This window comes from Streptomyces sp. NPDC002734, from assembly GCF_040295685.1.
GTDB lineage: Bacteria > Actinomycetota > Actinomycetes > Streptomycetales > Streptomycetaceae > Streptomyces.
Genome location: NZ_JBEOVU010000003.1, coordinates 56,002 through 170,493 on the forward strand (window position 1 = coordinate 56,002; position 114,492 = coordinate 170,493).

At 72.5% G+C, this 114,492-nt stretch carries 94 protein-coding genes, 2 pseudogenes and 1 riboswitch (2 of these 97 cut by a window edge); of the genes and pseudogenes, 50 read left to right on the forward strand and 46 right to left on the reverse strand.

Annotated features, from left to right (window positions below):
* From ABT026_RS03600 to ABT026_RS03660, 13 genes are all read left to right on the forward strand, one after another.
* Positions 1–523: the 3' portion of an arsenate reductase/protein-tyrosine-phosphatase family protein gene (locus ABT026_RS03600; RefSeq protein ID WP_351111754.1), read on the forward strand. The gene continues 125 nt to the left of window position 1, outside the view; the window shows 523 of its 648 coding nt (coding positions 126–648); its start codon lies off the left edge, out of view; the stop codon is at positions 521–523.
* Between the two features lie 470 nt (positions 524–993).
* A complete protein-coding gene (gene glyA / locus ABT026_RS03605; RefSeq protein WP_351111756.1) occupies positions 994–2,238 on the forward strand; it encodes a serine hydroxymethyltransferase in 1,245 nt (414 codons plus the stop codon).
* A gap of 90 nt (positions 2,239–2,328) precedes the next feature.
* Positions 2,329–3,756, forward strand: coding sequence for an MraY family glycosyltransferase (locus ABT026_RS03610; protein WP_351111758.1), 1,428 nt, complete (start codon positions 2,329–2,331; stop codon positions 3,754–3,756).
* Positions 3,757–4,111: 355 nt separating this feature from the next.
* Positions 4,112–4,549, forward strand: coding sequence for a Cg1360 family ATP-synthase-associated protein (locus ABT026_RS03615; RefSeq protein ID WP_351111760.1), 438 nt, complete (start codon positions 4,112–4,114; stop codon positions 4,547–4,549).
* Positions 4,550–4,774: 225 nt separating this feature from the next.
* On the forward strand, positions 4,775–5,596 hold the full coding sequence (atpB, locus tag ABT026_RS03620) for a F0F1 ATP synthase subunit A (RefSeq protein WP_351111762.1): 822 nt from the start codon (positions 4,775–4,777) through the stop codon (positions 5,594–5,596).
* Between the two features lie 79 nt (positions 5,597–5,675).
* The gene (gene atpE / locus ABT026_RS03625; protein ID WP_108954361.1) at positions 5,676–5,903 is read left to right on the forward strand and encodes an ATP synthase F0 subunit C; all 228 of its coding nucleotides are present in this window, start codon (positions 5,676–5,678) and stop codon (positions 5,901–5,903) included.
* Positions 5,904–5,944: 41 nt separating this feature from the next.
* Positions 5,945–6,490 (forward strand): F0F1 ATP synthase subunit B, encoded by a 546-nt coding sequence (locus ABT026_RS03630; protein WP_351111764.1) that lies wholly within the window; start codon positions 5,945–5,947, stop codon positions 6,488–6,490.
* The gene (locus ABT026_RS03635) at positions 6,487–7,302 is read left to right on the forward strand and encodes a F0F1 ATP synthase subunit delta (protein ID WP_351111766.1); all 816 of its coding nucleotides are present in this window, start codon (positions 6,487–6,489) and stop codon (positions 7,300–7,302) included. Before ABT026_RS03630 ends, ABT026_RS03635 begins: the two co-directional genes overlap by 4 nt.
* A gap of 145 nt (positions 7,303–7,447) precedes the next feature.
* The gene (atpA, locus tag ABT026_RS03640; protein ID WP_351111768.1) at positions 7,448–9,040 is read left to right on the forward strand and encodes a F0F1 ATP synthase subunit alpha; all 1,593 of its coding nucleotides are present in this window, start codon (positions 7,448–7,450) and stop codon (positions 9,038–9,040) included.
* A 21-nt stretch (positions 9,041–9,061) separates the two neighbouring features.
* Positions 9,062–9,979 (forward strand): F0F1 ATP synthase subunit gamma, encoded by a 918-nt coding sequence (locus ABT026_RS03645; protein WP_351111770.1) that lies wholly within the window; start codon positions 9,062–9,064, stop codon positions 9,977–9,979.
* Positions 9,979–11,427 carry a F0F1 ATP synthase subunit beta gene (gene atpD, locus ABT026_RS03650; RefSeq protein ID WP_351111772.1) on the forward strand — a complete coding sequence of 483 codons (1,449 nt, stop codon included), beginning with the start codon at positions 9,979–9,981 and terminating at the stop codon, positions 11,425–11,427. The genes ABT026_RS03645 and atpD overlap by 1 nt, the downstream gene beginning before the upstream one ends.
* Before the next feature lie 174 nt (positions 11,428–11,601).
* Positions 11,602–11,976 (forward strand): F0F1 ATP synthase subunit epsilon, encoded by a 375-nt coding sequence (locus tag ABT026_RS03655; protein ID WP_351111774.1) that lies wholly within the window; start codon positions 11,602–11,604, stop codon positions 11,974–11,976.
* 174 nt (positions 11,977–12,150) lie between these two features.
* The gene (locus ABT026_RS03660; RefSeq protein ID WP_351111776.1) at positions 12,151–12,606 is read left to right on the forward strand and encodes a DUF2550 domain-containing protein; all 456 of its coding nucleotides are present in this window, start codon (positions 12,151–12,153) and stop codon (positions 12,604–12,606) included.
* Between the two features lie 404 nt (positions 12,607–13,010).
* On the opposite strand, the gene ABT026_RS03665 is transcribed toward ABT026_RS03660, so the two are convergent.
* The 3 genes from ABT026_RS03665 to ABT026_RS03675 form a co-directional block, all read right to left on the reverse strand.
* Positions 13,011–14,840, reverse strand: coding sequence for a glycosyl hydrolase family 18 protein (locus ABT026_RS03665; RefSeq protein WP_351111778.1), 1,830 nt, complete (start codon positions 14,838–14,840; stop codon positions 13,011–13,013).
* 173 nt (positions 14,841–15,013) lie between these two features.
* The gene (locus ABT026_RS03670; protein ID WP_351111780.1) at positions 15,014–15,670 is read right to left on the reverse strand and encodes a response regulator; all 657 of its coding nucleotides are present in this window, start codon (positions 15,668–15,670) and stop codon (positions 15,014–15,016) included.
* 4 nt (positions 15,671–15,674) lie between these two features.
* Positions 15,675–16,850 (reverse strand): sensor histidine kinase, encoded by a 1,176-nt coding sequence (locus tag ABT026_RS03675; protein WP_351111782.1) that lies wholly within the window; start codon positions 16,848–16,850, stop codon positions 15,675–15,677.
* A gap of 163 nt (positions 16,851–17,013) precedes the next feature.
* On the opposite strand from ABT026_RS03675, the pseudogene ABT026_RS03680 reads away from it, so the two are divergent.
* Positions 17,014–17,595: pseudogene (locus tag ABT026_RS03680) on the forward strand (hypothetical protein); the annotation flags it as partial.
* A 93-nt stretch (positions 17,596–17,688) separates the two neighbouring features.
* Here ABT026_RS03680 and ABT026_RS03685 read toward each other — a convergent pair.
* The gene (locus ABT026_RS03685) at positions 17,689–18,261 is read right to left on the reverse strand and encodes a cob(I)yrinic acid a,c-diamide adenosyltransferase (RefSeq protein WP_351111784.1); all 573 of its coding nucleotides are present in this window, start codon (positions 18,259–18,261) and stop codon (positions 17,689–17,691) included.
* A gap of 144 nt (positions 18,262–18,405) precedes the next feature.
* Between ABT026_RS03685 and ABT026_RS03690 the strand changes: the two genes are divergently transcribed.
* The 3 genes from ABT026_RS03690 (at position 18,406) to ABT026_RS03700 (ending at position 22,659) form a co-directional block, all read left to right on the forward strand.
* Positions 18,406–19,254, forward strand: coding sequence for a 3-hydroxyacyl-CoA dehydrogenase family protein (locus tag ABT026_RS03690; RefSeq protein ID WP_351111786.1), 849 nt, complete (start codon positions 18,406–18,408; stop codon positions 19,252–19,254).
* 180 nt (positions 19,255–19,434) lie between these two features.
* Complete coding sequence (locus ABT026_RS03695) at positions 19,435–19,758, forward strand: STAS domain-containing protein (protein ID WP_351111788.1); 324 nt, start codon at positions 19,435–19,437, stop codon at positions 19,756–19,758.
* A gap of 270 nt (positions 19,759–20,028) precedes the next feature.
* Positions 20,029–22,659, forward strand: a complete 2,631-nt coding sequence (locus ABT026_RS03700; protein ID WP_351111790.1) for an ATP-binding protein — start codon at positions 20,029–20,031, stop codon at positions 22,657–22,659.
* A gap of 150 nt (positions 22,660–22,809) precedes the next feature.
* Here ABT026_RS03700 and nucS read toward each other — a convergent pair whose 3' ends face one another.
* Positions 22,810–23,481 (reverse strand): endonuclease NucS, encoded by a 672-nt coding sequence (gene nucS, locus ABT026_RS03705; protein ID WP_170145087.1) that lies wholly within the window; start codon positions 23,479–23,481, stop codon positions 22,810–22,812.
* Between the two features lie 255 nt (positions 23,482–23,736).
* On the opposite strand from nucS, the gene ABT026_RS03710 reads away from it, so the two are divergent.
* A complete protein-coding gene (locus ABT026_RS03710) occupies positions 23,737–24,126 on the forward strand; it encodes an SCO5389 family protein (RefSeq protein WP_351111792.1) in 390 nt (129 codons plus the stop codon).
* A gap of 104 nt (positions 24,127–24,230) precedes the next feature.
* Here the strand turns inward: ABT026_RS03710 and ABT026_RS03715 are convergent, their stop codons facing one another.
* Positions 24,231–25,259: an LLM class flavin-dependent oxidoreductase gene (locus ABT026_RS03715; protein WP_351111794.1), complete on the reverse strand. Its 1,029-nt coding sequence runs from the start codon at positions 25,257–25,259 to the stop codon at positions 24,231–24,233.
* A 254-nt stretch (positions 25,260–25,513) separates the two neighbouring features.
* On the opposite strand from ABT026_RS03715, the gene ABT026_RS03720 reads away from it, so the two are divergent.
* A complete protein-coding gene (locus tag ABT026_RS03720; RefSeq protein WP_351111796.1) occupies positions 25,514–25,864 on the forward strand; it encodes an Rv1322 family protein in 351 nt (116 codons plus the stop codon).
* A gap of 13 nt (positions 25,865–25,877) precedes the next feature.
* Here ABT026_RS03720 and ABT026_RS03725 read toward each other — a convergent pair whose 3' ends face one another.
* The 8 genes from ABT026_RS03725 to mce all read right to left on the reverse strand — a co-directional run bounded on the left by ABT026_RS03725 (position 25,878) and on the right by mce (position 36,208).
* Positions 25,878–26,333, reverse strand: a complete 456-nt coding sequence (locus tag ABT026_RS03725; RefSeq protein ID WP_351111798.1) for a hypothetical protein — start codon at positions 26,331–26,333, stop codon at positions 25,878–25,880.
* Between the two features lie 335 nt (positions 26,334–26,668).
* On the reverse strand, positions 26,669–27,502 hold the full coding sequence (locus ABT026_RS03730) for an ABC transporter permease (RefSeq protein WP_351111800.1): 834 nt from the start codon (positions 27,500–27,502) through the stop codon (positions 26,669–26,671).
* Positions 27,499–28,551, reverse strand: coding sequence for an ABC transporter ATP-binding protein (locus ABT026_RS03735; protein WP_351111802.1), 1,053 nt, complete (start codon positions 28,549–28,551; stop codon positions 27,499–27,501). The genes ABT026_RS03730 and ABT026_RS03735 overlap by 4 nt, the downstream gene beginning before the upstream one ends.
* 150 nt (positions 28,552–28,701) lie before the next feature.
* Complete coding sequence (locus ABT026_RS03740) at positions 28,702–29,469, reverse strand: ABC transporter permease (RefSeq protein ID WP_351111804.1); 768 nt, start codon at positions 29,467–29,469, stop codon at positions 28,702–28,704.
* A 2-nt stretch (positions 29,470–29,471) separates the two neighbouring features.
* Positions 29,472–30,428, reverse strand: coding sequence for an ATP-binding cassette domain-containing protein (locus tag ABT026_RS03745; protein ID WP_351111806.1), 957 nt, complete (start codon positions 30,426–30,428; stop codon positions 29,472–29,474).
* Positions 30,429–30,585: 157 nt separating this feature from the next.
* Positions 30,586–31,518, reverse strand: a complete 933-nt coding sequence (locus ABT026_RS03750) for a coiled-coil domain-containing protein (protein ID WP_351111808.1) — start codon at positions 31,516–31,518, stop codon at positions 30,586–30,588.
* A 183-nt stretch (positions 31,519–31,701) separates the two neighbouring features.
* Positions 31,702–35,550: a polarized growth protein Scy gene (gene scy, locus ABT026_RS03755; RefSeq protein ID WP_351111810.1), complete on the reverse strand. Its 3,849-nt coding sequence runs from the start codon at positions 35,548–35,550 to the stop codon at positions 31,702–31,704.
* Positions 35,551–35,767: 217 nt separating this feature from the next.
* Complete coding sequence (gene mce / locus ABT026_RS03760; RefSeq protein WP_351111812.1) at positions 35,768–36,208, reverse strand: methylmalonyl-CoA epimerase; 441 nt, start codon at positions 36,206–36,208, stop codon at positions 35,768–35,770.
* Between the two features lie 145 nt (positions 36,209–36,353).
* Here mce and ABT026_RS03765 point away from each other — a divergent pair, with 145 nt between their 5' ends.
* From ABT026_RS03765 to ABT026_RS03775, 3 genes are all read left to right on the forward strand, one after another.
* The gene (locus tag ABT026_RS03765; RefSeq protein ID WP_351111814.1) at positions 36,354–37,550 is read left to right on the forward strand and encodes an acetyl-CoA C-acetyltransferase; all 1,197 of its coding nucleotides are present in this window, start codon (positions 36,354–36,356) and stop codon (positions 37,548–37,550) included.
* Between the two features lie 95 nt (positions 37,551–37,645).
* Positions 37,646–38,602, forward strand: a complete 957-nt coding sequence (meaB, locus tag ABT026_RS03770; RefSeq protein ID WP_351111816.1) for a methylmalonyl Co-A mutase-associated GTPase MeaB — start codon at positions 37,646–37,648, stop codon at positions 38,600–38,602.
* Positions 38,603–38,705: 103 nt separating this feature from the next.
* On the forward strand, positions 38,706–39,569 hold the full coding sequence (locus ABT026_RS03775) for a nucleotidyltransferase domain-containing protein (RefSeq protein WP_351111818.1): 864 nt from the start codon (positions 38,706–38,708) through the stop codon (positions 39,567–39,569).
* Between the two features lie 36 nt (positions 39,570–39,605).
* Here ABT026_RS03775 and ABT026_RS03780 read toward each other — a convergent pair whose 3' ends face one another.
* The 4 genes from ABT026_RS03780 to ABT026_RS03795 form a co-directional block, all read right to left on the reverse strand.
* Positions 39,606–40,082, reverse strand: coding sequence for a MarR family winged helix-turn-helix transcriptional regulator (locus tag ABT026_RS03780; RefSeq protein ID WP_351111820.1), 477 nt, complete (start codon positions 40,080–40,082; stop codon positions 39,606–39,608).
* A gap of 87 nt (positions 40,083–40,169) precedes the next feature.
* Positions 40,170–40,961: an AIM24 family protein gene (locus tag ABT026_RS03785; protein ID WP_351111822.1), complete on the reverse strand. Its 792-nt coding sequence runs from the start codon at positions 40,959–40,961 to the stop codon at positions 40,170–40,172.
* Entirely contained in the window at positions 40,958–41,608 is a 651-nt protein-coding gene (locus ABT026_RS03790) for an AIM24 family protein (protein WP_351111824.1), read from the reverse strand. Before ABT026_RS03790 ends, ABT026_RS03785 begins: the two co-directional genes overlap by 4 nt.
* Positions 41,608–42,240 carry an AIM24 family protein gene (locus ABT026_RS03795; RefSeq protein ID WP_351112177.1) on the reverse strand — a complete coding sequence of 211 codons (633 nt, stop codon included), beginning with the start codon at positions 42,238–42,240 and terminating at the stop codon, positions 41,608–41,610. The genes ABT026_RS03790 and ABT026_RS03795 overlap by 1 nt, the downstream gene beginning before the upstream one ends.
* Positions 42,241–42,453: 213 nt before the next feature.
* On the opposite strand from ABT026_RS03795, the gene ABT026_RS03800 reads away from it, so the two are divergent.
* The 6 genes and pseudogenes from ABT026_RS03800 to ABT026_RS03825 all read left to right on the forward strand — a co-directional run.
* Positions 42,454–42,807: a DUF3817 domain-containing protein gene (locus tag ABT026_RS03800; RefSeq protein WP_351111826.1), complete on the forward strand. Its 354-nt coding sequence runs from the start codon at positions 42,454–42,456 to the stop codon at positions 42,805–42,807.
* The gene (locus tag ABT026_RS03805; RefSeq protein WP_351111828.1) at positions 42,804–43,100 is read left to right on the forward strand and encodes an MTH1187 family thiamine-binding protein; all 297 of its coding nucleotides are present in this window, start codon (positions 42,804–42,806) and stop codon (positions 43,098–43,100) included. The genes ABT026_RS03800 and ABT026_RS03805 overlap by 4 nt, the downstream gene beginning before the upstream one ends.
* A gap of 210 nt (positions 43,101–43,310) precedes the next feature.
* A complete protein-coding gene (locus ABT026_RS03810; RefSeq protein ID WP_351111830.1) occupies positions 43,311–44,072 on the forward strand; it encodes an SRPBCC family protein in 762 nt (253 codons plus the stop codon).
* On the forward strand, positions 44,069–44,755 hold the full coding sequence (locus ABT026_RS03815) for a DUF4166 domain-containing protein (protein ID WP_351111831.1): 687 nt from the start codon (positions 44,069–44,071) through the stop codon (positions 44,753–44,755). Before ABT026_RS03810 ends, ABT026_RS03815 begins: the two co-directional genes overlap by 4 nt.
* 122 nt (positions 44,756–44,877) lie before the next feature.
* Positions 44,878–45,549: a TetR family transcriptional regulator gene (locus tag ABT026_RS03820; protein ID WP_351112179.1), complete on the forward strand. Its 672-nt coding sequence runs from the start codon at positions 44,878–44,880 to the stop codon at positions 45,547–45,549.
* Positions 45,550–45,782: 233 nt separating this feature from the next.
* Positions 45,783–47,558 (forward strand): annotated as a pseudogene (locus ABT026_RS03825) (glycosyltransferase family 2 protein); the annotation flags it as partial.
* Between the two features lie 638 nt (positions 47,559–48,196).
* On the opposite strand, the gene ABT026_RS03830 reads toward ABT026_RS03825, so the two are convergent.
* The 4 genes from ABT026_RS03830 to ABT026_RS03845 all read right to left on the reverse strand — a co-directional run bounded on the left by ABT026_RS03830 (position 48,197) and on the right by ABT026_RS03845 (position 52,524).
* The gene (locus tag ABT026_RS03830) at positions 48,197–49,486 is read right to left on the reverse strand and encodes a hypothetical protein (protein WP_351111833.1); all 1,290 of its coding nucleotides are present in this window, start codon (positions 49,484–49,486) and stop codon (positions 48,197–48,199) included.
* A complete protein-coding gene (locus ABT026_RS03835; RefSeq protein ID WP_351111835.1) occupies positions 49,476–50,099 on the reverse strand; it encodes a DUF6114 domain-containing protein in 624 nt (207 codons plus the stop codon). The genes ABT026_RS03830 and ABT026_RS03835 overlap by 11 nt, the downstream gene beginning before the upstream one ends.
* Positions 50,100–50,202: 103 nt before the next feature.
* On the reverse strand, positions 50,203–50,832 hold the full coding sequence (locus ABT026_RS03840) for a DUF6230 family protein (protein WP_351111837.1): 630 nt from the start codon (positions 50,830–50,832) through the stop codon (positions 50,203–50,205).
* Between the two features lie 714 nt (positions 50,833–51,546).
* Complete coding sequence (locus ABT026_RS03845) at positions 51,547–52,524, reverse strand: tetratricopeptide repeat protein (protein ID WP_351111839.1); 978 nt, start codon at positions 52,522–52,524, stop codon at positions 51,547–51,549.
* 234 nt (positions 52,525–52,758) lie between these two features.
* Here ABT026_RS03845 and ABT026_RS03850 point away from each other — a divergent pair, with 234 nt between their 5' ends.
* The 4 genes from ABT026_RS03850 (at position 52,759) to icmA (ending at position 56,194) form a co-directional block, all read left to right on the forward strand.
* Positions 52,759–53,385 (forward strand): TetR/AcrR family transcriptional regulator, encoded by a 627-nt coding sequence (locus ABT026_RS03850; RefSeq protein WP_351111841.1) that lies wholly within the window; start codon positions 52,759–52,761, stop codon positions 53,383–53,385.
* A gap of 22 nt (positions 53,386–53,407) precedes the next feature.
* Positions 53,408–53,917 (forward strand): MarR family winged helix-turn-helix transcriptional regulator, encoded by a 510-nt coding sequence (locus ABT026_RS03855; protein ID WP_351111843.1) that lies wholly within the window; start codon positions 53,408–53,410, stop codon positions 53,915–53,917.
* A gap of 66 nt (positions 53,918–53,983) precedes the next feature.
* Positions 53,984–54,325, forward strand: coding sequence for a DUF3817 domain-containing protein (locus ABT026_RS03860; protein ID WP_351111844.1), 342 nt, complete (start codon positions 53,984–53,986; stop codon positions 54,323–54,325).
* A gap of 168 nt (positions 54,326–54,493) precedes the next feature.
* Positions 54,494–56,194 (forward strand): coenzyme B12-dependent isobutyryl-CoA mutase large subunit, encoded by a 1,701-nt coding sequence (gene icmA, locus ABT026_RS03865; protein ID WP_351111846.1) that lies wholly within the window; start codon positions 54,494–54,496, stop codon positions 56,192–56,194.
* Between the two features lie 104 nt (positions 56,195–56,298).
* Here icmA and pyk read toward each other — a convergent pair whose 3' ends face one another.
* The 3 genes from pyk to pta all read right to left on the reverse strand — a co-directional run bounded on the left by pyk (position 56,299) and on the right by pta (position 61,231).
* Positions 56,299–57,729: a pyruvate kinase gene (pyk, locus tag ABT026_RS03870; protein ID WP_351111848.1), complete on the reverse strand. Its 1,431-nt coding sequence runs from the start codon at positions 57,727–57,729 to the stop codon at positions 56,299–56,301.
* Between the two features lie 71 nt (positions 57,730–57,800).
* Positions 57,801–59,030: an acetate kinase gene (locus tag ABT026_RS03875; RefSeq protein WP_351111850.1), complete on the reverse strand. Its 1,230-nt coding sequence runs from the start codon at positions 59,028–59,030 to the stop codon at positions 57,801–57,803.
* A complete protein-coding gene (gene pta, locus ABT026_RS03880; protein ID WP_351111852.1) occupies positions 59,027–61,231 on the reverse strand; it encodes a phosphate acetyltransferase in 2,205 nt (734 codons plus the stop codon). Before pta ends, ABT026_RS03875 begins: the two co-directional genes overlap by 4 nt.
* 361 nt (positions 61,232–61,592) lie before the next feature.
* Here pta and ABT026_RS03885 point away from each other — a divergent pair, with 361 nt between their 5' ends.
* Complete coding sequence (locus ABT026_RS03885; protein ID WP_351111854.1) at positions 61,593–62,618, forward strand: ATP-dependent 6-phosphofructokinase; 1,026 nt, start codon at positions 61,593–61,595, stop codon at positions 62,616–62,618.
* Between the two features lie 58 nt (positions 62,619–62,676).
* On the opposite strand, the gene ABT026_RS03890 is transcribed toward ABT026_RS03885, so the two are convergent.
* A complete protein-coding gene (locus tag ABT026_RS03890) occupies positions 62,677–63,318 on the reverse strand; it encodes a helix-turn-helix domain-containing protein (RefSeq protein WP_351111856.1) in 642 nt (213 codons plus the stop codon).
* A gap of 172 nt (positions 63,319–63,490) precedes the next feature.
* On the opposite strand from ABT026_RS03890, the gene ABT026_RS03895 reads away from it, so the two are divergent.
* Both ABT026_RS03895 and ABT026_RS03900 read left to right on the forward strand, forming a co-directional pair.
* Positions 63,491–64,927, forward strand: coding sequence for a cation:dicarboxylate symporter family transporter (locus tag ABT026_RS03895; RefSeq protein WP_351111858.1), 1,437 nt, complete (start codon positions 63,491–63,493; stop codon positions 64,925–64,927).
* A gap of 181 nt (positions 64,928–65,108) precedes the next feature.
* Positions 65,109–67,406, forward strand: coding sequence for a HelD family protein (locus tag ABT026_RS03900; protein WP_502967892.1), 2,298 nt, complete (start codon positions 65,109–65,111; stop codon positions 67,404–67,406).
* Between the two features lie 242 nt (positions 67,407–67,648).
* Here the strand turns inward: ABT026_RS03900 and ABT026_RS03905 are convergent, their stop codons facing one another.
* Positions 67,649–68,215 carry a CGNR zinc finger domain-containing protein gene (locus ABT026_RS03905; RefSeq protein ID WP_351112183.1) on the reverse strand — a complete coding sequence of 189 codons (567 nt, stop codon included), beginning with the start codon at positions 68,213–68,215 and terminating at the stop codon, positions 67,649–67,651.
* A gap of 176 nt (positions 68,216–68,391) precedes the next feature.
* On the opposite strand from ABT026_RS03905, the gene ABT026_RS03910 reads away from it, so the two are divergent.
* The 4 genes from ABT026_RS03910 to ABT026_RS03925 all read left to right on the forward strand — a co-directional run bounded on the left by ABT026_RS03910 (position 68,392) and on the right by ABT026_RS03925 (position 71,270).
* Complete coding sequence (locus ABT026_RS03910) at positions 68,392–68,847, forward strand: VOC family protein (RefSeq protein ID WP_351111860.1); 456 nt, start codon at positions 68,392–68,394, stop codon at positions 68,845–68,847.
* 38 nt (positions 68,848–68,885) lie between these two features.
* Positions 68,886–69,776 carry a pyridoxamine 5'-phosphate oxidase family protein gene (locus ABT026_RS03915; protein ID WP_351111862.1) on the forward strand — a complete coding sequence of 297 codons (891 nt, stop codon included), beginning with the start codon at positions 68,886–68,888 and terminating at the stop codon, positions 69,774–69,776.
* Positions 69,777–69,843: 67 nt separating this feature from the next.
* A complete protein-coding gene (locus tag ABT026_RS03920; RefSeq protein WP_351111864.1) occupies positions 69,844–70,053 on the forward strand; it encodes a ferredoxin in 210 nt (69 codons plus the stop codon).
* The gene (locus ABT026_RS03925) at positions 70,053–71,270 is read left to right on the forward strand and encodes an NAD(P)/FAD-dependent oxidoreductase (protein ID WP_351111866.1); all 1,218 of its coding nucleotides are present in this window, start codon (positions 70,053–70,055) and stop codon (positions 71,268–71,270) included. The genes ABT026_RS03920 and ABT026_RS03925 overlap by 1 nt, the downstream gene beginning before the upstream one ends.
* A 61-nt stretch (positions 71,271–71,331) precedes the next feature.
* On the opposite strand, the gene glgB is transcribed toward ABT026_RS03925, so the two are convergent.
* The 4 genes from glgB to ABT026_RS03945 all read right to left on the reverse strand — a co-directional run bounded on the left by glgB (position 71,332) and on the right by ABT026_RS03945 (position 79,664).
* Positions 71,332–73,713: a 1,4-alpha-glucan branching enzyme gene (glgB, locus tag ABT026_RS03930; protein ID WP_351111868.1), complete on the reverse strand. Its 2,382-nt coding sequence runs from the start codon at positions 73,711–73,713 to the stop codon at positions 71,332–71,334.
* Between the two features lie 157 nt (positions 73,714–73,870).
* Complete coding sequence (locus ABT026_RS03935) at positions 73,871–75,271, reverse strand: maltokinase N-terminal cap-like domain-containing protein (protein ID WP_351111870.1); 1,401 nt, start codon at positions 75,269–75,271, stop codon at positions 73,871–73,873.
* A gap of 95 nt (positions 75,272–75,366) precedes the next feature.
* Positions 75,367–77,082 carry a maltose alpha-D-glucosyltransferase gene (gene treS / locus ABT026_RS03940; protein WP_351111872.1) on the reverse strand — a complete coding sequence of 572 codons (1,716 nt, stop codon included), beginning with the start codon at positions 77,080–77,082 and terminating at the stop codon, positions 75,367–75,369.
* Entirely contained in the window at positions 77,079–79,664 is a 2,586-nt protein-coding gene (locus ABT026_RS03945; RefSeq protein ID WP_502967893.1) for an alpha-1,4-glucan--maltose-1-phosphate maltosyltransferase, read from the reverse strand. The genes treS and ABT026_RS03945 overlap by 4 nt, the downstream gene beginning before the upstream one ends.
* Before the next feature lie 428 nt (positions 79,665–80,092).
* On the opposite strand from ABT026_RS03945, the gene glgP reads away from it, so the two are divergent.
* On the forward strand, positions 80,093–82,717 hold the full coding sequence (gene glgP / locus ABT026_RS03950; RefSeq protein ID WP_351111874.1) for an alpha-glucan family phosphorylase: 2,625 nt from the start codon (positions 80,093–80,095) through the stop codon (positions 82,715–82,717).
* Positions 82,718–82,932: 215 nt separating this feature from the next.
* Here the strand turns inward: glgP and ABT026_RS03955 are convergent, their stop codons facing one another.
* From ABT026_RS03955 to glgX, 7 genes are all read right to left on the reverse strand, one after another.
* Positions 82,933–83,445 carry a DUF1990 domain-containing protein gene (locus tag ABT026_RS03955; protein WP_351111876.1) on the reverse strand — a complete coding sequence of 171 codons (513 nt, stop codon included), beginning with the start codon at positions 83,443–83,445 and terminating at the stop codon, positions 82,933–82,935.
* A gap of 88 nt (positions 83,446–83,533) precedes the next feature.
* A complete protein-coding gene (locus ABT026_RS03960) occupies positions 83,534–85,183 on the reverse strand; it encodes a M4 family metallopeptidase (RefSeq protein ID WP_351111878.1) in 1,650 nt (549 codons plus the stop codon).
* Between the two features lie 586 nt (positions 85,184–85,769).
* A complete protein-coding gene (locus ABT026_RS03965; RefSeq protein WP_351111880.1) occupies positions 85,770–87,662 on the reverse strand; it encodes an ABC transporter ATP-binding protein in 1,893 nt (630 codons plus the stop codon).
* The gene (locus ABT026_RS03970; protein WP_351111882.1) at positions 87,659–89,467 is read right to left on the reverse strand and encodes an ABC transporter transmembrane domain-containing protein; all 1,809 of its coding nucleotides are present in this window, start codon (positions 89,465–89,467) and stop codon (positions 87,659–87,661) included. Before ABT026_RS03970 ends, ABT026_RS03965 begins: the two co-directional genes overlap by 4 nt.
* Entirely contained in the window at positions 89,464–91,392 is a 1,929-nt protein-coding gene (locus ABT026_RS03975; protein ID WP_351111884.1) for an ABC transporter ATP-binding protein, read from the reverse strand. The genes ABT026_RS03970 and ABT026_RS03975 overlap by 4 nt, the downstream gene beginning before the upstream one ends.
* The gene (locus tag ABT026_RS03980; protein WP_351111885.1) at positions 91,389–93,272 is read right to left on the reverse strand and encodes an ABC transporter ATP-binding protein; all 1,884 of its coding nucleotides are present in this window, start codon (positions 93,270–93,272) and stop codon (positions 91,389–91,391) included. The genes ABT026_RS03975 and ABT026_RS03980 overlap by 4 nt, the downstream gene beginning before the upstream one ends.
* A 132-nt stretch (positions 93,273–93,404) precedes the next feature.
* Positions 93,405–95,660 carry a glycogen debranching protein GlgX gene (gene glgX, locus ABT026_RS03985; RefSeq protein WP_351111887.1) on the reverse strand — a complete coding sequence of 752 codons (2,256 nt, stop codon included), beginning with the start codon at positions 95,658–95,660 and terminating at the stop codon, positions 93,405–93,407.
* A gap of 402 nt (positions 95,661–96,062) precedes the next feature.
* Here glgX and ABT026_RS03990 point away from each other — a divergent pair, with 402 nt between their 5' ends.
* The 5 genes from ABT026_RS03990 to ABT026_RS04010 all read left to right on the forward strand — a co-directional run bounded on the left by ABT026_RS03990 (position 96,063) and on the right by ABT026_RS04010 (position 100,143).
* Positions 96,063–97,226 carry a L,D-transpeptidase gene (locus ABT026_RS03990; protein ID WP_351111889.1) on the forward strand — a complete coding sequence of 388 codons (1,164 nt, stop codon included), beginning with the start codon at positions 96,063–96,065 and terminating at the stop codon, positions 97,224–97,226.
* Positions 97,227–97,330: 104 nt separating this feature from the next.
* Positions 97,331–98,098 carry an enoyl-CoA hydratase/isomerase family protein gene (locus ABT026_RS03995; protein ID WP_351111891.1) on the forward strand — a complete coding sequence of 256 codons (768 nt, stop codon included), beginning with the start codon at positions 97,331–97,333 and terminating at the stop codon, positions 98,096–98,098.
* 213 nt (positions 98,099–98,311) lie between these two features.
* Positions 98,312–98,818, forward strand: coding sequence for an ATP-binding protein (locus ABT026_RS04000; RefSeq protein WP_351111893.1), 507 nt, complete (start codon positions 98,312–98,314; stop codon positions 98,816–98,818).
* A 105-nt stretch (positions 98,819–98,923) separates the two neighbouring features.
* Positions 98,924–99,856, forward strand: coding sequence for a helix-turn-helix domain-containing protein (locus ABT026_RS04005; RefSeq protein WP_351111895.1), 933 nt, complete (start codon positions 98,924–98,926; stop codon positions 99,854–99,856).
* Between the two features lie 74 nt (positions 99,857–99,930).
* Positions 99,931–100,143 (forward strand): EF-hand domain-containing protein, encoded by a 213-nt coding sequence (locus ABT026_RS04010; protein ID WP_108954299.1) that lies wholly within the window; start codon positions 99,931–99,933, stop codon positions 100,141–100,143.
* A 140-nt stretch (positions 100,144–100,283) separates the two neighbouring features.
* On the opposite strand, the gene ABT026_RS04015 is transcribed toward ABT026_RS04010, so the two are convergent.
* A complete protein-coding gene (locus ABT026_RS04015; protein ID WP_502967894.1) occupies positions 100,284–101,486 on the reverse strand; it encodes a spore photoproduct lyase family protein in 1,203 nt (400 codons plus the stop codon).
* Between the two features lie 109 nt (positions 101,487–101,595).
* Positions 101,596–102,156, reverse strand: a complete 561-nt coding sequence (locus ABT026_RS04020) for a glycoside hydrolase family 25 protein (RefSeq protein ID WP_351111897.1) — start codon at positions 102,154–102,156, stop codon at positions 101,596–101,598.
* A gap of 176 nt (positions 102,157–102,332) precedes the next feature.
* On the opposite strand from ABT026_RS04020, the gene ABT026_RS04025 reads away from it, so the two are divergent.
* Entirely contained in the window at positions 102,333–102,914 is a 582-nt protein-coding gene (locus tag ABT026_RS04025; RefSeq protein ID WP_351111899.1) for a nucleosidase, read from the forward strand.
* 79 nt (positions 102,915–102,993) lie between these two features.
* Here ABT026_RS04025 and ABT026_RS04030 read toward each other — a convergent pair whose 3' ends face one another.
* The 6 genes from ABT026_RS04030 to gcvT all read right to left on the reverse strand — a co-directional run bounded on the left by ABT026_RS04030 (position 102,994) and on the right by gcvT (position 109,446).
* On the reverse strand, positions 102,994–103,689 hold the full coding sequence (locus ABT026_RS04030; RefSeq protein ID WP_351111901.1) for a hypothetical protein: 696 nt from the start codon (positions 103,687–103,689) through the stop codon (positions 102,994–102,996).
* Entirely contained in the window at positions 103,682–104,899 is a 1,218-nt protein-coding gene (locus tag ABT026_RS04035; RefSeq protein ID WP_351111903.1) for a hypothetical protein, read from the reverse strand. The genes ABT026_RS04030 and ABT026_RS04035 overlap by 8 nt, the downstream gene beginning before the upstream one ends.
* Positions 104,900–105,009: 110 nt before the next feature.
* Positions 105,010–106,377, reverse strand: coding sequence for an L-serine ammonia-lyase (locus ABT026_RS04040; RefSeq protein WP_351111905.1), 1,368 nt, complete (start codon positions 106,375–106,377; stop codon positions 105,010–105,012).
* 167 nt (positions 106,378–106,544) lie between these two features.
* Complete coding sequence (gene glyA / locus ABT026_RS04045) at positions 106,545–107,816, reverse strand: serine hydroxymethyltransferase (protein WP_351111907.1); 1,272 nt, start codon at positions 107,814–107,816, stop codon at positions 106,545–106,547.
* A 5-nt stretch (positions 107,817–107,821) separates the two neighbouring features.
* A complete protein-coding gene (gene gcvH / locus ABT026_RS04050; protein ID WP_351111909.1) occupies positions 107,822–108,199 on the reverse strand; it encodes a glycine cleavage system protein GcvH in 378 nt (125 codons plus the stop codon).
* A 113-nt stretch (positions 108,200–108,312) separates the two neighbouring features.
* Positions 108,313–109,446, reverse strand: a complete 1,134-nt coding sequence (gene gcvT / locus ABT026_RS04055) for a glycine cleavage system aminomethyltransferase GcvT (RefSeq protein ID WP_351111911.1) — start codon at positions 109,444–109,446, stop codon at positions 108,313–108,315.
* A 167-nt stretch (positions 109,447–109,613) separates the two neighbouring features.
* A riboswitch (glycine riboswitch) is annotated at positions 109,614–109,736 on the reverse strand.
* A gap of 284 nt (positions 109,737–110,020) precedes the next feature.
* Here gcvT and ABT026_RS04060 point away from each other — a divergent pair.
* From ABT026_RS04060 to ABT026_RS04075, 4 genes are all read left to right on the forward strand, one after another.
* Complete coding sequence (locus ABT026_RS04060; protein WP_502967901.1) at positions 110,021–110,683, forward strand: AAA family ATPase; 663 nt, start codon at positions 110,021–110,023, stop codon at positions 110,681–110,683.
* Positions 110,684–110,766: 83 nt separating this feature from the next.
* Positions 110,767–111,537, forward strand: coding sequence for an enhanced serine sensitivity protein SseB (locus tag ABT026_RS04065; protein ID WP_351111915.1), 771 nt, complete (start codon positions 110,767–110,769; stop codon positions 111,535–111,537).
* A gap of 155 nt (positions 111,538–111,692) precedes the next feature.
* Positions 111,693–112,478 (forward strand): enhanced serine sensitivity protein SseB C-terminal domain-containing protein, encoded by a 786-nt coding sequence (locus ABT026_RS04070; protein ID WP_351111917.1) that lies wholly within the window; start codon positions 111,693–111,695, stop codon positions 112,476–112,478.
* Between the two features lie 389 nt (positions 112,479–112,867).
* Positions 112,868–114,492, forward strand: partial view of an ABC transporter substrate-binding protein gene (locus ABT026_RS04075; protein WP_351111919.1) — the 5' portion only. 43 nt of this gene lie beyond the right edge of the window; the window shows 1,625 of its 1,668 coding nt (coding positions 1–1,625); it begins with the start codon at positions 112,868–112,870; its stop codon lies off the right edge, out of view.

Consider the following 114,492-nt stretch of genomic DNA (forward strand, 5'->3'; position numbering starts at 1 on the left):
GCATGCCCTCGCGCAGCGGCTCGGCGACCCCCGGTGGGGCGGACTGGTGGTCGAGTCCGCCGGCACCTGGGGGCACGAGGGCGCGCCCATGGAGGAGAACGCGGTCACCGTGCTCGACGAGTACGGGGCGGACGCGTCCGGGTTCACGGGGCGGGAGCTGCGGGACGAGCACGTCATCCGCGCCGACCTGGTGCTGACGGCCACGCGGGACCACCGGGCCCACGTCATCTCCATGGGGCACTCGGCGGGGCTGCGGACCTTCACGCTCAAGGAGTTCACGCGCCTGGTGCGGGCGATCGATCCGGCGACGTTGCCGCCGGTCGAGGACGGGGTGTGCGCGCGGGCGCGGGCGTTGGTGCGGGCGGCGGCGGCGTTGCGGGGCTGGTTGCTCGCCCCGACGCCGGAGGCGGACGAGGTGTACGACCCGTACGGGGCGCCGCTGCCGTTCTTCCGTTCCGTGGGCGAGGAGATACACGGCGCCCTCGACCCCGTGGTCACCGCCCTCACCGGCATCCGCCGCTGACCTTTGCGGGCCTGGTCCGCCCCTGCCCACCCCACCTGCGGGCGGCTGGGCCGCCCAGGGGGCGGCACGGGCGGGCGCAGGCCCGAGCCTCCGTGGCGAGCGGCTCGCTCCACCTTGGGCAAGCCGACGGCACCGTGCGCGCGTGGCCTTGCCGCAGCGTGACCCAGCTGAGCCCGGTGGACAGCACCGTTCGATCCCCCGACCCGCCCCCTTCCCAGAGGGGCTTACCTGTCGTGGAGCGAGCCGTCGCGTGAGGACGTGAGGCCCTGCGCCCACCCGTGCCGCCCAGCGGCACGATTGCCCGCAGGGCGGGGGTCGGACGCCCCAGCTGCTGCCCCGGTGGGTTTGGTCGTACCGCCCGGGGCCGTGGTGGGAACCCCCGGGCCCCGTGCCGTCGCGGGGGCTCAACGCGCGCGGGGGTGGGGGTGGCGGCCTAGGCTGGACGGGGGTGTCCGGAGGAGGTGGGCCGTATGGGGATCGTCGTCGGGAGGCGGGGGCGGACGCTGAGCGAGCGGGACCCCGAGGTCGCGGGGATCCTGGCAGCGGAGTCGCACCGCCGCCACACCACACTCCAGCTGATCGCCGCCGAGAACTACACCTCGCCCGCCGTCCTGGAGGCCCTCGCCTCACCCCTCGCGGACAAGTACGCCGAGGGCTACCCCGGCAACCGCTTCCACGGCGGCTGCGCCTACGCCGACCTCGCCGAGCGGACCGCGGTGGAACGCGCCCAGGACCTCTTCGGCGCCGCGCACGTGAACGTGCAGCCCCACTCCGGTTCCGCCGCCGTGCTGGCCGCGTACGCCGCCCTGCTGCGCCCAGGGGACCCCGTGCTCGCCCTCGGGCTCGCGTACGGCGGGCACCTCACCCACGGGTCGCCCGCCAACTTCTCCGGCCGCTGGTTCCGCTTCACCGGCTACGGCGTCGACGCCGAGTCGGGCCTGCTGGACTACGAGCAGGTCCGGGCGCTGGCCCGGGCGACGAAGCCGAAGGCCGTGGTCTGCGGGTCGATCGCGTACCCCCGGCACATCGACCACGCCGCGTTCCGGGAGATCGCCGACGAGGCCGGCGCCTACCTGATCGTCGACGCCGCGCACCCCATCGGCCTGGTGGCGGGCGGCGCCGCGCCCAGCCCCGTGCCGTACGCGGACGTCGTCTGCGCGACCACGCACAAGGTGCTGCGCGGCCCGCGCGGCGGGATGCTGCTGTGCACCGAGGAGCTGGCCGAGCGGATCGACCGCGCGGTCTTCCCGTTCACGCAGGGCGGGGCCCCGATGAACGTGGTCGCCGCGAAGGCGGTGGCCTTCGGGGAGGCGGCCACGCCCGCGTACGCGCGCTACGCGCACCGCACGGTCGCCAACGCCCGCGCCATGGCGGAGCAGCTCGCCGAGGAAGGGCTGCACGTCACCACCGGCGGCACCGACACCCACCTGATCACCGCCGACCCGGCGCCGCTCGGCGGCCTCGACGGCCGCGCCGCCCGCGATCTGCTCGGCGCCGCCGGCATGGTTCTCGACACATCCGCACTGCCTCACGACAGCCGGGGTATCCGCCTGGGAACGGCTGCCGTGACGACTCTCGGGATGGGGGAGGAGGAGGCGCGGACCATCGCGTCCCTGGTGGGGCGGGCTCTGCGCGGCGACGTCGACGGGGCGCGCGCCGGGGCACGCGAGCTGGCCGAGGCCTTCCCGCCGCCGTACCCCGACCCCCACGGGTGAAACCGTCGCGGCCACCCGGAAGTCATCACTTGTGACCGTCCCTCGCTAGGGTGGGGTCGGAGTTGGCCAGCGAGATCTGTGGGGAAGCCCGTGCGTGAATACCTGCTGACGCTCTGCATCACGGCCGCGGTGACGTACCTCCTGACGGGTCCGGTGCGGAAGTTCGCGATCGTGGCAGGCGCCATGCCCGAGGTGCGGGCGCGTGACGTGCACCGTGAACCGACCCCGCGGCTGGGCGGCATCGCGATGTTCTTCGGCATGTGCGCGGGTCTGCTGGTCGCCTCGCAGCTGACCAACCTCGGCCAGGTCTTCGAGCGGTCCAACGAACCGCGGGCGCTGCTCTCCGGCGCGGCGCTGATCTGGATCATCGGCGTGCTGGACGACAAGTTCGAGCTGGACGCGCTGATCAAGCTGGGCGCCCAGATGATCGCGGCCGGTGTGATGGTCATGCAGGGCCTCACCATCCTGTGGCTGCCCGTGCCGGGCGTCGGCATGGTGGCGCTCACCTCCTGGCAGGGCACGCTGCTGACCGTGGCGCTGGTGGTGATCACCATCAACGCGGTGAACTTCGTCGACGGCCTCGACGGCCTGTCGTCCGGCATGGTGGCCATCGCCTCGCTGGCGTTCTTCCTGTACGGCTACCGGATCTGGTACGGCTACGGCATCGAGGCGGCCGCCCCGGCCACCCTGTTCGCCGCCATCCTGATCGGCATGTGCGTGGGCTTCCTGCCGCACAACATGCACCCGGCGCGGATCTTCATGGGCGACTCGGGATCGATGCTGATCGGCCTGGTCCTGGCGGCCGGGGCCATCTCCATCACCGGCCAGATCGACCCGGACGCGATGAGCCTGTTCGCCGGCGGCGAGCGCAGCGCGGTGCACGCGACCGTGCCGGTCTACATCCCGCTGCTGCTGCCGCTGACCATCATCGCGATCCCCGCCGCCGACCTGGTGCTGGCCATCGTGCGCCGTACCTGGCGCGGCCAGTCGCCGTTCGCCGCGGACCGCGGCCACCTGCACCACCGGCTGCTGGAGATCGGCCACTCGCACAGCCGGGCCGTGCTGATCATGTACTTCTGGTGCGGACTGATCGCCTTCGGGGCGCTGTCGTACTCGGTGACCGCGGCGTCGATGTGGATCGTGCTGAGCGTCGCCCTGCTGAGCGCCCTGGGCCTGGTGCTGCTGCTGATGCCGCGCTTCACGCCGCGGGCCCCGCGCTGGGCGGAGGCGCTGCTGCCGCCGCGCTACCGGCGCCTGCGGGGCGAGCCGGCCGACGAGGCCGAGGCGAGCTCCCATGACGTCGCCGAGGAACGCGCACCGGGCCACGAGGCCGAGCCGCGGCCCGCGGGCGCGCACGACGCCGCCCGCGAGCCCGGCGGGCAGGTGGGCGCCGGGGAGCCCGAGGGGCCGGACGAGCCGGCGGCAGGCGGGGTCCGTGAGCCGGTGGCGGTCGGCGCGGCCCGCGTCGCCAACGGCGCCTCGGCGGTGGGGCACCGCACCCGCTTCCGCCGCCCCTGACCCCCGTGACCCCAAGGTAAGAATCCTCCTAGAGCTTGACCCGCCCGAGGGACGCTCTTGGGGAGTGCTTGGGCGGGCAAATCACCCCTATACCAGGCAAGAGGTGCGGCGAATCGTTACTGGCGCGCCGCTTAGCCCCCTCGTGTGACAGCAGGCACACGAAGTAGGTAAAGACCTCATCAAATAGTTTGTGATAGCGTTCACGAGTAGCCCGGACCGGAGCCGGACCAGCGCGTACGGCGGCCCCTCGGCCGCCCGGTGCGACGGTCTCCCGGCCCCAGGTTCTCTCTCACACCCCGGGTCTACGCTCGTCCATGACGACACCCTGCCCCCCTCAGCAAGCGGAGTTGCCGCCATGCCGTCCAACGACGTTCGGATGCTCACCCACACCGCCGTGCCCACGGCCGCCGCCGGCGCGATCACCGCCGTCATCAGCGGCGTGGTCGCCGGCGGCAAGGGTGCTCTCGGCGCCGTCGTCGGGACGCTGGTGGTCATCCTCTTCATGGGGATCGGGCTCTACGTACTGCAGCGCGTCGCGAGGTCGCTTCCGCACCTGTTCCAGGCCATGGGACTGATGCTCTACACGGCACAGATCCTGTTGCTGTTCTTCTTCGTGGCCGTGTTCAAGGACACGTCGCTGTTCCACCCCAAGACCTTCGCGATCTCGCTGGTCGTCGGCACCATCACCTGGGTCGCCGCGCAGGCACGGGCGCACATGAAGGCCAAGATCCTGTACGTCGAACCCGAGTCGACCGAGAACGAGAAGTCGCAGAAGACGGGGCGCTCGTCGTGAGGGGTGGGGGCGCGGGAATCTCAGCTGAGCGTTCCTGCTATCGTCCGTTGCCGACTGCGGCATCGCGGGCGCGGGCATGCGAGCTGACGCCTGCTCGAACGCGAGGCTTGATGCCCCCCGGCCGCCCCCACATCCGTAAGACCAGTCCCGTGCCGAACAGCGGCCTCGTGCCGCGCCGACACAACGAGGTTGCCGTACCTATGCGCCACGCTGAAGGAGCCCGCGGTGAGTGCTGACCCGACGCAGGTGCTCGCCTTCGAGACCGACTGCCACATCTTCGATGGCTGTGGCTTCCCGGCTCCGGGCCTGCACTCGTTCCTGTTCGAGCCCCTGTGGGGCGACGCGGACAGCAACCTGTACTTCAACAAGTCGATGCTCCTCGCCCTCCTGGGTTCGGTCATCGTGATCGGCTTCTTCTGGGCCGCCTTCCGCAAGCCGAAGATGGTTCCCGGCAAGCTGCAGATGGTGGCCGAGTTCGGCTACGACTTCATCCGCCGCGGTGTGGTCTACGAGACCCTCGGGCGCAAGGAGGGCGAGAAGTACGTCCCCCTGGTCGTCTCGATGTTCTTCTTCATCTGGATGATGAACCTCTGGTCGGTCATCCCGCTCGCCCAGTTCCCGGTGACGGCGATCATCGCCTACCCGGCGGTCCTGGCGCTCATCGTCTACGTCCTGTGGGTGAGCCTGACCTTCAAGCGCCACGGTTTCGTCGGCGGCTGGAAGAACATCACCGGTTACAACAAGGACCTCGGCCCGGTTCTGCCGCTGGCCATGCTGATCGAGTTCTTCTCGAACCTGCTGGTCCGCCCCTTCACCCACGCGGTGCGACTGTTCGCGAACATGTTCGCGGGCCACACGCTTCTGGTGCTCTTCACGATCGCCAGCTGGTACCTGCTGAACGGCATCGGCATCGCCTACGCCGGCGTCAGCTTCATCATGGTCATCGTGATGACGGTCTTCGAGCTGTTCATCCAGGCCCTGCAGGCGTACGTCTTCGTGCTGCTGACCTGCACCTTCATCCAGGGCGCGCTCGCAGAGCACCACTGAGTCGAACGCCCGTAGGACCCGACCCCCAGTCGTCCGGTGGCCAACCCCCACCGGTCCGTTGAGAAAAGGAAGAACTGGCATGTCCACTCTTGCCGCAGTTACCGGTTCTGTCGCCTCCATCGGCTACGGCCTCGCCGCCATCGGCCCCGGCGTCGGCGTCGGCATCATCTTCGGTAACGGCACCCAGGCGCTGGCCCGCCAGCCCGAGGCCGCCGGCCTGATCCGTGCCAACCAGATCCTCGGCTTCGCCTTCTGTGAGGCGCTCGCCCTCATCGGTCTGGTCATGCCGTTCGTCTACGGCCAGTGATCTAACGATCCCCACCAGCCGACTAGACGAAAGGCATTGACATGAGCCAGCTGCTCACGATCGCGTCCGAGGAGGTCCAGAACCCCCTCGTGCCGCCGGTCCCCGAGCTTGTCATCGGCCTGATCGCCTTCGTCATCGTCTTCGCCGTCTTCGCCTGGAAGCTCCTCCCGAACATCAACAAGGTTCTGGAAGAGCGCCGCGAGGCCATCGAGGGCGGTATCGAGAAGGCCGAGGCCGCTCAGACCGAGGCCAACAGCGTGCTCGAGCAGTACAAGGCTCAGCTCGCCGAGGCCCGCCACGAGGCCGCGCGCCTGCGCTCTGAGGCGCAGGAGCAGGGTGCCGCGCTCATCGCCGAGATGCGTGCGGAGGGCCAGCGCCAGCGCGAGGAGATCATCGCCGCCGGTCACGCGCAGATCGAGGCCGACCGCAAGGCCGCCGCGACCGCGCTGCGCCAGGACGTCGGCAAGCTTGCCACCGACCTGGCCGGCAAGCTCGTGGGCGAGTCCCTCGAGGACCACGCCCGTCAGAGCCGCGTCATCGACCGCTTCCTCGGCGAGCTCGAGGAGAAGGCCGAGGCCGCGCGATGAACGGAGCGAGCCGCGAGGCCCTGGTCGCCGCCCGTGAGCGACTCGACGCGCTGACGGACTCCACGTCCGTCGACGCGGCGCGGCTCGCCGACGAGCTGGCCGCCGTCACCGCGCTGCTCGACCGCGAGGTGTCGCTGCGTCGGGTCCTCACCGACCCGGCGCAGTCCGGAGAGGCCAAGGCCGACCTGGTCCAGCGCCTGCTGGGCGCCCAGATCGGCGGTCCGGCCACCGACCTGGTGTCGGGCATGGTCCGGTCCCGCTGGTCCGCCCCGCGCCACCTGGTGGACGCGGTGGAGGAGCTGGCGAACCTCGCCGACCTCACGGCGGCCCAGAAGGCCGGCGCCCTGGACGACGTCGAGGACGAGCTGTTCCGGTTCGGCCGGATCGTCGCCTCGAACGCCGGCCTGCGTGCCGCGCTGACCGACCGGTCGGCGAGCGCCGAGGCCAAGAGCGGTCTGCTGAGCAGGCTGCTCGGCGGCCGGGCGAACGCCGTCACCGAGCGCCTGGTGATCCGTCTGGTGACCGCGCCGCGTGGACGTAGCCTGGAGGCGGGACTCGAGTCCCTCGCCAAGCTCGCCGCCGACCGCCGTAACCGGATGGTCGCCGTGGTCACCTCCGCGGTGCCGCTGAGCGAGATCCAGAAGCAGCGCCTCAGCGCCGCGCTGGTCAAGCTCTACGGCCGCGCCATGCACCTCAACCTGGACGTGGACCCCGCGGTCCTCGGCGGGATCCGGGTGCAGGTCGGCGACGAGGTCATCAACGGCTCGGTCGTGGACCGCATCGAGGACGCCAACCGGCGCCTCGCGGGCTGACCGGGTCGCGACAGCGAGCCGAACACAGCAAGCAGTACGTATTTACGGCCCTGGTTGGGCCGTGCAGAGGATGCAAAGTTTCTGGGGGAGCCCCCCAGATTCCCCCAAGAAACTTCGGGCCCAACAAGGAGAGCAGGGAACCCAGATGGCGGAGCTCACGATCCGGCCGGAGGAGATCCGGGACGCGCTGGAGAACTTTGTCCAGTCGTACAAGCCGGACGCGGCCTCGCGCGAGGAGGTCGGTACGGTCACCCTTGCCGGCGACGGCATCGCGAAGGTCGAGGGTCTTCCCTCGGCCATGGCCAACGAACTGCTGAAGTTCGAGGACGGCACCCTCGGCCTCGCCCTCAACCTCGAGGAGCGCGAGATCGGTGCCATCGTCCTCGGCGAGTTCAGCGGCATCGAGGAGGGCCAGCCGGTGCACCGCACCGGAGAGGTCCTGTCGGTCGCCGTGGGCGAGGGTTACCTCGGCCGCGTGGTCGACCCCCTCGGCAACCCCATCGACGGCCTCGGCGAGATCGCGACCGAGGGCCGCCGCGCCCTCGAGCTGCAGGCCCCCACGGTCATGCAGCGCAAGTCGGTGCACGAGCCGATGGAGACCGGCTACAAGGCCGTCGACGCGATGACCCCCGTCGGCCGTGGCCAGCGTCAGCTGGTCATCGGTGACCGCCAGACCGGCAAGACCGCCCTGGCCGTCGACACGATCATCAACCAGAAGGCCAACTGGAAGACGGGCGACCCGAAGAAGCAGGTCCGCTGCATCTACGTCGCCATCGGCCAGAAGGGCTCCACCATCGCGTCGGTCCGCCGCGCGCTGGAGGAGAACGGCGCTCTGGAGTACACGACCATCGTCGCCGCCCCGGCGTCCGACCCGGCCGGCTTCAAGTACCTGGCGCCGTACACCGGTTCGGCCATCGGCCAGCACTGGATGTACCAGGGCAAGCACGTCCTGATCATCTTCGACGACCTGTCGAAGCAGGCCGACGCCTACCGCGCCGTGTCGCTGCTGCTGCGTCGTCCGCCGGGCCGCGAGGCCTACCCGGGTGACGTCTTCTACCTGCACTCGCGTCTGCTGGAGCGCTGCGCCAAGCTCTCCGACGACATGGGCGCCGGTTCGATGACCGGTCTGCCGATCGTCGAGACCAAGGCCAACGACGTCTCGGCGTTCATCCCGACCAACGTCATCTCCATCACCGACGGCCAGTGCTTCCTGGAGTCGGACCTCTTCAACGCCGGTCAGCGCCCCGCGCTGAACGTCGGTATCTCCGTCTCCCGAGTCGGTGGTTCCGCGCAGCACAAGGCGATGAAGCAGGTCTCCGGCCGTCTGCGTGTCGACCTGGCCCAGTTCCGTGAGCTCGAGGCGTTCGCCGCCTTCGGTTCCGACCTGGACGCCGCGTCGAAGGCGCAGCTGGAGCGCGGTCAGCGCATGGTCGAGCTGCTCAAGCAGGCTCAGTACCAGCCGATGGCCACCGAGGAGCAGGTCGTCTCCGTCTGGGCCGGCACCACCGGCAAGATGGACGAGGTCCCGGTCGTGGACATCCGCCGCTTCGAGTCGGAGCTGCTGGCGTACCTGCGTCAGAACGAGTCGGGCCTGCTGCTGTCGATCCGCGAGGGCGGCAAGATGTCGGACGACACCCTGACGGCCGTCGCCGACGCCATCGCCGCGTTCAAGAAGACGTTCACGACGTCGGACGGCAAGCTGCTCGGCGAGGACGCTCCGGTTTCCGTCTCCAAGTGACGTAAGGAAGGGACCTGACTCATGGGAGCTCAGCTCCGGGTCTACAAGCGTCGCATCCGATCCGTCACCGCGACCAAGAAGATCACCAAGGCGATGGAGATGATCGCCGCCTCGCGTGTCGTCAAGGCGCAGCGCAAGGTGGCGGCCTCCACGCCGTACGCGACCGAGCTCACCCGCGCGGTCACGGCGGTGGGCACCGGCTCGAACACGCGCCACCCGCTGACCACGGAGGCGGACAACCCGACCCGTGCCGCGGTCCTGCTCCTCTCGAGCGACCGCGGCCTGGCCGGCGCGTTCAACTCCAACGCCATCAAGGCGGCGGAGCAGCTCACCGAGAAGCTCGAGGCCGCGGGCAAGCAGGTCGACACGTACATCGTCGGCCGGCGTGGTCTGGCCCACTACAACTTCCGGGAGCGCAAGGTCTCGGGACAGTGGACGGGCTTCACCGACGAGCCGACGTACGCGGACGCCAAGCTGGTCGCGGCGCCGCTGATCGAGGCGATCGAGACGGAGACGGCCGAGGGTGGTGTGGATGAACTCCACATCGTCTACACCGAGTTCGTGTCGATGATGACGCAGACCGCCATCCAGGCTCAGCTGCTTCCGCTCAAGCTCGAAGAGGTCGCGGAGGAGCTCCCCGCCAAGGGCGAGATCCTTCCGCTGTACGACTTCGAGCCGTCCGCGGAGGACGTCCTCGACGCCCTGCTGCCGCGGTACGTCGAGAGCCGTATCTACAACGCGCTGCTGCAGTCGGCCGCTTCGAAGCACGCCGCCACCCGGCGTGCGATGAAGTCGGCCACCGACAACGCCGGAGAGCTCATCGAGACGCTCTCCCGGCTTGCCAACGCGGCCCGCCAGGCCGAAATCACCCAGGAAATCAGCGAGATCGTCGGTGGCGCAGGCGCCCTGGCCGACGCGACCGCGGGGAGTGACAACTAATGACCACCACTGTTGAGCCGACCGCTGGCGCGGGCGTGGCCTCCGGCCGCGTCGCGCGGGTCATCGGCCCGGTCGTCGACGTGGAGTTCCCCGTCGACGCGATGCCGGAGATCTACAACGCCCTTCACGTCGAGGTGGCCGACCCGGCCAACGCCGGCGTGAAGAAGACGCTGACCCTCGAGGTCGCCCAGCACCTGGGCGACGGCCTGGTCCGCGCCATCTCCATGCAGCCCACCGACGGTCTGGTCCGCCAGGCCCCGGTGACCGACACGGGCACGGGCATCACCGTCCCGGTCGGCGACTTCACCAAGGGCAAGGTGTTCAACACCCTCGGCGAGGTGCTGAACTCCGACGAGTCCTACACCGGTGAGCGCTGGACCATCCACCGCCAGGCGCCGAACTTCGACGAGCTCGAGTCGAAGACCGAGATGTTCGAGACCGGCGTCAAGGTCATCGACCTGCTGACCCCGTACGTCAAGGGCGGCAAGATCGGCCTGTTCGGCGGTGCCGGCGTCGGCAAGACGGTGCTCATCCAGGAGATGATCTACCGCGTCGCCAACAACCACGACGGTGTCTCCGTGTTCGCCGGTGTCGGTGAGCGCACCCGTGAGGGCAACGACCTGATCGAGGAGATGTCGGACTCCGGCGTCATCGACAAGACCGCGCTGGTCTTCGGTCAGATGGACGAGCCGCCGGGCACCCGTCTGCGCGTGGCCCTGGCCGGTCTGACCATGGCGGAGTACTTCCGCGATGTGCAGAAGCAGGACGTGCTGTTCTTCATCGACAACATCTTCCGCTTCACCCAGGCCGGTTCCGAGGTGTCGACCCTGCTCGGCCGTATGCCCTCCGCGGTGGGCTACCAGCCGAACCTGGCCGACGAGATGGGTCTCCTCCAGGAGCGCATCACCTCGACCCGTGGTCACTCGATCACCTCGATGCAGGCGATCTACGTCCCCGCGGACGACCTGACCGACCCGGCCCCGGCCACCACCTTCGCCCACCTCGACGCGACGACGGTTCTCTCCCGTCCGATCTCCGAGAAGGGCATCTACCCGGCCGTGGACCCGCTGGACTCCACGTCCCGGATCCTGGACCCCCGCTACATCGCGGCGGACCACTACAACACGGCCATGCGCGTCAAGGGGATCCTCCAGAAGTACAAGGACCTCCAGGACATCATCGCGATCCTCGGTATCGACGAGCTCGGCGAGGAGGACAAGCTCGTCGTCCACCGTGCCCGTCGCGTGGAGCGCTTCCTGTCCCAGAACACCCACGTCGCCAAGCAGTTCACCGGCGTGGACGGTTCGGACGTGCCGCTGGACGAGTCGATCACGGCGTTCAACGCGATCTGTGACGGTGAGTTCGACCACTTCCCGGAGCAGGCGTTCTTCATGTGCGGTGGCCTCGAGGACCTCAAGGCCAACGCCAAGGAGCTGGGCGTCTCCTGAACCCCCGGGTTCTGAGAGCCGGTTGAGGTGAGGAGGGCCCGTCTTCGGGCGGGCCCTCCGCCTCCTCCCCGCTTCCCCTCCGGGACGACGTTCCCGGGACCCCCGTCTTCGGACGGGTCTAGACTTTGACCCAACACCCGGCATACCGCCGGGTGGTGACCCGAGGAGCCACCCTTGGCTGCTGAGCTGCACGTCGAGCTGGTCGCTGCCGACCGCCAGGTCTGGTCCGGCGAGGCCACCCTGGTCGTGGCGCGCACCACCTCCGGCGACATCGGCGTCATGCCCGGTCACCAGCCGCTGCTCGGTGTGCTGGAGTCGGGCCCCGTGACCATCCGTACGGTCGGCGGTGAGACGGTCGTGGCAGCGGTCCACGGCGGTTTCATCTCCTTCGCGGACAACAAGCTGTCGCTGCTGGCCGAGATCGCCGAGCTGTCGGACGAGATCGACGTCCAGCGCGCGGAGCGGGCGCTGGAGCGCGCGAAGTCGGACGCCGACGCCTCCGCCGAGCGCCGCGCCGACGTCCGCCTGCGGGCGGTGTCGGCTCGCTGACCCCGGCGCGCCCGGCGCGCGCTGCGCACGCGCGTGACTCAGCCGCGGCCGGTTCCGGAACACTCCGGAACCGGCCGCGGCTGAGGTGAATCCGGAGACGGTTCCCGCGTTACCGGTTTTCATCTTTGCCAGTTGACAGGTTCCCAGTTCTAGGAGACGAGGAGGTCGGTGCCGATGATCCTCGCTCTGACTGTGATCGGGACGCTGGTGGTGCTCGCGGGGGTGGGTCTGTTCGCCTTCGGGATGCGGCGCCGGCTGATCCAGCGGTCGGGGGGCACCTTCGACTGCAGCCTGCGCTGGGAGGCGCCCGCGCCGGCCCAGGGCGGTGACGGCGACGGCAAGGGCTGGGCGTACGGGGTGGCCCGGTACAGTGGCGACAGCATCGCCTGGTACCGGGTCTTCTCGTACTCGCCGCGGCCGCGCCGGATGCTGGAGCGGTCCGCCATCGAGGTGGTCGGCCGGCGGCTGCCGGAGGGCGAGGAGGAGCTGGCGCTGCTGCTGAACGCGGTGGTGCTGGTGTGCGTCCACCGGGGCACGCGGCTCGAGCTGGCGATGACGGACGACGCGTTGACGGGGTTCCTGGCGTGGCTGGAGGCGGCGCCGCCGGGACAGCGGGTCAACGTCGCGTAGACGCGACGCGAGCATCTGGCGGGGGCTGCCTGGGGGCGGCCCCCGCTTCGTTTTCCGGGCCTCCGGCCGTGGCCGCACCTCCCTGCGGGCAGCCTGCGGGCGGCTGGGCCGCCCAGGGGGCGATGGGGGTCCTCCCCCAGACTTCGTCCGGGGGTACCCCCACCTGCTCGAGCGAAGCCGAGATCTTGGGGGAGGGCGGGCGCAGGGCGGCGCCTCCGCGGCGAGCGGTTCGCACCACCCCGCGCAAGCCGACCGTGCTGTGCACCCGACCCGCACACCGAGGGCCGCCGCCCGCAGCACGGCGGGTACCCAGGCCCTCTCACGGGACAGCCTGCGGGAACGCGGAAGCGGGGGCGGCCGGTGGGCCGCCCCCGCTTCGTGGTGCTGTGTGGTGCCAGACGGTGCTACAGGTTGCTGGAGATGGCGTTCACCAGCTCGCCGTTCGCGGTGTCACCGCTGAACTCCCAGAAGAACGCGCCGCCCAGGCCCTGGGACTTGGCCCAGGACATCTTGCCCGCGATGGTCGCCGGGGTGTCGTAGGACCACCACTGCGTGCCGCAGTGGGCGTAGGCGGTGCCGGCGATCGTGCCGGTGGCCGGGCAGGAGTTCTTGAGGACCTTGTAGTCCTCGATGCCCGCCTCGTACGTGCCGGGCGCCGCACCGGTCGCCGTGCCGCCGGGGGCGGACTGGGTGACGCCGGTCCAGCCGCGGCCGTAGAAGCCGATGCCGAGCAGCAGCTTCGCGGACGGAACGCCCTTCGACTTCAGCTTCGCGATCGCGTCGGCGGAGTTGAAGCCCGCGGTCGGGATGCCGGAGTACGAGGTGAGCGGCGAGTGCGGGGCGGTCGGACCGGTGTTGGCCCAGGCGCCGAAGTAGTCGTACGTCATCACGTTGTACCAGTTGAGGTACTGCGCGGCGCCGCCGTAGTCGGCCGCGTCGATCTTGCCGCCGCTGGAGCCGTCGGCGGTGATCGCCGCGGTGACCAGGTAGTCCGAGCCGAACTCGGTGCGCAGCGCGGAGACCAGGTTCTTGAACGCGGCCGCACCGGAGGTGTCGCAGGTCAGGCCGCAGGCGTTCGGGTACTCCCAGTCGATGTCGATGCCGTCGAAGACGTCGGCCCAGCGCGGGTCCTCCACCACGGCCTTGCAGGACTTGGCGAACGCCGCGGCGTTCTGCGCGGCCTGGCCGAAGCCGCCGGAGTAGGTCCAGCCGCCGAAGGAGTACAGGACCTTGATGTGCGGGTACTTCGCCTTCAGCTTGCGCAGCTGGTTGAAGTTGCCGCGCAGCGGCTGGTCCCAGGTGTCGGCGACGCCGTCGACCGACTGGTCCGCGGTGTACGCCTTGTCGGTGGCGGCGAAGGCGTCGTCAAGGACGCACTGCCCGTTCTTCACGTTGCCGAACGAGTAGTTGATGTGCGTGATCTTCGAGGCGGAGCCCGAGGTCACCAGGTTCTTGACGTGGTAGTTGCGGCCGTAGATGCCCCACTCGGTGAAGTAGCCGAGCTTGACCTTGTCGCCGGGCGGCGGGTCGGTGGGCGTGGTGGAGCCGCCGGTGGTGCGGACCGCGACGGAGCCGCTGAGCGGACCGGTCTGGTCGGCGGTGTCCCGGGCCAGGACGGCGTAGGAGTAGTCCGTGCCGGCGGTCAGACCGGAGTCGGTGTACGAGGTGCCGGTGACCGTGGCCACCTTCACGCCGCCGCGCAGGACGTCGTAGTTCTTGACGCCCTTGTCGTCGGTGGCCGCGGTCCACGCCAGCTTGACCGAGGTGTCGGTGATGTCCGAGGCGGTCGGCTTGCCCGGGGCGGACGGGGCGCTGTCGCCGGGCACGGAGGGCCCGCCGTCACAGGAACCGCCGTTGACCGTACAGGAGGCCGGGGAGCCGGTGCCGGAACCGTTGAAGCCGAAGGAGATGGAGGCGCCCGCGGCGAGGGAGCCGTTCCAGCCCAGGTTCTTGGCGGTCCAGTGGTTGCCGGAGCTGGTGACGGTGGCGTCCCAGGCGGAGGTCACCTTGGTGCCGGTGGGGAAGTCCCACTCGACGGTCCAGGAGGAGAGAGCGGTGGTGCCGGTGTTCTTGACCGTCCACTTGCCTTCGAAGCCGGTGCCCCAGTCCTGCGTCTTGGCATAGGTGGCGGTGACGGAGGTGGCCGCCTGGGCCGGCGTGGCCAGCCCGACCAGTCCGGCGAGGGGAAGGACGAGCGTGGCGACTGCCGCCGTCACGCGCTGTCTGAAGCGCATCTGCGCCTCCTCGGGGTGAGGGTGAGGGGGGTGCTACGGCTCCGAGCCACTTGACGAGGCCATGACGCCGAGCGGTGCGGTCAGAGTAGAAAGGTCTGGACCACCGGTCAATAGGTCTGGACCAATGCAGGTTTCTTGAGTAAACCCAGGCCCCCGACCTGGGGCTCCTGACCTCAGCGCAGTCCCAACTCCTGCGCCAGCACCGCCGCTTGGAGCCGACTGCGCAGCTCGAGCTTGGCGAGAAGGCGGCTGACGTGCGACTTCACCGTAGCCTCTGCCATCTCCAGACGGGTGGCGATCTCGGCATTGGACAGCCCTTCGCCGAGGCAGCGGAGCACCTCCCGCTCACGGGGTGTCAGGGACTTCACAGCCTCCGCCCCGGGACCCGTCGCGCGCGGCGGGCGGTCCTGTGTCCCGGCGGCGAAGGCCGCGATCAGCCGCCGGGTGACGGCCGGGGCGATCAGTCCCTCGCCGCGCGCCACCGTCCGCACCGCCTCCAGCAGTTCGGCCGCCTCCGCGCTCTTCAGCAGGAAACCGGCCGCGCCCGCGCGCAGGGTGCCGAAGACGTACTCGTCGAGGTCGAAGGTGGTCAGCACCAGCACGTCGGCCAGCTGCTCCGCGGTGATCCGCCGGGTGACGCCCACGCCGTCGAGCAGCGGCATCCGCACGTCGGTCAGCACCACGTCCGGCCGCAGTTCGCGGGCCAGCTCCACCGCCCGCTCCCCGTCCGCCGCCTCGCCGACCACCTCGATGTCCGGCGCGCTGCGCAGGATCAGCACCAGTCCGGCCCGCACGGCCGACTGGTCCTCGGCGACCACCACCCGGATCACGACCTCACCCTTCCCCGTCCGGCACCGGCAGAACCGCCCGCACCACCCATCCGCCCTCCTGGGGCCCCGCCTCGAACGTCCCGTCCACCAGCAGCGCCCGCTCCCGCATGCCGGTCAGCCCGGCCCCCGCGCCCGGAGCCCTGGGCGGCTGCCCGCCCGGCGCCGTGAGGGCGCTGGTGACCACCACCCGCAGGGCGCCGCCGGCCCGCTCCACGGCGACCGTCACCGGGCCGGGCGCGGCGTGCTTGAGGACGTTGGTCAGCGACTCCTGCACGATCCGGTAGGCGGCCAGTTCCACCGGCGACGGCAGGTCCCACCCCGCCTCGGGGGCGGGCGTCACCGTCACCGGGAAGCCCGCCGCACGGACCCCCTCGGCCAGCGGCCCGACGCCCTCCAGGGTGGGCACGGCGGACGGCTCCAGGTCCTCGCCCCCGGCCCGCAGCAGGCCGATCAAGCGGCGCATCTCGGTCAGCGCGGCGACGCTGTTCTCCCGGATCACGCCCAGCGCCTCGCGGGAGGTGTCCGCGTCGTCCAGCGACAGCGCCGCCGTCGAGTGCACCGCCACGGCCGACAGGTGTCCGGCGATCACGTCGTGCAACTCCCGTGCCATCCGCGTGCGTTCGGCGGTCACGGCCTGGGCGCGGTCCAGCTCCGCCAGCCGCGCGGTCTGCTCGGCCTCCCGCCGCGCGGCCCGCGCCGCGTCCCGGTGGTGGCGCACCAGCGCCCCGGTGGCGGCCGGGCCGAAGGCCACCAGGCCCACCCCCAGGCCGAGCATCAGCGAGTAGGCGTCCTGCCAGGTGAACACGCCCCAGGCGATCGCCGCCAGGGCGAGCCCCCCGGTGACCTGCGGCAGGCGGCGGGCCGGCCGGGCGCCGCCGTAGACGGCCGCCGCGTACATCAGGTCGGTGAAGAGGAGCAGGGTCGCCAGACTGCCGGTGGTGAACTGGTCGGCCACCAGGGCCGCCGTGCCGTCGGCCAGGGCCGCCCACGGGTGCACGCGGCGCAGCACCTCCAGCGCCGACATCACCGTCAGCGGGACCAGCACCCACCAGCCGGGCACGTCCCGCGCCGGATACATGTCCAGGCCCACCGCCCACAGCAGCAGGCCCAGGGCCAGGCCGCCGAGGGCCGTGGCCACGTCGAAGGGGCGCGGGCCCGGCGGGGAGCCGTCGAGGGTCATGACCCCATCCAACACACTCCGGCCGCCCGGCACATCGGACCGGCGCGCAACCGCCCGGGGGCGGACCTCCATCGAAGGATGCAGGGCGATCTCGTCGCCGCGGTCGATGCGCCCGCGCGGGGCGGGGGAGAGGGTGGAGGGGAGAAAAGAGGAGGGACCCGACGTGATCCTGGCCCTGATCATCGCCTGCGAGGTCGGCTTCTGGGTGCTGCTCGCCGCAGGGCTGGCCGTGCGGTACCTGCTGCGCCGGCGGAGGGCGAGCACCGTCCTGCTGCTGTGCGAACCGGTGCTGGAGGTGGTGCTGTTCGTGGTGACCGTGATCGACCTGCGGGGCGGCGCCGAACCGAGCTGGGAGCACGGACTGGCGGCGCTCTACATCGGCTTCACCGTCGCCTACGGGCACTACACCATCACCTGGCTCGACGGGCACGCCGCGCACCGCCTGGCCGGCGCCCCGCGTCCGCCGAAGCCCCCGCGGTACGGCATGCCCCGCGCCCTCCACGAGGGGCGCCTGTGGCTGCGCACGGTGCTCGCCGCCGCCGTGGCGGCCGCCCTGCTCCAGGGCGGCATCCTCCACCTCGGCGACGACGGCGACACGTCCTCCCTGCGGGCCTTCCAGGGCACGGCGCTGAGGATCGTGCTCGTGCACGGGGTGATCGCCCTCAGCTACCTGCTCTTCCCCAAGCGGGACAAGGGCGGGCAGAGCGAGGACGCCGCCCCGCGGGCCTCAGCGCTCGCCGCCCGGGACCCACAGCACGTCGCCGGTGGAGAGGTTCGCCACCCGCGCGAGGATGCTGTGTCTTCCGGGGGCAACCCCCGGACCCCCGGCCGGGAGGCCTCAGCGCTCGCCGCCCGGGACCCACAGCACGTCGCCGGTGGAGAGGTTCGCCACTCGCGCGAGGATGAACAGCAGGTCTGACAGCCGGTTGAGGTACGTGGCGGTCAGGGGGTTCATCGTCTCCCCGTGCTCCTCCATCGCCGCCCAGGTCTGCCGCTCGGCCCGGCGCACCACCGTGCACGCCTGGTGGAGCAGCGCCGCCCCCGCGGTCCCGCCCGGGAGGATGAACGAACGGAGCTTCTCCAGGCGGTCGTTGAAGCGGTCGCAGTCCTCCTCCAGCCGGTCCACGTAGAACTGCTCGACCCGCAGCGGCGGGTACTCGGGGTTCTCCACGACCGGCGTCGACAGGTCGGCGCCCACGTCGAACAGGTCGTTCTGGACACGGGTGAGGACCGCGACGACGTCCTCCTCCAGGCCGCCCAGGGCGATGGCCGTGCCGATGACCGCGTTGGCCTCGTTGGCGTCGGCGTAGGCGGAGATGCGGAGGTCCGTCTTCGGGACCCGGCTCATGTCACCGAGGTTGGTGGTGCCCTTGTCCCCGGTACGGGTGTAGATGCGCGTCAGATTGACCATGCGCACAGCCTAGGCAACGCCGGGCCCGGGGAGGCCTTGGGTGTGACGTCCGTCAAATGAGACGTGACGCGCGTTACTTAGCGGTCACGAGTGTCCCGCCGGGCGCTAATGTCCGACCCGAAGACACGAGAACAGGGAGTGGCAGTGGCAGGAAAGCTCGCCGTCATCGGGGCCGGCCTCATGGGTTCCGGCATTGCCCAGGTCTCCGCGCAGGCGGGTTGGGACGTCGTCCTGCGCGATGTCACCGACCAGGCGCTGGAGCGGGGTCTCGGGGGCATCAAGGCCTCGTACGACAAGTTCGTGAGCAAGGGCAGGCTCGACGCCGCCGACGCCGAGGCCGCGCTGGCCCGGATCACGCCCACCACCGACCTGGACGCCGTCGCCGACGCGGACATCGTGGTCGAGGCGGTCTTCGAGAAGATCGAGATCAAGCACGAGATCTTCCGGGCGCTGGACAAGATCGTCCGCGAGGACGCGGTGCTCGCCTCCAACACCTCCGCCATCCCGATCACCAAGATCGCCGCGGTGACGGAGCGCCCCGAGCGGGTGGTGGGCGCGCACTTCTTCTCGCCGGTGCCGATGATGCAGCTGTGCGAGCTGGTCCGCGGCTACAAGACCAGCGACGAGACCCTCGCCCGCACGCGGGAGTTCGCCGAGTCGGTGGGCAAGACCTGCATCGTGGTCAACCGCGACGTGGCGGGCTTCGTCACCACCCGGCTGATCTCGGCGTTGGTCGTCGAGGCCGCCAAGCTCTACGAGTCGGGCGTCGCCAGCGCCGAGGACATCGACATCGCCTGCAAGCTGGGCTTCGGTCACGCGATGGGCCCGCTGGCCACCGCCGACCTCACCGGCGTCGACATCCTGCTGCACGCCACCAGCAACATCTACACCGAGTCGCAGGACGAGAAGTTCGCCCCGCCGGAGCTGATGCGCCGAATGGTGGACGCCGGTGACATCGGCCGCAAGAGCGGGCAGGGCTTCTACAAGCACTGATCGCGTGACGATCACGGGCCCGGCCCGTACACCGGTACCGAGATCACCCTCAGCTTCACTCGCGAGGGTGATTTCGGTATCGGTTCGCTTACAGACGGCAACTTCTGTCCCCAACAAGGCGTCAGAAGTGGCATCACCGTATGCACACGGTGATACAAGACGCATTCCCGGGGAGCGCTTATGTTCATCAGGGGCGACCACGCCGAGCTGGTCGTCGGGGGCCGCCTCGACGTCCGCAGCGCGGCGGACGCCCGTACGGTCCTGCACTCCGCCGTCGACGACGGCGTCGGCGACCTGGTCCTGGACCTCACGGAGCTCCACTCCTGGGACGCCACGGGACTGGGCGTGATCATGGGCGTGCACCGGCGGGCCGGCCGGGCCGGACGCCGTCTGGTGCTGCGCGGCGTGCCGCCGCAGATGCAGCGGCTGCTGGTGGCCACCCGGCTGCACCGCATCCTCGCCATCGAGGGCGGCCTCGCCGCCGACAGTCTGCCGCGCGTCTGACGGCCCGGCAGCCCCTCGCACCGCCGGACCGCTCGCGGGCCCCATCCGTGGCGCGGCGGTCTGTCCCCCGCCGCGAATCCACATCAGACTGTGACGTCGCGGACGGGGCCGCACCCCGGCTGTTCGGAGATACTTGCCGAGGTTTAAGGTTCGGTCGCCCGCCGACCCGACATCAGACTTTCCCTACGGCGGCCCGGACCGGAAGCGAGCGCGCGGTGTGCGGCACGGCCGGGAGGGGCTCGGCACACGACGCTTTGGGGGCTTTGGACCATGGACCCGAACAGCCGACGGCCTGAGGAGCGCGGCCACCGGGGGAGCGGCCGTCCGTCGCGCCCGCGTCCGCCCCGCGACGCTCTCACACCCGACTTCGGCCAGCACGCGCCCGCGGTGCGCCGCACCACCGAGATCTTCGTCGACGACCTGCTGCTGACCGTCAACCCCGTCGACGGCAGCGAGATCGAACTCTGCCCGCCCGAGCGGACGCCGGGGCGCCCTCCCAGGATCACCGCCGAGCAGCGTGCCGAGGCCGAGCGGGCCGCGGCCCGCGCCGCCGCGGCCGTCGCCGACATGGGCGCCGCCGCGGCCTCCGGCCTGCCGGCGCTGCCGCTGCTCGAGCGGCAGGAGGAGCGCGAGGAGGTCGTGCGGCTGCTGGCCCGCGGCCGCTCCGCCCGCCTGGTCGGCCCGTCCGGCTCCGGCCGCAGCCGGTTCCTCGACGTCGTCGCCGACGACTGCGCCGACCTCGCCCCCGACGGCGTGATCCGCCTCAGCGGACTCGGCCGCGACGCCGACGAGCTTCTCGACGACCTCTTCCACGCCGCCTACGACGCTGCGCGCCGCCGCCCCGCCGAGGACGAACTGCGGGAGCTGCTCGGCGAGGTGGGCGCCGTGGTCGTCGTCGACGACATCGCCTTCGGCGGAGCCGACCTCGCCCGGCTCCTGGACGCCACCCCCGAGTGCGCCTTCCTGATATCGGCGACCCCCGAGGTCCCCGAACCCCCCGCCGAGGCGCTGATGGAGACGGTCACCCTGACCGGCCTCACCCGCTTCGCCGGACTCCAGCTGCTCGGCCACGCCGCCGGCCGCACCCTCACCGACGAGGAGACCACCTGGGCGGGCGACCTCTGGTTCGAGTCGGAGGGCCTGCCGCTGCGGTTCGTCCAGGCCGGCGCGCTGCTGCGGCAGCGGGACCGGCTGCGCGCCGCCACCGACGCCGTCGACGAGGTGGGCGTCTTCGAGGACGCCGTGGTCGTCCCCGACACGGAGCTTCCCTTCGACACCCGCGAGGAGGCCGCCCCGCTGCCCTCGCTGGCCGAGGGCGCCGCGCCCGCCCCGCTGCTCGCCTCCCGCCTGTCCCCCTCCGCGCGCGACGCGCTGCGGTTCGCGGTGGCGCTCGGCGGCGAACTCCCGCACTCCGCCCACTGGCCCGCCCTGGTGGGCGACACCCACGCCGACGCCGCGCTCGGTGAACTCCTCGGCTGCGCCCTGGTCTCACCCGCGGGCGGCCGCCACCGGCTCGCCGCCGGGGTGCTGGCCCAGCTGGAGGCCGCCGGATACCGGGACGGCGCCGAGGAGCGGATCCGTACCGCCGCCGAGCACTACGCCTGGTGGACCGGACACCAGTCGGTCACCGCGGACCGGGTCCGCGCCGAGGCCGACGCGGTGCTCGCGGCGCTGACCGCGCTCCCGCCCTCCGCCGACGAGCTGGTGCTGCGGCTGTCCCGCAACGCCGCCCCCGCCTTCGCCGCCGGGCTCGCCTGGACGGCCTGGGAGCACACCCTGCGCACCGGCTCCGAAGCGGCCCGTCTGGCCGGCGAGGCCGCCGACCAGGGCTACTTCCACCACGAACTGGGCGTGCTGGCGCTCTGTCAGGGCCGCTACGACCGGGCGCGCACCGCACTGGACGCGGCCGTCGCGCTGCGGACCACCGCCTCCGACAAGCGGGGGCTGCTCGCCGGGCGCCGCGCGCTGACGCTGGTCGCCGACCGCACCGGCGACGTGCCCGGCGTGGACCCGGTGGCCGCCGGCGGTCCCGCGGGCGCACCGGTCCCGGCCACCGCGCAGAGCAGCGCCGCGCTGGCCGCCCTCGCGGCGTTCGAGGCGTTCGGCCCCGGCCCGGGGGACACCGCGCAGGACGCGGCCCCCAAGGACGAGGCCGACGCCGCGCGCCAGGGGTCGACCGTGTTCGTCGGCGACGCCCCCGTCATCCGCCGCCCCGAGCCCGCGGGCAGGGGACGCGGCCTGGTGGGCGGCGCGCGCAAGAACCTCGTCGCGGCCGGCGCCGGCGCGCTGCTGGTCGCCGTGCTGGGCACCGTGGTGACGCTGGGCGCCACCGGCGGGGACCAGGACACGCCGACCGAGGGCACCGGCCCCAACCCGTCCGCCAGCCAGGGCTACGGCGACGAACTCGACGCCGACGAGGCCGCCGGCACCAGCGACAGCGGCGACACGGGCGACGCCACCAGCCGCCCCACCGACCCCGGCCCCGACGGCGTGCCCGGCACCCCCGACGACCCGGCGACCCCCACCGCGGGCCCCGGCGCGACGGCCGACGAGGACGAGAAGGAGCCGGACGGGGAGCCGAGCAGCAGCAGCAGCTCCAAGCCGACGAAGAAGCCCACCACCAAGCCGCCGTCCGGCACCACCGGCGGTTCGAGCGGGGGCACGACCTCGGGCAGCCCCTCGGGGAGCCCGTCCGGCAGCCCGACGGGTGGCACCGACGAAGGGGCCAGCGAGGGCACGACCGACGGCAGCGCCTCCGAGGGAACCACCGACGGCGCCACGACCGAGGGCAGCACCACGGACGGCGCCGACGGCGGGAGCGAGACCACCGGCAGCGGGTCCGCGCCGTCCCTGACGAGCGCCCCCGCGGTCGACGCGTCGGAGGCGCCGCCGATCGCCTGACCGTCGCCCCACGACGCGAACCGCCCCCACGGAGACGATCCGTGGGGGCGGTGGCGTACGCGGGCCGGGGCGGCGGTCCGTGCGCGGGGCGCGTGGCCCCGCGGCGCCGCGGCGCCGGGGTGTGGCCGCGGCGGCGGGTGCCCGCGCCGCTCAGAACAGGCGGAGCTTGTCGTCCTCGATGCCGCGCAGACCGTCGTAGTCGAGGACCTGGCAGGCGATGCCCCGGTCCGTCGCCAGCACCCGGGCCTGCGGCTTGATCTCCTGCGCGGCGAACACGCCCCGCACCGGTGCGAGCAACGGGTCGCGGTTCAGCAGCTCCAGATAGCGCGTCAGCTGCTCGACGCCGTCGATCTCCCCACGCCGCTTGATCTCCACGGCCACCGTCCGCCCCTCGGCGTCGCGGCAGAGGATGTCGACCGGGCCGATCGCCGTCATGTACTCGCGGCGGATCAGCGTGTAGCCCTCGCCCAGGGTCTCGATGCGGTCGGCGAGCAGCTCCTGGAGGTGCGCCTCCACGCCGTCCTTGATCAGGCCCGGGTCCACGCCCAGTTCGTGCGAGGAGTCGTGGAGGATCTCCTCCATCGTGATGATCAGCTTCTCGCCGCCCTTGTTGATCACCGTCCAGACGCCGGCCTCGTCGCCCGTGCCCTCCTTGAGGGTGCACGGCGGCGACATCCAGTTCAGCGGCTTGTAGGCGCGGTCGTCCGCGTGGATCGAGACGCTTCCGTCCGCCTTGACCAGGATCAGGCGGGGAGCGGACGGCAGATGAGCGGTGAGGCGCCCCGCGTAGTCGACGGAGCAGCGGGCGATGACAAGACGCATGGTCGGCAACGCTACTCGACCCACGGCGGTCCACGCGATTCGCCCTCGAAGGGCCATGTTCGGTTCTGGCTGATTGTGTGCGGAGCGCGACGATTCATATCCGGTCAAGTACGCCGTCTCCTGGTGCGCGGCGCGTTCGCGTGCCTACCGTAGTGAACGGGCGGTCGTGACGCGGGTACAGAGCGTGTCCGCGGTCCGCGACGTCCCTTCCCGTCCGGCAACCCCCTTCGCCGAGGGGGTGCGAGAGGAGTACTCATGTCGCTCGACGTCTCACCGGCCCTGCTCGAACAGGCCGAGCGAGGCGAGGTCGACGAAGCGGCTTTCGTCGACTGCGTCCGGACCTCCCTGCCCTACGCGTGGGAGATGGTCAGCTCCCTGGTGGCCCAGCTCAAGGTGGACGGCGGACCGTTCGCCGACAACCAGACGCCGCCGCCGGACGAGCAGGCACGGGGCCAGCTCCTGCGCGCGCTCGCCAGCGACGCGATCCGGGGGGCCCTGCAGCGCCACTTCGGTGTGCGCCTCGCGTTCCAGAACTGCCACCGCGTCGCGGTGTTCCCGCTGGACGGGAGCGACGAGCGGCTGGCCCGCTTCACCTCCACGCGCGCCCAGCTGCTCAACCAGTCCCCCGACCTGCGGGACTGCTGACTCCGCGCGGCACGGACCGGGGCCCCGGCGAGGACGGACACACTCTCGCCGGGGCTCCGGACCGGCCCTTCCCGCCCCGCCGACCGGGACGCCCGGCCGGCCCCTCACACCAACCGCGGCAGCACCTCGCCGCCGAGCCGCCGCAGGTTCTCCTCGGTGGCCGCGAGATCCCCCGACCCCTCGGTCAGCAGCGCGAAGCGCCGGATCCCGGTGACCTCCGCGGTGGCGGCGAGCCGGTCGGCGCACCACCCGGGCGTTCCCACCGGGTGCAGCCCGCAGAGCATCTCGGTGTACGCGTACGGATCGCGCATCGCGCGCACCCGGCCGTCCACCGTCACATGGGCGGCAAGGCCCTGTTTCAGCCAACCCGGCATGGCCTTGAGCAGCGTCTCCCGGGCATCCTCCGGCCGGTCGGCGATCTGGCAGACGCCGGCCGAGACGTGGCCCGCGGAGCGGATCTCCTCCTCCGGCCGCCCCGCCGCCCGCGCGTGCTCCTGCCAAGCGCGCACCATCGCGGCCTTCTCCTCGTCCCCGACGTGCATCCCCAGCAGCATCGGCAGGCCCCGCCCACCGGCCATCCGCACCGTCGCCGGCGAGGTGCACGCCACCACCACCTCGGGGGCGGCACCGCCCTCCAGCGCCTCGGACGCCCGGGGCACCACCGGTACCTCGCGGAAACGGAAACGACCGGAGTCCCCCGCGACCGTGGGCTCGCGCAGGGAACGCAACAGCAGGTCCAGGGAGTCGGGGAACCCCTGCTCGTACGCCTCCAGGCCCGCGCCGAAGACCTCCAGGTCCACCCAGGGACCGCCCCGGCCCACGCCCAGCGAGAAGCGTCCGCCGGAGGTGATGTGCAGCATCGCGGCCTGCTCGGCGAGGGCGACCGGGTGCACCGTGGGCAGCACGCTGACCGCCGTGCCGACCCGCAGTCGCCGGGTGCGGCCGAGCAGGGCCGCGGCCAGCGTCACGGCCGAGGGGCAGACTCCGTACGGCACGAAATGGTGCTCGGCCAGCCACACCTGGGCCAGCCCCGCCTCCTCGGCGACCTCCGCGGACCGGACCGCGCGGTGCAACGCCTCGGCGTGACCCTGGCCCGGGAACTGGGCGGCGACGACAAAACTTCCGACGTGCATGGACACTTCCTGCTTTCCTGGCTCCCGAGTCGGAGCTCCCCCACGCGGCATAACCGCCTGACACGTGCCGAGGTCACGGCCGGGCCCAGGAATTTGCGGATTGTCTGCAGAATGGGTCGCCGGTGGGCGCCGAGTGGACGGCAGAGGCCGGTGTCCGGTCGGACCGCACGCCTTCCGGTGGGCTGCCCGGAGCCCTCGGCCGGGCCGCGTACGCTGGTGCCCATCCCCGCCCGCCCGTCCACGTGAGGTGAACCGTGTCCCCGCGCCGCAACCGACCCAAGGGCCCCGCCGGAGGGAACGGACGCGGCGGCCCCTTCGCCGGCGACGACGACGAGGGCTCGGGGCGCTACGGCGGCTGGCAGTCCTCCGAGAGCTGGCGGGGCGAGGACTGGAGCGTGCGGCACGTGGCCGGCGCGAGCGCGGCGGGCAAGACCTACCGCTGCCCGGGCTGCGACCAGTTGATCCCCTCCGGCGTCCCGCACGTGGTCGCCTGGCCCGCCCACGCCGGCGTCGACGACCGCCGCCACTGGCACAAGGCCTGCTGGAACGCACGGGACCGCCGGTCGACGAGCAACCGGCGGTCCCGTAACGCGCCGCGGTACTGAGCGGGTCGGCCCCTTACCGCGCCGCCCGTCCGAGAATCCTCAGCCTGTACGACCGGTTCGCCCGGTCCAGCACCAAGATCACGGGTCCCGAGGTGAGGACGTCACTGACGACCCAGGGCGCGGGGCCCGGCGACTGTGCCGCCTCCCTCTCGTGCCGGCGGTCGGTCCGCTTCTTCACCTTGTCGAACCAGGCGTGTGCCTTCCGGTGGTCCAGTCCCGCGACGTCCAGCTCGGTACAGGCATCGAGGAACCGGACATCGCCGGAAGACTCGGAGGTGCAGATGAGGGACGAGATGTTCCTGTGATCGGCGTACCCGGCCGACACGAAGATCCCGTCCGGGCCGCTGCCATGGATGTAGGTGCGCATCCGGCCGTCAGGCATCTCCTGCTTGACCGGCTTCCTCAGGACCACGTCCCAGTCCTCCGCGAGACCGGCGAGGAAATCCTTTCCGGAGTAGCCGTCGGCCATGGTGCGTCCTGGTGCGATCCGGGGTGTCCGGTCGGCGGCGACCGGAGGAAGCGTCCCGGCGGGCGAAGGGGTCTGCGCCCGTGACGCCGAGGGACGCCGCTCGGCCGATGCCGATGCCGATGCCGATGCCGATGCCGATGCCGACGCGGTCGCGCGGCCACGGTCGCCGCAGGAGCTGACACCGACGGCGCACAGGGTGACCGCCATCAGTACCACCGGGACACGGAAGCGGGTCCGTGCCGGCCGAGATCGTTCCGCGTGCATGTCCTGATCCTGACGACGTCGATGCGAACGGCGAGGACGACCGCGTGACCACCCGTGGGCGTCCCGCGGGCTCACACGTCCCGGTTGGTCTGGACGGCGAAGGCGCCGACGCAGGCGACGGCCGTCAGCCCGGCGAGCAGCGCCGTCTGGGCGCCGCCGTGGCCGGTCGACGCGTCACCCTCGAAGATCAGCGACAGGGCGCTGATGGCGTTGTAGTCGCTCATGAACTGCGCGACGTCCGCCAGGCTCTCGTTGAAGAGCAGGAAGGCCGGCATGATCGCCGGCAGCAGCACCACGCCCAGCATGGTGGTGATCGCGCCCGCCGAGTGCCGCATCATCGACCCCATCGCCAGCGCCAGCACGCCCATCAGCGACACGTAGAGCGCGCCCATGAAGACCGTCGGCACCCAGGCCGGGTTGCTCCGGGCGTCCACCGTCAGCTGCGTGTAGAGGCCGACCACGGTGATCGCCACCGCCGCGGTCACGAAGGCCACCACGAAGAACACGATGATCTTCGCGGCCAGCACCCGGTGCCGCTGGGGGGAGGCGGTGAAGGTGGTGCGGATCATGCCCGTGCCGTACTCCGAGGACACCACCAGCACGCCCAGCGAGACCAGGCACATCTGGCCCAGCAGCAGGCCGAAGAAGGCGGGCATCGTGTACGGGGTGTTGAGGTAGGTGTCGCCGTCGACCAGCCCCGCCATCAGGCAGCCGAGCACGATCACCAGCGCCAGGAAGACCCCCAGCGTCCACATCGTGGAGCGCACCGAGCGGATCTTGGTCCATTCCGAGGCGAGCGCGTGGCCCAGGTGGGCCTGCCGGATCGGGATGGGGGAGACGTACGCGGGGGTACGGGGCGCCTGGCCCGGGATCTGCCAGGTGGGCTCTGCGTGCTCGGTGCTCATCGGGAGTCCTTGCTGAACGTCGGGCCGTCGGCGGCGTGGACGGGCTGGAGGGGGTCGCCGGGGCCGGGATCGGGGTCCCAGCCGTCCGCCGGGCCTGGCATCGGCGCGGGCCGCATCCCGACCTGCGGATCGGCGGTGGAGCGGTAGTCGACCATGCCCTGGGTCAGCCGCATGTAGGCCTCCTCCAGCGAGGCGTGGTGCGGGGACAGCTCCCACAGCCGGACGTCCGCCTCGTGGGCGACGTCGCTGATCCGCGGCAGCGGCAACCCGGTCACCCGCAGTGCCCCGTCCTGCTCGGGCAGCACCTGCGCCCCCGCCTTCGTCAGCGCCGCGGTGAGCGTCTCGCGCTGCTGCGGGCCGGTGTCCGGCACCCGGACGCGGGCGAAACCGGCCGAGTTGGCCGCGATGAACTCGCGCACGCTCATGTCGGCGAGCAGCCGGCCCCGGGCGATCACCACCAGGTGGTCGGCGGTCAGCGCCATCTCGCTCATCAGGTGCGAGGAGACGAAGACGGTACGGCCCTCGGCGGCCAGCGACTTCATCAGGTTGCGCACCCAGAGGATGCCCTCCGGGTCGAGGCCGTTGACCGGCTCGTCGAAGAGCAGCACCTGCGGGTCGCCGAGCAGCGCCGCGGCGATGCCCAGCCGCTGGCCCATGCCTAGCGAGAAGCCCTTGGTGCGCCGCCCGGCCACCTCCGAGAGGCCGACCAGCTCCAGCACGTCGTCCACCCGGTGGGCGGGGATGCCGGAGAGCTGCGCGATGCTCAGCAGGTGCCGGTAGGCGTCCCGGCCGCCGTGCACGGCCTTGGCGTCCAGCAACGCGCCCACGTGGCGCGGGGCGTTGGGCAGCCTGCGGTACGGCGAGCCGTTGACCGTGACATGGCCCGCGGTGGGCGTGTCCAGGCCGAGGATCATCCGCATCGTCGTCGACTTGCCGGAACCGTTGGGCCCGAGGAAGCCGGTGACCATGCCGGGCCGCACCTGGAAGGAAAGGTCGTCCACGGCTGTCTTGTCGCCGTAGCGCTTGGTCAGGCCAACTGCCTCGATCATGCTTCACCCATCGTTCGGCCACCGCGTCGGAACGGACGGGGACGCTGTGCCCCCCATTCGGTTTAGGAGAACATCAGCGGGGCCTGTGGTTCCAGAGTGAAGGCAGGAATTCTCCGGCGCGTTCGCAGCGACCGCGCCCGGGGACAGATCCTAGGCGTCGCGCCGCTTGAGCAGCAGGTAGCCGCCGACGAGGGCCGCCGCGCACCACAACGCCATGATCCCCAGGCCTCCCCAGGGCCCGTACGGTTTGTCGTCGCCGAGCGTCACCACCTGCATGATCCGCGAACCGGCCTGGTCGGGGAGGTACTGGCCGACCTTCTTGGTCGCCGAGACCGCGCCGAGGATCGGGGAGAGCAGGAAGAAGAAGGGCATCAGCACGCCGAGCGCGAGCATCGGCGAGCGCAGCATCGCGGCCATGCCCATCGAGAAGACGGCGATCAGCGTCATGTACAGCGCGCCGCCCACCACCGCCCGCAGCACACCCTCGTCGCCGAGCGCCGCCCGGTACGGGCCCAGCACCGCCTGGCCGAGGAGGAACGAGGCGAAGGCGGTGACCAGCGACACCACGAACGCCGGCACGGTCGCCACGGCCAGCTTGGATGCGTAGAACGTGCCGCGCTGCGGCACCGCGGCCAGCGAGGTGCGGATCATGCCGGTGCTGTACTCGGTGGACACCACCAGGACACCGAAGACGATCATCGCCAGCTGGCCGAGGCTCATGCCCGCGAAACTGATGAAGGTCGCGTCGAAGGTGGCGCGGTCCCGGGCCGGCATCGTCCCGTACTCCCGGCGGGTCAGCCAGGAGATGAGCACCCCGAGGACGACCGTCACCACCAGGGCGACGGAGAGCGTCCAGACGGTGGAGGACACCGACCGGATCTTGGTCCACTCGGAGCGGAGGACCTGCGCGACGGCCATGCTCAACCCTTCTTCCAGTCGGCGCCCCACGGCGCCCGTTCGCCGGCCGCGGGAGTGTCGCTGTGCGCGTGGTACTCGACCGACTCCGCGGTCAGCCGCATGAACGCCTCCTCCAGCGAGGCCTGCTGCGGACTCAGCTCGTGCAGCACCAGGTTGTGCCGGGCGGCCAGTTCGCCGACCTGCTCGGAGGCCACCCCGTCGAGCTCCAGCGTGCCGCCGGTCTCCATCGCGGTCAGACCGGCCGAGCGCAGCACGTCCAGGAACCGCTCCCGCTCGGGGGTGCGCACACGGACGTAGGAACGGGAGTTGCGCTCGATGAAGTCCGCCATCGACAGGTCGGCCAGCAGCCTGCCCTGGCCGATCACCACCAGGTGCTCGGCGGTCAGCGCCATCTCGCTCATCAGGTGCGAGGAGACGAAGACGGTACGGCCCTCGGACGCCAGGCGCTGCATCAGGGTGCGGATCCAGTGGATGCCCTCGGGGTCCAGCCCGTTGACCGGCTCGTCGAACATCAGGATCCGCGGGTCGCCCAGCAGCGCGGCGGCGATGCCCAGGCGCTGCCCCATTCCCATGGAGAACCCCTTGGACTTCTTCCTCGCCACGGCGGTCAGCCCGACCACGTCCAGCACCTCGTGCACCCGCCGCTCGGGCAGGCCGTTGCTCTGGGCGAGGCACAGGAGGTGGTGGTAGGCACTGCGGCCGCCGTGGTTGGCGTTCGCGTCGAGCAGGGCCCCTATCGTCCTCAGCGGGTCGTGCAGCTCGGCGTAGCGGCGCCCCTCGATGCGGACCGCGCCGGAGGTGGGGTGGTCCAGGCCGAGGATCATCCGCATGGTGGTGGACTTGCCGGCGCCGTTGGGTCCGAGGAAGCCGGTGACGATGCCCGGCCGCACCTCGAAGGTCAGGTTGTTCACCGCGACCTTCTCGCCGTACCGCTTGGTGAGCCCCTCCAGCGCAATCATGGCCACCACCGTAGGGGGGCGCGGGATGCGGTGCCAGCGGACGCGCGGCCGCGTGCCGGGCACACGGAAGGCCCGCACCGCGGGGGACGGTACGGGCCTTCCGGACAGGGCCGTGGGATGCGGACCGCAGACGCGGTCCGCGGGTGCGGGCCGAGGGTCAGCGGGTCTGCTGGGCCGGGACCGTGCGGACCGGCTCCTCGTCGGCGGGGGAGCTCGCCGCCGCGACCGCCGCGCCCGTGAGGGTCGCCAGCATCTCGCGCACGTTGGTCAGCTGCGCGTTGATCGAGTCGCGACGGTTGGTCAGCGCCGCCAGCTCGCGCTCGGATTCCGAACGGATCCGGTCGGCCTTGGCGTTCGCGTCCGCGACGATGTCCTCGGCCTGGCGCTGCGCGGTCTCCACCGTCTGGCGGGCGCGGCGCTCGGCGTCGGTGCGCAGCTTCTCGGCCTCAAGGCGCAGCTGCTCGGCGCGGTGCTCGATCTCGGCGAGGCGCTTCTCCGCCTTGGCCTGACGCGAGGCCAGGTCCCGCTCCGACTGCTCCCGGCGCTTGGCCAGGTTGGTCTCGAAGTCGGCGGCGGCCTGCGCGGCCTTGGCACGGGTGTCCTCGAAGAGGGCGTCCGCCTCCTCACGCTTGGCCTGGGCGTCCTTCTGCGCGTCGGAGCGCAGCTGGGACGCGTCCGACTTGGCCTTCTCGACGATCCGCAGACCCTCGTCGTCCGCCTTCGCCCTGCGGTCCACCGCGTACGACTCGGCGTCGTTGCGGACCTGCTGGGCGGCGGCCTCGGCGAGCTCCCGGTGCTGCTCGGCGGCGCGGCGGGCCTCCTCGCGCAGGTCCTTCGCCTCCTCCTCGGCGAGACGGAGGATCTTCTCGACGCGGGCACCGAGGCCGGCGTAGGACGGCTCCGACTCGTCGGGCTGCGCCTGGACGTTCTGCGTCTCGAGGTGGAGCTCCTCGATGCGCTTCTCCAGCGCGGTGATGCGGGCGAGCGCGCTGTCGCGGTCGGAGACGAGCTTCGAGATACGTTCGTCCACCTGAGCGCGGTCGTACCCACGCCGGACCAGCTCGAAGCCGTAGGGGGAAGTGTCGCTCATGGGGTTCCTGTCGAAAGAGACCGGTGAGGTGATAGAGGGAATCCTAGGCTGCCGGGCGGCGTGTCATCGAGCGGAAAGCCCGATTCATCGGGAGAATGCCGCCCTGTTCGGGTGGAAATCGCCGGTCTTGACCTGGGTTACAACGGTCGGACCGTCCCAAGGACACCGAAATTCACCCACCGCTCAGTTGTCGGACGACTTGCCACCCGATCGGGTGTTCCCCGCCGAGGCCCCCGCCTTGACGCCGGTGTCCTTGCCGGCGCCGGGCACCTCGAAGGATTCCAACGCCTCCAGCACGTCCTGGACACGGGAGATCTCGGCGTTGATGTCCTCGCGGCGGCGCACCAGCACCTCGAGCTCGCGCTTGCCCTCCTCGACCGTCCGCTCGGCCTCGGCGACGGCGTCCGCCTTGATCTTCTCCGCCTCGGCGACCAGCGACGCCTTCTTCTGCTCGGCGCCCTTGAGCAGCTCCTCCGCCTTCCGCACGGCGGCGATCCGGACCTTGCCGGCCTCGGAGTTGGCCTCCGCCATCAGGTCCTTGGCCTTGGCCTCCGCCGTGGCCAGCTGCTCCTCGGCCGCCTTGATCAGCGCGTCGCAGCGCTCGCCGGCGGACTTCATCGTCTCGGCCGTCTCGCGGCGGGCCCGCTCGTGCAGCTCCTCCACCTCGGCCGTGATCCGGTCGCGCAGCTCCTCGGCGCGCTCGCGGATCGCCGTGGCGTCCCGGCGGGTGCCGACCAGCAGCTCGTCGGCGTCCTTGCGGGCCTTCTCCACCAGGGAGTTGCCCTCGACCGTCGCCTCGGAGACCAGTCGGTCCGCCTCCTGGCGGGCCGCGCCGACCATGGTGTCGGCCTGCGCCTCCGCGTCCGCGGTGGTCCGCAGGGCCTGCTGCTGCGCGTCGGCGAGCAGCTTGTCGGCCTCGGCGGCCGTCTCGGAGATGAGCACGTCGACCTGCTCGGCCGCCTCGGAGCGCCGCTTGTTGGCGTCCTGACGGGCCTCGTCCAGGGTGCGTTCGGCCTCCTCGCGGGCCGCCGCGGTGAGCCGGTCGGCCTCGGCCTCCGCCTTCTCGCGCAGCCGGCGGGACTCCTCGCGGGTGCGCTCGGCGCGCTCCTGCGCGGTGGCCACCGTCTGCGCCGCCTCGGCGCGCAGCCGCTCGCTCTCGGCGGCCGTCTCGGAGGCGAGCCGCTCCGCCTCGCCGCGGGCCTCGCCGATCAGCCGCTCGCTCTCGGCGGCGGTCTCGGACGTGAGCCGTTCGGCCTCGCTGCGGGCCTCACCGATGAGGGTGTCCGCCTGGGTCGCGGCCTCGCTGCGGATCCGGTTGGCGTCGTCACGTGCCTCGGCGCGCGTCCGGGACGCCGTCCGCTCCGCCTCGGCCGTCGTCTCGGCGGCCTCCTCGCGGGCCCGGCGGGCCTTCTCCTCGGCCTCGGTGCGCAGCCGCTCCGCCTCGGCAGCCGCCTCCGTGACGGTGCGCTCGGCGAGCGCCTTCGCGGCGTCCGACTCCTCACGGGCGGTGCCCAGGATGCGGCTCGCGTCCGCCGCGGCCCGCTCGCGCTCGGCGTAGGCGTCGGAACGGACCCGGTCCGCCTCCTCCTCGGCCTCCTTGCGGGCACGGTCGGCCGCCACCTCGGCGGCGGTGCGCAGGCCCTGGATCTCCTCCTGGGCCTGCTCGTGCAGTCCGGCCACCGACTCGCGCACCTGCTGGGCGTGCTGCTCGGCCGCCGACACCATCTCGCCGGAGCGGCGCTCGGCCTCCTCGACCAGACGCAGCGCCTCGGCCTGCGCCTCCTCCACCCGCTTGCGGGCGGAGGCGAGCAGTTCCTCGCTCTGCTCGCGGGCCCGCTCGCGCTCCTGGCCGGCCTCCTCGCGGGCGGCGCCCAGGAGTTCCTCGGCCTCGCGGCGACGGCGGGCGGCCTCCTCCTGCGCGGCGGCCAGGGTCTCGGCGGCCTCGGTCTCGATGCGCTCGGCGGCCGTCCTGGCCTCGGCGCGCAGCCGGTCGGCGGTCTCCTGGGCGTCCGTCTTCAGCCGCTCGGCCTCGGTGGCGGCCTCGGTGCGCAGCCGGACGGCGACCGACTCGCCCTCGGCGCGCGACGCGGCCGCGTCACCGGCGGCCTCGGTGCGCAGCCGCTCGGCCTCCTCCTCGGCCTGGGCGCGCAGCGAGGCGATCCGCTCGGCGGCCTCGGTGCGCAGCCGCTCGGTCTCCTCGGCGGTCTCCCGGCGCAGGCGCTCGGCCTCGGCACGGGCCTCGGTCAGCGCCTCCTCGGCGGCCGTGTGCCGCTCCTCGGTCTCGGTGCGCAGCCGGTTGAGCTCCTCGGCCGCCTCCGCCTTGCGGGCCTCGGCCGCGGCCTCGGCCTCCTCGCGCAGCGCGCGGGCGGCCTCCTCGGCCTCGGTGCGCACCTCCTCGGCGCGCTCGGCGGCCTCCGCCTTGAGCCGGTCCGCCTCGGCGCGGGCGCGCTCCAGCGCCTCGTCGGCCTGGCGGCGCAGCGCGGTGGCGCGGGTGAGGGCCTCGGTGCGGGTCTTCTCGCTGTCGGCGGTGGCGGTCTGCCGCATGTCGTCGGCGTCGGCCTTGGCCTTGGCGAGCAGCTCCTCGGCCGATTTGGCGGCCTCCTCGATCTGTTGGACGGCCTCCTTGCGGGCCTCCTGGCGGATCCGCTCGCCCTCGGCGACCGCGTCGGAGCGCAGCTGCTCGGCCTCGCCGCGCAGGCGGCGCGCCTCCTCCTGCAGCTCGACCGTGCGGGCCCGGTACTCCTCGGTGTCGTCCTTGGCGCTGCCCTTGAGCTGCTCGGCGATCTCGTGGGCCTCGGCGCGCAGCCGGTCGGCCTCGGACTCCGCCTCGGTGCGGATCCGCTCGGCCTCGTCGGCGGCGGCCTTGGTCGTCTTCTTCGCGTCCTCGGAGGCCTTGGTGAGGACCTCCTCGGCGGTGCGGGCGGCCTGGGCGAGCTGGGTGGCGCTCTCCTCGGCGGTGGCCGCGCGGGCCCTCTCGGAGGCCTCGGCGACGATCTTCTCCGCCTCGGCACGGGCGGCGGCGACGATCTGCTCGGCCTCGGCCTTGGTGGTCTCGGCCTCCTCGTTGGCCTCGCCGACCAGCCGGGCGACCTGCTCCTTGGCCGTGCGGATGCGCTGCTCCTGCGCGGCCTCGGCGCCGGCGAGCGCCTTGGTGGCGGCCTCCTTGGCCTCCGTGACGACCTTGTCGGCCTCGGTGCGGGCGGTGCGCAGGGCCTCCTCGGCCTCGGCCATCCGCTGCTCGGCGGCGCGGCTGAGCTCGGTGGCCTGACGGCGGGCCGTGTCGGACTCGGCGACCGTGGTGGTGCGCAGCCGCTCCGCGTGCTCGGTGGCCTCCTGGGCCTGCGCGGAGGCGGCGTTCAGCAGGCGTTCGGCGTCGGTGCGGGCGCGGCGCAGGATCTGGTCGGCCTCCGAGCGGGCGGCCTCCGCCTCGCCGGACAGCCGCTGGCGGGCCTCGGTGACCAGCCGCTCGGCCTCGGCACGGGCGGCGGCCATGGCCTGCTCGGCCTCCGCGCGGGACTCCTCGAGGAGCCGGCGGGCCTGCTGCTCGGTGCGCGAGCGCAGCTGCTCGGCCCAGGCGACGTTCTCGTTGACGTGCGACTCGACGGTCGCGCGGCGCTCGGCGAGTTCCTGGTCGAGCTGCTGACGGCGGGTGACCGCCTCGGTGTGCAGCTCGCTCTGCAGACGGGCCGCCTGCTCGGCGTGCTCCTGGAGGATCCGCTGGGTCTGCGCGCGGACCTGGCTCAGCTCGCGCTCGGCGTCCTGCCGCAGCTGGTCGGCCTGCATCTGGGCGTTCCGCAGCAGCTGTTCGGCGTGGTAGCCGATGTCGCCGCCCTCGAAGGGGGGCCGGAACATGAGGGTGCGGCGCGCCTCGTGGAGCTTGGCGCGCAGCACCTCGACCTGGTAGCCGAGATCCTCGGCGTGCTGGATCGCCTTCTCCCGCTCGGTCTTCAGCCGCTTCATCTCGGCCTCGAACCGAGTCAGGTGGTCGACGTCATCCGCCGGTTCCCGCTCCTGGCTTTCGTAGCCCCGCACAGCGCGGTCCCATCCGTCCCCTGGTCGCAAGCGTGTCAACGAGCTCCGTCCAGTCGGTCGGACGGGGCCCCCGGGGAGTGGTGTCGGACTCGCTGGGCAAGGGCTGCTGCCTGCCCGCGCGCCCCCCGATACCCGGACCCCGGCCCGCGGTCGTCACTCCGCCGGAGACCCGGGAAGAGACGACCGCCCCCACCCTACCGGCCCCTTTCGGGGGAGGTCAGTGGTCCGCGGACTCGGAAGGGGCCGAAGTGACCAGTTCTGTCAGGACTCCGTGGCAGTCCTTGGGGTGCAGGAAGGTGATCCGGGAGCCCATCGAACCCGTCCGCGGCTCCTCGTAGAGGACCCGGACGCCCTTGTCCTTGATGTCCGCCGCGTCCGCGTCGACGTCGGCGGTGCCGAAGGCGATGTGGTGCACGCCCTCGCCGTTCTTGGCCAGCCACTTCGCGACGGTGGAGTCCTCGCGGGTGGGTTCGAGGAGCTGGAGGTAGGAGGCGCCGCCGTCCGACGTATCGTTGATCTTGAGCATGGCCTCGCGGACCCCCTGTTCCTCGTTGATCTCGGAATGGAAGACCTCGAAGCCGTACGTGGCCCGGTAGAACTCCACGGTCCGATCCAGGTCGAAGCAGGCGATTCCGATGTGGTCGATTCGCGTCAGCATGCGGTCCAGTGCAGCGTGCACGGAGCGGTTACGCAACGTGCGCGCGATCACACCCGCGGCACGGTGACGCCCCGACTACCGCTCAGTACATTCGAGGAAACCCTCACGTCAATTCCACGGCCGGCAGGCCGGAAGGGACGCTTTCATGTCCGGAACGAACAGCTCGGTGATCGTCGCGGGTGCGCGCACGCCCATGGGGCGACTGCTGGGCTCGCTGAAGAACTTCTCCGGTGCCGACCTCGGCGGCTTCGCCATCAAGGCCGCCCTCGACCGTGCGGGGATCGGGGGCGACCAGGTCCAGTACGTGATCATGGGCCAGGTGCTGCAGGCCGGCGCCGGCCAGATCCCGGCGCGCCAGGCCGCCGTCAAGGCGGGCATCCCGATGAACGTGCCCGCGCTCACCATCAACAAGGTCTGCCTCTCCGGCCTCGACGCGATCGCGCTGGCCGACCAGCTCATCCGGGCCGGCGAGTTCGACATCGTCGTGGCCGGCGGCCAGGAGTCGATGACCAACGCCCCGCACCTGCTGCCGAAGTCCCGCGAGGGCTTCAAGTACGGCGCGGTCCAGATGCTCGACGCGATGGCCTACGACGGCCTCACCGACGCCTTCGAGAACATCGCGATGGGCGAGTCGACCGAGAAGCACAACACCCGCCTGGGCATCGGCCGCGCCGAGCAGGACGAGATCGCCGCCCTCTCGCACCAGCGGGCCGCCGCCGCGCAGAAGAACGGCGTCTTCGACGCCGAGATCACCCCGGTCGAGATCCCGCAGCGCAAGGGCGAGCCGGTCGTCTTCAGCAAGGACGAGGGCATCCGCCCGGAGACCACCGCCGAGTCCCTCGGCAAGCTGCGCCCCGCGTTCTCCAAGGAGGGCACCATCACGGCCGGCTCCTCCTCGCAGATCTCCGACGGCGCCGCCGCCGTCGTGGTGATGAGCAAGGCCAAGGCCGAGGAGCTGGGCCTGGAGTGGATCGCCGAGATCGGCGCCCACGGCAACGTGGCCGGCCCGGACAACTCGCTGCAGTCGCAGCCCTCCAACGCCATCGCGCACGCGCTGGGGAAGGACGGCCTGGAGGTCGCCGACCTCGACCTGATCGAGATCAACGAGGCCTTCGCCGCGGTCGCCGTGCAGTCAATGAAGGACCTCGGCGTTTCCTCGGAAAAGGTGAACGTCAACGGCGGCGCGATCGCCCTCGGTCACCCGATCGGCATGTCCGGCGCGCGGTTGGTGCTGCACCTGGCGCTGGAGCTCAAGCGGCGCGGCGGCGGTGTCGGCGCGGCCGCGCTGTGCGGCGGCGGCGGTCAGGGCGACGCGCTCATCCTGCGCGTGCCGAAGGCCTGACCCTCCTTTCGGGCGCCTGACCCGGCCCTTCGGGGGCCGGTCAGGTTCCGCCCGTCTACGATCCCGTTGGTCCCTCACCTGAACGGAGCTGTTGGATGCAGGACGTCGCCTCGCTGGTCGCCCAGGCGCGGGAGGGCCGGCCGCGGGCCGTGGCCCGGCTGATCTCCCTGGTGGAGGGGGCGTCCCCGCAGCTGCGGGAGGTGATGGCCGCGCTCGCGCCGCTGACCGGCGGCGCGTACGTGGTCGGGCTGACGGGATCGCCGGGCGTGGGCAAGTCGACGTCCACCTCGGCGCTGGTGACGGCGTACCGCAAGCAGGGCAAGCGGGTCGGCGTGCTCGCGGTCGACCCGTCCTCCCCCTTCTCCGGCGGCGCGCTGCTCGGCGACCGGGTGCGGATGTCGGAGCACGCCTCCGACCCCGGCGTGTACATCCGGTCCATGGCCACCCGGGGGCACCTGGGCGGCCTCGCCTGGGCGGCGCCGCAGGCGATCCGGGTGCTCGACGCCGCCGGGTGCGACGTGGTCCTCGTCGAGACGGTGGGCGTGGGGCAGTCCGAGGTGGAGATCGCCTCGCAGGCCGACACCTCGATGGTGCTGCTCGCGCCGGGCATGGGCGACGGCATCCAGGCGGCCAAGGCCGGAATCCTGGAGATCGGCGACGTCTACGTCGTCAACAAGGCGGACCGGGACGGGGCGGACGCCACGGCCCGGGAGCTCAACCACATGCTGGGCCTCGGCGAGGCGCGGGAGTCGGGGGACTGGCGGCCGCCGATCGTCAAGACCGTCGCCGCGCGCGGCGAGGGCGTCGACGAGGTCGTCGAGGCGCTGGAGAAGCACCGGGCGTGGATGGAGGAGCGCGGGGTGCTCCAGCAGCGGCGGCTCGCGCGGGCGGAGCGCGAGGTGGAGACCATCGCGGTCACCGCGCTCCGGGAGCGGATCGGGGACCTGCACGGCGACCGCCGCCTCGGCGCGCTCGCCGAGCGGATCGTCGCCGGCGACCTCGACCCGTACCGCGCCGCCGACGAACTGGTGGCGGGCCTCACCGCGTCCTGACCCCGGGCCTCGGCCTCGGCCGCGGGGCCCCTCCCGCTCGGGGCGACGGCGGTTTCCTCGGTGTCGTCCCCGCTCCCGTGGGCGGCCGGGTAGCCTCCGCCGGGTGTCGAGCAGAGAGAACGAACCGACGTCCGCGCCCGCTGCCGTCGCACGGATCCGTGACCGGCTGGCCCGGTTGCCCGGGGTCACAGGCGTCGTGCTCGGCGGCTCCCACGCCCGGGGCGCCGCCCGCCCCGACTCCGACCTGGACATCGGCCTGTACTACGACCCGGCCGCGCGGCCCGGCTTCGACCTCGTCCTCGCCGCCGCCGCGGAGCTGGACGACCACGGCGCTCCGCTCGGCCACGGCGCGTACGGCGAGTGGGGGCCGTGGATCAACGGCGGGGTGTGGCTGATCGTCGACGGCACGAAGACCGACATCCTGCTCCGTGACCACGACCGCGTCGACACGGTCCTGCGCCAGGCGGCCGAGGGCACGATCACCGTCGACCACCAGCCCGGGCATCCGCACGGTTTCGTCTCGACCATCTACGCCGGCGAGGTACGCCACAACGTTCCGCTGCACGACCCGCGGGGCCGGCTCGCCGCGTCGAGGGCGCTGGTCGACCCGTATCCGGCGGCGCTGCGGGAGGCGGTGGAGGGCCGGTTCGGCTGGGAGGCGGGGTTCTCCCTCGCCAACGCCGGGTCCCCGGCCCGCCGCGGTGACATCACCCAGGTCACCGGACTGCTGTACCAGGCGGTGGCCTGCATGAACCAGGTGGTGTTCGCCCGCAACGGCCGCTTCGTCGTCAACGAGAAGGGTGCGACGGCGGAGGCCGACGCCCTTCCCGTCCGGCCGGAGAGGTACCGCGAGCGCATCGAGGCGGCGCTCGGCGGACTGTCCACCGACCCGTCGGTGCTGACGGCGGCCGTCGACGCGCTGCGCGCGGTGCACGACGACCTGTCCCAGGGCGCCGCATCCCGCTGAGCGCCCCCGCCCGGAGCGACCCCCGCCCGCCCGGGACTACGGCCGCGAGCGCTGGGAGCGGAGGTGGCCGGCGATGGGGGTGAGGGCGGCGGAGAGGGAACCGAGGGCCTCGGCGGGGAGCAGGTCGAGGAAGTGGCGGCGCACCGAGGCGACGTGGTGCGGGGCGACCTTCCGCATCGTCTCCAGGCCCTGCTCGGTCAGCACGGCGAACAGCCCACGCCGGTCCGACTCGCAGTTCTCCCGCCGCACCAGCCCCGCGTTCTCCATCCGCGTGATCTGGTGCGACAGGCGGCTCTTGGACTGCAGCGTGCCCGCGGCCAGGTCGCTCATGCGCAGCCGCCGCCCCTCCGCCTCGGAGAGGTTGACCAGGATCTCGTAGTCGTTCATCGTCAGGCCGAACGGCTGAAGGTCACGCTCCAGCTGGTGCGTGAGCAGCCGGTTGACCTCCAGATGGGTGCGCCAGGCGCACTGCTCCTCGGCCGTCAGCCACCTCGTGTCCGTCTCGCTCTCCATGGACCCCAGTCTACCTAAGATGTTGAAATCTGGACTACTGGGGGACGTCCACCGGAGGCGAACGCGAGGCGGATCACACCGTCGGACTCAGAGACCGAACCGCCGCTGCAGATCGCCCAGCTGTCCGGGCATCCGCGGCATGCCCGTCCCGAGCGGACCCTGCCCCCCGGTACCCCCGTGCCCCGCACCGCCGCCCGGTACACCCGGTTCGTGCGGAACCGCCCCGGTCGCCTGCTCCGGCATCAGCGTCTCGCTGGACTGGAGCAGCACCGTCCCGGCCCCGACGAACTCGAACTGGTGCTCCTCGCCGCTGGCCCCGCCGAGCCCGGTCATCGCGCGCAGGCCGCCCATCACGCCCCGCACGTACCCGTGGTCGTAGTGGTGGCACGGCGACGGGCAGTCGGCCCAGCCGACCAGGGCCTGCGGATCCACCCGCATCGGCGGCTCCATGAAGACCACCGGCCCGTTGGACGCGGCGACGAACTTCCCGGTGCCGATCAGCGTGAGGAAGCCGGGCACGATGGACTGCTTGAGCGCCAGGCTGGGCTGGTAGGCGAGCAGGTTGCCGGCCCGGATGGTGAGGTTGCCCTCGTCGAGGTCGAAGGAGTTCACGTCGAAGGCCCGGTCGGCCAGCAGCATCTTGCCGGAGCCCTGCGCCACCACCCAGTCGCCCGCGTGCAGCGGGGAGTGGAAGCTGGTGCGCACCAGGCGCTCCAGCGCCCCGTGGCCGATGCCGTTGAACTCGATCTGCCCGTAGTAGGCGATCATCTTGCCCTTCTGCAGGAACCACTGGGAGCCCTTGAGCTCCACGCAGAAGGTGTACGGGTTGACGTTGTCGTCCGCCGGGAGCGTGGCGGGGTCGAAGACCGGGACGGTCACAGCTTCTCCTCCGAGGCCTGGACGTACACCGTGCCGCTGCCGCTGAGCTCCAGCTGGAAGGCCTCGCCGGAGCCGCGGCCGACCATGTCGCGCCAGCCGAGTGCCGTGGACAGCTTGTTGCGCAGGTCGCCGCGGTGGGCGACGTAGGCCTGCGGGTCGACGTGGACCGGGCGCTGCGGAGTCACCTGGAGCTCGAAGACGCCGCCGTGGGCCATCACGGCGACCGAGCCGTGGCCCTGGAGGGTGGTGGTGAACAGGCCCTGCCCGGTGACCTGGCCGCGGACCATGCCCATCACGCCGCCCTGCGAGCCCATGAACATGGTGCCCTGGCGGAGCGTCCCGTCGAAGGCGAGCAGCCGGTCGGCCTCGACGTACAGGGTCTCGCCGGTGAGCGTCACGACGTGCACGTGGTGGCCGCCGTGGCCGAACAGCACCGTGCCGTTGCCCTCGACCGTCATCAGCGGCGTCGCCTCGTTCGCCACCCGGCGGCCGATCATGGAGGCCAGGCCGCCCTGCCCGCCCTGCAGGTTGGGCGTGAAGGAGACCTCGCCGCGGTAGCCCAGCATCGCGCCGCGCTGGCTGTACATGGTCTGCCCCGGCAGGACCGTGGCCTCGACCATCTTGGAGTTGACCTCGCGGAACGGCATCAGACGTCACCCGCGATCGTGTTGCGCTCGCTCGGCTGGACGTACACCAGGCCGTCCCCCTCGAACCGCATCTGGAAGGCCTCGCCGCCGCCCTCGCCGAGGAAGGTCCGGAAGGTCACCCCCGACTGCAGCGTCTGCCGCAGGTTGCCCTGGTGGGCGACGTACGCCCCCGGGTCCACGGACAGCGGGTACTGCGACGAGACCCGCAGCACCACGGCCGGTCCGTCGGAGATCAGGGCCGCCTGGCCGTGTCCCTCGACGGTGGTGGTGAACAGGCCGTTGCCCTGGGAGGCGCCGCGCAGACCCGTGAAGGTGGTGCCGGTGCGCAGCCCCGCGTCGGTGGCCAGCAGGTTGCTCGACTCCACGTACAGCTTGTCGCCCTGCAGGCTCACCAGGTTGATCTCGGACGCCCGGTCCGCGAACCAGCAGGTGCCCCGCCCCTTCACCTCCATCAGCGTCATCTGCTCGCCGGTCAGCCGGCGGGTCACCATGCCGCGCAGGCCCTCGCCCCCGCCGCTGAGTTTCTTGAAGGCCATCTCCCCGTCGTAGGCGACCATCGACCCGTTCTTCGCACGCACGGAGTCCCCGGTCATCTCGACGGCGAGTACCTTGCTCCCCTGAAGTCGGAACATCGCCACCAGGCGACGGTATCCGCAGGCGGGCCCGGGGGACAGGCCGGGGCGAGGTCCGTGGCCCCGAAAATCCTCTCAGGGGCCCCCGAGGACACGGTCCGGGAACCTGTGAAGCCCCTCACCCGTTGAGCCGACCAGGGGATGCCACAATGGGCGAGGCCCGCTTGTGCGCACATTCACAAGGTGTGACGTTCTTCCGACCGAAGGTGATCCGTGGATCTCAAGACCGCTGCCGCCCTCCGCCGCCTCCGCCTGGTGTCGGCGCCCGAGGCGGTGTCCTTCCTCCTGCTGCTGGTGTGCTCGGTCCTCAAGCGCACCACCGAGTTCAACGCCGTGCCGGCGCTGGGGGCGATCCACGCCGTGCTGTGGATCCTGTACGTCCTGTTCTGGGCGGACGCCTGGTACCGGGCCAAGTGGTCCATCGGGACCGGCGCGCTCTACTTCGTGCTCGGTGTGCTGCCGTTCGGCGGGTTCTACGCCGAGCGCCGGCTGCGGCGTGAGACGGAGGACGCGGTCATCGCGGCGCGGGCCCGCAAGGAGATGACGAAGGGAACGGCAGCAGCATGATCGTCGCTTTTTCCGTGACGCCGCTGGGTGTGGGCGAGGACGTCGGCGAGTACGTCGCCGACGCCGTCCGCGTGGTCCGCGAGTCCGGTCTGCCGAACCGCACCGACGCCATGTTCACCTCCGTCGAGGGTGAGTGGGACGAGGTCATGGACGTCGTCAAGCGCGCGGTGGCGGCCGTCGAGGCGCGCGCGCCGCGGGTCTCGGTGGTGCTCAAGGCGGACATCCGCCCCGGTGTGCGGGACGGGCTGACCTCCAAGGTCGAGACGGTGGAGCGCCACCTCGCGGCGGACTGACCCGCGCCCTCTTCACCCGCGCCCCACCCGTGCGAGAAGCCCCGGCCCCTGCGGCCGGGGCTTCTCGCGTCGCGGCCCGCTCACGGGCGCGCCCGCGGGTCGTGTGTCCGTCGCTCCCGCTGTATTGAGCGACTGCTCAAACGGGTGTACGTTTCTGCTCTCGGCACTTGAGCGGTCGCTCAAACGCAGGGCAGGGAGGGGGAGTTCACGATGGGGATCTACGTGGAGGCCACGGTCGGCGCGGACTTCGACGAGCTCTGGCGGCTCACCCAGGACCCGGCCTGTCACCAGCGCTGGGACCTGCGCTTCACGGAGATCCAGCCGCTGCCCGGGCCGGAGGGCGCCCCGGTGCGGTTCCGCTACGCCACCCGGGTGCTGCCGGGGCTGACCGTGGCCGGCACCGGCGTCTCGGCGGGGGAGCGGGAGCGGCCCGACGGCACGCGCACCTCCGCGCTGCGCTTCTCCTGCCCGCACCCGCTCTCGCCGCTCGCCGAGGGCAGCGGCTACTGGCGCTACGTGCCGGACGGCGACGGGGTGCGCTTCCTCACCGGCTACGACTACCGCCCGCGCTGGGGACGGGCCGGCGCCCTGCTCGACCGGCTGGTGTTCCGCCGTCTGATGGGCTGGGCCACCGCCTGGTCCTTCGACCGGCTGCGGCTCTGGCTGGAGCGCGGGATCAGCCCGGAGCGCGCGCTGCTGAACTGGATCGCCGAGATGGCCGTGCGTGCCCTGGTGATCGCCGCCTCCTGCGCCGTGCTGCTGGCCGGGCCGCTGCAGATCGCCGCGCTGACCGGGCCGCTGGGCCCCGGCACCGTCTTCGCGCTGCCGCTGGCGGCCGCCGTCGCCCTCACGCTCGCCCTGATCAAGACCCCGCTGCCCGGCACCCCGGCCGCCCGCCGCTGCCTGCGCACCCCGCCCCTGCGGGTGCGCGCCCCCCGTCTGCTCCTGCGCCTGGAAGGGCCCATGTCATGAGCCACGGCTCGATCTTCCGCCGGGTGATGGGCGCGGACTTCGGACGGCTCCACCCCGAGCTGCGGCGCCGGTTCTCCGTCGGCCTGGACAGCGGCGAGGCCTGCGTCGGGACCGGGGTGATGGACCGGATCTGGCACGGCGGCCGCTTCGTCCGGCCGTTCCTGGCGCTCGGCGCCACCCGGAACATCCTGGTCCCGAGACAGGGACGGAACGTGCCCTTCGTGATCGAGAACGTTCCCTACACCGACTCCTTCGGCCGGGAGACGGTCAGCTTCGTGCGGACCTTCCAGCTGGCCGACGGTCCCCGCCGCTTCGACGCGCAGATGGTCATGGGACCGCGCGGCGACCGGGTGCTGGACTACCTGGGCACCCACCAGCACCTGGCGAGCGACCTGTACCTCGCCGCGGGGGACGAGGGTGAGCTGATCATCCGCTCCGGCGAGCACCGGTTCCGTGAGGGACCGCTGGACCTCCGCGTCCCCGGGCTCGTCGGTGGCGAGGCGGAGGTGCGGGAGGCGTTCGACGACGCCACGGGGCGCTTCTCGATCCGCGTCCGTGTGGTCAACCGGTACGTCGGCCCGCTCTTCGGCTACGAGGGCTCCTTCACGGCCGAGTACACCGAGGCCGCCCGCCACGGCGTGCGCGCCGGGCTGCGGCCGGTGCGAGAGGAGGCCCGGGCGTGATCCCCGCGGACCGGGACGCTGCCCCCGGACCAGGCCCCGGCGCGGAGCAGGGGAGTGCGGGCGGAACCGCCGGGGCGGGCGCCGCCCAGGCGGCGGGAGCCGCGCCCGACACCCGGACCCGGCTGCTGGAGGGGACCCTGCACACCCTCGCCGAGCACGGCATCGCCAAGGTGTCCGCCCGGTCCGTGGCGGCCGCGGCCGGGGTGAACCAGGCGCTGGTCTTCTACCACTTCGGGTCGATGGACGAGCTGCTCGCCGCCGCCTGCCGGCACGGCGCGGAGGAGCGGGTCGCCCGGTACCGGGAGCGGCTCGCCGAGGTGACCTCGCTGTCCGGGCTGCTGGCCCTGGGGCGGGAGATCCACGACACCGAGCGGGCCTCCGGCCACGTGGCGCTGATCGGCCAGATGCTGGCCGGCGCCCAGACCCACGCCCGCCTCGGGCCGGCCACCGCCGCCGGGCTCGACATGTGGATCACCGAGATCGAGCGGGTGCTGCGCCGGGTGCTGGCGGCCACCCCGTTCGGCGAGTTCGCCGACCCCGAGGGGCTGGCCCGCGCGATCGCCGCCTCCTTCGTCGGCCTGGAGCTCTACGAGGGCGCCGACCCCGAGGGGGCGACCCGCGCCCTGGACGCCCTCGAGCGGCTGGCGGACCTGGTCTCCGCCGTCGACGCCCTGGGCCCCGTCGCGCAGCGCGCGGTCCGTGCCCATCTGCGCCGCAGCGTCGCTCGCCCTAAGCGGTCGTCCCCTTCGGCCGAACGAGCGGTTTCCGGTCGAGGGCCGACCGACACGCCGTAGCGCCGGGAACCTCGCCGGTCACCGGGTACACCGGGCCGACCTCGGCCCGCCGCACCCCCGGATCACCCTCCCGCGGCCCTCCGCGCCCGGACGCGCCCAAGTCGACAGCTCCCGGAATATCCATTTTTGTGTGGATAGCATCTTGTCCGTTCCTGATCGCCGATCTTCGATCTCCGAACCCGGGCTTCGAAAAATCGATCAGCGAAGCGCGGATTCGATCATTGGAGGGTGCTGTGCTGCCGGAGGGCTACGACTACGACACCCATAGCCGACTGGCGGGCCCGCTCACCGAGCCACCCGCCGACGAGCCCTACCGGGTGCGGTACACGTCGCTGCTCGCACGCGAGCCCCATCGGTGGCGCGCCGTCGCGATGATGGCGCTCGCCCCGCTGCTCACCGGCCTGCTGCTGGTCTACCTGGTGTGGCCCACGCACTGGGTGCAGCGTGACGAGACCCAGCTCTGGCTGGCCGTGCTCGACACGGCCATGCTGATAGGGATCGGGCTGATCGAGTTCTTCATGGTCGTGAACGTCTTCTCCGTCGCCCACGCCACGATGGTCGCCCGCGACCCCGTGCCCGTGACCCCCGCGCCCGGCACCCGGGTCGCCTTCATCACCACCTACGTCCCCGGCAAGGAGCCGCTGTCGATGCTCCGCGCCACCCTGGAGGGCGCGACCCGCATCACCCACGACGGCCACCTGGACGTCTGGCTCCTCGACGAGGGCGACGACCACGAGGCCAAGGCCCTGTGCCGGGAGTTGGGCGTGCGCCACTTCTCCCGCAAGGGCGTCGACCGCTGGAACCGCCCCACCGGCCACCACAAGGCGAAGACCAAGCACGGCAACTACAACGCCTGGCTGGACGCCCACGGCGACGAGTACGACTTCTTCGCCTCCGTCGACACCGACCACGTGCCGCTGCCCAACTTCCTGGAGCGGATGCTCGGCTACTTCCGCGACCCGGACGTGGCCTTCGTGGTCGGGCCGCAGGTCTACGGCAACTACACCAACCCCGTGACCAAGGCCGCGGAGTCGCAGCAGTACCTGTTCCACGCGCTGATCCAGCGGGCGGGCAACCGCTACCGGGCGCCGATGTTCGTCGGCACCAACAACGTCGTGCGGATCTCCGCCGTGAAGCAGATCGGCGGCCTGTACGACTCCATCACCGAGGACATGGCCACCGGGTTCGAGCTCCACCGCACCCGCAACCCCGGCACCCGGCGGCGCTGGCGCTCGGTCTACACCCCGGACGTGCTGGCCGTCGGCGAGGGCCCGACCTCGTGGACCGACTTCTTCACCCAGCAGATGCGGTGGTCGCGCGGCACCTACGAGACGCTCTTCAAGCAGTTCTGGAAGGCGCCGTTCAGCATGCCGTACGGCCGGCTGTTCCAGTACTCGCTGATGGTCTGCTACTACCCGATGACCGCGGTCAACTGGTTCCTGGGCGTCTTCAGCTGCGTCCTGTTCATGTGGTTCGGCGCCTCCGGCACCTCGGTCTCCACGTCGGTGTGGCTGATGCTCTACAGCGACGCCGCCGCCCTGCAGATCGGCCTCTACCTCTGGAACCGGCGGCACAACGTCTCGCCGCACGAGCCGAAGGGATCCGGCGGCCTCGCCGGGATGGCCATGTCGGCGATCTCCGCGCCGATCTACCTGAAGTCCTTCACGGCCGCCCTGACCCGCCGCCCGTGCCGCTTCGTGGTCACCCCCAAGGGCGGCGACAGCAGTGCGGACCGGCTGCTCACCTTCCGGGTGCACCTGTTCTGGGCGGCGGTGCTGGCCGTCTCGCTGGTGGCCTCCGAGATGCTCGGCCACACCCACGCGGCGATGCGCACCTGGGCGGTGCTCGCCCTGGTGATCGCCCTCTCCCCGGTCGTGATCTGGCGGTACACGGTGGCGGCCGAGGCCCGTCGCCGCCGCGTCGCCGCCCCGGTCACCGTGCCGGTCACGCTCCCCGACACCGCGCCGGTCACCGCGGCCGACGTCACCGCCGTGCCCGCCGCGTCGCAGGGCGCGGACGCCACGCCCGCGCCGGAGCCGGTCCCGGTGGGCGCCCCGGCGGAGCCCGAGCCGGCCGCCGCACCGGAACCGCCGGTGCGGCCCGTGCCGGCCGCCGTACCGGCAGCCGTTCCCGTCGGGGCGGCGGCGAGTCAGGAGGCGCCCGTCCCGGCCGATCCCGCGCCGGAGCCCGTCCCGCCCGCCGACGTCCGCCCGTCGCAGCCCTTCGCCGAGCCGCTGCAGCCCGTGCTGCCGGCCATGTACCCGGTGCCCGCGCTGCAGGCCACGTCCCTGCCGGTGCACGCCGTGCTCGGTGAGCGGGCCGCCGGGACCGGTCACGAGCCCGGGCAGCCGGGCCGCCGTCCGCTGCCGGCCTTCGCGGGCGGCCCCGCCGCGGCCGCGCTGCCCGTGCCGCCCGTCGGCTCCGGTCTCGCCGGCGCGGCGCTCCCCACCGGCTCCGCGGTCGCGACCGCGACCTCGGTGGTGACGGCCGCCACCACCCCCGACCGGACCCCGCTCACCGGCGGCGCCCAGGACGGGAAGCCGACGATGATCTGACTCGGTGGATCTCGTAGGCCCCCACGAGAAGTGCCCCCACGGCCCGATGGGCCGTGGGGGCACTTCTCACCGTTCTCGCGGGGCGCGGTCGCCTAGTCGGCGTACTGGCGCAGACCCGGAATGGTCAGGTTGCCGCCGAACTGGCCGGCCTGGACCACCTTCACCTTGGTGAAGTAGATGATCGGGATGTCCAGCGGCGGCGGGTTCTCCGGGGAGAACGTCACCGGGATCAGCCCCAGCAGGTTGCCGGAGATGGACTCCGTGTACATCACCGTGTCACCGCCGCGGATGGTGGACGTGGTGCCCTTGCCCGCGACCGCGTGGTGCGTCTTCTTGTTCTGCGTGTCGTGCACGACCTGGTGCAGGTCGCCGATGTCCGTGCCGTCCTTGACGACGTACTTCAGCACCTTCTTGACGGTGCCGTCGGCCGTCTTCACCTTGACGACGCCCTCGTACTTGGCGCCCTTGAGCAGCAGCGAGCTGGCCTGCAGCTCCCACGGCTGGTCGGGCAGCGCCACGATGTTCTCGAGGCCGCCCTCCTCGTCGGTGGCGACGGGGCAGTCCTCGGGGTCGATCGCGGGCTCCTCGGCCGTCTCCTCGACGGCCTCGCCCTCCTCGGCGGCCTTCTCGTCCTCCGCGGCCTTCTCCAGGGCCTTGGCGGTCTCCTCGACGGCCTCCTTGGGAGCGTCGGCGGCCTTCTCGGAGTCCGCGTCCTTCCCGGCGTCGGAGTCCGCCTCGGCGCCGGCCTCCGGGGAGTCGGCGGGAGCCGTCCCCTCCTCGGCCTCGGCGGGCTCGGTGGCCGGCTCCTCGGCCTCGGCGGCGTCGTCCTGCTGGGAATCGGGGCCGTCGAGCAGGTCGCCGAGGGCGTTGCCGATGTCCTCGAGGACGTTCGGCTTGTCGGCCTCCTGCTCGGCGGGGGCCGGCTCCTCGGGGGCGGGGTCGGTCGGCGCGGGCTCCTCTGGGGCGGGCTCGGTGGGCTTGGGCTCCTCCGGCTCCGGCTCCTCGGAGGCCGGGGGCTTGTCGCCGCCCGTGTCCTCGTCCTGGTCGCCGGGCGCGGGCTTCTCCTCGCCGGTCTCCGGGGTCTTGTCGTCCTCGGGGGCGTCGCCCTTCTCGGCCTCCTCCAGCACCTCGACGCAGGCCTGGAACTCCTCCGCGGTCAGGGAACCCTTGGGAAGGTCGGGCCGGTCGTCGGCCTGGGCGAGCGTCGGCGTGAAGCCCATGCCCATGAGGACCGCGGTCGGCATGGCGGCGATGGCCATCACCTTGCCGCCGGGGATGCGAACCCGGGCGCGCAGCGGCTTCCTGGGCGCCGCGTGGCGGGGCCCCGTTCTCGCGTCCGACTCGTCCACGGCCGGGCCGTGGACCTCCTCGTCAGCCGGCACTGTGCCTCCCGTTCACCTCGTTGGCCGGGTTGGTGCTTGACAGTTCGTCCCACTCGTCGGCGGGACGGCGCGCCTCGGGGAGCCGTGCGTTGACGGTGCCGAAGCCGTGCTCGTCCTGCGCGGCGTCGTCCTTCGCGAACGACACGGCCGCGGCGGCGTGCTCCGGCTCACCGGCGAGCGGTTCGGCGTCGGCCGTCCGCTCGGTCTCCTCCGGACGGCCCGGCGCCCAGGCGATCGCCATGGCGCCGCCGATCAGCGAGAACAGGAAGCCGATGAAGAAGCCGCCGAGGTTGGACACCGGGATGGAGACCAGGCCCAGCAGGATCGCCGCGACACCGCAGAAGATCTGGATGTGCCGCTGGAACCACAGACACAAACCCAGCACCCCGAGCAGCACGCCGATGATCAGCGAGCCGGCCCCGGCGGTGGTGGCCATGGTCATGGTGAGGTTGCCGATGTGCAGGTCGGCGTAGGGGAAGTACCCGATGGGCAGACCGGCGATCATGACGAACAGGCCGGCCCAGAACGGCCGCGTGCCCCGCCACGTGCGGAAGTTCCGCCGGATGACCCGAAGGCGTTCACGACCGGGCGCGGCAGGAGTCTCGGCGCTCATGGAAAACAGCTCCCTGGAACGGCGTTGCCGTGATGAGTGTGATGGTGCGTGGTGCTGGGACGAGCGGGGGAGCCGTGAGGCTCCCTCGCCCGTCAGCGAGTGCTCAGTAGCACTCGTGGACACCCGGCTTCAGCGACAGCTTCAGGTTGCTGAGGTTGAAGGTGCCGGCGGTGGTCGCCCACGCGGTCTGCTTCACACCGGTGAGGGTGGCCTCGCTGGCGTGCTGGGCGAAACCGTTGGCGTTGGTGCCCGCGGCGAGCTCGGGACCCTTGGTGGCCTGACCGGCCGCCACACCGATGTCGATGTTGCGGAACTCGGCCGAGGTGGTCTCGAGGCTCTCGACGTCGAGGTACAGGTTCTCGGCGTGGACCGGCTTCTCACCGGTACCCGCGGTCAGCCGGAGGCTGACGTTGCCGAAGACCGGCACGTGCGGCGTCACGACGGACTGGCACATGTTGGTGATGTCGGCGCTCTTGAAGGCGGAGACGGCGACCGGGTGGAGCGCCTTGTTGCCTTCGAGGTCGACACCCTGGGCCAGGGAGCCGTACTGGTTGAAGCCCTTGCCTTCGAGCCGGTCGGTCGTCACCTTGAACGACTGGCCGGAGACGCTGAACGACGCGGCGAGCGCGCCCTGGGCCAGGCCGACGCCTATCGCGGCCGTGGCGGCGATGCTGGGCACCATGACGACGGCGAACCGCTTCCATCTGGTACCGCCGCGCAGCTGGGACTGCATATGTCCTCCTTCTCGGACGTACATCTCCTGGTCCCGGCTGCCGCCGATGGCGGCCCGTACCGGGCAGGGATGGGAGAAGTGCTACGTCCTCGGGAAGGAGAGCGCCTGTTTCTCGTACAGCGCGGTATGCGCCCGAATCACCGGCGATCACCCCCGAGCGACAACCACTGGCCGCACCGGACAGGTGGTCCCGTGCGACCTTTTCGGACAGGCTCCGCCACCGGCGAAGACCCCCCTGTCCTAGGTGCGGCGTCTCGGTGACGCCGCACCTGCTCGGTGGGGACCCTGTGTTCCGCGGTCCCGATTGGTTGTCGGGGACACGGAAGAGGACCGAGCGTCGCCGATCGTTGTGCATTCTGCGCGCCCCCGCAAGGGGTCTCGTTACCCGCTGGTAACGGTGAGATGGCCGTGGATCACCCGTCTCGCCCCGGTCCACGACGGAGGGTGGCGGTCCATCCCATGGCAAAGCCGGGCAAAACACGGCGGAGCCGGGCAGGATGGTCGGCAAGATTTACTGCCAGTAACAGCTGAGTGTTTTCCCAAGATTTGGCAAAGCGTGGCCGCAACGCGTCCCTCGGGCGGCTCTCTTCACGCCGGCCACATGTTTTCCCCGCACCCTTGAGGCCGAAACGGCCGGGGCGGGACGGAAGTCGTCGACTTCCGTCCCGCCCCGGCCGGGTGTGCCCGCGTCCCCCGTGCCGGGGGTCCCGCGTTCTAGAAGAGGGCGCGCGCCAGCGCGCGCCGCGCGGCGACCACCCGCGGGTCCTCGCCCCCGACGACCTCGAACATCTGCAGCAGCCGCACGCGCACGGCCTCCCGGTCGTCCCCGGCGGTCCGCCGCACGGTGTCGATGAGGCGCCCGAAGGCGTCCTCGACGTGACCGCCCACCAGGTCCAGGTCGGCCGCGGCGATCTGCGCGGTGGCGTCGGCCGGCTTCTCGGCGGCGTCCCGCCGTACGGCCTGCGGGTCCAGGCCCTGCACGCGCTCCAGGAGTTCGGCCTGGGCGAGACCCAGCTTGGCCTCCTCGTTGCCCGGGTCGTCGGAGAGCACGTTGCGGTAGGCGCGGATCGCGCCGCCCAGGTCCCCGGCGTCCAGCGCCAGGGCCGCCGCCTCGAGCACGGCGTCGTGCGGTCCCTGGGGCGCGGCCGCGACGGCGTCGGCCTGGCCGCCCGGCTCGGCCTCCGGGTCGACGGTCAGGCCGGTCAGGCCGAAGCGCTGCTCGCCGACCGCGATCAGCTGGTCGAGGGTCTCGCGGATCTGCGTCTCCGGCGCGGCGCCCTGGAAGAGCGGCAGCGCCTGCCCGGCGACCACCGCGAAGACCGCCGGGATCCCCTGGATCCCGAACTGCTGCATCAGCATCTGGTTGGCGTCGACGTCCACCTTGGCCAGGACGAAACGGCCGTTGTACTCGACGGCCAGCCGCTCCAGCACCGGGCTCAGCTGCTTGCAGGGCTGGCACCACTCGGCCCAGAAGTCGAGGACGACGGGCACCTCGGTGGACTTCTGCAGGACGTCGCGCTCGAAGCCGGCCTCGTCGGCGTCGTACACCAGGTCGGCGGGGGAGACGGCGCCGGCGCCGCCCCGGCGGGCGGCCTCCGCCCGCGCCTGCTCCGCCTTCGCCTTGGCCTCCTGGGCCGCCTTCACGGCGGCGAGGTCGACCACTCCGCTCATGGACATGTTCCGTGGCTGCATGCGCCTATCCTCCCCTGTCGGCGCACCCCGGCGGAAACCGTCAGGGGAGCGTGGGAGAAAGGAGCCGGAAACGGCCCCCTCGAAGGGCGTCGGGTCCCCACCTGACGCCAAATGTGGTTGTCGCTCGGCCGGGCAGGACCCGGCTTTCGCTACGAGTCGTAGCGTAACCATCCTCCGGCCCCTCGCCCCACCACCCCCGGCGTGATCTGCCTCACGGCCGTATCGTCGTGTGTCATGCCCCGCAGCACGCCCGCACCCCGGACCGGCCGGCCCCGCAGCGCCGCCGCCGACGCCGCGATCCTCGCCGCCACCCGCGAGGCGCTGGTCGAACTCGGCTGGTCCCGGCTCACCCTGGGCGACGTCGCGCTGCGGGCCGGCGTCGCCAAGACGACCCTGTACCGCCGCTGGCCCGGCAAGAACGAACTGGTCGTGGACGCGGTGGCCGAACTCTTCGACGAGCTCGAACTCCCCGACCGCGGCAGCCTGGCCGCCGACATCGAGGGGGTGGTGCTGCGGTTCGCGGCCATCCTGGCCCGCCCCGAGGCGCGCAGCGGGCTGATGGCCGTGGTGGCCGAGTCGACGCTCGACGCCACACTGCGCGAGCGCATCCGCACCTCGATCGTGGAGCGCCAGAAGCGGCTGGTCCGCGAGGGCAAGGCCAGGGCGCAGCGCCGCGGCGAACTTCCGCCCGACCCCGACCCCGAGGCGGCCGACCGCTCCTTCGACCTGATCTTCGACGTGGTCGCCGGCGCCGTGGTGCACCGCAGCCTGGTGAGCGCCGGTCCGGTCGACGAGGTCTGGGCGCGCGACTTCACCGCCCTGCTGCTCGCCGGCCTCGGCTCCGGCCCCGCCGGCCGCTGACCCGGCGGGTATCGTCGGCGTCGTGCCGAAGCCGCTCAGTCTTGCCTTCGACCCCATCGCGCGCGCCGACGAACTGTGGAAGCAGCGGTGGGGCGGCGTTCCCTCCATGTCCGCGATCACCTCGATCATGCGCGCGCACCAGATCCTGCTCGCCGAGGTGGACGCCGTCGTCAAGCCCTACGGCCTGACCTTCGCCCGCTACGAGGCGCTGGTGCTGCTCACCTTCTCCAAGAGCGGGGAACTGCCGATGTCCAAGATCGGTGAGCGCCTGATGGTCCATCCGACCTCGGTGACCAACACGGTGGACCGCCTGGTCCGCTCCGGGCTCGTCGCCAAGCGGCCCAACCCGGACGACGGGCGCGGCACGCTGGCGGGCATCACCGACAAGGGCCGCGAGGTGGTGGACGCGGCCACCCGCGACCTGATGGCCATGGACTTCGGCCTGGGCGCCTACGACGCCGAGGAGTGCGGGGAGATCTTCGCCCTGCTGCGCCCCCTGCGGGTGGCGGCCGGGGACTTCGAGGAGGCCTGAGCGGCCGGTCCGGGAGGCCGGGGGCCGCGTCAAGATCGCGCAAAATCCGCGGTTACCCTCGTAGGCATGAGAAAAGCCGTGCTGACCCGTTACCGCGTGATGTCCTACGTCACCGGTGTGCTGCTCATCCTTCTGTGCCTCGGCGTGGTCGGCAAGTACGTGCTGGACCTCGACGGCGCCGCCGACTTCACCCAGATCGTGGGCATCGCGCACGGCTGGCTCTACGTGCTCTACCTGGTCTTCGCCTTCGACCTGGGCTCCAAGGCCCGCTGGAAGGTCGGCAAGCAGGTGCGGGTGCTGCTCGCGGGCACCATCCCCGTCGCGGCGTTCGTCGTCGAGCGCAAGGTCACTCGCGAGCTGGAGCCCCGGGTGTCCGACGGCGCCGCGCCCGCCACCGCCAAGGTCTGACCTCTCCCCGAGGCCGCGCCCGTCCCGGCGCGGCCTTCTTTTTCGCGGGCCTCGCGGAGGGGCCTCACCCCGTCCCACCAGGCCCGACAGGGGGAATCCGGTGGTGCCCCGGCACGGCGCGACCGTCCGGCGTCGACATTTACTAGGACGTCCAAGTAACTTGTAGGTATGGACGCTGAAGCCATCGAGGAGGGCCGCCGTCGCTGGCAGGCCCGGTACGACTCCGCGCGCAAGCGGGACGCCGACTTCACCACGCTCTCCGGAGACCCCGTCGAGCCGGTCTACGGTCCGCGCCCCGGTGACGTCTACCAGGGGTTCGAGCGGATCGGCTGGCCCGGTGAGTACCCCTTCACCCGGGGCCTGTACCCGACCGGTTACCGGGGCCGCACCTGGACCATCCGCCAGTTCGCCGGCTTCGGCAACGCCGAGCAGACCAACGAGCGCTACAAGATGATCCTCGCCAACGGCGGCGGGGGACTGTCCGTGGCGTTCGACATGCCGACGCTGATGGGCCGCGACTCCGACGACCCGCGCTCGCTGGGCGAGGTCGGCCACTGCGGCGTCGCCATCGACTCCGCCGCCGACATGGAGGTCCTCTTCCAGGACATCCCGCTGGGCGACGTCACCACCTCGATGACCATCAGCGGCCCGGCCGTCCCGGTCTTCTGCATGTACCTGGTGGCCGCCGAGCGCCAGGGCGTCGCCCCGTCGGTGCTCAACGGCACGCTGCAGACGGACATCTTCAAGGAGTACATCGCGCAGAAGGAGTGGCTCTTCGAGCCGGAGCCCCACCTGCGCCTGATCGGCGACCTGATGGAGTACTGCGCCGAGCGCATCCCGGCCTACAAGCCGCTCTCGGTCTCCGGCTACCACATCCGTGAGGCCGGCTCCACGGCCGCGCAGGAGCTGGCCTACACGCTGGCCGACGGCTTCGGCTACGTCGAGCTCGGCCTCAGCCGGGGCCTGGACGTGGACGTCTTCGCGCCCGGCCTCAGCTTCTTCTTCGACGCCCACGTGGACTTCTTCGAGGAGATCGCCAAGTTCCGCGCCGCCCGCCGCATCTGGGCCCGCTGGATGCGCGACGTGTACGGGGCGAAGACCGAGAAGGCCCAGTGGCTGCGGTTCCACACCCAGACCGCCGGCGTCTCGCTCACCGCCCAGCAGCCGTACAACAACGTGGTCCGCACGGCCGTGGAGGCCCTGGCCGCGGTGCTCGGCGGCACCAACTCGCTGCACACCAACGCCCTCGACGAGACCCTCGCGCTCCCCAGCGAGCAGGCGGCGGAGATCGCGCTGCGCACCCAGCAGGTGCTGATGGAGGAGACCGGCGTCGCCAACGTGACCGACCCGCTGGGCGGTTCCTGGTACGTCGAGCAGCTCACCGACCGCATCGAGGCGGACGCGGAGAAGATCTTCGAGCAGATAAGGGAACGCGGCCTGCGCGCCCACCCGGACGGCAGGCACCCGATCGGCCCGATCACCTCCGGCATCCTGCGCGGCATCGAGGACGGCTGGTTCACCGGGGAGATCGCCGAGGCCGCCTTCCAGTACCAGCGGTCCCTGGAGAAGGGCGACAAGCGGGTCGTCGGCGTCAACGCCCACACCGGCTCGGTCACCGGCGACCTGGAGATCCTGCGGGTCAGCCACGAGGTCGAGCGCGAGCAGGTGCGGGCGCTGGGCGAGCGCCGCGCCGCCCGCGACGAGGCCGCCGTGCGGGCCTCGCTGGACGCGATGCTGGCCGCGGCGCGCTCCGGCGCCAACATGATCGGACCGATGGTCGAGGCGGTCCGCGCCGAAGCCACCCTGGGCGAGATCTGCGACGTCCTCCGCGACGAGTGGGGCGTCTACACCGAGCCTGCGGGCTTCTGAATCTGCCCCTGGGGGTGCGCCCGTTTTTCCACGCCCCAGCGCGAATTTTGGCCACGCCAAAGGGGAGGCGGCTTCCTAGCCGCCTCCCCCTGGGGTTCCTCGCGTCAGCTGGCGCCGTCGGCGCCGAGGTGCAGGACCCGGACCATGTTGGTGGTGCCGGGGACGCCGGGGGGCGAACCGGCGGTGATGACCACGACGGAGCCCGGCTCGAAGCGGCCCAGCCGCGTCAGCTCCTGGTCGACCAGCTCGACCATCTCGTCGGTGCTGTTGACGAACGGCACCACGTGCGGCTCCACGCCCCAGCTCAGGCAGAGCTGGTTGCGGGCGGACTCCTCGGTGGTGAAGGCGAGGATCGGCTGCGAGGCCCGGTAGCGGGACAGGCGGCGGGCGGTGTCACCGGACTTGGTGAAGGCGACCAGGCCCTTGCCGCCGAGGAAGTCGGCGATCTCGGCGGCCGCGCGGGCCACCGAACCGCCCTGGGTGCGCGGCTTCTTGCCCGGCACCAGCGGCTGAAGGCCCTTGGAGAGGAGCTCCTCCTCCGCGGCCTGGACGATCCGCGACATGGTGCGGACCGTCTCGATCGGGTACGCGCCCACGCTGGACTCGGCGGAGAGCATCACCGCGTCCGCGCCGTCCAGGATCGCGTTGGCCACGTCGGAGGCCTCGGCGCGCGTCGGACGGGAGTTGGTGATCATCGACTCCATCATCTGGGTCGCCACGATCACCGGCTTGGCGTTGCGCCGGCACAGCTCCACCAGGCGCTTCTGCACCATCGGGACCTTCTCCAGCGGGTACTCCACGGCCAGGTCGCCACGGGCCACCATGACGCCGTCGAAGGCCGCCACCACGGCCTCCATGTTCTCCACCGCCTGCGGCTTCTCCACCTTGGCGATGACGGGGACCCGGCGGCCCACCTCGTCCATCACCTTGTGGACGTCGCGCACGTCGTCGGCGTCCCGGACGAAGGAGAGGGCGACCAGGTCGGCGCCCATCCGCAGCGCGAAGCGCAGGTCGTCGATGTCCTTGTCGGACAGCGCGGGGACGTTCACCGCGGCGCCGGGCAGGTTGATGCCCTTGTGGTCGGAGATCACCCCGCCCTCGATGACGATGGTGCGCACCCGCGGGCCCTCGACGTCCAGGACCTTGAGCTCGACGTTGCCGTCGTTGATCAGGATCTGGTCGCCGCGGTTCACGTCGCCGGGCAGGCCCTTGTAGGTGGTGCCGCAGATCGACTTGTCGCCGGGCACGTCTTCGGTGGTGATGGTGAACTCGTCGCCCCGCACCAGCTCCACGGGACCCTCGGCGAAGGTCTCCAGGCGGATCTTCGGGCCCTGGAGGTCGGCGAGCACGCCCACCGGGCGGCCGGTCTCCTGCGAGGCGGTGCGGACCCGGTCGTAGCGGCCCTGATGTTCCTCGTGGGAGCCATGGCTGAAGTTGAAGCGGGCGACATTCATCCCCGCTTCGATCAGCGCGACCAGTTGCTCATGGGAGTCGACCGCGGGGCCGAGAGTACAGACGATCTTCGAACGGCGCATGGAAGGGATCCTATCCGTTTGTTTCGCAGCGGAATAAATACCCGGCGGTAGCTTGCCGGCGGCCCTCGCCCTCAGGGTCTCCGCCGGGCGCCCGTGACCAGCTCGTACGTCTCCGCGGCGATCTCCAGTTCCTCGTCGGTGGGCACCACCGCGACCGCCACGGGCAGGTGCGGGGGCGAGATGACCCGGGGTCCGTCGGCGCGCGCGGAGTTGAGCCGCTCGTCCACCGCGAGGCCGAGCCCTTCGAGCCCTTCGAGGGCCGCGGCCCGCACCGGGGCGGAGTTCTCGCCGACCCCCGCGGTGAAGGCGACCACGTCCACCCGGCCGAGGACCGCGTAGTACGCCCCGACGTACTTGCGCAGCCGGTGCACGTAGACGTCGAAGGCCAGCTTCGCCGCCTCGTCGCCCTCGTCCACCCGGCGGCGGATCTCCCGCATGTCGTTGTCGCCGCACAGCCCCACGAGCCCGGACCGCTTGTTGAGCAGGACGTCGATCTCGTCGGCGCTCATGCCGCCCACCCGCATCAGGTGGAAGACCACCGCCGGGTCCAGGTCCCCGGAGCGGGTGCCCATGACCAGGCCCTCCAGCGGGGTCAGCCCCATGGACGTCTCCACGCACCTCCCGCCGCGCACCGCGGAGGCCGAGGCGCCGTTGCCCAGGTGCAGCACGATGACGTTCACCTCGGCCGGGTCCTTGCCCACCAGCTTCGCCGCGGCGCGCGAGACGTAGGCGTGCGAGGTGCCGTGGAAGCCGTAGCGGCGCACCCGGTGCCGGTCCGCGGTCTCCACGTCGATCGCGTAACGGGCCGCCGCCTCCGGGATCGTCGAGTGGAAGGCGGTGTCGAAGACGGCCACCTGGGGCAGGTCCGGGCGCAGCTTCTGGGCGGTGCGGATGCCGGTGAGGTTGGCCGGGTTGTGCAGCGGGGCGACGGGGGAGAGCCGCTCGATCTCGTTGACCACGGCCGTGTCGATCAGCGTGGGCTCGGTGAACCGCTTGCCGCCGTGCACCACCCGGTGACCGACGGCGGCCAGCTCCGGGGAGTCCAGGCCCAGGCCGTCGCGGGCCAGCTCGTCGGCGACGGCCTCCAGCGCGGCCTCGTGGTCGGGGACCGGGCCGGTGGTCTCCCGGGTGCGCTCCTTGCCCTGAGGGCCGTTGACCAGGGTGTGCTTGATGCGTCCGGACTCCTCGCCGATCCGCTCGACGAGGCCCACCGCCAGCCGGGACCGGTCGGCCATGTCGAGGAGCTGGTACTTCACCGAGGACGAGCCGGTGTTGAGGACGAGGACACGGGTGGCGGTCATGACCGGCTCCCCTTCTGCGCGCGGTCGGTCTCTTCGGGGGCGGGGGCGGGGGCGGGTGCGGTGTCCGCGGGGGCGGCCGTCGCGCCGGGGGCGGGGCCGGGCGTCGCGGCGGCGCCGGGCGCCGGCTGCTGGGCCTGGACGGCCGTGATGGCCACGGTGTTGACGATGTCCTGCACCAGGGCGCCCCGGGACAGGTCGTTGACCGGCTTGCGCAGGCCCTGGAGCACCGGGCCGACGGCGATGGCGCCGGCCGAACGCTGGACCGCCTTGTAGGTGTTGTTGCCGGTGTTGAGGTCCGGGAAGATCAGCACGGTGGCCTGCCCCGCCACCCGGGACCCGGGCAGCTTGGTCGCGGCCACGCTCGGCTCCACGGCGGCGTCGTACTGGATCGGCCCCTCCACCGGCAGGTCCGGGCGCCGCTCGCGCACCAGCTCGGTGGCCTGCCGGACCTTCTCGACGTCGGCGCCGGAGCCGGAGGCCCCGGTCGAGTAGGACAGCATCGCGATCCGCGGCTCCACCCCGAACTGGGCGGCGGTCTCCGCCGACTGAAGGGCGATGTCGGCGAGCTGGGCGGCGTCCGGGTCCGGGTTGACCGCGCAGTCGCCGTAGACCAGCACCCGGTCGGCCAGGCACATGAAGAAGACCGAGGAGACCAGCTCCGCGTCCGGGCGGGTCCGGATCACCTCGAAGGCGGGACGGATGGTCGCGGCGGTGGAGTGCACCGAGCCGGAGACCATGCCGTCGGCGAAGCCGTCCAGCACCATCAGGGTGCCGAAGTAGTTGACGTCCGAGACCACGTCGTGGGCCAGGTCGAAGCCGACGCCCTTGTGGGCGCGCAGCGCGGCGTAGCGGTGGGCGAAGGACTCGCGCAGCTCGGAGGTCTGCGGGTCGATCAGCTCGGCGTCGGCGATGTCCAGGCCCAGGTCGGCGGCCTTCTTGCGGATCTGCTCGGCCGGCCCGAGCAGCGTCAGCTCGCAGACCCCGCGGCGCAGCAGCACCTCGGCGGCGCGCAGCACCCGCTCCTCGGTGCCCTCGGGGAGCACCACGCGGCGCTTGTCGGCGCGGGCCCGCTCGATCAGGCCGTGCTCGAACATCATCGGGGTGACGCGGCCGCTGCTGGGCGCGGAGACCAGGGTGCGCAGACGGGCCACGTCGACGTGCCGTTCGAAGAGGCCCAGCGCCGTCTCCGCCTTGCGCGGGGTGGCCGCGTTGAGCTTGCCCTCCATGGTGAACAGCCGCTCCGCGGTGGGGAAGCTGTTCTCCCGCACGGACAGCACCGGGGTGCCGGGGGCCAGCCGCGCGGCGAGCGCCATCAGGTCGGGGTCGGGCAGGATGCCCAGGGTGAGCACCACGCCGGCGATGGGCGGCGAGCCGGCGCTGTGCGCGGCCAGCGCGCCCATCACCAGGTCGGTCCGGTCGCCGGGGGCGATGATCAGGCAGCCGGGGGTCAGCGCCTTGAGCAGGTTGGGCAGGGTGGCGCCGCCGAAGACGAAGCCGAGCGCGTCCCGGGCCAGGCCCGCCGCGTCGCCGAGCAGCACCTCGGCGCCCAGGGCGTGCGCGATCTGACCCATCGTGGGCGCGGACAGCGCGGGTTCGTCGGGCAGCACGTAGCCCGGCAGGCCGTGCCGCTCGTCGAGCCGCCGGTCCAGGAGTCCGGCCACGGCGTCGCGGTCCTCCGGGGCGACCCGGTTGGCGATCATCGCGAGGACGTCGCAGCCCAGGTTCTGGTAGGCGCGCCAGGCGTTGCGGGTCTCGTCGGCCACCGCCTCGGCGCTCTGGCCCCGGCCGCCGACCACGCCGATCACCGACGCCCCGAACTCGTTGGCCAGCCGGGCGTTGAGCCCCAGCTCGTCGGGCAGGTTGGCGCCGGTGAAGTCGGTGCCGAGCACGAGGACCACCTCGTAGGCGTCGGCGACGGCGTGGAACCGGTCGACCAGGGCGGTGACGAGCTCGTCCAGGCCGCGTTCGGCCTGAAGCGCGGTGGCCTCCTCGTAGGACATGCCGTACGCGGTGGCCGGCTCCTGGCCGAGCCGGTAGCGGGCCCGCAGGAGCTCGAAGAGGCGGTCGGGGCCGTCGTGCACGAGTGGGCGGAAGACGCCGACGCGGTCGACCTGACGGGTGAGGAGTTCCATCACCCCCAGGTCCACGACCTGGCGGCCGTCGCCGCGGTCGATGCCGGTCACGTACACGCTGCGCGTCACGCGGGGGTCTCCGTTCCTGTGCCTTCGGTGCGCCGGCGGCTCGCCGCCGGCGTGGTGGTTCCCGTTCCGGTGCCTCTGGGCCAGCCTGTCAAACATCGTCCCCGGCCGGGTACCGGGGGGCCGCGCTGCTACGCCGGGCGGGTGTGCCCGCGCCCCGTCCGCGCCCCGTTCGCCCCGTGTCCGGGCCCCGTTCGCCCCGTGTCCGCGGCGTGTCCGCCGCGTTCCCGCCGCGCGGGGCGAGGCAGGGCGGGGGCGGGGCGGTGCCCTCCCCGCCGGGCCGTCCGGCCCGGGCCGGCGCGCGGGGTCCGGCGGGGCGTGGAACAATCGGGGCCCGACGGAAGAGGCGAGACGCGGGAGCGGCATGCGCATCGGAGTTCTTACCGCCGGCGGCGACTGCCCCGGCCTCAACGCGGTGATCCGTTCCGTGGTGCACCGCGCCATCTCCCAGTACGACGACGAGGTCATCGGCTTCGAGGACGGCTACGAAGGCCTCCTCGACGGGCGGTTCCGCACCCTCGACCTGGACGCGGTCAGCGGCATCCTGGCCCGCGGCGGCACGATACTGGGCTCCTCCCGGCTGCCCCGGGCCCGGCTGCAGGAGGCCTGCCGCGAGGTCCGCGAGACCGCCAACCGGTTCGGCATCGACGTGCTGATCCCGATCGGCGGCGAGGGCACCCTGACGGCCGCCAGCATGCTCGCCGAGGCCGGCATGCCGATCGTCGGCGTGCCGAAGACCATCGACAACGACATCTCCTCCACCGACCGCACCTTCGGCTTCGACACGGCCGTGACGGTCGCGACGGAGGCGATGGACCGGCTGAAGACCACCGCCGAGTCCCACCAGCGGGTGATGGTCGTCGAGGTGATGGGCCGTCACGCGGGCTGGATCGCCCTGGAGTCCGGCATGGCCGCCGGCGCGCACGGCATCTGCCTGCCGGAGCGGCCGTTCGACCCGGCCGACATGGTCGAGCTGGTGCAGGCGCGGTTCGCCCGGGGCAAGAAGTTCGCGGTGATCTGCGTGGCCGAGGGCGCGCACCCGGCCGAGGGGACCATGGACTACCGCAAGGGCGAGATCGACCAGTACGGCCACGAGCGTTTCCAGGGCATCGGCACCGCCCTGGCCCGCGAGCTCGAGCGGCGGCTGGGCAAGGAGGCCCGCCCGGTGATCCTGGGTCACGTCCAGCGCGGCGGGACCCCCACGGCCTACGACCGGGTCCTGGCGACCCGCTTCGGCTGGCACGCGGTGGAGGCGGCGCACCGCGGGGTCTCCGGCATGATGACCGCGCTGCGCGGCACCGAGATCGTGATGGTGCCGCTGGCCGAGGCCACGGCCGAGCTCAAGCACGTGCCCAGGAGCCGTATGGAGGAGGCCGAGTCGGTCTTCTGACCTCTCGGTCTTCCGAGCCCTCGGCCACGGAACACCGGGCGGCCGGTCCGGGGAACCGTCAGGCGTTCGCCCGGACCGCCTCCCAGAAGTGGTCCACCGCGTGGGAGGCGAACACCTCCGGGTCGGGTGCCGCGGTGTGCTCGGCGCGCAGCCGGCGCAGGGCGATGTCGACCACCCGGCGGTCCAGGGAGGCGGTGCGGGCCACCGCGCGCGCCGGTCCGGCGCCCCGCGAGGTGAATGTCTCGCGCAGGAGCAGTGAGAGTTTCGCGTTGCGTCCGCTGACCGCGACCAGGTCGCTCTGGTCCAGCCGGAACAGCCGGCGCAGCTCCTGGGTCGGCCGGTCGGCGCCGCGCCAGACGTTCTCCTGCTCCATGCGGAGGTAGGCGAGCACGTCCATGCCGATCGTCGCGGCCACCTCCTCCGGCGTGAGTCCGCGGGCCAGACGGTGCTCGCGCAGCGTGCGCGGCCGGCCCGCGAGGTCGGCTGGGGAGCACCACAGCATCCCGGCCAGTCCGGCCAACTCGTCCCTGCTGGGCTGTGGTTGACCCTTCTCCCAGGCGGTGACCAGTTCCGGCGTCACATGGCCCAGGCCGAAGGCGGTGCGCATCCCGTGGGCGATCTCCTCGGGCCCGAGCCCGAGGGCGGTGCGGATGCGGTGCGCGGCGGCGGCGTCGAAGGCGGGGGAGGGAGATCTGTGCACGCTGCAGACGGTAGGGCGGCACGATTCCGCTCACCACCGCTTGCTCACATCTGATTACTTTACGTGAAAATCTGACGACTCCTGTGCCGTCGGAAAGCCGACCGGCAGCTGAATGCCATGTGCAAGCATCGTCGGACACTTTTTTCCGACAGAGCTGTCAAGGAGGCCGTCCATGACCGGCGCGACCATCCCGGGTCAGGCGGGACCCGACGTGAAACCCCGGCGGGACCGCACGCATTTCCTCTATCTGGCGGTCGTGGTGGCGGTGGTCCTCGGCATCGTCCTGGGCCTCACGGCTCCCGACGTCGCCAAGGAACTCAAGCCGATAGGCACCGCGTTCGTCGGGCTGATCAAGATGATGATCTCGCCGATCATCTTCTGCACCATCGTGCTCGGCATCGGTTCGGTGCGGAAGGCGGCCAAGGTCGGCAAGGTGGGCGGCCTCGCCATCGGCTACTTCGTGACGATGTCCTTCGTCGCGCTGGCCATCGGCCTGGTCGTCGGCAACGTCATCCACCCGGGCGGCGGCGTGGAGCTCACCGAGGCGGCCAAGGGTGTCGGCCAGGAGCAGGCCGCGGCCGGCAGCGAGACCACGATGACCGACTTCCTGCTGGGCATCATCCCGACCACCCTGGTCTCCGCCTTCACCGAGGGCGTCGTCCTGCAGACCCTGCTGGTCGCCCTCCTGGCCGGCTTCGCGCTGCAGACCATGGGCCGCTCCGGCGAGCCGATCCTGCGCGGCGTCGAGCACATCCAGCGGCTGGTCTTCCGCATCCTCGCCATGATCATGTGGGCGGCCCCGGTGGGCGCTTTCGGCGCCATCGCGGCGGTGGTCGGCGAGACCGGCGTCGACGCCCTGAAGGCGCTGGCGGCCATCATGATCGGCTTCTACCTCACCTGTGCCCTGTTCGTGCTGGTGGTGCTCGGCGCGCTGGTCCGGATCGTCGCCAAGGTCAACCTGTTCAGCCTGCTGAAGTACCTGGGCCGCGAGTTCCTGCTGATCTTCTCGACCTCGTCCTCGGAGTCGGCGCTGCCGCGGCTGATCGCCAAGATGGAGCACCTGGGCGTCAGCCGCCCGGTCGTCGGCATCACGGTGCCGACCGGCTACTCCTTCAACCTCGACGGCACGATGATCTACCTGACGATGGCCTCGCTGTTCATCGCCGAGGCGATGGGCGACCCGATGACGGTCGGCCAGCAGATCACCCTGCTGCTCTTCATGATGGTGGCCTCCAAGGGCGCCGCGGGCGTCACCGGCGCGGGCCTGGCCACGCTGGCGGGCGCGCTCCAGTCGCACAAGCCCGACCTGGTCGACGGCGTCGGCATGATCGTCGGCATCGACCGGTTCATGAGCGAGGCGCGCGCCCTGACCAACTTCGCCGGCAACGCGGTCGCCACGCTGCTGATCGGCACCTGGACCAAGGAGGTCGACAAGGACCGGGTCCAGCGGGTCCTGGCCGGCGAGCTGCCCTTCGACGAGCGCACGCTGCTCGACGGGCACGAGGGCCACGACGGCGAAGGCCACGACGGCGGCCGCGACGCCTCCGCCGGGACGGCCGGACCGCCCGCCGCCTCCGCCGGAGACGACAAGGCGCTCGCCAGGTCCTGACGCCGTCGCCCGACGTCCGCGGCGCGACGCCAAGTGGCGCCGCGTGACGTCACGACGCACGGAAAAACCCCCGGGGAATTGTCTCCGGGGGTTTTCGTCGTCTATCTTTGTTCATTCGCGACTTATTTCAGAAAGTCACGAAAAAGTGCACTGAGCAGAGTATATCCGGGCGGGAGCGGCATTGTCAAACGCGGCACATTCACACGACGGCAGGGACGACGAATTCCACGACCTCGAATTGCGGCGCGAGCAGGAATTCGTCGACGGACTCCACGCGCACGTCGAGGCCCTGCGCGCGGACGCGGACCGTGCCGTCCAGGAGGCGCTGTCGCAGGAGGACACCACGCGGCAGGGCCGGCTGGAGCGGGACATCCTGGTCGCCGAGCGGTCCGGGCTGCTCGCCGCTCTGGACGCGGTCGACAGCGCGCTGTGCTTCGGCCGGATCGACCTCACCGGCGGCGCCACCCACCACATCGGCCGTATCGGCATCCGGGCCGACGACGAGGAACGCACCCCGCTGCTGATCGACTGGCGCGCCGAGGTGGCGCGGCCGTTCTACCTGGCGACCGGCCACACCCCGATGGGGCTGCGGCGCCGCCGCCACATCTCCAGCGAGGGCCGCACGGTCACCGCGCTGCACGACGAGATCCTCGACCTCGGCGACACCACCCGCACCGGCCACGAGGACCCCACCGGCGACGCCGTGCTGCTCGCCGCGCTCAACCAGGCCCGCACCGGCCGGATGGGTGACATCGTGCGCACCATCCAGGCCGACCAGGACCGCATCATCCGCGCCCCGCACCAGGGGGTGATGGTGGTCGAGGGCGGGCCGGGCACCGGCAAGACCGCGGTGGCCCTGCACCGCGCCGCCTTCCTGCTCTACGAGCACCGCGAACTGCTGGCGCGGCGCGCGGTGCTGATCGTCGGCCCGAACCCCGCCTTCCTCGGCTACATCGGCGAGGTGCTGCCCTCGCTGGGCGAGACCGGCGTGCTGCTGGCCACCGTGGGCGAGCTGTTCCCCGGCGTCACGGCGACGGCCGCCGACACCCCGGCCGCGGCGGCCGTGAAGGGGCGCGCGGAGATGGCCGAGGTGCTTCGGCGCCTGGTGCGCGACCACGAGCGGCTGCCCGACCCGGTGCTCGCCGTCGAGCACGACCGGCAGGTGGTGATGCTGGACGAGGGCCTGGTGCGGGTCGCCCGCGACCGCGCCCGCTCCACGGGGCTGCCGCACAACCTGGCGCGGGAGTACTTCGAGGGCTACCTGCTGAACACGCTCACCGAGCTGGTCGCCGAGCAGATCGGCACCGACCCCTACGACGGGTCCAACCTGCTGGACGACAGCGACGTCTCGGCGATCCGCGACGAACTGGCCGACAACCCGGCCGTGTGGGACGCGATCGACGAGCTGTGGCCGGTCCTCACGCCGCGCCAGGTGGTGGCCCGGCTGCTGGCGGAGCCGGACGGCTACCTGTCGCCCGAGGACGCCGAGGCGGTCCGGCGACCGGTGACCACCGGGTGGACGGTCGCCGACGTGCCGCTCCTCGACGAGGCGGCCGAGCTGCTCGGCGAGGACGACCGGGCGGCGCGGGACCGGGCGGCGCGCGAGCAGCGGGCTCGGATCGCCTACGCGCAGGGCGTGCTGGACGTCGCCTACGCCTCGCGCACCTACGAGTTCGAGGACAAGGACGACGAGGACGCGGAGGTGCTCGGCGCGCAGGACATCATCGACGCGGAGCGGTTCGCCGAGCGGCACGAGGAGGCCGACCACCGCAGCGCGGCGGAGCGGGCGGCGGCGGACCGGACCTGGGCCTTCGGGCACATCATCGTGGACGAGGCGCAGGAGCTGTCGCCGATGGCGTGGCGGCTGCTGATGCGGAGGTCCCCGACGCGGGCGATGACGCTGGTGGGCGATCCCGCCCAGACCGCGGAGGCGGCGGGAGTGGGGTCCTGGGAGCGGATCCTCGCCCCCTACGTCGAGGACCGGTGGGAGCACACGCGGCTGTCCGTCAACTACCGGACGCCCGCGGAGATCATGGAGGTCGCGGCGGCGGTCGTGCGGGCGGGCGACCCCGCGTTCGAACCGCCGCGGTCGGTGCGGGAGACGGGGATCCGGCCGTTCGCCGTCGCGGCGGGCGGTGCCGGCGAGCTGCCGGGGGCGGTCGCCTCGGTGGTGGGCGACCTCGCCCCCGAGGAGGGGCGGCTCGCGGTGATCGCGCCGCGGGAGCTGCACGGGGACCTCGGCGAGGCGCTGGGGGTTCCGGTCACCGAGGTGCCGGACCTGACCCGGCGGGTCGTGCTGGTGGATCCGCGCGGGGCTAAGGGGCTGGAGTTCGACTCCGTGGTGGTGGTCGAACCGGCCGCCTTCGGCCCGAGCGACCTGTACGTGGCCCTCACCCGGGCGACGCAGCGGCTCGCGGTGGTGCATGCCGCGGCGCTGCCGGAGGCGTTGGAGAGGTCCGGGGCCCTCGACCGGACGTGACGGGAGGGCGCACGAATTGTTCTGGCCCGGGCCGGGACCGTCCCGTCGGCGGCCTGGTGGCTGACGGCCCGCCAGCCTGACTGCCCGGTGGCCCCGGTGGCCCCGGTGGCCCCGGTGGCCCCGGTGGCCCCGGTGGACCCGGCGGCCCCGGCGGGTCGGCAGCCCGGAGGCCCGGCGGCCGGGCAGTCCGGCGGCCCGGCATCCGCGGGCGCCCGCCCCCGCCCGTCGGGCCGGGCGACGCCTCAGCTCTGCCGGTGGCGGGCGTAGTGGCGCCGCACCTTGGCGCGGTTGCCGCAGCCGGACATGGAACACCAACGGCGCGTCCCGTTCTTCGAGACGTCGTGGAAGTGCAGCACGCACTCGGGGTTGGCGCACGCCCGGATGCGGTCCGGCCGGTCCGCCAGGAGGCGCAGCCAGTCGGCGGCCGCGGCCCAGGCCGGCAGCCAGGCCGGCTCGTCCACCTCGACCCTGGTGCCAGGGCCGTCCACACGCAGGACGTGGCGCAGACAGCCGTGCGACAGCACCTCGTTGAGGGCGGCGACCGACTCGGGTGACGGGTGCGCGGGGTCGGCGGCCGCCAGATCCAGTGCGGCCCGGGCGGTCAGCAGGGCGGCGCGCGTCTCCCTGTCGGGCGCGGCCGCCACGCCGTCGAGGCGGTCCGCCTGCGAGGCCAGCCAGATGCCCGTGCCGGCCAGGTCGTCCAGCAGGTCGTGGAAACCCTCGTCGTCGATCCAGCGGGTGTTGAGGAGGTCGACGGCGAGCGGTTCCCCGGTCAGCGGCCGGGGGTCCGGCGGCGGCGCTCCGGGCAGGGCTGCCTCGTTCGTTCCCACGGCGTCGGCTCCTTCTCGTCCCGGTCCTCGACTTCCGCCGAGCATAACCGGTCATCCGGCGATGACCAGTTGACCCGTGGCTGACTAACCGTTAACTTCATGTTCAGTGGTTACGAGATCAGCTCGGAACCTCGTGCGGAGGTGTGTGATCGATCATGGGAACCTTCAAGAGCCTGCAGACGGGTCATGTCGCGCTGAACGTCACCGACCTGGAGCGGTCCCTCGGGTTCTACCGGGAGCTCTTCGGGTTCGATGTGCTGGAGGAGGGCAAGGACGGAGACCGCCGCTGGGTCCTGCTCGGCCGTGACGGCCGGCTGCTGGTGGCGCTGTGGCAGCAGAGCGAAGGGGCCTTCGCCGTCGACCGCGCGGGGCTGCACCACCTGTCCTTCCAGGTGGAGAGCGTCGAGGAGGTCAGGGAGGCGGAACAGGCGCTGCGGGCGCTGGGCGCCGAGTTCGCCTACGACGGTGTCGTCCCGCACGGCGAGGGCGCGGCCTCCGGCGGCATCTTCTTCACGGACCCGGACGGCATCCGGCTGGAGATCTACGCGCCCACCGGCGCCGACGCGGCCGCCGCTCCCGTCGCGGGCGCGCCGACCTGCGGGTTCTTCTAGACCGGCCGTTCCCGCCCCGCGGCAGAAAGGAAGACGTCGTGCCCAGCTACCACCACGGCGAACTCGCCGTGCAGGAGCGCGCGGGACTCGCCGCCCAGGCGGCCTTCTCCCTGGGCGGCATCGGCGACACCGTCCCGCCCGTGGCCCGTGCGTTCCTGGCCGAACAGCCGATGATCGTGCTGGGCGCGGCGGACGAGGCGGGCCGGATCTGGGCGACGCTGCTCACCGGACCCGCGGGGTTCCTGCGGGTCCCCGATCCGCGGACGCTCGTCGTGCGGGCGTCGCCGGGGGACCCGTTGGCGGGCGCCTTCGCGGACGGCCGGACGGTCCGGGTCGGCCTGATCGCCGTCGAACCGGCGACGCGCCGCAGGATGCGGGTCAACGGCCGTGCCGGGCGCGACGGCGACGAGCTCCGCGTCGCGCTGGACCAGGTGATCGCCAACTGTCCGAAGTACCTGCAGAAACGGCAGATGGAGGGCCGCGCGCACGCCCGGCCCCGAGCGGCGGTCACCACGGCCGCCCTCACCGCGGCGCAGCAGGCCGCGATCACCGCCGCCGACACCTTCTTCGTCGCCACCGCCTCCGGGCGTGGCGACGCCGACGCCTCGCACCGGGGCGGCAACCCCGGTTTCGTCCAGGTACTGTCACCCACCCTGCTGCGCTGGCCCGACTACGTGGGCAACGCGATGTTCCTGACGCTCGGGAACCTCCACCTCAGGCCGGAGGCGGGCCTGCTGTTCCCGGACTGGGGGACGGGCGCCCTGCTCCACCTGACCGGAACCGCCCGCACCGTCTGGGACGGGAGCGGAACGGACCGCCACCCGGGCGCCCAGCGGCTGGTGGAGTTCTCCGTGGCCGAGGTGCGGGAGGTGGCCGAAGGGTCACCGCTGCGGTGGTCGGCGCCGCAGTACTCCCGCTTCAACCCGTGACCCACCCCGCCCCCTCGCCCGCCTCCCTGCGTCACCAGCACGCTTCCTACCGAACGGAGCCGCCGTCATGCGCGTCACCGTGGACATGAACCTCTGCCAGAACCACGGGCAGTGCGTCTTCGCCGCCCCCGAGATCTTCGCCTTCGACGACGACGAGAACCTCGTCCACCGGGAGCACCCGGACGAAGCGGAACGGGGGCAGGCGGAGCGGGCCGCCGCCCTGTGCCCGGTACGCGCGATCACCGTCGTGCCCGCCCCCTCGCCGGTGGCGCCCTGATGCGCGCGCCCGAGCGGGTGGTGGTCGTCGGAGCGTCGCTGGCCGGGCTGCACGCGGCGCGGACACTGCGGGCCGAGGGCTGGACGGGCTCGCTGACGATCGTCGGGGCCGAGCCACACCCGCCCTACGACCGCCCTCCCCTGTCCAAGGACGTGCTCGCGCAGGAGGAGGAGCCCGGGCTTCCCCGGCTGCCTCTGCCCGCCGGCCTTGACGCCCGGTGGCTGCTGGGCCGCCGGGCCGTGGGCCTGAACACCTCCGAGCGCCGGGTCACGCTGTCCGACGGCACGGGGCTCGACTACGACGGGCTGGTGGTCGCCACCGGCTCGCACGCCCGTACCTCGCCCACCGGCCGGCCCACCCCGCATGGAGTGTTCACCCTGCGCGGCTGGGACGACGCCCTCGCCCTGCGGGCCCGGCTGGGGGCAGGGCGCTCCCTGGTGGTGGTGGGCGGAGGCTTCCTCGGCTGCGAGATCGCGGCGGCGGCCCGGGCCCGTGGCACGGCCGTCACCCTGGTGGAGGCCGCGGAGCAGCCGCTGACGCGAGCGCTCGGCCGCGTGGCGGGCGCCTACGTCGCGGGCCTGCAGGGGGAGGCCGGGATCACCGTGCGCACCGGCATCCGGCTCACCGGGTTCCGTACGGACGCCGACGGCTCGCTGTCCGCGGTGGACCTCTCGGACGCCTCCTCGGTTCGCGCGGACACCGCGGTCCTCGCGCTCGGTGGGGTCCCGGCGACCGACTGGCTGGCGGGCTCCGGTCTCCTGCTGGACGGAGGCGTCTGCTGCGATCCCTTCCTGCGCGCACTGCGCGGCGACGGTGCACCGGCCCCCGGCGTCGTCGCGGCCGGGGACGCGGCCGGCGTGCCGTACGCCGTGGCCGACGGTGCCCGCGTGACGACGGGGCACTGGGCCGACGCCGTCGCGCAGGGCGCGGCCGCCGCGTCCACCCTCCTCCTCGGGGAGACGGCCGGTCCCTACGAGGCCGTGCCGTCCTTCTGGGCCGACCTGCACGGCGCCCGGTTCCGCTCGGTGGGCCTGCCCTCCCTGGCGGACGAGGTGGAGGTCCTCGAGCACGACGTCGCGAGGCGGCGGCTGGAGATCGCATACCACCGCGAGGGCCGGCTGGTCGGTGCGCTCACGGCCGGAAGGACCTCCAGGCTGGCCGCCTACCGCGCCGAACTGACCGCGATGCCGCGAAGCGTGGGCGCCGCGAACTGGTGACGCAGCGCCCCGGGCACGTCACCGCCCCGGCCGTGGGACCGGCCGGGGCGGTGACGTGTGGTCAGGCCGGGGTGAGCCAGACCGTGGACAGCGGGGGCAGGGTGAGGCGGAGGCTCGCGGGGAGGCCGTGCCAGGGCTGGGGCTCCGGCTTCACGGGGGCGGCGTCGCCGGTGGGGGAGAGGCCGGAGCCGCCGTAGCGCGCCGCGTCCGTGCAGAGGACCTCCGTCCACGCGGGGACGTCGTCGGGGACCCCCACCCGGAAGTCCTCCCGCACCACGGGGGAGAAGTTGCACACCGCCAGCAGCGGTGACCCCTCCGCGTCGTACCGCAGGAACGCCAGCACGTTGTCCCCCGCGCCGTCCGCCAGTACCCACCGGAACCCGTCCGGGGAGACGTCCCGCTGCCACAGCGCCGGCGTCCGCCGGTACACCGCGTTGAGGTCGCCGACCAGATCGCGCACCCCGCGGTGGTCGGCCGCCGCCCCGTACGACGGGTCGAGCAGCCACCAGTCCGGGCCGTGTGCCTCCGACCACTCCGCGCCCTGCGCGAACTCCTGCCCCATGAAGAGCAGTTGCTTGCCGGGGTGGGCCCACATGAAGCCCAGGTACGCCCGCAGGTCGGCCCGCTGCCGCCACCAGTCGCCCGGCATCTTCGACACCAGGGACCGCTTGCCGTGCACCACCTCGTCGTGCGAGATCGGCAGCACGTAGTTCTCGCTGTACGCGTACACCATCGAGAAGGTGATCCGGTCGTGGTGGTACGCCCGGTGCACGGGGTCGCGCTCCATGTACTCCAGCGAGTCGTGCATCCAGCCCATGTTCCACTTCAGGCCGAAGCCGAGGCCGCCGAAACCGGACGGGCCGACGTGGTGGGTGGCGCGGGTGACGCCGTCCCACGCGGTGGACTCCTCGGCGATGGTCACCACCCCCGGGACCCGGCGGTAGACGGTGGCGTTCATCTCCTGGAGGAAGGCCACCGCGTCCAGGTTCTCCCGGCCGCCGTGCTCGTTGGGCGTCCACTGCCCGTCCTCGCGGCTGTAGTCGAGGTAGAGCATCGAGGCGACGGCGTCCACCCGCAGGCCGTCGATGTGGAACTCCTCGCACCAGTAGACGGCGTTGGCGACCAGGAAGTTGCGCACCTCGCGCCGCCCCAGGTCGAACTCCAGCGTCCCCCAGTCGGGGTGGGCGGCCCGCTGCGGGTCCGGGTGCTCGTACAGGGGGCGGCCGTCGAACTCCGCCAGCGCCCAGGCGTCGCGCGGGAAGTGCGCGGGCACCCAGTCCATGATCACGCCGATGCCGGCCCGGTGCAGGCTGTCGACCAGGTACTTGAAGTCGTCCGGGGTGCCCATCCGGGCCGTGGGGGCGTAGAAGCCGGTGACCTGGTACCCCCAGGAGCCGCCGAACGGGTGCTCGGCGACCGGCATCAGCTCGACGTGCGTGAAGCCGAGCTCCGCGACGTACGCGGGCAGCTGCTCGGCGAGCTGCCGGTAGCCGAGGCCCGGCCGCCAGGACGGCAGGTGCACCTCGTAGACGGACAACGGCGCCTCGTGGGCGGGGACCGCGCCGCGCCGCTCCAGCCACTCGCGGTCGCCCCACTCGTAGTCCGAGGAGGTGATCACGGAGGCGGTGGCGGGCGGGCACTCGGTGCGGCGGGCCATCGGGTCGGCGCGCAGGGTGCGGCTGCCGTCGGGGCGGGTGATCTCGAACTTGTAGAGCTCGCCCTCGCCGACCGCGGGGACGAACAGCTCCCAGACGCCGGTGGCGCCCAGCGAGCGCATCGGGAACCCGACGCCGTCCCAGAAGTTGAAGGTGCCGGTCACCCGCACGCCGCGGGCGTTGGGCGCCCAGACGGTGAAACGGGTGCCGGTGACGCCCTGGTGGACCATGGGCTCCGCGCCGAGGGCCTTCCACAGCTCCTCGTGGCGGCCCTCGCCGATCAGGTGGAGGTCCAGGTCGCCGAGGGAGGGCAGGAAGCGGTAGGCGTCCTCGGTCTCGTGCGTGCCGCTCTCGTAGCCGACCAGCAGGCGGTAGGCGGGCGCACCCTGGTCGTCGGCGAGCTGGTCGTGGGCGAGCGGGAGGCGGCCGGAGAAGAAGCCGTCGCCGTCGTCGTGGAGTTCGGCCCGCAGCCCCTCGGCGACCACGGTGACCGAGCGGGCGTGCGGGCGCAGGGCGCGGACCACCGTGCCGCCGTCGGCCGGGTGGGCGCCGAGCACGCCGTGCGGATCGTGGTGGGCGCCGGCCAGCAGCCGCTCGCGGTCCTCGGGCGGACACGGCGCGGGGACCACCTCCAGCGGCGCGGGGCGCGGCGCGGCGGCGGGCGGCGGCCCGTCGGGCCGGTCCACGGGGGTGCGCTGCTGCGGTGGCCTGGCGGCCGGCGTCCTGCGGACGGCGGCCGCCCGCTCCCGGCCGGAGGTCGGACGGGTGGACGGTTGGCTGGGCTTCACCACAGGGGGCCTCCTCGGGGGGAACACGCGACGGTCCGACGCGTGAGGCGGTACAGGACCAGGCCGTACGGGATCAGGCGGAACGTGGCCGGGCGGTACGGGGCCAGGCCGGTACGGGGTCAGGGCGGCGCGGGCCCGGCGGGCCGCGGCCGGGGGCTCACGGGACCGCTCCGGCGGCCCCGGCGGCCAGGCGCTGTATCGCGGCCAGCGGCACCCGCAGCCAGTCCGGCCGGTGCCGGGCCTCGTAGACCACCTCGTAGACGGCCTTCTCGGTCTCGCAGGCCCGCAGCATCACCGGGTCGGTGCGCGGGTCGTGGCCGGACGCCTCGGCGTACCCGGTGCAGAACGCGGACCGGCAGGCGTCCGCCCAGCCCGGCGGCCAGGGGCGCCCGGAGTGCGCCGCGTAGTCGAAGGACCGGAGCATCCCGGCGACGTCCCGCACCGCGGGCTGCTCCAGGCGCCGCTCGGCCAGCGGCCGCGACGGCTCGCCCTCGAAGTCGATCAGCGACCACTCGCCGTCCGGGGTGCGCAGGCACTGGCCCAGGTGCAGGTCGCCGTGGATCCGCTGGGCGGTCCAGGTGCGGCCCTCCGAGGCCAGGTCGGCCAGCGCGGTGTACGCGGAGCGCAGACCGTCCGCGTACGGGAGCAGGGCGGGCACCGCGTGGACCGCGGCGTCCAGCCGGTCGCACATCCCCTCGACCATCTGCGCGAGCTGGGCCCGGCCCAGGGTGACGGTGGGCAGGGCGCGGGCCAGCGAGAGGTGCACCTCGGCGGTGGCGCGGCCCAGGGCGCGGGCCTCGCCGCTGAAGTCCCGGTCCTCGGCCAGCCGGGCCAGCGCCAGCTGCCATCCGTCGTCGGCGCCGCGCAGGAAGGGCTGGAGGACCGCCAGCACGTACGGCTCCGGCTCGCCCGGCAGGTGGGCGGTCAGCCAGCCGGCCGGCGCGGGCACCCGGGCGCAGCCCTCGCGGGCCAGCGCCAGCGGGAGCTCCAGGTCCGGATTGATCCCGGGGGTGACCCGGCGCAGCAGCTTGAGGATCAACGATTCGCCGTAGACCACGGAGGAGTTGGACTGCTCCGAGGTGACCAGCCGCGGCGCGGCGTCCAGAGGTAACGGTTGCTCACCCTCGCGTTCGAAGCGCAACCCGCCGACCCGGGCACGGCTGCGCAGCGCCTCCAGCAGCAGCCCGGTGGCCCGCGGGTCGTGCAGCGCGTCGTAGACCGTGGCCCCGGCGAACGGTCCGTGGTGCAGCCGTCCGATCAGGGCGGGGGCCAGGTGGGGCGGCAGGGTGCGGCGGACGCCCAGCAGCAACTGGTAGCAGTCGCCGGGATGTCGTCCCGCGCGGACCAGCAGGTGCAGCAGCCCGGGCTGGTTGCCGGTGGCGGGCAGCGGCAGCAGTTCGGTCTCGGCCACCACGGTCAGGTGGGAGAGCGCGTTGCCCTTCCCGGCGAACCAGCGGCGGCGGGGCAGCCACTCGAGCAGCAGCGGCTCCAGCGAGGCCGAGAGGTCCTGCTCGGGCAGGGTGGAGCGGGCGGGGGCGTACGGCGAGGCTTCCGACATGGCGGCGCGTCCTTTCCCCTTCGGGACGGGGGAGCGGGTGTTTTCGCGTGCCCGTCGCGAGGCGGCCGAAACCGCCTCGCGACGGAACTGGCCGGTTACGCCGGGCCCTTGTCCGCCGGATCCTCACGGAGCCGGAACCAGTAGAAGCCGTGGCCCGCCAGGGTCAGCAGGTACGGCAGTTCGCCGATGGCCGGAAAGCGGACCCCGCCGATGAGCTCCACCGGGTGCAGGCCGGCGAACTCCCGCAGGTCCAGCTCGGTGGGCTGGGCGAAGCGGGAGAAGTTGTGCACGCACAGCACCGTGTCGTCCTCGTACTCACGCAGGAACGCGAGCACCGCCGGGTTGGAGGACGGGAGTTCGGTGTACGCGCCCAGCCCGAAGGCCGGGTTCTGCTTGCGGATCTCGATCATCCGACGGGTCCAGTGCAGCAGCGACGACGGCGACGCCATCGACGCCTCGACGTTGGCCACCTGGTAGCCGAAGACCGGGTCCATGATGGTCGGCAGGTAGAGCCGGCCGGGGTCGCAGGAGGAGAACCCGGCGTTGCGGTCCGGCGTCCACTGCATGGGGGTGCGCACCCCGTCGCGGTCGCCGAGCCAGATGTTGTCGCCCATCCCGATCTCGTCGCCGTAGTAGAGCACCGGCGATCCCGGCAGCGAGAGCAGCAGGGCGGTGAACAGTTCGATCTGGTTACGGTCGTTGTCGAGGAGGGGCGCGAGACGGCGGCGGATGCCGATGTTGGCCCGCATCCGCGGGTCCTTGGCGTACTCCGCGTACATGTAGTCGCGTTCCTCGTCGGTGACCATCTCCAGGGTCAGCTCGTCGTGGTTGCGCAGGAAGATCCCCCACTGGCAGTTCTGGGGGATCGCCGGCGTCTTCGCGAGGACCTCGGACACCGGGTAGCGCGACTCCCGGCGCACCGCCATGAAGATGCGCGGCATCACCGGGAAGTGGAACGCCATGTGGCACTCGTCGCCGCCGGAGGCGAAGTCGCCGAAGTAGTCGACGACGTCCTCGGGCCACTGGTTGGCCTCGGCCAGCAGCACGGTGTCCGGGTAGTGCGCGTCGATCTCCTTGCGCACCCGCTTCAGGAACTGGTGCGTGGCCGGCAGGTTCTCGCAGTTGGTGCCCTCCCGCTGGTACAGGTAGGGCACCGCGTCGAGCCGGAACCCGTCGATGCCCAGGTCCAGCCAGAACCGCAGCGCGGAGATGATCTCCTCCTGCACGGCCGGGTTCTCGTAGTTGAGGTCCGGCTGGTGGGAGAAGAACCGGTGCCAGTAGTACTGCTTGCGGACCGGGTCGAAGGTCCAGTTGGACGTCTCGGTGTCGACGAAGATGATCCGGGCGTCCTGGTACTGCTTGTCGTCGTCGGCCCAGACGTAGTAGTCGCCGTACGGGCCGTCGGGGTCCTTGCGGGACTCCTGGAACCACGGGTGCTGGTCGCTGGTGTGGTTCATGACGAAGTCGATGATCACGCGCATGCCGCGCTGGTGGGCGGCGTCCACGAACTCCACGAAGTCGGCCAGGTCGCCGAACTCCGGGAGCACCGACGTGTAGTCGGAGACGTCGTAACCACCGTCCCGTAGTGGTGACTTGAAGAACGGCGGGAGCCAGAGGCAGTCCACGCCGAGCCACTGCAGGTAGTCGAGTTTGGCGGTGATGCCCTTGAGGTCGCCGACGCCGTCGCCGTTGGAGTCCTGGAAGGAGCGGACCAGGACCTCGTAGAAGACGGCGCGCTTGAACCAGTCGGGATCTCGGTCGCGGGCGGGGGTGTCCTCGAACTTGTCCGGGACGGGCTCGTTGACGATCATGTGGTGGGTGACCCTCCGATCTGCGGTGAGGACGGTCGCAGGGCCCCGTCGCCACCGGCGCCGACGGTCAGCACATGTGCTCCCCCGGGTCCGAGGCGTACATAGGCGTCCCTGCCCCAGTGATAGGTCTCGCCGGTGAGCTCGTCGCGCACCGGAACCGACTCGTGCCAGTCCAGGCCGAGTTGCGGCATGTCCAACGACACCGTGGCCTCCTGGGTGTGGTGCGGGTCCAGGTTGGCCACCACCAGAACCGTGTTCGAGCCGTGCCGCTTGGAGTAGACGATAACTTCGTCCTTGTCGGCGTGATGGAAGCGCAGGTTGCGCAGGTGGCGCAGGGCGGGGCTGGTGCGGCGGATCTCGTTCAGCCGGGCCAGCAGGGGGGCGATGGTGCGGCCCTCCCGCTCGGCGGCCTCCCAGTCACGGGGGCGCAGCTGGTACTTCTCCGAGTCCAGGTACTCCTCGCTGCCCTCGCGCACTGGGGTGTTCTCGCAGAGCTCGTAGCCCGCGTAGACGCCCCAGGCGGGGGAGAGGGTGGCCGCCAGGATCGCGCGGACCTCGAAGGCGGGCCGCCCGCCCTGCTGGAGGTAGGCGTGCAGGATGTCGGGGGTGTTCACGAACAGGTTCGGGCGCAGGTACGGCGCCGTCTCCCCGCTCAGCTCCGAGAGGTAGTCGGTGAGCTCCTCCTTGGTGTTGCGCCAGGTGAAGTACGTGTACGACTGCTGGAACCCGGTCTGGGCGAGGGCGCGCATCATGGCGGGGCGGGTGAAGGCCTCGGCCAGGAAGACGACGTCGGGGTCGGCGGCGTTGATCTCGCCGATGACCTTCTCCCAGAAGACGACCGGCTTGGTGTGCGGGTTGTCGACGCGGAAGATCCGCACCCCGTGGTCCATCCAGAACCGCAGGACGCGCACGGTCTCCTCGACCAGCCCGGGCATGTCGTGGTCGAAGGCGATCGGGTAGATGTCCTGGTACTTCTTCGGCGGGTTCTCCGCGTACGCGATCGACCCGTCGGGACGGTGGTGGAACCACTCCGGATGCTTCTCCACCCACGGATGGTCCGGCGAGCACTGAAGGGCGAAGTCCAGCGCGATCTCCAGCCCCAGTTCCGACGCCCTCGCCACGAAGGCGTCGAAGTCCTCGATCGTGCCCAGGTCCGGGTGGACCGCGTCGTGCCCGCCCTCCTGCGAACCGATCGCCCACGGCACGCCGACGTCCCACTCGTGCGCGGAGAGGGTGTTGTTGGGGCCCTTGCGGTGGGTGCGGCCGATGGGATGGATCGGCGGGAGGTAGACGACGTCGAAGCCCATCGCCGCGACGGCCGGCAGCCGCTCGGCGGCGGTGCGGAAGGTACCGCTGACCGGCGGCCCGTCCTGCGGCACCACGGCGCCCTCGGAGCGCGGGAAGAACTCGTACCAGGAGCCGTACAGCGCCCGCTCCCGCTCCACCAGCAGCGGCAGCGCGTCGGAGGCGGTGACCAGTTCACGCAGCGGGTGGCCGTCCAGGGCCGCGGTCACCTCGGGGGCCAGGGCGGCCGCCAGGCGGGAGGCCACCGGCCGGTCCCCGTCGCGCAGCGCGTCCACCGCGGCCAGCACGGCCCGGCGGGCCGGGCCCTCGGGGACGCCCTCGGCGGCCCGCTCGTGGAGGCGCGCGCCCTCCTCCAGCACCAGGTGGGTGTCGATGCCGGCCGGGATCTTGATGCGGGCGGCGTGCCGCCAGGTGGCCACCGGGTCGCTCCAGGTCTCGACGACGAAGCTCCAGCGGCCGGTGCGGTCGGGGGTGACGGTGGCGGCCCACAGGTCGGTGCCGGGGGCGACCTCGCGCATCGGCGTCCACGGGCCGGGCGTGCCGTCCGGGTCGATCAGCACCACGTTGGCGGCGACGGCGTCGTGCCCCTCGCGGAAGACGGTGGCGGTGACCTCGAAGCTCTCGCCGACCACCGCCTTGGCGAGACGCCGGCCGTCGGCCACGCGGGGACGGACGTCCTCCACGGGTATGCGCCCCACGGTCGCCGCGGGGGCGAGGGGACGCGGGGTCCGGGCGGGGGTCCTGCGGGAGCGGGGCGTCCCCTCCGGCGCCGGGGCGGTCCCCGCGGGCGCGGTGTCCGCGGCCGGGGCCTGGGCCGTGTCCCTCGCGGGATCCTTGGCCGCCGGGGGCTTCTTCGAGGACCTGCCCGGCGCCTTGCCGGTCGCCTTGGCGGGCGCCTTGCCGGGCGTCCCGCCCTGGGACTTGGCGGGGGCCTTGGCGACGCCCTTCCGCCAGCCCTTCATGTCCTTGCCGTCCTTGCCGTCCTTGCCGTTCCTGCTGTCCTTGCCGTCCTTGCTGTTCATCGGGTTCCGGGTCGTGTCGGAGGGTTCGTCCTCACCGGGGTGGGCGGCGGCCCGGCCCTCGGCCGTGCCGTCCCCGGCGGGGCCGTGCTGCGGGGCGGGATCCTCCGGTGGGGTCGCGCCCCCGGCGCGCGCGGGCGGGGTGTGCGCCGGGGCGGCGCCGTCGGACGCCGGGGCGTCGCCTGGTGGCTGCGGCCGGGGGCGGGCTGCGGCGTCCGGCTCCTGCGGACGGGCCGTCGGACGAGATGTGGCGGGCATGACCACTCCTCCGCGTCAACGTGGGTGGGCGGATGGGGAGATGCTGATCGGGTGGTGCGGGAGGAAGGCGAGGGTGGTTCCCGCGAGTGCCACCGAACGGGGGGTACCGGGGGAGCCTTCCCACCCTCTTCGGGTGAGCAATCCGGCGCTTTGTTAACTACTCATGCGTATCCGGGAGCACAAGACCGGTCTCGTACCCGATCGCTACGATCCGGACTTGTACATCCATCGACGTATTCCCCCCTGAGCGGCGGGTATTTCACCCGGCCGCGCCGCGTGTCGTGCGCCGTATGCCCCGGCGGCACGCCGGTGAACCCGCACGCCGTGGTTGATCCGCCCGTACGCGGATACCGTCAGGGGTGACGACGGGGACGCATTCGTGCGGATGTGTCCCCCATTTTTTCCGCACGCCCAGCCGAGGTGGAAACGTGAAGGCGATCCGTCGATTCACCGTCCGTCCCGTCCTCCCCCAACCCCTGCGGCCACTCAGCGATCTGGCGCGAAATCTGCGCTGGTCGTGGCACGCCGAGACCCGCGACCTCTTCCGGTCCGTGGACCCCGAACGCTGGGCGGCCTGCGGCGACGATCCGGTGCGATTGCTGGGCAGCGTCCCGCCCGCCCGGCTCGCCGAGCTGGCCCAGGACGGAGAGTTCCTGGCCCGGCTGTCCGCGGCCGCCGAGAACCTGGCCGAGTACACCGGCGGGCCCCGCTGGTACCAGGAGCAGTCCGGCTCGCTGCCCGCGGCGGTGGCCTACTTCTCACCGGAGTTCGGCATCACCGCGGCGCTGCCGCAGTACTCCGGCGGCCTGGGCATCCTGGCCGGCGACCACCTCAAGGCCGCCAGCGACCTGGGCGTCCCGCTGATCGGCGTGGGACTCCTCTACCGGCACGGCTACTTCCGGCAGTCGCTCTCCCGTGACGGCTGGCAGCAGGAGCACTACCCGGTCCTCGACCCGCACGAGCTGCCGCTCACCCCGCTCGCCCGGCCCGACGGTTCCACCGCGCACGTCTCGCTCGCCCTGCCCGGCGGCACGTCGCTGCGGGCCCGGATCTGGGTCGCCCAGGTCGGCCGGGTGCCGCTGCTGCTGCTCGACTCCGACGTCGAGGACAACGGCGCCGGCGAACGGGGCGTCACCGACCGTCTGTACGGCGGTGGCAGCGAGCACCGGCTGCTGCAGGAGATGCTCCTGGGCATAGGAGGTGTCCGGGCGGTGCGCGCGTACTGCGAGCTCACCGGCCACCCCGCACCCGAGGTGTTCCACACCAACGAGGGCCACGCCGGCTTCCTCGGCCTGGAGCGCATCCACGAACTGGTGAGTGAGGGACTGGACTTCGACTCCGCGCTGGAGTCGGTGCGGGCCGGCACGGTCTTCACCACCCACACCCCCGTCCCGGCCGGCATCGACCGCTTCGACCGCAACCTGGTCGCCCGGCAGTTCGGGCAGGACGCCGAGCTGCCCCACGTCGACGTCGACCGGGTGCTGCGGCTCGGCGCGGAGACCTACCCGGGCGGCGACCCTGGCGTCTTCAACATGGCGGTGATGGGCCTGCGCCTGGCCCAGCGGGCCAACGGCGTCTCCGTGCTGCACGGCAAGGTCAGCCGCGAGATGTTCGCCGGACTCTGGCCGGGATTCGACCCCGAGGAGGTCCCGATCACCTCCGTCACCAACGGCGTCCACGCGCCGACCTGGGTGGCGCCCGAGGTGCTCAGGATGGGTGCCCGCGGCGTCGGGGAGCGGCGGGCCGAGGAGGCGCTGAGCGTCGGCGGCTCCGAGCGGTGGGACGCCGTCACGGACGTCTCCGACGACGAGATCTGGCAGTTGCGCCGCTCGCTGCGCGCCCAGTTGGTCGACGAGGTGCGGCGGCGGCTGCGCGACTCCTGGCGCCAGCGCGGCGCGGGCGACGCGGAGCTCGGCTGGATCGACGGCGTCCTCGACCCGGACGTGCTGACCATCGGCTTCGCCCGCCGGGTGCCCTCGTACAAGCGACTCACCCTGATGCTGCGCGACCACGACCGGCTGCGCTCGCTGCTGCTCCACCCGGAACGGCCGGTGCAGCTGGTGGTCGCGGGCAAGGCCCACCCGGCCGACGAGAGCGGCAAGCGGCTGATCCAGGAGCTGGTGCGGTTCGCCGACGACCCGCGGGTGCGGCACCGGATCGTCTTCCTGCCCGACTACGGCATGGGGATGGCCCAGAAGCTCTACCCGGGCTGCGACATCTGGCTGAACAACCCGCTGCGGCCGCTGGAGGCGTGCGGCACCAGCGGCATGAAGGCCGCGCTGAACGGCTGCCTCAACCTGTCGGTGCTCGACGGCTGGTGGGACGAGTGGTACCAGAGCGACTTCGGCTGGGCGATCCCCACCGCGGACGGGACCGGCACCGGGCCCGAGCGGCGTGACGACCTGGAGGCCGCGGCCCTCTACGACCTGCTGGAGCGCCGGGTCACCCCGCGGTTCTACGAGAAGGGCGGGTCGAGCGGCCTGCCGGACCGCTGGATCGAGATGGTCCGCCGCACCCTCACCCACCTGGGGCCCAAGGTGCTGGCGGGCCGGATGGTGCGGGAGTACGTGGAGCGGCTCTACGCCCCGGCCGCCCGCTCCCACCGGGCGATGGACGCGGACGCGGCCCGCGAGCTCGGCGAGTGGAAGGCGCGGGTGCGCGGCGGCTGGTCCGGCGTGCGGGTCGGCCACGTGGAGACCTCGTCCGCGACGGCCACCGCCGAGCTGGGCGCCACGCTCACCCTGCGGGTCAGGGTCGGGCTCGGCCGGCTCGCCCCGGAGGACGTCGAGGTGCAGGCCGCGGCGGGCCGGGTCGACGCCGAGGACCGGCTCACCGCCCCGACCACGGTCCCGCTCAAGCCGGCGTCCAACGGGCCCGACACGGAGGGGAACTGGGTCTACGAGGGCCCGCTGACCCTGGACCGCACGGGACCGTTCGGCTACACGGTGCGGGTGCTGCCCGCGCACCGGCTGCTCGCCTCGGGCGCGGAGCTGGGGCTGGTCGCGCTGCCCGCCGAGGAAATGGTGGAGGCGGCCGGGGTGCTCATGCGCTGACGGGTCCCCGCGCGGCGCCCGGCGGCGCCGCGCGGCCCCTCGGCCCTTGCGCGGGCGGGTCGGCACCGTGTCGGCGGGCGGGCACCGCGTCGGCCCCACGGTGCCGCGTCGGTGGGTGGGCGCCGCGTCGGCGGGGCGGACCGGAACCCGGACGGCGCGGTCGGCTCAGAACCCGGACGGCGCGGTCGGCTCAGAACCCGGACGGCGCGGTCGGCTCAGAACTCGGCCGGCGGGTCGGCGAGGCGGCGCAGCACCACGCCGCAGCGCCGGGCATAGGCGTGCTGGAAGCCGCGGGTCGCCGGTCCGCCGGCCCTGGCGTACCACTTGGCGGGGCGGGAGAACGCGGTGACGGTGAGCCAGACGGTGCCGTCGCCGGTGCGGCTGACCACGAAGGCCTCCTCACCGCTCTCGGGGTGGCCGGGCAGCGTCCCGTAGGCCCAGCCGACGCGGCGCGGCTCGTCCACCGTCCACACCACCCGGCAGGGCGCCCGGACGATGCCGGCCAGGGTCACCGTGACGTCGACCCCGGGCGCCGCCCGCTCGGCCGAGGTGGTGATCCCCACGCCCATCTCGCGGTGCATCCGCCAGGTGGTCAGGGCCTCGGCGGCGCGGCGGAACACCTCCTCGCCCTCGCCGAGCCGGGTGCGCTCGTGCAGGGAGTGGAAGCCGGGCGGGCAGGGGACGCCGCCGTCACGCGTGGCGCCGACGTCCTCGTAGGTGAACGACATGAGGCCCAAGACTAAGCGGCACCCGGGGGCATATGCCCCCGGGTGCCGCTCAGTCGTTCGAGGATTTTCGGTCAGTTCCCGACCGGCGTCACTTGACGTTGATCGCGGCCCAGGCCGCGTTCACCGCGTTGTACTCCGCGCTGCCCGAGCCGTACAGCGAGGTGGCCGCGCTCAGCGTGGCGGTGCGGGCGCCCGCGTACTTGGTGCTGGACGTCATGTAGGTCGTCAGCGCCTTGTACCAGATCTGCAGCGCCTTGGCGCGACCGATGCCGGAGACCGTGGTGCCGCTGTAGGTCGGCGAGTTGTAGCTCACGCCGTTGATCGTCTTGGCGCCGCTGCCCTCGGAGAGCAGGTAGAAGAAGTGGTTGGCCGGGCCGGACGAGTAGTGCACGTCCTTGGAGCCGAGGCTGGAGGACCAGTAGTCGGCGGAGGCGCCGTCCTTGCTGGGCTTGTCCATGTAGCGCAGCGGCGTGCCGTCACCGTTGATGTTGATCTTCTCGCCGATGAGGTAGTCGCCGGCGTCGGTGGCGTTGGCGGCGTAGAACTCGGTGCCGGTGGCCAGGATGTCCGAGGTGGCCTCGTTGAGGCCGCCGGACTCGCCGCTGTAGGTGAGCTTGGCGGTGACCGAGGTGACGCCGTGGCTCATCTCGTGGGCGGCCACGTCCAGCGAGGTCAGCGGGTGGGTGTTGCCCGAGCCGTCGCCGTAGGTCATGCAGAAGCAGGAGTCCTGCCAGAAGGCGTTGACGTAGGCGCTGCCGTAGTGGACCCGGGAGTAGGCGGCCTTGCCGTCGTTCTTGATGCCGGTGCGGCCGAAGGTGTTCTTGTAGAAGTCCCAGGTCATCTGGGCGCCGTAGGCGGCGTCCGCGGCGGCGGTCTGGTCGGTGGTGGCGCTGGAGGCGGCGCCGGTGCCCCAGACGTCGTCCGCGTCGGTGAACAGGGTGCCGGTGCCGGAGGTGGCACGGGCCAGGTTGTACGTCTTGTGGCCGCCGCGGGTGGCGTCGGTCAGCTGGTACGTCGAGCCGGAGAGCGTGGTGTTCAGCGTGACGCTGCCGGAGTACATGGTCTTGCCGGTGCCGGTGTGCACGCCCTGGAACTCGGCGATCTTCTCGCCGGAGACGGCGTCGGTGATCACGTGGAGCTCGTTGGGGGTGCCGTCGGCCTGCAGACCGCCGACCACCGTCTCGTAGGCCAGTCTCGGCGCGCCGTCGGCGGCCCAGACCACCTTGCGGGAGGACTCGACGGCCGACTTCTCGGCGTCGGCGGCCTCGGAGGCGGAGAGCGCCTGGCTCTTCGCCTTGGCCGCGGAGACCTCGGCGGTCAGGTCGGCCTTGATCTCGGCCTTGACGTTCTTGGTGACGCCCAGGTGCTTGCCGGCGCCCGAGGTGTGGACGACGAGGTCGCCGCCGAGGACCGGGAGGCCGCCGAAGGTGCGCTCGTAGCGGGTGTGCACCGAGCCGTCGCCGTCCTGGACCACGTCCCGGACGACCAGCTTCTCCTCGGCGCCCAGGCCGATCTTCTCGGCCGTGTCGGCGGTGCGGGCCTCGGCCGCCTTCAGCAGGGCGGTGCGGGCGGCGGGGGACAGCTGCACCGGCATCGCGGCGGGGACGGCCGCGGTCTGCGCGGAGCCCGCGGCGGGGGCGGGAGCTCCGGTGGCGGTGCCGGCGGTGACGAGCAGGGAGCCGGTGGCGAGGGCGATGGCAGCGGCCATCGCGGTGCGACGCGCGTAGAAGGCGGACACGCGATCTCCTTGTGTGGATGTCCGGGCGGCGGCCGGGGTCGGGCCGATCCGGACGGCTTGCAGGGGGAAGGCAAGGCGGGAGCTGCGGTGGTGCTGGTGCAGCGGGCTGCGGTGGAACTGTGACACCGAGGGCGCGTACATGTCATGACCGCGAGGTCAGGTTGGCCGGAAAGTGGCAGGCAGATGAATGTTTCGGTGGTGTGACACGGGGCGGTGATCGGTAAAGCCGCAACCAAGAGCGGCCCGGTCCGACGCAAAGGAAGATCAAAGAGCCGGACCCCGCCGCTGGCCCGGCCCCTGCGGCAGCAGGGCGGGCGGGCCGGCGGTCGTCATGGACGGGTAAACGGACCGCGGCGCGAAAGTGGCCGGCGGGCGATGAGGGCCTTGGCCGAAAATCGCCGCAACCTGGTGGCCTGCCGAGCGGTCCGCAGGGGCGGGAGAGGGTGTACACCCGGCTTCCGCCCTCCCGTGAGGAGCGGCGCACGGGCAGACGACGGCGCCCGCGTGGCCGTGAGGTGACGGCGGAGCCGACGAACGGGGCCGCCGGCGCCGTGGCCGACGGCCCCGGGGCGGCCGGGGCGCGGGGTCAGCGCGGGGCGGGGGCGCCGTGCCAGGTGTGCCAGAGGGCGGCGTAGTCGCCGCCCGCGGCCACCAGTTCGTCGTGCGGGCCCAGTTCCGTGAGCCGGCCGTCCCGCATGACGGCCACCCGGTCCGCGTCGTGCGCGGTGTGCAGCCGGTGCGCGACGGCGATCACCGTCCGGCCCTCCAGCACCGCGGCCAGCGCGCGCTCGGTGTGCCGGGCGGTGGCGGGGTCCAGCAGCGCCGTCGCCTCGTCCAGGACCAGCGTGTGCGGATCGGCCAGCACCACCCGGGCCAGCGCCAGCTGCTGCGCCTGCGGACCCGACGTGCGGTACGCGTCCGCGCCGAGCACCGTGTCCAGCCCGTCCGGCAGCGCGGACGTCCACTCCGCGCCGACCGCCTTCAGCGCCGCCCACAGCGCGGTGTCCGTCGCGTCCGGATCGGCGATCAGCAGGTTGTCCCGCACCGTGCCGAGGAAGACGTGGTGCTCCTGGGTCACCAGCACCACCTGCCGCCGCAGCCGCTCCGGCGTCAGTGACACCACGGGCACCCCGCCCACCGTCACGGAACCGGACGTGGGCGCGTCGATGCCGGCGATCAGCCGGCTCAGCGTCGTCTTGCCCGCGCCGGACGGGCCCACCACGGCCAGCCGTTCACCCGGGCGCACCATCAGGTCCACGTCGTGCAGCACCTCGGTCCCGCCCGCGTAGGCGTACCGGGCGGCCCGCACCTCGATCCGGTCGCCGTCCGGCTCCGCCGCACCGGACTCGGCGGCGGCGGGCGCGCGGGAGAGGCCCTCGACCCGGGCGAACGAGGCGCCACCGGACTGGAGCTGTTCCATGTGGCTGAGCACCTCGTCCAGCGGCCCCTCCAGCTGACGCATGTACAGCGCCGCGGTCACCACCGTGCCCAGCTCGACCGAGCCCCGCGACAGCAGCCAGCCGCCCAGCAGCAGGACGGTGACCAGCGGCAGCGCGTAGGAGATCTCCACCGAAGGGAAGAACACGTTGCGCAGGAACAGCGTCCGCATCCGGGCGCCGCGGGAGACGGTCAGCGCCTCGCGGCCGGCGGCGGTCCGGGCCGCGCCGAGCCGGAACGCCTCGACCGTGCGGGCGCCCGAGGAGGTGGCGGAAAGGATCTCGGCCACCTGGGAGTTCGCCGCGCCCTCGGCGAGGTACGCGGTCCGGGCGCGGCGCAGGTACCAGCGCGCCGCCAGGTAGGAGGGGACCAGCCCGGCCAGCGCGCAGCTGCCGAGCAGCGGATCCGTCAGGACCACCGCGGCCAGCAGGAGCACCAGCTGCGCCGAGGCGATGACGATCTGCGGCCCGGAGTCGCGCAGGGTGGCGCCGACGGCTGCCACGTCCGCGGTGCCCCGGGTGGCCAGATCGCCGGTGCCGGCCCGCTCCACCACGGAGGCGGGCAGCGCCAGGCACCGGTCGACGAACGTCTCCCGGACCCGGGCCAGGGCGCGTTCGCCCATCCGGTGGGCGGCGTAGCGGGCCCAGCGGGACAGCAGGAGCTGGACCACCGCGGCGACCACGACGGCCAGGGCGAGGCGGTCCACGACCGACACCCCCGCGCCGTCCCGGACCTCGTCGACGATGCGGCCCACGAGCCAGGGCCCTGCGAGCCCGGCCAGCGCGGCGAGGGTGGTGAGGGCGACCACCCCGGCGAAGCCGCGCCGGTCCTCCCGCACCAGCCGGGCCGCCGCACGACGCACCTCGACGGGCCGGGCGACGGGCAGTTCACGGCCCCCCGACGGGGCGTCCGCCGGGACCGCGGCCGCACCGGACGGCGGGGCGGCCGCGGCCGTGCCGGACGGGGCGGCGGGGTCCGGCACGGTGGACGGCGCGGTGGCCGCCGACCCGGAGGACGGCGGGACGGTGGGCGGCGTGGTCATCGGACCGGCTCCTCGCTCATGGGCACGTCCTCGGGGCCGACCGCGGCGCCCGACTCGCGGGCGACCAGATCGCGGTACCGCGGCTCGGTCACGAGCAGGTCCTGGTGCCGCCCGGTCGCCACCGCCCGTCCGTCCTCCAGCAGGTGCACCACGTCGGCCCGGTCGAGCATCAGGGGGGAGGTGGAGGTGACCACCGTGGTCCGCCCGGCCCGCGCCGCGCGCAGGCGGCCGGCCACCAGGTCCTCCGTGTGGGCGTCCAGCGCCGAGGTGGGCTCGGCCAGCAGCAGGACCTCCGCGTCGGCGAGCAGCGCCCGGGCCAGCCGGATCCGCTGCCGCTGGCCCCCGGAGAGGTTGCGGCCCTGCGCGTCGACCGCCGAGTCCAGGCCGTCGGGCAGCCCGCGCACCACGTCCTCCGCGGCGGCCGTTCGCAGGGCGCGGGCCCGCGCCTCGTCGGCCCCTTCGCGCGGGCCGCCGCCGAGCAGCGCCCGCAAGGACCCCGCGAACAGGTCCGCCTCGGCCTCGGCGAGCAGGATCCGCTCGCGCACCGGGGCCGGGTCGATCCGGTCGAGCGGCACGCCGCCCCAGGTGGCGGACGTCGGGCCGTACCGTGCGAGCCGGTCCAGCACCGCGGTGCCGTCCCCCGGGTCCGCGCAGACCAGCGCGGTCAGGACGCCGGGGCGGACGGTGACGCCGGAGGCCGGGTCGTGCAGCTCGGCCGGCCCGTCGGGCGCGTCCAGCGCCTCGGCCGGGGCGGGGCCGGGGTCCGGCTCCAGGCGGAGGAAGGCGACCACCCGGCGGGCCGCGACCAGGCCGCGGCTGAGCAGTTGCACACCCTCGACCAGGAAGAACACCGGGTAGACCAGGGCGACCACGTACCCGTACACGGACACCAGCTGGCCGACCGTGATCTCGCCGAGGGCGGCCGGCCGGGCGGCCGACCAGATCACCGCGGCGAGCAGCACCGTGGGAAGCCCCAGCCCGAGGGACTGCATCCAGCTGGTGACCGCGCCCACCCGGTAGCCCTGCTCCCGCTGGAGCGCCGAGTCGCGGCGGAACCCGTCGGAGAACAGGCCCTTGCCGCCGAGTCCGTTGAGGACCCGCAGGCCGCCCGCCAGGTCGCCGATGCGTGCGGTGAGGGTGTTCTGCCGCTCCCGGTAGACCGTCTCCTCCGCCTGGAGCCGGGTCGTCAGCGGACCCAGCGCGAGCGCCAGCGCGGGCACCCCGAGCAGGGCCACCACGGCGGGCAGCGGCGACACCGAGAACAGCAGGGCGGCCACCAGCAGGTAGGTGACGACCGCGCCGAAGCCGGGTCCCACCACGGTGAGCGCGGCGGCGATGGTCTGCACGTCGCCCACGCCGATGGTCATGACCTCACCGGCCGAGACCCGGCGGGTGAGGGCCGAGCCGAGCCGCACCGACTGGCCCAGCAGCAGCTTCACGGTGCGGAAGTTGGCGTCCATCCGGACCTTGGTCATGGTGCGGTGCCGCAGCAGGCTGACCGCCGCGCCGGCCACCGCCGTCCCCAGCAGGGTCGCCGTCCAGGCGAGCAGCGCGGCGGTGTCGACCACGGTGGGGCCGCCGCCGGGGTGGCCCGCGCCGAACCCGTCGTCGAAGACCCGCTCGAGGAGGTAGGGCGCCACCGCGAACAGGCCCATCCACACGACGGAGTACACCGCCCCCGCCGCCGACCGGGCCGACTGACGGGTGACCAGCCAGGTCAGGTAGCGGGCCCCGCCCCGCAGGTCGGGATCCCCCGGATCGCCGTCGACGTCGACGGCGCCCCCGCCGGGCCGCCACCGGCTCACGCGAGGCTCTCCCGCCAGGCGCGGTGCAGATCGGCGAACCGTCCCTCCCCGCCGATGAGCGCGGCGGGCGACCCGTCCTCGACGACCCGGCCCTTCTCCATCACCAGCACGCGGTCGGCGATCTCCACGGTGGAGAGCCGGTGCGCGATGACCACCGCGGTGCGGCCCTTCAGCACCGTCGACATGGCCCGCTGGACGGCCTGCTCGCCGGGCACGTCCAGCGAACTGGTCGCCTCGTCGAGGATGAGCACGGCCGGGTCGGCCAGCAACGCGCGGGCGAACGCCACCAGCTGGCGCTGGCCCGCGGAGATCCGGCCGCCGCGCTTGCGGACGTCGGTGTCGTAGCCGTCGGGCAGCGCGGCGATGAAGTCGTGCGCGCCGATGGCCTTGGCGGCGTGCTCCACGTCCTCGCGGGTGGCGTCCGGGCGCCCGATGGCGATGTTCTCGGCGACCGTGCCGGAGAACAGGAACGCCTCCTGGGTCACCATGACGACGCCGCGCCGCAGGTCCGCGTTGACGAGGTCGCGCAGGTCGACGCCGTCGAGCCGCACCTCACCCTCGGTCGGGTCGTAGAAGCGGGCGAGCAGCTTGGCCAGCGTGGACTTGCCCGCGCCGGTGGAGCCGACCACGGCCACGGTCTGTCCGGCCGGGATCGTCAGGTCGAAGCGCGGCAGCACCTCGCCGCCGGTGCGGTAGGCGAACCGGACGGAGTCGAAGACCACCTCACGCCCCGGTCGCCCGTCCGCCGTCGGCGGCAGCTCGCGCGGGGCGGCCGGCTCCGGGACGGCCGGGACCTGGGCCAGCAGGCCGGCGATCTTCTCCAGCGAGGCGGCCGCCGACTGGTACGAGTTGAGGAACATGCCCAGCCGGTCGATCGGGTCGTACAGACGGCGCAGGTAGAGCACCGAGGCGGCGAGCACGCCCAGCGCCAGCGAGCCGTCCGCCACCCGGTAGGCGCCCCACAGCACGATGCCCGCGACGGTGACGTTGGCGACCAGCCGCGACCCGACCACGTACCGGGCCATCTCGATCAGCGCGTCGCCGTTGGTCCGCTCGTGGCGCTTGTTCAGCGGCACGAACTCGGCCTCGTTGGCGTCCTCCCGGCGGAAGGCGCGCACCGGCCGGATGCCGTTCATGGTCTCGGTGAACTTGACGATCACCGTGGCGATCGCGGTGGAGCGCTCCCGGTAGATCCGCCCCGCGCGGTCCTGGTAGCTGCGCACCAGCAGCGCCAGCGGCACGAAGGAGGCCAGCGCCACCGCGCCGAGGCCGAGGTCCAGCCACAGCAGCAGGGCGGAGATGTAGACGAAGGAGACGACCACCGTGATCAGCTCCTGAAGCCCCTCGCTGAGCAGCTCGCGCAGCGACTCCACGTCGGTGGTGGACCGGGAGATCAGCCGGCCCGAGGTGTACCGCTCGTGGAAGTCGACGCTCAGGGCCTGCGCGTGCCGGAAGATCCGGCCCCGCAGGTCCAGCAGGGCGTCCTGGTTGACCCGGGCGGAGCAGGTGATGAAGGCGTACTCCAGGCCGCCGCTGGAAGCGGCGGTGATCAGGTAGGCCACCGCGACCAGCAGCAACGGGCCGTGGTCGCTCACCCGGAACGCCGGCACGGCGGTGTCGATGGCGTACGCCACCAGCAGCGGACCGGCCTGCACGGCGGCCTGCTGGAGCAGCAGCAGGACGACGGCGAGCGCCACCCGGCCGCGGAGCGGCGCGAGCAGCGAGCGCAGCAGACCGGCGGTGGCGCCGGGCGGGGTGGGCAGGACGTCGCGGTCGAAGTCGTCGCCCGCGTCCTGCGCGGCGGCCGCCTCGGCCAGGTCGTTCGGGTCGTCCGGCAGGGAGCCGGCGCCCCCGGCGCCGTGCTTGCCGATCCGGTCGTCGCGCTTGTCGCGCTTGTCGCGCTTCTGTGCGGCGGGAGCCGTCATCGGCGGGCCTCCTCGGGCTCCAGGGTGGCGCCCGACATCAGCCAGGCGTACTCGGCGTTGGTCCGCAGCAGTTCGTGGTGGTCGCCCACGGCGGCGATCCGGCCGCCGGACAGCAGCGCCACCCGGTCGGCGAGCAGCACCGTGGACGGGCGGTGGGCGACGATCAGGGCGGTGGTGTCGGCCAGCACCTCGCGCAGGGCGGCCTCCACGGCGGCCTCGGTGTGCACGTCGAGCGCGGACAGCGGGTCGTCGAGGACCAGGAAGTCGGGCCGGCCGACGACCGCGCGGGCCAGCGCGAGGCGCTGCCGCTGGCCGCCGGACAGGCTCAGGCCCTGCTCGCCGACCTGGGTGTCGACGCCCTGCGGGAGGGCGTGCACGAACCCGGCCTGGGCGACGCCGAGGGCGCGTCCGAGGGCATCGGGGTCCGTCCGCGCGTCCCGGTCGGCGGCGCCCATCAGGACGTTCTCGCCGACGGTCGCGGAGAACAGCGTCGGGTCCTCGAAGGCGACGGCCACCCGGGCGCGCAGTTCCTCGCGCGGCATGGCGGTGATGTCGACGCCGTCCAGGGTGATCCGGCCCTCGGTGATCTCGTGCAGCCGGGGGACCAGGGCGGTCAGGGTGGTCTTGCCGCAGCCCGTGGTGCCCACCAGGGCGAGCGACTCGCCGGGGCGCACGTGCAGGTCGACGCCGTCCAGCACGGGCGGGGAGTCCGCCGGTGCGTCGGGGTACCGGAAGCGGACCCCCTCGAGCCGCAGCCCGCCCTCCTCCTTCACCGCGGCGGCGGCCTTCGCCGTCGTCCCGGAGGCCGCGGAGAGCGAGGCGGCCGTGGAGACCGAGGCGGCCGGGGAGACCGATGCCGCCGGGGCGGCCGACCGGTCGTCGGCCCCGGACTCGGGCTCGGTGTCCATGACCTCGAAGTAGCGCGCGGTGGCGGTGGCCGCCTCCTGGCTCATCGCGAGCAGGAACCCGATGGAGATCACCGGCCAGTGCAGGGCCAGCGCCGTGGACAGGAAGGCCACCAGGGTGCCCGCGGAGAGCGTCCCGTCGGCGACCCGCACGGTGCCCAGCACCAGACAGGTGCCGATGGCCAGCTCCGGCAGCACCACGATGACGGCCATGATCCCGCCCAGCAGCCGCGCCTTGCGCAGCTCGGTCCCGCGCAGCCGGTGCGTCAGCTCACGGAAGGCGCGGGCCTGGCTGCGGTGGCGTCCGAAGCCCTTGATCACCCGGATGCCCAGCACGCTCTCCTCGACCAGGGTGGTCACGTCGCCCACCTGGTCCTGCGCGGTGCGGGACGCCTCGGCGAAACGCTTCTCGAAGACCGTGCAGACGACGATCACCGGGATCACCGGGATCAGGACCAGCAGGCCCAGCGCCCAGTCCATGCTCAGCATGACGATCACGCCGGCCAGGATGGTCACCCCGTTGACCAGCAGGAAGGTCAGCGGGAAGGCGAGGAACATGCGGATGATCATCAGGTCCGTGGTGGCCCGGGAGAGCAGCTGCCCGGACGCCCAGCGGTCGTGGAAGGCGATCGGCAGCCGCTGGAGCCGCCGGTAGAGCGCCTCGCGCATGTCCGCCTCGACGGAGGAGAGCGGACGGGCCACCAGCCAGCGGCGCAGGCCGAACAGCAGCGCCTCGGTCAGGCCGAGCAGCAGCACCCACAGCGCGCCGAGCCACACCCCGGCGGTGTCACCGTCCGCGATCGGGCCGTCGACCAGCCACTTGAGGACCAGCGGGATGACCAGGCTGGTCAGCGAGGCGAGGACGGCGACGACCGCGGCGGTGAGCCATCGCGCCCGGACCGGACGCAGGTGCGGCCACAGGCGAAGAAGGGTGCGGACGGCTGGGGAACGCTCGGTGGCGGCGGTACTGGGCATCAGGAGCGAGCCTAAGCTTCGATACTGACATCGCCCAGCGATTTTCCGTGCGGCCGGGAGCCCCGGCGGGCGCACCGGGAGCGGGGCGGGGAGCACCGCCCGCACCCCCGTGACCCCGCCTTTCCTCCCCGTTCAGCCCACCCGCAGCAGCAGCACCGTGCGCGGGGGCACCGTCACCGTGGTGCCCGCCCGGTACGTCTCGCCGGGTTCCTCCCGCTGCTCCTCCATCCCGGTGTCCACCACCACCTCGTACCGCTCGGCCCAGGGCGCGTCCGGCAGGGTGAAGGCCACCGGTTCGTGCCCGGCGTGCAGCACGGCGAGGAAGCTGTCGTCGACGACCGGCTCGCCCCGCGCGTCCCGGCCGGGGATGTCCCGGCCGGAGAGGTACATCCCCACCGTGGAGGTGGAGGCGAACCAGTCGTCCTCGGTCATCTCCGCGCCGTCCGCGGTGAACCAGGCCAGGTCGCGCAGGCCGTGGTCGGCGTGCGGACGGCCGGAGAAGAACGCGCGCCGCCGCAGCACCGGGTGGCGGTGGCGCAGCGCGATCAGCCGTGAGGTCAGCTCGAACAGCTCGCGCCAGGCGCCCTCCTCCAGCAGCGACCAGTCCACCCAGCCGATCTCGTTGTCCTGGCAGTAGGCGTTGTTGTTGCCGCCCTGGGTGCGCCCCATCTCGTCGCCGGCCACCAGCATCGGCACGCCGGTGGACAGCAGCAGGGTGGTCAGCAGGTTCCGCAGCTGCCGCCGCCGCAGGGCGTTGACGTCCTCGTCGGCCGTCTCGCCCTCGGCGCCGCAGTTCCAGGAGCGGTTGTCGCTCGTCCCGTCGCGGTTGCCCTCGCCGTTGGCCTCGTTGTGCTTGTGGTGGTAGGAGACCAGGTCGCGCAGGGTGAAGCCGTCGTGCGCGGTGACGAAGTTGACCGAGGCGTAGGGCCGGCGGCCGCCCCAGGCGTAGAGGTCGCTGGAGCCGGAGAGCCGGTAGCCGAGGTCGCGGACGTCCGGCAGCGCGCCGCGCCAGTAGTCGCGCACGGCGTCCCGGTACCGGTCGTTCCACTCGGTCCACAGCGGCGGGAAGGATCCCACCTGGTAGCCGCCCGACCCGACGTCCCAGGGCTCGGCGATCAGCTTCACCCGGCGCAGCACCGGGTCCTGGGCGATCACCGCGAGGAACGGCGAGAGCATGTCGACGTCGTGCATCGAGCGGGCCAGCGCCGCCGCGAGGTCGAAGCGGAAGCCGTCCACGCCCATCTCGGTCACCCAGTAGCGCAGCGAGTCGGTGATCAGCCGCAGCACCTGGGGGCGCACCACGTGCAGGGTGTTGCCGCAGCCCGTGTAGTCGGCGTAGCGGCGGGCGTCGGACTGGAGGCGGTAGTAGCCGCGGTTGTCGACGCCCTTGAGGGAGAGCGTGGGGCCGAACTCGCCCGCCTCGGCGGTGTGGTTGTACACCACGTCGAGGATCACCTCGATGCCCGCCGCGTGCAGGGCGCGCACCATCCGCTTGAACTCGCCCACCTGCTGTCCGTCGGTGCCGGTGGCCGCGTAGCCGGCGTGCGGGGCGAAGTAGCCGATGGAGTTGTAGCCCCAGTAGTTGGTCAGGCCCCGGCGCAGCAGGTGGTCCTCGTGCGCGAACTGGTGCACCGGCAGCAGCTCGACGGCGGTCACGCCGAGGCGGGTGAGGTGCTCGATCGCCGCCGGGTGGGCCAGGCCCGCGTAGGTCCCGCGCAGCTTCTCGGGGATGCCGGGGTGGCGCATCGTGAAGCCGCGGACGTGGAGTTCGTAGATGACCGAGTCGGACCACGGCGTCTTGGGCCGCCGGTCGTCCGCCCAGTCGTCGTCGTCGTGGACCACCACGCCCTTGGGCACGAAGGGCGCGGAGTCCCGGTCGTCGCGGACGGTGTCGGCGACCTGCTGGTCGGGCCAGTCACGGACGTGCCCGTACACCTCCGGCGGCAGGGCGAACTCCCCGTCCACGGCGCGGGCGTAGGGGTCGAGGAGCAGCTTGGCGGGGTTCCAGCGCGCGCCGGTCCACGGGTCCCACCGACCGTGCACCCGGTAGCCGTACCGCTGGCCCGGGCGGACCCCGGGCACGAAGCCGTGCCAGATCTCGTGGGTCAGCTCGCCCAGCGGCAGCCGCCGCTCGGCGCCGTCCGGCTCGAAGAGGCAGAGCTCGACCGCCTCCGCCCCGCCCGCCCACAGGGCGAAGTTGGTCCCGGCCACACCGTCGGGCCCCACCCGGTACCGGGCGCCCAGCGGTGTGGACGACCCCGGCCACACCAGGGGCGCGGGCGCCGCGAGGGGCGCGGTCCCGGACGGCACGGGGGCCCGGCGGGCGTCGTGGCCCACGTCGGCGGCGTAACTGTCCGCCACTGCCTCCTGCTCGGCTGCGCTCGACACCGGTCCGCCTCCTGCGGCTCGTGGGGCGACAACGGGCGGAGTGTGCCGCGCGTCCCGCGCGACCGCTCCGGTGCGTCGTCCTACCCCAGGTTTCTGCCCATCCCGGGCGTCCAGCTCACGTCCCCGGACAGCGTGCCGACGGGAACGCTCCGGAAGTATTCGTCGTCTGACAGGTTTGGAGCCGAACTTGGGACGAAACGGTGACCTTCCGGCCGGGGAAGGGGAACGATCCTGCCCTTACGATTCGTCATGGCGCGCGTGACGCGCCGGGAGGGGGTCTGACCAGGCCCGATGAGGGGAAAAGGGGGAGCACACGTGAACGTGTGGTCGACGAGGGGAACCACGACCGGACGGCGTTCCGGGGGGAGGCGTACGGCCGCCGCGTCCCTGCTGGCGAGCCTCATGCTGATCACCGTGACCGCCTGCGGCAGCGGTGACGACACGGGCGTCGAGGGCAAGGGTTCCGGGAACGGCGGCGCCGCGAGCGCCGCGCCGGCGAGCAAGCAGTCGGACGCCGTGGTGACGGTCAGTCCGAAGAACGGCGCCAAGTCCGTGAAGACGACCGGCGCCCTCAAGGTGGTCGTCGAGAAGGGCAAGCTGACCAAGGTCGAGGTCGAGGACGACGAGGGCGGGAAGGTCGCGGGCGAGATCTCCGCGGACGGCGCCGCCTGGATCCCCTCCACCCACCTCGCCTCCGGCGCCCAGTACAGCGTCCACGCGGAGGCCAAGGACGCCGACGGCCGGGTCGCGGTGAAGGACACGAAGTTCACCACGCTGACCCCGGCCAACACCTTCATCGGCCACTTCACGCCGGAGGACGGCTCCACCGTCGGCGTGGGCATGCCGTTCTCGATCCGCTTCACCCGCGGTATCACCGACCCGGCCGCCGTGGAGAAGGCGATCGAGATCAAGACCGAGCCGCAGGTCGAGGTCGAGGGCCACTGGTTCGGCAACGACCGTCTGGACTTCCGCCCCGAGGAGTACTGGAAGTCCGGCACCAAGGTCACCGTCAAGCTCAACCTCGACGGCGTCGAGGGCCGGCCGGGCGTGTACGGCAGCCAGGCCAAGACCGTCTCCTTCACCGTCGGCCGCAGCCAGGTGTCCTACGTGGACGCCAAGAAGCTGACCATGAAGGTCGAGCGGGACGGCAAGGTCCTCAAGACCATCCCGGTCACCACCGGCGCCCCGGGGTACGAGACCTGGAACGGCGCGATGGTGATCAGCGAGAAGTACCGGGTCACCCGCATGAACGGCGACACCGTCGGCTACGACGGCGAGTACGACATCGAGGACGTCCCCAACGCCATGCGCCTGACCCAGTCGGGCACCTTCATCCACGGCAACTACTGGGGCGGCGACGCCTTCGGCAACTACAACGCCAGCCACGGCTGCGTCGGCCTGCGCGACACCCGCGGCGGATGGGACAAGAGCGCGCCCGCCCGCTGGTTCTTCGACAACTCGCTGCTCGGCGACGTGGTCGAGGTGAAGAACAGCGCGGACGGCACGGTCGCCCCGGACAACGGGCTCAACGGCTGGAACATGTCCTGGGAGGACTGGAAGAAGTAGGCCTCCCGCCCCTCCTTCCCCGCTCACGTTTCCAGCTCACGGCGGACCCGGTGTGACACAGCGCACCGGGTCCGTTGCCGCTCCGCCCCCGTAATCTGCTGGGCATGACCGTTCATCTCGAAGTCGCCGAAGGCGTCGGCACCCTGCGCCTGGACCGCCCGCCCATGAACGCCCTGGACATCGCGACCCAGGACCGCATCAAGGAACTCGCCGAGGAGATCACCCGGCGCGAGGACGTCCGCTCCGTGGTCGTGTACGGCGGGGAGAAGGTGTTCGCCGCCGGGGCGGACATCAAGGAGATGCGGGCCATGGACCACGCGGCCATGGTGGCCCGGGCCAGGGGCCTGCAGGACTCGTTCACCGCGGTCGCCCGCATCCCCAAGCCGGTCGTCGCCGCGATCACCGGCTACGCGCTGGGCGGCGGCTGCGAGTTGGCGCTGTGCGCGGACTACCGCATCGCCGGCGACAACGCCAAGCTCGGCCAGCCGGAGATCCTGCTCGGCCTGATCCCGGGCGCCGGCGGCACCCAGCGCCTGTCCCGCCTGATCGGCCCGTCCCGCGCCAAGGACCTGATCTTCACCGGCCGTCACGTGCGCGCGGACGAGGCCCTGACGCTGGGTCTGGTGGACCGCGTCGTCCCGGCCGCCGACGTGTACACCGAGGCCCACGCCTGGGCAGCCAAGCTCGCCCAGGGTCCGGCCATCGCGCTGCGCGCCGCCAAGGAGTCGGTCGACGCCGGGCTGGAGACCGACCTGGACACCGGCCTGGCCATCGAGCGGAACTGGTTCGCGGGCCTGTTCGCCACCGAGGACCGCGAGCGGGGGATGAAGTCCTTCGTCGAGGAGGGCCCGGGCAAGGCCAAGTTCCTCTGAGCCGGTCCGCCGGCTTTCGGGGCGGTGGTTCCGGATCCGGGTGATCCGGCCGGAATCACCCCCTCCTATGGTTCCCTCCGTAAAAGCTCTGGCCAGCGCTGAGTAATGTTTCCTTGGCATATGTCGCCCGAACGGACGGAATCGATCGCTCCGGTGTGCGGATTCCTGCGGAACCGCCCCCGGAGCTCTCTCCGGCCGGTCATGATGGGGGACATGGCGGGGCTGGAGGGCATCGAGCAGTCACGGGCACCGGGCGGCGTACCCGTGACGCGCTGGTCGCCCGCCGTGGAGGACGAGCGGGCGCTGACGGCCCTCGTGCACTACGGCAACCCGGCCGAGACGGAGGTCGTCCTGCCGACCTGCCCCGAGTCCCGGGGCACCGCGCGGCGGCTGGTCCAGATCGTCGTCCTGCGCCACTGGGCGCTGGGTCCCAAGCTCGCCGAGGACTGCACGCTGCTCGTCTCCGAACTCGAGGGCAACGCGGTCCGGCACACCGGCGCCGCCCAGTACGGGCTGCGCATGCGCCGCCGCCGCGGCTGGATCCGCCTCGAACTCCGCGACCCCTCCCGGGGGCTGCCCTGCCTGCTGCCCGTGCACGCGCTGGACGAGAGTGGGCGGGGCCTGTTCCTCGTCGACCGCATGGCCGACCGCTGGGGCGTCGACCTGCTGCCGCGGGGGAAGCGGACGTGGTTCGAGATGCGGGTCGCCGACCGGGTCTGACCGACGGGTGACGGGGTTCGGCCGACCGGGCCGCCGGGGCCGGGCGGAGGGACGGGGCGCGTGCCGGTTGAGTCTCCAGGGGGTGGAGACCCCAGACTCGGCGGCATGAGCGACGACAGCACCGTGGGCGGCGACGACGGCCTGCTGACCATCGGCGACCTGGCCCGCGCCACGGGCCTGACGGTGCGCACCATCCGTTACTGGTCGGACGAGGGCGTCCTGCCGCCGGTGGCCCGTTCCGCCGGCGGCTACCGCCTCTACGACGCCGCCTCGGTCGCCCGCCTGGAGCTGATCCGCACCCTGCGCGAACTGGACCTGGGCCTGGGGGACGTGCGCCGGGTGGTGACCGGGGAGGCCACGGCCGCGGAGGTGGCCGCGCGCCACGTCGCCGCCCTGGACGCGCAGATCCGCGCGCTGCGGATCACCCGGGCGGTGCTGTCGAGCGTCGCCGACCGCGGTTCGACCACCGAGGAGATGACCCTGATGAACAAGCTCGCCCGACTGTCCGCCGCCGAACGCGCCCGCATCATCGAGCAGTTCGTGGAGGAGACCTTCCAGGGCCTGGACACCGCGGACCCGGTGATCAGGGAGCGGATGCGCGGCGCCGCGGCCGACCTGCCCGACGATCCCACGCCCGAGCAGGTCGACGCGTGGGTCGAACTGGCGGAGCTGCTGAAGGACCCCGGGTTCCGCGCCCGGATGCGCGCCGCCGCCGAGTTCAACGCCGCCGACCGCACCGGGCAGACCCCGGCCGGCGCCTCGATGTGGTTCATGCGGCGCCTGGTCCAGCTGGCCTCCGACGCGCGCCGCCGCGGCGTCGCCCCCGAGTCGCCCGAGGCCGGGGAGGTGCTGCGCGAGCTGCTCGGCGAGGAGGCCGACCTGACCGCCGTGCTGGCCCGCCTGGAGGCCAACACCACGGACGCGCTCTCGCGTTACCGCGAGTTGCTGGCCGTGGTGAAGGGCCGGGGGCCGGACGCCGACCACCGGGAGGAGTTCGGCTGGGTGGTCGCCGCTCTGCGCGCGCGTGCGGCCGGATAATCTTTCTGCGTCAACCAGACATGGACGCAGACGTCATCACGGACGCGCGCACGGCACGAAGGGGAGGGTCCGGCATGGCGGACATCCAGGAAGCACGCAAGGAGTTCGACCGGCTCGACGCCGACGGGGACGGCTTCGTCACCGCCGCCGAGTTCAAGAAGGCGCTCGCGCAGGCCGGCGACTGGAACGTCACCGAGACGGTCGCCGCGACGATCATCGCCCAGCGCGACCTGGACGGCGACAAGCTCCTCTCCTTCGACGAGTTCTGGGCGTACCTGTCCAAGTGACGACGTCCTGACCGACCGGCCCACCGGCCGTCGGAACCGCCCCGCGCCGCGCCTTCGCCGGCCGGGGCGGTTGCGCGTTCCGGAGCGACCAGGGCCGCCCCCGGTACCCGGCCCGCCCGCCCCCGGCCCGCCCAGCACGGTCAGAACGCGTAGCGGACGCGCAGCCACGGGGCGTGGACCGCGATGAGCTCACGCAGCCGGAGCAGGGCGTCGCGCTTGACCTCACGGGCGTAGCGCACGTTCACGGCGCCGTTCTCGGAGCGCTTGGTCTCCTGGGCGGCGGGCTGCCACAGCAGGTCCTCGGCCCGGGGATGCCAGCCCAGGTTGACCTCGTGCAGCTGCTGGTTGTGGGTGAGCATGATGATCTCGGCGGCCGCCTGCTCCTTGACCCGGGCGGGCAGCACGTCGTCCATGTGGTCGAGCAGCTCGGCCCAGTCCCGCTGCCAGCCGGGGCGCAGCACCACCGGGGACAGGTTGAAGTGGACCTCGTAGCCGGCGTCGAGGAAGTCGGCCGCGGCGGCGATGCGGTCCGCGACCGGGCTGGTACGGATGTCCAGCAGACGTGAGTCGGAGCCCGGCATCACCGAGAAACGCACCCGGGTCCGGCCCTGCGGATCCAGGGCCAGCAGGTCCGGGTTGACGAACTTGGTCGCGAACGACGCCTTCGCGGTGGGCAGCCTGCGGAACGCGGCGACCAGGTCGGCCGCGTTGTCGCTCACCAGCGCGTCGACGGAGCAGTCGCCGTTCTCCCCGATGTCGTACACCCACGCCACGGGATCGCACTGGTTCGGCTCCCGCTTGGGACCCTGGGCCCGCACGTGACGTCCGACGTGGGCGACGATCGCCTCGATGTTGGTGAACAGCGTGATCGGATTGGCATAGCCCTTGCGGCGCGGCACGTAGCAGTAGGCACAGGCCATGGCGCAGCCGTTGGAGGCGCCCGGCGCGATCCAGTCGGCCGATCTTCCGTTGGGGCGGGTGGCCAGGGTCTGCTTGACGCCCAGGACCAGGGTCTCGGTCTTCACCCGGGCCCACCGGGCGACGTTCCCGTCGTTGCCGTGCAGCGAGGGGATGCGCCAGTGACCGGGCACCTCCGTGACGGGCACCCCCGGCAGGCGGGCCAGGATCTGCCGGCCGCGCAGGGAGGCGAGGGCTGCGGGCTCCGCGTACACCTCGCGCACGTCCAGCATCCGCCGGGCCTCCGGACCGTCCCGGAAGGCGCCGCCCGGCGGCGCGGCGGGGGCCGCGTCCTCCACGTCCGCCCAGTCGAAGAGCGACTGCTGCTCCGGTGTCTCAGAGGTCTCCGAGGTCCTCGGGGAGGACCCGGCCGGGGTGCGGTCCACAGCCCTGCTCCTGTCCCTGTCCCTGTCCCTGTCGCGATCGGCTCTCCTTCGACCTTACGCGGAGTGCTGCCGGTGCGACGACGGTGACTCAGGGTGAGGGGGAGGTCGCTCAGGCGCTCTCCGCCCACTCGCGCAGGGCGTCCGCGCTGCGGAACCGCGCCACGTTCTTGTCCACCGGGTCGTCGGTGTACTGGTGGACCAGCCACTTCGCCTTGACCCCCGGTTTCCCCTTCGCCACGCCGTAGTGCGCGATCCACAGCCCGTCGCCGGCGTACGAGGTCCGGTCGTGCCGCAGCCAGAAGGTCCGGTTGCAGTACAGAAGGGTGCGGTTGCGCGGCTTGAGCGACTTGACCTTCCGGATGAACCGGTCCTTCTCCGCGTTGCTCGCCCGCGTCCCGCGGCTGGTGGTCTCCCAGTCGCAGGCCAGCAGGTCGCCCGGCTCCGCCAGGGACTCCTGCGCGAAGTGCTCGGCCTGTTCGGTGATGCGGCCGGGCCACAGGAAGTGGTAGAAGCCGACCACCAGTCCGGCCTCCCGGGCGCGTTCGACCTGCGCCTCCATCTTGGGGTTGACGTAGGAACGTCCTTCGGTCGCCTTGACGATCACGAAGGCGAGCCCGTCGGTGTCGAAGGACGCGGACTGGTGCGAACTGACGTCGATGCCATGCAGCATGTGGGGGGTCTCCCTCAAGTTGATCCGGGATGAGAGGGGTTGAAGGGAGCATTCCCCTCGTGAACGGGACTGACGCCCGTAAGCGGCGCCTATCGGGAGGATTGCGGGCATCACGGTTCCCGGCAGGGCGCGAGGTGGCGCCCGGGCAGGGATCCGGCCCACGTACCGTTGACGTCATGGAACTGATCGGCGAGATGTCCCCCGACCGCCCCCTGTTCGTCCTGGCGGTCAAGGAGGAGGCGGCGGAGCTGCTGCGCACCGGGGCTCCGGTGCTGCTGACCGGGATGGGCAAGGTCAACGCGGCCGCGGCGCTGGCCGGGGCGCTGGGGCGCGGGGTGCTGCCGAGCGAGGTCGTGAACCTCGGCACGGCGGGGGCGCTGCGGCCCGGGTGGACCGGCACGCACGTGATCGCCGAGGTGATCCAGCACGACCTGGACTCCCGGCTCCTCGCGGGCCTGACCGGCGAGGTCTACGGGCCGCCGATCACCCTCGGCGAGGGCGAGGGCCCCGTGCTCGCCACCGGGGACAGCTTCATCTCCGACGACGCCGCCCGCGACCGTCTCGCCGAGCAGGCCGCCCTCGTCGACATGGAGGGCTACGCCCTGGCCCACGTGGCCCGGCAGGCCGGCGTCCCGATCCGCCTGGTGAAGCACGTCAGCGACGACGCGGGCGACGGCGCCGCCCGCACCTGGCGCGAGTCGGTCGCCGCCTGCGCGGTGGAACTGGCCCGCTGGGCCGAGCGCAACGTCGAGGCGTAACGGGATCGCCACGGCCAGCGGCCCCGCGGGTCCCGGACGCCCGCGCCCGCGCCCGGGGCCATGGCCATGACCGTGGCCGTCAGACCGAGCGGCCCAAGAGCTCCGCGCACCCCTCCGCGCAGTTGCCCGCGACGAGGGGGCCCGGCAGTCCCGGGGCGGTCAGGGTGACGATCAGCACCGGGCGGTCCGCCGCGTCGTTGCTGCGCGGCGGGTCGCCGAGCACGAGGTCCTCGAAGGAGATGCCCGGCCGCAGCGCCGACTTCGGCAGGGTGACGCGCAGGTCGGTCGACCCGCCGGACCTGAGGTGGAGTCCGCCCGTCCCGTCCGCCTTCCGGCCGCCCCCGCCGCCCTTCACGACACGCGGCGTCAGCCCCTCGGCCCGGGCCAGCAGCCCGTGGGTGCGCGGGGCGCACACGGTGACGGTGGCCTCCAGCGCCCCCAGCACCAGCGGCCGCTCGCCCGTGCCGAGCCGCAGGCCGGCGCGGAAACGCACCGGGCCGCCCTCGCCGTCGTTCGACGCGCCGTACGACGAGATCAGCAGGGTCGGGCTGTCGTCGGGGCCGGCGAAGTCCAGGTCCCGCAGCTCGGCGCACTCCTCGGAGGCCGGACCGGCGGCGACCGGACCGCCGCCCGCGTCCTGTTTCCCGTGCCCCGTGGAGCCGACGTACACGAGGACGAGCACGCACACCACCAGCGCGGCCGCCGTCGCCCACGTCCGTGGCCTGACCCGTCCGGCCGTCGCCGCTCCGCCCATGCCGACCGCCCTCTCAGCCACGGTGCTTCAGGCGCACGACGACGGGGGCGCCGAAGGGATCGCCGGACTGGTTGACCTGGACGTGCCCCGCGCCGAGCCACTCGTCGGTGCCGGGCACCCGGCGGATCTCCTCCAGCCACAGCGACTGCCGGGAGTCCTCGCGGGCGTTGGTCGACAGAGGCAGCCGAGGAGGCCGGAGCTTCAGGCAGCGGCCGTCGCCGGTCAGGTACCGGCTGCCGTTGAGGAGGAACAGACCCTCACCGTCCTGGGCGGCCGGTATCCCGTCACAGCGGTCGGGCGGGGTCTGCCGCTCCACCCACTTCTCCCCGTCCCAGCGCAGGCGGACGGCCTCGTCCGGCGGCTCGTTCTCCACCTCGCCGTGGTTGTAGCTGTGCCGTCCATGGGCCAGGATCTCGCCGCCGTCGAGCACGAAGACCTGGTCGAGGCTCGCGCCGGGCTCCGGCGGGACCGGGTCGTCGAAGCGGTACAGGGGTGTGGCCACCGGCCTCCAGGTGGCGCCGTCCCAGTGCATGGCCGCCGGCTGGGTGTAGGGCAGGCCGCCCTCCGGCTCGGTGCCCGGACCGGTGCCGCGGTGGCCGACCGCCCAGGCGTCGTCCGGCCCCGCCACGGCGAGGTCGGCTGCCGGATACGGCAGCCGGACCGAGTTCCAGCGGGCGCCGTTCCAGTGCAGGGCGGTCTGTCCTTCGGAGAGGGCCCAGACGTCGTCGGGACCCGCCGCCTCGAGGTCTCCGACCGGGGCGGGCGGGGGATTCGGCACGGCGGACCAGCGGGTGCCGTCCCACCTGGCCCAGGAGGCGGCCTCGTCGGCCTGGTCCGCGGGCCCCAGCCACAGTTCCCGCTCACCGATCACCTCGATCCGCAGCCTGAACTTCGCCTCACCGAGGGCGTCGGGCAGCGCCTCGTCCTTCCACCCGGTGCCGTCGAAGTGCAGCAGATGAGGGTCGGACGGGAGGACGTTCTCGCTGCCCACCGCCCAGACGTCGTCCTCCGCGAGCGCGGCGAAGCCGGTGAGGGTGCCGTGGAAGTCCGCGAGGTGCGCGAACTCCCACGAGAGCGGGGAGGCGGCGGCCCCCGACGCCTTGCCGTCCGGAGCCGACGGCGAGGGCGAGTCCGGTCGAGGGCCGGCAGTGCATCCCGCCGCCCCGAGTGCCACGGCGGCCACGGCGGCCACCGCCCCCCTGCGCACGGCTCCGGCAGGTCGTCGGCCCACGGTCACTCCCCTCCCCGCCCGCCCCGAGGAGCGGCTTCCGGCCGCCCCCTCCCCGGAGCGGCCTCGGCCGGGTGAGCCTAGCCGTGCCCGGCCGGCCGCCCGACGCCCGGTCAGCACTCGATGATGTTCACCGCCAGGCCGCCGCGGGCCGTCTCCTTGTACTTGACCGACATGTCCGCGCCGGTCTCCTTCATGGTCTTGATGACCTTGTCGAGGGAGACCTTGTGCGAGCCGTCGCCCCGCATCGCCATCTTCGCGGCGGTCACGGCCTTCACCGCGGCCATGCCGTTGCGCTCGATGCAGGGGATCTGGACCAGGCCGCCGACCGGGTCGCAGGTGAGGCCCAGGTTGTGCTCCATGCCGATCTCGGCGGCGTTCTCGACCTGCTCGGGGGAGCCGCCCATCACCTCGGCGAGGGCGCCGGCGGCCATCGAGCAGGCGGAGCCGACCTCGCCCTGGCAGCCGACCTCGGCGCCGGAGATCGAGGCGTTCTCCTTGAAGAGCATGCCGATCGCGCCGGCCGCGAGGAGGAAGCGCACCACACCGTCCTCGTCCGCGCCCGGGACGAAGTTCAGGTAGTAGTGCAGGACGGCGGGGATGATGCCGGCCGCGCCGTTGGTGGGGGCGGTGACGACCCGGCCGCCGGCCGCGTTCTCCTCGTTGACCGCCATGGCGTAGAGGGTGATCCACTCCATGGAGTGGGCCAGCGGGTCGCCGGCCGCGCGGAGCTGGCGGGCGGTGACGGCGGCCCGGCGGCGGACCTTGAGGCCGCCGGGGAGGATGCCCTCGCGGGACATGCCGCGGTCGACGCACTGGCGCATCACCCGCCAGATGTCGAGCAGGCCGCCGCGGATCTCCTCCTCGGTACGCCAGGCCTTCTCGTTCTCCAGCATCAGGGAGGAGACGGACAGCCCGGTCTCCTTGGTGAGGCGCAGCAGCTCGTCACCGGTGCGGAACGGGTACTTCAGCACCGTGTCGTCCAGCTTCACGCGGTCCGCGCCGACGGCCTCCTCGTCGACGACGAAGCCGCCGCCGACCGAGTAGTACGTCTTGTGGAGCAGCTGGGCGCCCGTGTGGTCGTAGGCCGCGACCGTCATGCCGTTGGCGTGGTACGGCAGGGCCTCGCGGCGGTGCAGCACCAGGTCGGCGTCGAAGTCGAAGGGGATCTCCTGCTCGCCGAGCAGGCGCAGGGTGCCGGTCTGCCTGATCTTCTCGACGCGCTCGTCGGCGGACTCCACGTCGACCGTGCGGGGCGAGTCGCCCTCCAGCCCGAGCAGCACCGCCTTGGGGGTGCCGTGTCCGTGGCCGGTGGCGCCGAGAGAACCGTAGAGCTCGCAGCGGACGGAGGCGGTGGCCTCCAGCAGGTCCTCGTTGCGCAGACGGGCGGCGAACATGCGTGCGGCGCGCATCGGGCCCACGGTGTGGGAGCTCGACGGGCCGATGCCTATCGAGAACAGGTCGAAGACCGAGACGGCCACGTCGACTCCTCATTGAATCGTTGGCTGGCTGTGCAGGGGCGGAGCGGGGGAAGGGCGCGGGGGCGCCGCGCCCACCGGGTGATGGTGGACGGACGCCCCCGAGTCGTACAGGAATCGTACGGAACACCCCAGGTGGTACGAAAATCGTACCTACCGTGTCCGAGTGGTCACAGTGACGGGTAGAGCGGGTGCTTGGCGGCCAGCGCCTCCACCCGCACCCGCAGGGCGGTCGCGGTGTCGGCCGGGAACGGCGTCGGGGCCATGAGGGCCTCGGCGATCACGTCCGCGACCTCGGCGAAGTCCTCCGCGCCGAAGCCGCGGGTGGCCAGCGCCGGGGTGCCGATCCGCAGACCGGAGGTCACCATCGGCGGGCGCGGGTCGTTGGGGACCGCGTTCCGGTTGACGGTGATGCCGATCTCGTGGAGCCGGTCCTCGGCCTGCTGACCGTCCAGCTCCGAGTCGCGCAGGTCGACCAGGACCAGGTGGACGTCCGTGCCGCCGGACAGGACCGAGACCCCGGCCGCCGTCACGTCGTCCTGGACCAGGCGCTCGGCGAGGATCCGCGAACCCTCCAGCGTCCGGCGCTGGCGGTCCTTGAACTCCTCGGAGCCGGCGACCTTGAAAGCCACCGCCTTGGCCGCGATCACGTGCTCCAGCGGGCCGCCCTGCTGGCCGGGGAAGACCGCGGAGTTGATCTTCTTTGCCAGCTCGGCCGTGGAGAGGATCACGCCGCCGCGCGGGCCGCCGAGCGTCTTGTGCGTCGTGGTGGTGACGACGTGCGCGTGCGGGACCGGGCTGGGGTGCAGGCCCGCGGCCGCCAGGCCCGCGAAGTGCGACATGTCGACCATCAGGTACGCGCCGACCTCGTCCGCGATCCGGCGGAACGCGGCGAAGTCCAGCTGACGCGGGTAGGCGGACCAGCCGGCGATGATCAGCTTCGGCTGCGACTCCTTGGCCAGGCGCTCGACCTCGGCCATGTCGACCTGACCGTCCTCGCCGACGTGGTACGGGACCACCTCGTAGAGCCGGCCGGAGAAGTTGATCTTCATGCCGTGGGTCAGGTGCCCGCCGTGGGCCAGGTTGAGGCCCATGATCGTGTCGCCCGGCTTCAGCAGCGCGTGCATCACGGCGGCGTTGGCCTGGGCCCCCGAGTGGGGCTGCACGTTGGCGTGCTCCGCGCCGAAGAGCTCCTTGAGGCGGTCGATCGCGATCTGCTCGATCACGTCGACGTGCTCGCAGCCGCCGTAGTAGCGGCGGCCGGGGTAGCCCTCGGCGTACTTGTTCGTCAGCACCGAGCCCTGGGCCTCCATGACGGCGACCGGAGCGAAGTTCTCCGACGCGATCATCTCGAGGGTGGACTGCTGGCGCGCCAGCTCGGCGTCGATCGCCGCGGCGACGTCGGGGTCGAGCTGGTGCAGGGGAGTGTTCAGGGTCGACATCAGGCTCAGTTCCCGGCGAACTCGGTGTACTCGTCGGCCGTCAGCAGGTCGGTCGGGTCCTCGGAGAGGCGGACCTTGAAGAGCCAGCCGCCCTCGAAGGGCTCCGAGTTCACCAGGGACGGGTCGTTGACGACGTCCTCGTTGATCTCGGTGACCTCGCCGGAGACCGGCGAGTACAGGTCGGAGACCGACTTGGTCGACTCCAGCTCGCCGCAGGTCTCGCCCTCGGAGACGGACTCGCCGACCTCGGGAAGCTGGGCGTAGACGACGTCACCGAGGGCGTCGGCCGCGAACTTGGTGATGCCGATGGTGGCGACGCCGTCCTCGACGGGCGAGAGCCACTCGTGCTCCTTGCTGTAGCGCAGGTCCGTGGGGTTGCTCATGGCAGAGATTCTCCTGTACGCGGGGAGTTTCCGAAGGGTCCGGAAGAACCGGGAAAGGAAGGAACGGGGGGTGTCGGACGGGTGTGTCGGACGGGGTGTGCGACGAGAAGGGGTTACTTCTGTCGCTTGTAGAACGGCAGGGCCACGACCTCGTACGGCTCGTGGGTGCCCCGGATGTCGACGCCCACGCCGGCCGTGCCGGCACCGGCGTACGCCGCGTCCACGTAGGCCATCGCGATGGGCCTGCCCAGGGTGGGGGAGGGGGCGCCGGAGGTGACCTCGCCGATCACCTCGCCGCCCGCGACCACGGAGTAGCCCGCACGGGGGACCCGGCGGCCCTCGGCGATCAGGCCGACCAGCTTGCGCGGCGGCTTCTGCTCCGCGCGGGCCGCGGCCGCGGCCAGCGCCTCGCGGCCCACGAAGTCGCCCTCCTTCTCGAACTTCACGACCCGGCCGAGCCCGGCGTCGAAGGGCGTGAGCGAGGTGGAGAGCTCGTGGCCGTACAGCGGCATGCCGGCCTCCAGGCGCAGGGTGTCCCGGCAGGACAGGCCGCAGGGGATCAGGCCCGCGGGGGCGCCCGCCTCGGTCAGCGCCAGCCACACCTTCTCGGCGTGCTCGGGGGCGGTGAACAGCTCGAAGCCGTCCTCGCCGGTGTACCCCGTGCGGGCGATCAGCGCCGGTACGCCGGCCACGGTGCCCGGCAGGCCGGCGTAGTACTTCAGGCCGTCGAGGTCGGCGTCGGTCAGGGAGGCCAGGATGCCGGGGGAGGCGGGGCCCTGGACGGCGATCAGGGCGTAGGCGTCGCGGTCGTCGCGCACCTCGGCGTCGAAACCCGCCGCCCGCTCGGTGAGCGCGTCCAGGACGACCTGGGCGTTGGAGGCGTTGGCCACGACCATGAAGACCGGGGAGCCGTCCTCGGCGTCGGCGAGGCGGTAGACGATCAGGTCGTCGAGGATGCCGCCGTCCTCCTGGCAGATCATCGTGTAGCGCGCGCGGCCGGCGCCGACGGTGGCGATGTTGCCGACCAGGGCGAAGTTCAGCAGCTCGGCCGCCTGCGGCCCGGTGACCGTGATCTCACCCATGTGCGAGAGGTCGAAGAGGCCGGCGCCGGTGCGCACGGCGTTGTGCTCGTCGCGCTCGGAGCCGTACCGCAGCGGCATGTCCCAGCCGGCGAAGTCGGTCATGGTGGCGCCGAGCGAACGGTGCACGGCGTCGAGCGCGGTGTGGCGGAGGTCGGAACTGCTCATGGGCGGACTCCCGGTACGGGCGAGGACATGACGGTGGAGTGTTCCTCCCCATCTGTCATCGGAACCTGAGAGGTTCGCCATGAACGCCGGACGGGATGACGGTCCGGGGCCAGAGCTTGCACCGTGGGTGGGACCGCCACGGGGGGCGGACCGCTTTTCAGATGTGCCTCGCCCGCGCGGTGACTGGGCCTGAGAGATTCAAGGGAGGGACTTGCTCCTTCGGCGCCCGGGCCGACGCCACGTCCGAGAAGACGTGGGTCCGGTCCCCGGGACTCTCCCGCGCGGATTCAAGCGGCCGGTATGCAGTTGACCCGCACATCATCGCACGGCCTTCCGGGGCCCTGGCGGACCCCCGTGTGTTGCGGGACTGTGGCGGGAACCGGGCGTAAATGAGACGACCGCGCATTACCTTCTCTTTACACTCGAGGGGGATGCTCCAGGTCCCGAACCTGAGGGGGAGGACGACCACGTGAAGAGGACGATCGCCGGCGCCGCGTACGCCGTGCCCGTGACCGGCCCCGGGGCGCGCCACCGGGCGCGCTCCTGGGCGGGCGAGCGGACGCGGACCGGGCGGGTGCGGGCCGAGGGCGCGGACCAGCCGGCGCGCTGCGCGGCGGGGGAGACGGCCGGGGGAAGGGTCCGCGACCTGCGCGGCGGGCCCGGCGGCGTGGCCGGAGAGCAATTGACCTTCGGGGCGCACGACGTGGTGGTGGTCACCGGGCTGCCGGGCAGCGGCAAGTCGACCATGATGCGGCGGGTCGTCGGGGAGGACGCCGTACGGGTCGACAGCCAGGACACCCGGGACCGCTGGGACGCACGGATGCCCCGCTCGCTGCCCTACGCCGTCTATCGGCCGCTGGTGCGGCTCGACCACTACGCGGGCCTGCGGCGCGCCCTGCGCGGCCCGCGCCCGGTGGTGGTGCACGACTGCGGCACCCAGCGCTGGGTCCGCTCCTGGCTGGGACGTGCGGCACGGCGGCGCGGCGGGGCGATGCGCCTGGTGCTGCTCGACGTCAGCGCGGGCGAGGCCCTTCAGGGACAGCGGGCGCGGGGGCGCGGCGTCTCCCGGTACGCCTTCGCCCGGCACCGCAGGGCGGTCGGGCAGCTGCTCGCCGACGTGCGGGACCGGGGGCTGCTGCCGCGGGACTGCGGCTCGGCGGTGCTGCTGGACCGCTCCGCCGCGCGCTCGCTGCGAGGCATCGGGTTCGCCCCCGAACGGCCCGCGGCCGTCCCGTAGTCTGACGAACCGCAGTCCGGCCGGCCGTGGCGGGACGGACCGCGACGACGGCAGCGGACAGCGCAGAACCCCAGGCGGTAGGCATGAACTTCGCGGCGGACGAACAGGCCCGTGCGGGCGGATGGCCCGGCAACGAGCTGGAGGAGGTGCTGACGGCCTCGGCGGCCGCCCCGGCGTCCCCGGCCACCGGCGCCAGGGTCCTCGAGGTGCTCACCCGCAGCTTCGTGTGGATCCCGCTGCCCGAGGGCGGCGGCCGCGACAGCGTCAGCCTCGACCTGCCCACCGTCGACCTGGGCGGCCAGACCTTCGTGCCGGTCTTCAGCTCCCAGGAGCAGTTCCAGCGCGTGGTCGGCTCCCACATGTCGTTCACCATCGCCCCGGTCGTGGAGTTCGCCCGCGGCCTGCCGCCCGAGGTCGGCATCGTCGTCAACCCGGACGGCGCGGTGGGGCTGCCGCTGACGCCGGAGGCGGTCGCCGAACTGTGCCGCGCCGCCGGACCCGGCGCCGGCAGCGGCGGCCGGGTCCGCCTCCGGGAGCCGGACTGGCAGGAGGACCCGGTCGACTTCCTGCGCGCCGCCTCCGAGGAGTTCGCCGCCCTCGGGGTGGTCGCGAGCGCCCGCCGCTGCCTGGCCGCGGTCGAGACGGCGGAGCCCGCGCTGTTCGTCGGCGTCGAACTCACCACCTGGGACGCCCCCTCCGGCGACGCCCGCGCCCTGCCGCTGGAGGCGCTGGGCCGCGCCCTGGGCCGCCACCCGGTGCCCTGGCCCGTCAACCTGGTGCTGCTGGACGCCGTGCCGGACCCGGTCTGCGACTACCTGCGCACCAAGGTGCGGCCGTTCTTCGGCGCCCTGTGACCGGGCGCCCTCACGGGGCAAATCGCCCGGGACCTCACGGCTCGGTCAAGGTGGTGTCTCTCAGCCCGCTTAAGCTGGTTTCATAATCCCGGTCGAACACTCGCTGTCGGACATCGATGGGGCGTAACCAATGTCTTCGCGAAGGGCTGGTTGAGGTGAGCGCGTCGGGCACGGCCGCCGCCGGGCAGGTGGAGCAGATGCTGCGCCAGGTGACGCCCGGGCGCTATGACGCCTACGAGGCGCTGCTGCGCGCCCTCGCGAACCCGTCCGCCGGCCGGCTGTGGATGCTGCTGTGGCAGGGCCGGTCCGGCGCCCCCGACGCGCGTTACGGGAGCATGGAGGTCGACGGGTACTTCTACGTCCCCTGTGTGACCTCCGACCAGGAGCTGTCCGCCAGCGGCTGGACGCGCGGCTACGAGGTGACCGACGCCCTCGAGGCGGCCCGCGGCCTCTACCCCGACCACCACGGCCTGTGGCTCAACCCGCACGCCCCCGGCGGCGGGGTCGGCATCCCGTGGCTGGACCTGCGCCGGATCGTCGCCGGCCTCGACCGTCAGCCGGCCGGGCCGCTGCGGCTGTCCGAACCGGCCATCGAGGTACCGCAGTTCTACGCCCTGCTGGTCCAGAACGCCCACCGCACCCCGGCGGTGCGGGCGCTGCGCCGCGCCTGGGTGCAGCCGGCGCTCGGCGCGCCCTACCTGGCCGTCGGCCTCGACGTGTACGAGACGTCGCCGGCGGCGGTGGAGTCGGTGCGGGCGATGATGAGCCAGTCGGTCGGCGTGGTGCCGGACGGGCTGGCCGTCTCCACGGTGGCCATGGCCGACGAACACGACCCGGTCGCGCTCTGGATGCGGGCCAACGCCCGTCCCTTCTACGACCGCGAGGCCCACGGGCCGGCCGGCTCGGGCCGCGGAGGGTACGGCTACCCGGCCGTGCGCTGACTCCTTCCTCTCCCCTCGCTGCACCGTTCGACGCCCGTCGGTGTCGCCGTCGTCCGTCGCGACCCGCCTCGGGCGTCTGCCGTGAGACAGCCGGGTGTTCGGCCCGGCGCCCGCACCGCCGGCCCCCGCGGCCGGGCGACGCCCGGCAACCCGCGCGCACGGCCGGGGAACCCGCACGTTCGTGCAGCTCGCGGGCGACATCCCGGACGTTTCCATCGTGTAACGGGGCCCCTGAACGGGCCACCGCTACAGGCGATTTGCCGGGTTCGTCAGTTGTTCAGATCTCAGCTAGGTATCACCACTATGCGGACTGTTCTCCTCGCGTAGAGCCCTGAGTAATGTTCGATCGGTCAGCAGGCACCCACCAGTGAACCCCGGAGTGGCCCCGTATGCGCATAGTCAAATCCCGCGTCGCTCGGGCGATAACGGCCGCCTTGGCGGTCGGAATGATCGCGTCGGCGTGCACCAGCGAGCGCGACAATGAAGGCTCCGGCGACGGCGCCAAGGACACCTTCGTCTTCGGCGCCCCGGGCGACCCGAGCTCGCTCGACCCGGCGCTCGCCAGCGACGGCGAGACGTTCCGTGTGACCCGCCAGGCCTTCGAGGCCCTGCTGGAGCACGAGTCCGGCGGCAGCAAGCTGGTGGGCGGCCTGGCGGAGACCTGGGAGAGCAACCCCGAGGGCACCGTCTGGACCTTCAACCTCCGCAAGGGCGTGAAGTTCCACGACGGCGAGGCGTTCAACGCCGCCGCGGTGTGCGCCAACTACGACCACTGGTTCAACTGGGCCGGCACCTACCAGTCCAGCGCGGTGTCCTACTACTGGCAGACCGTCATGGGCGGCTTCGCCAAGAACGAGGACAAGGAGGCCCCCGAGGCCAACTACAAGTCCTGCACCGCGAAGGACGAGAACACCGCCGTCATCGAGGTGAAGAAGCCGACCGCCAACCTCCCCGGCGGCTTCTCGCTGAACGCCCTGGCGATCCACTCGCCGAAGGCGATCAAGGAGTACGAGAAGCAGGACGCGACCGCCAAGGGCGACGCGATCACGTACCCCGAGTACAGCCAGAAGGCCGGCACGGTCGCCGGTACCGGCCCGTACAAGATCAAGGGCTGGAACAAGGGCAACAAGGAAGTCACCCTCGAGCGTTTCGACGACTACTGGGGCGACAAGGCCAAGGTCAAGAACATCGTCATCCGTACGCTGGACACCGAGGAGGGCCGCCGCCAGGCGCTCCAGGCCGGTGACATCGACGGCTACGACCTGGTCGCGCCCGCGGACGTGAAGACCCTCGAGAAGGAGGGCTACCAGGTCCCGACCCGTGGCGTCTTCAACCTCTTCTACGTGGGCATGTCCCAGGGGGCCGACCCGGCCCTGAAGAAGAAGGAGGTCCGCCAGGCGATCGCGCACGCCATCGACCGCGAGAACCTGGTCGCCACCCAGCTGCCCGAGGGCGGCAAGGTCGCCACGCAGTTCATGCCCGACACCATCGCGGGCTACTCGGACAAGGTCAAGCAGTACCCGTTCGACACCGCCAAGGCCAAGGACCTGCTGAAGAAGGCCGGGGAGGAGAAGCTCAAGATCGAGTTCTGCTACCCGACCGAGGTCACCCGCCCGTACATGCCTGCCCCGCAGGACCTGTTCGAGCTGATGAAGGCCGACCTGGAGAAGGCCGGCATCACCGTCACCCCGAAGCCGATGAAGTGGGCCCCGGACTACCTGGACGCCACCGAGGCCGGTTCCTGCGCGCTGCACATGCTCGGCTGGACCGGTGACTTCAACGACGGCTTCAACTTCATCGGCACCTGGTTCGCCGAGTACGACAAGCAGTGGGGCTTCAAGGACAAGAAGCTCTTCGAGACCGTCAACGCCGGTTCCACGCTGACCGGTGACGAGCGCACCGAGGCCTACAAGAAGGCCAACGAGGCGATCATGGAGTACCTGCCGGGTCTCCCCGTCTCCTCGTCGCCCCCGGCCATCGCGTTCGGCAAGAACGTCGTCCCGCCGAAGGTGTC

What these genes read in the sequence shown, in the direction of transcription:
- mce (WP_351111812.1), bottom strand. Translation starts at nt 36,208, where the DNA reads ATGCTGACGCGAATCGACCACATCGGAATCGCCTGCTTCGACCTGGAT.
- ABT026_RS03730 (WP_351111800.1), bottom strand. Translation starts at nt 27,502, where the DNA reads ATGAGCACCGAGCACGCAGAGCCCACCTGGCAGATCCCGGGCCAGGCG.
- atpE (WP_108954361.1), top strand. Translation starts at nt 5,676, where the DNA reads ATGTCCACTCTTGCCGCAGTTACCGGTTCTGTCGCCTCCATCGGCTAC.
- ABT026_RS03910 (WP_351111860.1), top strand. Translation starts at nt 68,392, where the DNA reads ATGGGAACCTTCAAGAGCCTGCAGACGGGTCATGTCGCGCTGAACGTC.
- ABT026_RS03845 (WP_351111839.1), bottom strand. Translation starts at nt 52,524, where the DNA reads ATGCAGCCACGGAACATGTCCATGAGCGGAGTGGTCGACCTCGCCGCC.
- ABT026_RS03675 (WP_351111782.1), bottom strand. Translation starts at nt 16,850, where the DNA reads ATGACCCTCGACGGCTCCCCGCCGGGCCCGCGCCCCTTCGACGTGGCC.
- ABT026_RS03990 (WP_351111889.1), top strand. Translation starts at nt 96,063, where the DNA reads ATGCTGATCACCGTGACCGCCTGCGGCAGCGGTGACGACACGGGCGTC.
- ABT026_RS03850 (WP_351111841.1), top strand. Translation starts at nt 52,759, where the DNA reads ATGCCCCGCAGCACGCCCGCACCCCGGACCGGCCGGCCCCGCAGCGCC.
- ABT026_RS03795 (WP_351112177.1), bottom strand. Translation starts at nt 42,240, where the DNA reads ATGTTCCGACTTCAGGGGAGCAAGGTACTCGCCGTCGAGATGACCGGG.
- ABT026_RS03635 (WP_351111766.1), top strand. Translation starts at nt 6,487, where the DNA reads ATGAACGGAGCGAGCCGCGAGGCCCTGGTCGCCGCCCGTGAGCGACTC.
- ABT026_RS03895 (WP_351111858.1), top strand. Translation starts at nt 63,491, where the DNA reads ATGACCGGCGCGACCATCCCGGGTCAGGCGGGACCCGACGTGAAACCC.
- ABT026_RS03955 (WP_351111876.1), bottom strand. Translation starts at nt 83,445, where the DNA reads ATGTCGTTCACCTACGAGGACGTCGGCGCCACGCGTGACGGCGGCGTC.
- ABT026_RS03965 (WP_351111880.1), bottom strand. Translation starts at nt 87,662, where the DNA reads ATGACCACGCCGCCCACCGTCCCGCCGTCCTCCGGGTCGGCGGCCACC.
- ABT026_RS03975 (WP_351111884.1), bottom strand. Translation starts at nt 91,392, where the DNA reads ATGACGGCTCCCGCCGCACAGAAGCGCGACAAGCGCGACAAGCGCGAC.
- ABT026_RS04020 (WP_351111897.1), bottom strand. Translation starts at nt 102,156, where the DNA reads ATGCTGCATGGCATCGACGTCAGTTCGCACCAGTCCGCGTCCTTCGAC.
- treS (WP_351111872.1), bottom strand. Translation starts at nt 77,082, where the DNA reads ATGATCGTCAACGAGCCCGTCCCGGACAAGTTCGAGGACACCCCCGCC.
- ABT026_RS03700 (WP_351111790.1), top strand. Translation starts at nt 20,029, where the DNA reads ATGGACCCGAACAGCCGACGGCCTGAGGAGCGCGGCCACCGGGGGAGC.
- ABT026_RS03750 (WP_351111808.1), bottom strand. Translation starts at nt 31,518, where the DNA reads ATGAGCGACACTTCCCCCTACGGCTTCGAGCTGGTCCGGCGTGGGTAC.
- ABT026_RS03920 (WP_351111864.1), top strand. Translation starts at nt 69,844, where the DNA reads ATGCGCGTCACCGTGGACATGAACCTCTGCCAGAACCACGGGCAGTGC.
- ABT026_RS03660 (WP_351111776.1), top strand. Translation starts at nt 12,151, where the DNA reads ATGATCCTCGCTCTGACTGTGATCGGGACGCTGGTGGTGCTCGCGGGG.
- ABT026_RS04005 (WP_351111895.1), top strand. Translation starts at nt 98,924, where the DNA reads ATGAGCGACGACAGCACCGTGGGCGGCGACGACGGCCTGCTGACCATC.
- gcvT (WP_351111911.1), bottom strand. Translation starts at nt 109,446, where the DNA reads ATGAGCAGTTCCGACCTCCGCCACACCGCGCTCGACGCCGTGCACCGT.
- ABT026_RS03665 (WP_351111778.1), bottom strand. Translation starts at nt 14,840, where the DNA reads ATGCGCTTCAGACAGCGCGTGACGGCGGCAGTCGCCACGCTCGTCCTT.
- ABT026_RS03935 (WP_351111870.1), bottom strand. Translation starts at nt 75,271, where the DNA reads ATGTCGGAAGCCTCGCCGTACGCCCCCGCCCGCTCCACCCTGCCCGAG.
- ABT026_RS03735 (WP_351111802.1), bottom strand. Translation starts at nt 28,551, where the DNA reads ATGATCGAGGCAGTTGGCCTGACCAAGCGCTACGGCGACAAGACAGCC.
- ABT026_RS03645 (WP_351111770.1), top strand. Translation starts at nt 9,062, where the DNA reads ATGGGAGCTCAGCTCCGGGTCTACAAGCGTCGCATCCGATCCGTCACC.
- ABT026_RS03805 (WP_351111828.1), top strand. Translation starts at nt 42,804, where the DNA reads ATGATCGTCGCTTTTTCCGTGACGCCGCTGGGTGTGGGCGAGGACGTC.
- ABT026_RS03615 (WP_351111760.1), top strand. Translation starts at nt 4,112, where the DNA reads ATGCCGTCCAACGACGTTCGGATGCTCACCCACACCGCCGTGCCCACG.
- atpD (WP_351111772.1), top strand. Translation starts at nt 9,979, where the DNA reads ATGACCACCACTGTTGAGCCGACCGCTGGCGCGGGCGTGGCCTCCGGC.
- pyk (WP_351111848.1), bottom strand. Translation starts at nt 57,729, where the DNA reads ATGCGCCGTTCGAAGATCGTCTGTACTCTCGGCCCCGCGGTCGACTCC.
- icmA (WP_351111846.1), top strand. Translation starts at nt 54,494, where the DNA reads ATGGACGCTGAAGCCATCGAGGAGGGCCGCCGTCGCTGGCAGGCCCGG.
- ABT026_RS04065 (WP_351111915.1), top strand. Translation starts at nt 110,767, where the DNA reads ATGAACTTCGCGGCGGACGAACAGGCCCGTGCGGGCGGATGGCCCGGC.
- ABT026_RS03945 (WP_502967893.1), bottom strand. Translation starts at nt 79,664, where the DNA reads ATGCCCGCCACATCTCGTCCGACGGCCCGTCCGCAGGAGCCGGACGCC.
- ABT026_RS03860 (WP_351111844.1), top strand. Translation starts at nt 53,984, where the DNA reads ATGAGAAAAGCCGTGCTGACCCGTTACCGCGTGATGTCCTACGTCACC.
- ABT026_RS04010 (WP_108954299.1), top strand. Translation starts at nt 99,931, where the DNA reads ATGGCGGACATCCAGGAAGCACGCAAGGAGTTCGACCGGCTCGACGCC.
- ABT026_RS03685 (WP_351111784.1), bottom strand. Translation starts at nt 18,261, where the DNA reads ATGGTCAATCTGACGCGCATCTACACCCGTACCGGGGACAAGGGCACC.
- ABT026_RS03780 (WP_351111820.1), bottom strand. Translation starts at nt 40,082, where the DNA reads ATGGAGAGCGAGACGGACACGAGGTGGCTGACGGCCGAGGAGCAGTGC.
- ABT026_RS03765 (WP_351111814.1), top strand. Translation starts at nt 36,354, where the DNA reads ATGTCCGGAACGAACAGCTCGGTGATCGTCGCGGGTGCGCGCACGCCC.
- ABT026_RS03790 (WP_351111824.1), bottom strand. Translation starts at nt 41,608, where the DNA reads ATGCCGTTCCGCGAGGTCAACTCCAAGATGGTCGAGGCCACGGTCCTG.
- ABT026_RS03840 (WP_351111837.1), bottom strand. Translation starts at nt 50,832, where the DNA reads ATGCAGTCCCAGCTGCGCGGCGGTACCAGATGGAAGCGGTTCGCCGTC.
- ABT026_RS03885 (WP_351111854.1), top strand. Translation starts at nt 61,593, where the DNA reads ATGCGCATCGGAGTTCTTACCGCCGGCGGCGACTGCCCCGGCCTCAAC.
- ABT026_RS03740 (WP_351111804.1), bottom strand. Translation starts at nt 29,469, where the DNA reads ATGGCCGTCGCGCAGGTCCTCCGCTCCGAGTGGACCAAGATCCGGTCG.
- ABT026_RS03980 (WP_351111885.1), bottom strand. Translation starts at nt 93,272, where the DNA reads ATGCCCAGTACCGCCGCCACCGAGCGTTCCCCAGCCGTCCGCACCCTT.
- atpA (WP_351111768.1), top strand. Translation starts at nt 7,448, where the DNA reads ATGGCGGAGCTCACGATCCGGCCGGAGGAGATCCGGGACGCGCTGGAG.
- ABT026_RS03815 (WP_351111831.1), top strand. Translation starts at nt 44,069, where the DNA reads ATGAGCCACGGCTCGATCTTCCGCCGGGTGATGGGCGCGGACTTCGGA.
- ABT026_RS04025 (WP_351111899.1), top strand. Translation starts at nt 102,333, where the DNA reads ATGGAACTGATCGGCGAGATGTCCCCCGACCGCCCCCTGTTCGTCCTG.
- ABT026_RS03630 (WP_351111764.1), top strand. Translation starts at nt 5,945, where the DNA reads ATGAGCCAGCTGCTCACGATCGCGTCCGAGGAGGTCCAGAACCCCCTC.
- nucS (WP_170145087.1), bottom strand. Translation starts at nt 23,481, where the DNA reads ATGCGTCTTGTCATCGCCCGCTGCTCCGTCGACTACGCGGGGCGCCTC.
- ABT026_RS04000 (WP_351111893.1), top strand. Translation starts at nt 98,312, where the DNA reads ATGGCGGGGCTGGAGGGCATCGAGCAGTCACGGGCACCGGGCGGCGTA.
- ABT026_RS03925 (WP_351111866.1), top strand. Translation starts at nt 70,053, where the DNA reads ATGCGCGCGCCCGAGCGGGTGGTGGTCGTCGGAGCGTCGCTGGCCGGG.
- ABT026_RS03745 (WP_351111806.1), bottom strand. Translation starts at nt 30,428, where the DNA reads ATGATTGCGCTGGAGGGGCTCACCAAGCGGTACGGCGAGAAGGTCGCG.
- ABT026_RS03810 (WP_351111830.1), top strand. Translation starts at nt 43,311, where the DNA reads ATGGGGATCTACGTGGAGGCCACGGTCGGCGCGGACTTCGACGAGCTC.
- ABT026_RS03715 (WP_351111794.1), bottom strand. Translation starts at nt 25,259, where the DNA reads ATGCACGTCGGAAGTTTTGTCGTCGCCGCCCAGTTCCCGGGCCAGGGT.
- ABT026_RS03725 (WP_351111798.1), bottom strand. Translation starts at nt 26,333, where the DNA reads ATGGCCGACGGCTACTCCGGAAAGGATTTCCTCGCCGGTCTCGCGGAG.
- glyA (WP_351111756.1), top strand. Translation starts at nt 994, where the DNA reads ATGGGGATCGTCGTCGGGAGGCGGGGGCGGACGCTGAGCGAGCGGGAC.
- ABT026_RS03995 (WP_351111891.1), top strand. Translation starts at nt 97,331, where the DNA reads ATGACCGTTCATCTCGAAGTCGCCGAAGGCGTCGGCACCCTGCGCCTG.
- glyA (WP_351111907.1), bottom strand. Translation starts at nt 107,816, where the DNA reads ATGTCGACCCTGAACACTCCCCTGCACCAGCTCGACCCCGACGTCGCC.
- ABT026_RS03835 (WP_351111835.1), bottom strand. Translation starts at nt 50,099, where the DNA reads ATGAGCGCCGAGACTCCTGCCGCGCCCGGTCGTGAACGCCTTCGGGTC.
- gcvH (WP_351111909.1), bottom strand. Translation starts at nt 108,199, where the DNA reads ATGAGCAACCCCACGGACCTGCGCTACAGCAAGGAGCACGAGTGGCTC.
- meaB (WP_351111816.1), top strand. Translation starts at nt 37,646, where the DNA reads ATGCAGGACGTCGCCTCGCTGGTCGCCCAGGCGCGGGAGGGCCGGCCG.
- ABT026_RS03875 (WP_351111850.1), bottom strand. Translation starts at nt 59,030, where the DNA reads ATGACCGCCACCCGTGTCCTCGTCCTCAACACCGGCTCGTCCTCGGTG.
- ABT026_RS03695 (WP_351111788.1), top strand. Translation starts at nt 19,435, where the DNA reads ATGTTCATCAGGGGCGACCACGCCGAGCTGGTCGTCGGGGGCCGCCTC.
- ABT026_RS03710 (WP_351111792.1), top strand. Translation starts at nt 23,737, where the DNA reads ATGTCGCTCGACGTCTCACCGGCCCTGCTCGAACAGGCCGAGCGAGGC.